At 58.5% G+C, this 112,855-nt stretch carries 105 protein-coding genes and 5 pseudogenes (1 of these 110 cut by a window edge); 57 read left to right on the top strand and 53 right to left on the bottom strand.

Annotated features, from left to right (window positions below; genetic code table 11):
• Both AC1D2P_RS01815 and AC1D2P_RS01810 read right to left on the bottom strand, forming a co-directional pair.
• A protein-coding gene (locus AC1D2P_RS01815) for a DUF3300 domain-containing protein (protein WP_109786686.1) crosses the window boundary here: on the bottom strand, positions 1-314 show its start. The gene continues 1,195 nt to the left of window position 1, outside the view; 314 of the gene's 1,509 nt are visible here — the first part of the coding sequence; it begins with the start codon at positions 312-314; the stop codon falls past the left edge of the window.
• Between the two features lie 217 nt (positions 315-531).
• Entirely contained in the window at positions 532-993 is a 462-nt protein-coding gene (locus AC1D2P_RS01810; protein ID WP_109786685.1) for a hypothetical protein, read from the bottom strand.
• A gap of 111 nt (positions 994-1,104) precedes the next feature.
• On the opposite strand from AC1D2P_RS01810, the gene AC1D2P_RS01805 reads away from it, so the two are divergent.
• Together AC1D2P_RS01805 and AC1D2P_RS01800 are read left to right on the top strand one after the other, a co-directional pair.
• The gene (locus AC1D2P_RS01805) at positions 1,105-2,463 is read left to right on the top strand and encodes an MATE family efflux transporter (RefSeq protein WP_223525048.1); all 1,359 of its coding nucleotides are present in this window, start codon (positions 1,105-1,107) and stop codon (positions 2,461-2,463) included.
• Between the two features lie 94 nt (positions 2,464-2,557).
• Positions 2,558-3,220, top strand: a complete 663-nt coding sequence (locus AC1D2P_RS01800; protein WP_046030362.1) for a phosphoribosyltransferase — start codon at positions 2,558-2,560, stop codon at positions 3,218-3,220.
• A 6-nt stretch (positions 3,221-3,226) separates the two neighbouring features.
• On the opposite strand, the gene AC1D2P_RS01795 is transcribed toward AC1D2P_RS01800, so the two are convergent.
• The gene (locus AC1D2P_RS01795) at positions 3,227-3,970 is read right to left on the bottom strand and encodes an SDR family oxidoreductase (protein ID WP_046030360.1); all 744 of its coding nucleotides are present in this window, start codon (positions 3,968-3,970) and stop codon (positions 3,227-3,229) included.
• 205 nt (positions 3,971-4,175) lie between these two features.
• Between AC1D2P_RS01795 and AC1D2P_RS01790 the strand changes: the two genes are divergently transcribed.
• Both AC1D2P_RS01790 and AC1D2P_RS01785 read left to right on the top strand, forming a co-directional pair.
• The gene (locus tag AC1D2P_RS01790; protein ID WP_477811294.1) at positions 4,176-4,745 is read left to right on the top strand and encodes a YceI family protein; all 570 of its coding nucleotides are present in this window, start codon (positions 4,176-4,178) and stop codon (positions 4,743-4,745) included.
• A 98-nt stretch (positions 4,746-4,843) separates the two neighbouring features.
• Positions 4,844-5,971 (top strand): GGDEF domain-containing protein, encoded by a 1,128-nt coding sequence (locus AC1D2P_RS01785; protein WP_477757869.1) that lies wholly within the window; start codon positions 4,844-4,846, stop codon positions 5,969-5,971.
• Between the two features lie 12 nt (positions 5,972-5,983).
• Here AC1D2P_RS01785 and AC1D2P_RS01780 read toward each other — a convergent pair whose 3' ends face one another.
• The 3 genes from AC1D2P_RS01780 to AC1D2P_RS01770 all read right to left on the bottom strand — a co-directional run bounded on the left by AC1D2P_RS01780 (position 5,984) and on the right by AC1D2P_RS01770 (position 10,727).
• The gene (locus AC1D2P_RS01780) at positions 5,984-6,469 is read right to left on the bottom strand and encodes a DUF3592 domain-containing protein (RefSeq protein ID WP_046030355.1); all 486 of its coding nucleotides are present in this window, start codon (positions 6,467-6,469) and stop codon (positions 5,984-5,986) included.
• Positions 6,470-6,636: 167 nt separating this feature from the next.
• Positions 6,637-10,035, bottom strand: a complete 3,399-nt coding sequence (locus AC1D2P_RS01775) for an Ig-like domain-containing protein (protein WP_109786680.1) — start codon at positions 10,033-10,035, stop codon at positions 6,637-6,639.
• 251 nt (positions 10,036-10,286) lie between these two features.
• A complete protein-coding gene (locus AC1D2P_RS01770) occupies positions 10,287-10,727 on the bottom strand; it encodes a hotdog fold domain-containing protein (RefSeq protein ID WP_077431945.1) in 441 nt (146 codons plus the stop codon).
• A gap of 165 nt (positions 10,728-10,892) precedes the next feature.
• On the opposite strand from AC1D2P_RS01770, the gene AC1D2P_RS01765 reads away from it, so the two are divergent.
• The 11 genes from AC1D2P_RS01765 (at position 10,893) to AC1D2P_RS01715 (ending at position 23,481) form a co-directional block, all read left to right on the top strand.
• Positions 10,893-11,528, top strand: coding sequence for a TetR/AcrR family transcriptional regulator (locus AC1D2P_RS01765; protein WP_077431946.1), 636 nt, complete (start codon positions 10,893-10,895; stop codon positions 11,526-11,528).
• A gap of 25 nt (positions 11,529-11,553) precedes the next feature.
• Positions 11,554-12,264, top strand: coding sequence for a GNAT family N-acetyltransferase (locus AC1D2P_RS01760; protein ID WP_223525053.1), 711 nt, complete (start codon positions 11,554-11,556; stop codon positions 12,262-12,264).
• A 317-nt stretch (positions 12,265-12,581) separates the two neighbouring features.
• On the top strand, positions 12,582-14,228 hold the full coding sequence (mqo, locus tag AC1D2P_RS01755) for a malate dehydrogenase (quinone) (protein WP_109786678.1): 1,647 nt from the start codon (positions 12,582-12,584) through the stop codon (positions 14,226-14,228).
• A 391-nt stretch (positions 14,229-14,619) separates the two neighbouring features.
• Positions 14,620-16,335 (top strand): arylsulfatase, encoded by a 1,716-nt coding sequence (locus AC1D2P_RS01750; protein WP_109786677.1) that lies wholly within the window; start codon positions 14,620-14,622, stop codon positions 16,333-16,335.
• A gap of 293 nt (positions 16,336-16,628) precedes the next feature.
• Positions 16,629-16,979 carry an ArsR/SmtB family transcription factor gene (locus tag AC1D2P_RS01745; protein WP_109786676.1) on the top strand — a complete coding sequence of 117 codons (351 nt, stop codon included), beginning with the start codon at positions 16,629-16,631 and terminating at the stop codon, positions 16,977-16,979.
• Positions 16,980-17,047: 68 nt separating this feature from the next.
• Complete coding sequence (locus AC1D2P_RS01740; protein ID WP_477757868.1) at positions 17,048-18,052, top strand: ArsJ-associated glyceraldehyde-3-phosphate dehydrogenase; 1,005 nt, start codon at positions 17,048-17,050, stop codon at positions 18,050-18,052.
• Between the two features lie 11 nt (positions 18,053-18,063).
• Positions 18,064-19,293, top strand: a complete 1,230-nt coding sequence (arsJ, locus tag AC1D2P_RS01735) for an organoarsenical effux MFS transporter ArsJ (protein ID WP_477757867.1) — start codon at positions 18,064-18,066, stop codon at positions 19,291-19,293.
• Positions 19,294-19,739: 446 nt separating this feature from the next.
• Positions 19,740-20,018, top strand: a complete 279-nt coding sequence (locus AC1D2P_RS01730) for a DUF2790 domain-containing protein (RefSeq protein ID WP_046030330.1) — start codon at positions 19,740-19,742, stop codon at positions 20,016-20,018.
• A gap of 277 nt (positions 20,019-20,295) precedes the next feature.
• Positions 20,296-20,949 (top strand): hypothetical protein, encoded by a 654-nt coding sequence (locus tag AC1D2P_RS01725; protein WP_046030328.1) that lies wholly within the window; start codon positions 20,296-20,298, stop codon positions 20,947-20,949.
• 83 nt (positions 20,950-21,032) lie between these two features.
• Positions 21,033-21,239 carry a co-regulatory protein PtrA N-terminal domain-containing protein gene (locus AC1D2P_RS01720; protein WP_046030326.1) on the top strand — a complete coding sequence of 69 codons (207 nt, stop codon included), beginning with the start codon at positions 21,033-21,035 and terminating at the stop codon, positions 21,237-21,239.
• 838 nt (positions 21,240-22,077) lie between these two features.
• A complete protein-coding gene (locus AC1D2P_RS01715; RefSeq protein ID WP_046030324.1) occupies positions 22,078-23,481 on the top strand; it encodes an MFS transporter in 1,404 nt (467 codons plus the stop codon).
• A 273-nt stretch (positions 23,482-23,754) separates the two neighbouring features.
• Here AC1D2P_RS01715 and AC1D2P_RS01710 read toward each other — a convergent pair whose 3' ends face one another.
• Positions 23,755-24,774: an AbrB family transcriptional regulator gene (locus tag AC1D2P_RS01710; RefSeq protein WP_046030322.1), complete on the bottom strand. Its 1,020-nt coding sequence runs from the start codon at positions 24,772-24,774 to the stop codon at positions 23,755-23,757.
• A gap of 205 nt (positions 24,775-24,979) precedes the next feature.
• On the opposite strand from AC1D2P_RS01710, the gene AC1D2P_RS01705 reads away from it, so the two are divergent.
• The 3 genes from AC1D2P_RS01705 to AC1D2P_RS01695 all read left to right on the top strand — a co-directional run bounded on the left by AC1D2P_RS01705 (position 24,980) and on the right by AC1D2P_RS01695 (position 27,884).
• On the top strand, positions 24,980-25,978 hold the full coding sequence (locus tag AC1D2P_RS01705; RefSeq protein ID WP_477757866.1) for a bile acid:sodium symporter family protein: 999 nt from the start codon (positions 24,980-24,982) through the stop codon (positions 25,976-25,978).
• 34 nt (positions 25,979-26,012) lie between these two features.
• Positions 26,013-26,471 (top strand): metallophosphoesterase family protein, encoded by a 459-nt coding sequence (locus tag AC1D2P_RS01700; RefSeq protein ID WP_477757865.1) that lies wholly within the window; start codon positions 26,013-26,015, stop codon positions 26,469-26,471.
• A gap of 168 nt (positions 26,472-26,639) precedes the next feature.
• Positions 26,640-27,884, top strand: coding sequence for a T6SS phospholipase effector Tle1-like catalytic domain-containing protein (locus AC1D2P_RS01695; RefSeq protein WP_046030581.1), 1,245 nt, complete (start codon positions 26,640-26,642; stop codon positions 27,882-27,884).
• A 120-nt stretch (positions 27,885-28,004) separates the two neighbouring features.
• On the opposite strand, the gene katG is transcribed toward AC1D2P_RS01695, so the two are convergent.
• Both katG and AC1D2P_RS01685 read right to left on the bottom strand, forming a co-directional pair.
• A complete protein-coding gene (gene katG / locus AC1D2P_RS01690; RefSeq protein ID WP_477757864.1) occupies positions 28,005-30,260 on the bottom strand; it encodes a catalase/peroxidase HPI in 2,256 nt (751 codons plus the stop codon).
• Between the two features lie 410 nt (positions 30,261-30,670).
• Positions 30,671-31,126 carry a glycine zipper 2TM domain-containing protein gene (locus tag AC1D2P_RS01685; protein WP_046030315.1) on the bottom strand — a complete coding sequence of 152 codons (456 nt, stop codon included), beginning with the start codon at positions 31,124-31,126 and terminating at the stop codon, positions 30,671-30,673.
• Between the two features lie 179 nt (positions 31,127-31,305).
• Between AC1D2P_RS01685 and AC1D2P_RS01680 the strand changes: the two genes are divergently transcribed.
• Positions 31,306-32,031, top strand: coding sequence for a DUF2238 domain-containing protein (locus tag AC1D2P_RS01680; protein ID WP_477757863.1), 726 nt, complete (start codon positions 31,306-31,308; stop codon positions 32,029-32,031).
• Here AC1D2P_RS01680 and AC1D2P_RS01675 read toward each other — a convergent pair.
• Positions 31,949-32,809, bottom strand: coding sequence for a CAP domain-containing protein (locus AC1D2P_RS01675; RefSeq protein WP_258666169.1), 861 nt, complete (start codon positions 32,807-32,809; stop codon positions 31,949-31,951). The two genes, AC1D2P_RS01680 and AC1D2P_RS01675, sit on opposite strands and share 83 nt — an antisense overlap.
• Before the next feature lie 219 nt (positions 32,810-33,028).
• On the opposite strand from AC1D2P_RS01675, the pseudogene AC1D2P_RS01670 reads away from it, so the two are divergent.
• Positions 33,029-33,784: pseudogene (locus tag AC1D2P_RS01670) on the top strand (MCP four helix bundle domain-containing protein); the annotation flags it as partial.
• Positions 33,779-34,642, top strand: coding sequence for a methyl-accepting chemotaxis protein (locus AC1D2P_RS01665; RefSeq protein ID WP_477757917.1), 864 nt, complete (start codon positions 33,779-33,781; stop codon positions 34,640-34,642). The pseudogene AC1D2P_RS01670 and the gene AC1D2P_RS01665, both read left to right, overlap by 6 nt.
• Before the next feature lie 77 nt (positions 34,643-34,719).
• On the opposite strand, the gene AC1D2P_RS01660 is transcribed toward AC1D2P_RS01665, so the two are convergent.
• Both AC1D2P_RS01660 and ilvD read right to left on the bottom strand, forming a co-directional pair.
• A complete protein-coding gene (locus AC1D2P_RS01660; RefSeq protein WP_077431953.1) occupies positions 34,720-35,160 on the bottom strand; it encodes a hypothetical protein in 441 nt (146 codons plus the stop codon).
• Between the two features lie 104 nt (positions 35,161-35,264).
• Positions 35,265-36,947 (bottom strand): dihydroxy-acid dehydratase, encoded by a 1,683-nt coding sequence (ilvD, locus tag AC1D2P_RS01655; protein WP_477811291.1) that lies wholly within the window; start codon positions 36,945-36,947, stop codon positions 35,265-35,267.
• Positions 36,948-37,171: 224 nt separating this feature from the next.
• Between ilvD and AC1D2P_RS01650 the strand changes: the two genes are divergently transcribed.
• The 3 genes from AC1D2P_RS01650 (at position 37,172) to AC1D2P_RS01640 (ending at position 41,167) form a co-directional block, all read left to right on the top strand.
• The gene (locus AC1D2P_RS01650; protein ID WP_223525064.1) at positions 37,172-38,509 is read left to right on the top strand and encodes an MFS transporter; all 1,338 of its coding nucleotides are present in this window, start codon (positions 37,172-37,174) and stop codon (positions 38,507-38,509) included.
• Positions 38,510-38,534: 25 nt separating this feature from the next.
• The gene (locus AC1D2P_RS01645) at positions 38,535-39,797 is read left to right on the top strand and encodes a gallate dioxygenase (protein ID WP_223525065.1); all 1,263 of its coding nucleotides are present in this window, start codon (positions 38,535-38,537) and stop codon (positions 39,795-39,797) included.
• A 122-nt stretch (positions 39,798-39,919) separates the two neighbouring features.
• Positions 39,920-41,167: an OprD family porin gene (locus AC1D2P_RS01640; RefSeq protein WP_223525066.1), complete on the top strand. Its 1,248-nt coding sequence runs from the start codon at positions 39,920-39,922 to the stop codon at positions 41,165-41,167.
• On the opposite strand, the gene AC1D2P_RS01635 is transcribed toward AC1D2P_RS01640, so the two are convergent.
• Positions 41,154-42,398, bottom strand: a complete 1,245-nt coding sequence (locus AC1D2P_RS01635) for a LysR family transcriptional regulator (RefSeq protein ID WP_223525255.1) — start codon at positions 42,396-42,398, stop codon at positions 41,154-41,156. The two genes, AC1D2P_RS01640 and AC1D2P_RS01635, sit on opposite strands and share 14 nt — an antisense overlap.
• A 156-nt stretch (positions 42,399-42,554) precedes the next feature.
• Between AC1D2P_RS01635 and galB the strand changes: the two genes are divergently transcribed.
• Genes galB through AC1D2P_RS01620 form a run of 3 tightly spaced genes read left to right on the top strand, consistent with a single transcriptional unit; the run spans position 42,555 to position 45,081 of the window.
• Complete coding sequence (galB, locus tag AC1D2P_RS01630) at positions 42,555-43,289, top strand: 4-oxalmesaconate hydratase (RefSeq protein ID WP_477757861.1); 735 nt, start codon at positions 42,555-42,557, stop codon at positions 43,287-43,289.
• Complete coding sequence (locus AC1D2P_RS01625; RefSeq protein WP_223525068.1) at positions 43,286-44,002, top strand: 4-carboxy-4-hydroxy-2-oxoadipate aldolase/oxaloacetate decarboxylase; 717 nt, start codon at positions 43,286-43,288, stop codon at positions 44,000-44,002. The genes galB and AC1D2P_RS01625 overlap by 4 nt, the downstream gene beginning before the upstream one ends.
• 2 nt (positions 44,003-44,004) lie before the next feature.
• Positions 44,005-45,081 carry a 4-oxalomesaconate tautomerase gene (locus AC1D2P_RS01620; protein ID WP_477757860.1) on the top strand — a complete coding sequence of 359 codons (1,077 nt, stop codon included), beginning with the start codon at positions 44,005-44,007 and terminating at the stop codon, positions 45,079-45,081.
• Positions 45,082-45,084: 3 nt separating this feature from the next.
• On the opposite strand, the gene AC1D2P_RS01615 is transcribed toward AC1D2P_RS01620, so the two are convergent.
• The gene (locus tag AC1D2P_RS01615) at positions 45,085-45,981 is read right to left on the bottom strand and encodes a LysR family transcriptional regulator (RefSeq protein ID WP_477757859.1); all 897 of its coding nucleotides are present in this window, start codon (positions 45,979-45,981) and stop codon (positions 45,085-45,087) included.
• Positions 45,982-46,110: 129 nt separating this feature from the next.
• On the opposite strand from AC1D2P_RS01615, the gene AC1D2P_RS01610 reads away from it, so the two are divergent.
• A complete protein-coding gene (locus AC1D2P_RS01610; RefSeq protein WP_477757858.1) occupies positions 46,111-47,454 on the top strand; it encodes an MFS transporter in 1,344 nt (447 codons plus the stop codon).
• Between the two features lie 131 nt (positions 47,455-47,585).
• Here AC1D2P_RS01610 and AC1D2P_RS01605 read toward each other — a convergent pair whose 3' ends face one another.
• The 6 genes from AC1D2P_RS01605 to AC1D2P_RS01580 form a co-directional block, all read right to left on the bottom strand.
• The gene (locus tag AC1D2P_RS01605; protein WP_477757857.1) at positions 47,586-48,437 is read right to left on the bottom strand and encodes a hypothetical protein; all 852 of its coding nucleotides are present in this window, start codon (positions 48,435-48,437) and stop codon (positions 47,586-47,588) included.
• A 152-nt stretch (positions 48,438-48,589) separates the two neighbouring features.
• A complete protein-coding gene (locus tag AC1D2P_RS01600; RefSeq protein ID WP_046030305.1) occupies positions 48,590-49,249 on the bottom strand; it encodes a helix-turn-helix transcriptional regulator in 660 nt (219 codons plus the stop codon).
• 18 nt (positions 49,250-49,267) lie between these two features.
• Complete coding sequence (locus AC1D2P_RS01595) at positions 49,268-49,897, bottom strand: hypothetical protein (RefSeq protein ID WP_046030304.1); 630 nt, start codon at positions 49,895-49,897, stop codon at positions 49,268-49,270.
• Positions 49,898-50,029: 132 nt separating this feature from the next.
• Complete coding sequence (locus AC1D2P_RS01590; protein WP_077431954.1) at positions 50,030-51,088, bottom strand: acyltransferase family protein; 1,059 nt, start codon at positions 51,086-51,088, stop codon at positions 50,030-50,032.
• Positions 51,089-51,163: 75 nt separating this feature from the next.
• Positions 51,164-51,397 carry a hypothetical protein gene (locus AC1D2P_RS01585; RefSeq protein WP_046030302.1) on the bottom strand — a complete coding sequence of 78 codons (234 nt, stop codon included), beginning with the start codon at positions 51,395-51,397 and terminating at the stop codon, positions 51,164-51,166.
• Between the two features lie 137 nt (positions 51,398-51,534).
• The gene (locus AC1D2P_RS01580; RefSeq protein WP_109786247.1) at positions 51,535-53,013 is read right to left on the bottom strand and encodes a family 16 glycosylhydrolase; all 1,479 of its coding nucleotides are present in this window, start codon (positions 53,011-53,013) and stop codon (positions 51,535-51,537) included.
• A gap of 23 nt (positions 53,014-53,036) precedes the next feature.
• Between AC1D2P_RS01580 and AC1D2P_RS01575 the strand changes: the two genes are divergently transcribed.
• A complete protein-coding gene (locus AC1D2P_RS01575; protein ID WP_371916738.1) occupies positions 53,037-53,084 on the top strand; it encodes a hypothetical protein in 48 nt (15 codons plus the stop codon).
• 8 nt (positions 53,085-53,092) lie between these two features.
• Here AC1D2P_RS01575 and galE read toward each other — a convergent pair.
• The 13 genes and pseudogenes from galE to rfaH form a co-directional block, all read right to left on the bottom strand.
• Positions 53,093-54,097: pseudogene (galE, locus tag AC1D2P_RS01570) on the bottom strand (UDP-glucose 4-epimerase GalE); the annotation flags it as partial.
• Between the two features lie 29 nt (positions 54,098-54,126).
• A complete protein-coding gene (locus tag AC1D2P_RS01565; protein WP_077431957.1) occupies positions 54,127-55,545 on the bottom strand; it encodes an oligosaccharide flippase family protein in 1,419 nt (472 codons plus the stop codon).
• A 13-nt stretch (positions 55,546-55,558) separates the two neighbouring features.
• The gene (locus AC1D2P_RS01560; RefSeq protein WP_046030298.1) at positions 55,559-56,512 is read right to left on the bottom strand and encodes a glycosyltransferase family 2 protein; all 954 of its coding nucleotides are present in this window, start codon (positions 56,510-56,512) and stop codon (positions 55,559-55,561) included.
• Between the two features lie 15 nt (positions 56,513-56,527).
• Complete coding sequence (locus AC1D2P_RS01555) at positions 56,528-57,841, bottom strand: O-antigen ligase family protein (protein ID WP_109786245.1); 1,314 nt, start codon at positions 57,839-57,841, stop codon at positions 56,528-56,530.
• Entirely contained in the window at positions 57,838-58,950 is a 1,113-nt protein-coding gene (locus AC1D2P_RS01550; protein ID WP_046030296.1) for a glycosyltransferase, read from the bottom strand. The genes AC1D2P_RS01555 and AC1D2P_RS01550 overlap by 4 nt, the downstream gene beginning before the upstream one ends.
• Complete coding sequence (locus AC1D2P_RS01545) at positions 58,947-60,029, bottom strand: glycosyltransferase (RefSeq protein ID WP_109786244.1); 1,083 nt, start codon at positions 60,027-60,029, stop codon at positions 58,947-58,949. The genes AC1D2P_RS01550 and AC1D2P_RS01545 overlap by 4 nt, the downstream gene beginning before the upstream one ends.
• Positions 60,030-60,031: 2 nt before the next feature.
• On the bottom strand, positions 60,032-60,736 hold the full coding sequence (locus tag AC1D2P_RS01540) for a WecB/TagA/CpsF family glycosyltransferase (protein WP_109786243.1): 705 nt from the start codon (positions 60,734-60,736) through the stop codon (positions 60,032-60,034).
• Positions 60,737-60,749: 13 nt separating this feature from the next.
• Positions 60,750-62,090, bottom strand: a complete 1,341-nt coding sequence (locus tag AC1D2P_RS01535; RefSeq protein WP_258666153.1) for a UDP-glucose dehydrogenase family protein — start codon at positions 62,088-62,090, stop codon at positions 60,750-60,752.
• A 30-nt stretch (positions 62,091-62,120) separates the two neighbouring features.
• On the bottom strand, positions 62,121-63,512 hold the full coding sequence (locus AC1D2P_RS01530; protein ID WP_477757916.1) for an undecaprenyl-phosphate glucose phosphotransferase: 1,392 nt from the start codon (positions 63,510-63,512) through the stop codon (positions 62,121-62,123).
• A 181-nt stretch (positions 63,513-63,693) separates the two neighbouring features.
• Positions 63,694-66,006, bottom strand: a complete 2,313-nt coding sequence (locus AC1D2P_RS01525) for a GumC family protein (RefSeq protein WP_477811290.1) — start codon at positions 66,004-66,006, stop codon at positions 63,694-63,696.
• Between the two features lie 2 nt (positions 66,007-66,008).
• On the bottom strand, positions 66,009-66,542 hold the full coding sequence (locus AC1D2P_RS01520) for a polysaccharide biosynthesis/export family protein (RefSeq protein ID WP_109786241.1): 534 nt from the start codon (positions 66,540-66,542) through the stop codon (positions 66,009-66,011).
• Between the two features lie 12 nt (positions 66,543-66,554).
• Positions 66,555-67,658, bottom strand: coding sequence for an outer membrane beta-barrel protein (locus tag AC1D2P_RS01515; RefSeq protein WP_477757915.1), 1,104 nt, complete (start codon positions 67,656-67,658; stop codon positions 66,555-66,557).
• A gap of 94 nt (positions 67,659-67,752) precedes the next feature.
• Complete coding sequence (gene rfaH / locus AC1D2P_RS01510; RefSeq protein ID WP_109786239.1) at positions 67,753-68,289, bottom strand: transcription/translation regulatory transformer protein RfaH; 537 nt, start codon at positions 68,287-68,289, stop codon at positions 67,753-67,755.
• A gap of 609 nt (positions 68,290-68,898) precedes the next feature.
• On the opposite strand from rfaH, the gene AC1D2P_RS01505 reads away from it, so the two are divergent.
• The gene (locus AC1D2P_RS01505; RefSeq protein ID WP_477757855.1) at positions 68,899-69,876 is read left to right on the top strand and encodes an NAD-dependent epimerase; all 978 of its coding nucleotides are present in this window, start codon (positions 68,899-68,901) and stop codon (positions 69,874-69,876) included.
• A gap of 2 nt (positions 69,877-69,878) precedes the next feature.
• Here the strand turns inward: AC1D2P_RS01505 and AC1D2P_RS01500 are convergent, their stop codons facing one another.
• Both AC1D2P_RS01500 and AC1D2P_RS01495 read right to left on the bottom strand, forming a co-directional pair.
• Positions 69,879-70,778 carry a bestrophin family protein gene (locus tag AC1D2P_RS01500; RefSeq protein ID WP_477757854.1) on the bottom strand — a complete coding sequence of 300 codons (900 nt, stop codon included), beginning with the start codon at positions 70,776-70,778 and terminating at the stop codon, positions 69,879-69,881.
• A 113-nt stretch (positions 70,779-70,891) separates the two neighbouring features.
• Positions 70,892-71,680, bottom strand: coding sequence for an alpha/beta hydrolase (locus AC1D2P_RS01495; protein ID WP_477757853.1), 789 nt, complete (start codon positions 71,678-71,680; stop codon positions 70,892-70,894).
• A gap of 133 nt (positions 71,681-71,813) precedes the next feature.
• On the opposite strand from AC1D2P_RS01495, the gene AC1D2P_RS01490 reads away from it, so the two are divergent.
• Positions 71,814-72,758, top strand: a complete 945-nt coding sequence (locus tag AC1D2P_RS01490; protein ID WP_477757852.1) for an aldo/keto reductase — start codon at positions 71,814-71,816, stop codon at positions 72,756-72,758.
• Here the strand turns inward: AC1D2P_RS01490 and AC1D2P_RS01485 are convergent.
• Positions 72,755-73,423: a glutathione S-transferase family protein gene (locus tag AC1D2P_RS01485; protein WP_258666146.1), complete on the bottom strand. Its 669-nt coding sequence runs from the start codon at positions 73,421-73,423 to the stop codon at positions 72,755-72,757. The genes AC1D2P_RS01490 and AC1D2P_RS01485 overlap by 4 nt on opposite strands.
• A gap of 137 nt (positions 73,424-73,560) precedes the next feature.
• Here AC1D2P_RS01485 and AC1D2P_RS01480 point away from each other — a divergent pair, with 137 nt between their 5' ends.
• On the top strand, positions 73,561-73,932 hold the full coding sequence (locus AC1D2P_RS01480) for a nuclear transport factor 2 family protein (RefSeq protein WP_109786235.1): 372 nt from the start codon (positions 73,561-73,563) through the stop codon (positions 73,930-73,932).
• Positions 73,933-73,968: 36 nt separating this feature from the next.
• Here AC1D2P_RS01480 and AC1D2P_RS01475 read toward each other — a convergent pair whose 3' ends face one another.
• Positions 73,969-75,360, bottom strand: coding sequence for an aldehyde dehydrogenase family protein (locus tag AC1D2P_RS01475; RefSeq protein WP_109786234.1), 1,392 nt, complete (start codon positions 75,358-75,360; stop codon positions 73,969-73,971).
• A 100-nt stretch (positions 75,361-75,460) separates the two neighbouring features.
• Here AC1D2P_RS01475 and ptrR point away from each other — a divergent pair, with 100 nt between their 5' ends.
• Complete coding sequence (gene ptrR / locus AC1D2P_RS01470) at positions 75,461-76,339, top strand: putrescine utilization regulator PtrR (RefSeq protein ID WP_046030266.1); 879 nt, start codon at positions 75,461-75,463, stop codon at positions 76,337-76,339.
• Between the two features lie 22 nt (positions 76,340-76,361).
• Here the strand turns inward: ptrR and AC1D2P_RS01465 are convergent, their stop codons facing one another.
• Positions 76,362-77,273: a LysR family transcriptional regulator gene (locus AC1D2P_RS01465; protein ID WP_077431966.1), complete on the bottom strand. Its 912-nt coding sequence runs from the start codon at positions 77,271-77,273 to the stop codon at positions 76,362-76,364.
• Between the two features lie 146 nt (positions 77,274-77,419).
• Between AC1D2P_RS01465 and AC1D2P_RS01460 the strand changes: the two genes are divergently transcribed.
• Both AC1D2P_RS01460 and AC1D2P_RS01455 read left to right on the top strand, forming a co-directional pair.
• On the top strand, positions 77,420-78,721 hold the full coding sequence (locus AC1D2P_RS01460) for an NAD(P)/FAD-dependent oxidoreductase (protein WP_258666141.1): 1,302 nt from the start codon (positions 77,420-77,422) through the stop codon (positions 78,719-78,721).
• A 39-nt stretch (positions 78,722-78,760) separates the two neighbouring features.
• Entirely contained in the window at positions 78,761-79,849 is a 1,089-nt protein-coding gene (locus tag AC1D2P_RS01455) for a polyamine ABC transporter substrate-binding protein (protein WP_477757851.1), read from the top strand.
• Between the two features lie 39 nt (positions 79,850-79,888).
• Here the strand turns inward: AC1D2P_RS01455 and msrA are convergent, their stop codons facing one another.
• From msrA to AC1D2P_RS01425, 6 genes are all read right to left on the bottom strand, one after another.
• On the bottom strand, positions 79,889-80,398 hold the full coding sequence (gene msrA, locus AC1D2P_RS01450; RefSeq protein WP_477757850.1) for a peptide-methionine (S)-S-oxide reductase MsrA: 510 nt from the start codon (positions 80,396-80,398) through the stop codon (positions 79,889-79,891).
• A 39-nt stretch (positions 80,399-80,437) separates the two neighbouring features.
• Positions 80,438-80,890 carry an Ohr family peroxiredoxin gene (locus AC1D2P_RS01445; RefSeq protein ID WP_477757849.1) on the bottom strand — a complete coding sequence of 151 codons (453 nt, stop codon included), beginning with the start codon at positions 80,888-80,890 and terminating at the stop codon, positions 80,438-80,440.
• A gap of 84 nt (positions 80,891-80,974) precedes the next feature.
• Positions 80,975-81,427 (bottom strand): Ohr family peroxiredoxin, encoded by a 453-nt coding sequence (locus AC1D2P_RS01440; protein ID WP_477811289.1) that lies wholly within the window; start codon positions 81,425-81,427, stop codon positions 80,975-80,977.
• A 526-nt stretch (positions 81,428-81,953) separates the two neighbouring features.
• On the bottom strand, positions 81,954-82,373 hold the full coding sequence (locus AC1D2P_RS01435; RefSeq protein WP_077431970.1) for an organic hydroperoxide resistance protein: 420 nt from the start codon (positions 82,371-82,373) through the stop codon (positions 81,954-81,956).
• Between the two features lie 214 nt (positions 82,374-82,587).
• The gene (locus AC1D2P_RS01430; RefSeq protein ID WP_477757848.1) at positions 82,588-82,980 is read right to left on the bottom strand and encodes a DUF6124 family protein; all 393 of its coding nucleotides are present in this window, start codon (positions 82,978-82,980) and stop codon (positions 82,588-82,590) included.
• 536 nt (positions 82,981-83,516) lie between these two features.
• A complete protein-coding gene (locus AC1D2P_RS01425; protein WP_109786228.1) occupies positions 83,517-83,789 on the bottom strand; it encodes a hypothetical protein in 273 nt (90 codons plus the stop codon).
• 397 nt (positions 83,790-84,186) lie between these two features.
• Between AC1D2P_RS01425 and AC1D2P_RS01420 the strand changes: the two genes are divergently transcribed.
• The 6 genes from AC1D2P_RS01420 (at position 84,187) to AC1D2P_RS01395 (ending at position 89,549) form a co-directional block, all read left to right on the top strand.
• Positions 84,187-84,963, top strand: a complete 777-nt coding sequence (locus AC1D2P_RS01420) for a transporter substrate-binding domain-containing protein (protein WP_109786227.1) — start codon at positions 84,187-84,189, stop codon at positions 84,961-84,963.
• A 64-nt stretch (positions 84,964-85,027) separates the two neighbouring features.
• On the top strand, positions 85,028-85,705 hold the full coding sequence (locus AC1D2P_RS01415) for an amino acid ABC transporter permease (protein ID WP_027923846.1): 678 nt from the start codon (positions 85,028-85,030) through the stop codon (positions 85,703-85,705).
• Positions 85,702-86,436, top strand: a complete 735-nt coding sequence (locus AC1D2P_RS01410) for an amino acid ABC transporter ATP-binding protein (protein ID WP_109786226.1) — start codon at positions 85,702-85,704, stop codon at positions 86,434-86,436. The genes AC1D2P_RS01415 and AC1D2P_RS01410 overlap by 4 nt, the downstream gene beginning before the upstream one ends.
• Before the next feature lie 20 nt (positions 86,437-86,456).
• The gene (locus AC1D2P_RS01405; RefSeq protein ID WP_109786225.1) at positions 86,457-87,692 is read left to right on the top strand and encodes a cysteine desulfurase-like protein; all 1,236 of its coding nucleotides are present in this window, start codon (positions 86,457-86,459) and stop codon (positions 87,690-87,692) included.
• A gap of 36 nt (positions 87,693-87,728) precedes the next feature.
• Positions 87,729-88,598: a MurR/RpiR family transcriptional regulator gene (locus AC1D2P_RS01400; protein ID WP_223525104.1), complete on the top strand. Its 870-nt coding sequence runs from the start codon at positions 87,729-87,731 to the stop codon at positions 88,596-88,598.
• A gap of 54 nt (positions 88,599-88,652) precedes the next feature.
• Entirely contained in the window at positions 88,653-89,549 is an 897-nt protein-coding gene (locus AC1D2P_RS01395; protein WP_477757847.1) for an allantoinase PuuE, read from the top strand.
• Between the two features lie 39 nt (positions 89,550-89,588).
• On the opposite strand, the gene AC1D2P_RS01390 is transcribed toward AC1D2P_RS01395, so the two are convergent.
• Entirely contained in the window at positions 89,589-90,605 is a 1,017-nt protein-coding gene (locus AC1D2P_RS01390; protein WP_223525106.1) for a LysR family transcriptional regulator, read from the bottom strand.
• Between the two features lie 122 nt (positions 90,606-90,727).
• Here AC1D2P_RS01390 and AC1D2P_RS01385 point away from each other — a divergent pair, with 122 nt between their 5' ends.
• The 9 genes and pseudogenes from AC1D2P_RS01385 to AC1D2P_RS01345 form a co-directional block, all read left to right on the top strand.
• Positions 90,728-91,750, top strand: a complete 1,023-nt coding sequence (locus AC1D2P_RS01385; protein WP_109786223.1) for an asparaginase — start codon at positions 90,728-90,730, stop codon at positions 91,748-91,750.
• 50 nt (positions 91,751-91,800) lie between these two features.
• On the top strand, positions 91,801-92,565 hold the full coding sequence (locus AC1D2P_RS01380) for an amino acid ABC transporter ATP-binding protein (RefSeq protein ID WP_109786222.1): 765 nt from the start codon (positions 91,801-91,803) through the stop codon (positions 92,563-92,565).
• 39 nt (positions 92,566-92,604) lie between these two features.
• The gene (locus AC1D2P_RS01375) at positions 92,605-93,447 is read left to right on the top strand and encodes a glutamate ABC transporter substrate-binding protein (RefSeq protein WP_477811288.1); all 843 of its coding nucleotides are present in this window, start codon (positions 92,605-92,607) and stop codon (positions 93,445-93,447) included.
• Positions 93,448-93,469: 22 nt separating this feature from the next.
• Positions 93,470-94,102 (top strand): amino acid ABC transporter permease, encoded by a 633-nt coding sequence (locus AC1D2P_RS01370; protein WP_223525108.1) that lies wholly within the window; start codon positions 93,470-93,472, stop codon positions 94,100-94,102.
• A complete protein-coding gene (locus AC1D2P_RS01365; protein ID WP_109786219.1) occupies positions 94,099-94,980 on the top strand; it encodes an amino acid ABC transporter permease in 882 nt (293 codons plus the stop codon). Before AC1D2P_RS01370 ends, AC1D2P_RS01365 begins: the two co-directional genes overlap by 4 nt.
• A 179-nt stretch (positions 94,981-95,159) precedes the next feature.
• On the top strand, positions 95,160-96,293 hold the full coding sequence (locus tag AC1D2P_RS01360; protein ID WP_429512910.1) for an aminotransferase class V-fold PLP-dependent enzyme: 1,134 nt from the start codon (positions 95,160-95,162) through the stop codon (positions 96,291-96,293).
• A gap of 114 nt (positions 96,294-96,407) precedes the next feature.
• Positions 96,408-97,844 carry a dihydropyrimidinase gene (gene hydA / locus AC1D2P_RS01355; RefSeq protein WP_109786217.1) on the top strand — a complete coding sequence of 479 codons (1,437 nt, stop codon included), beginning with the start codon at positions 96,408-96,410 and terminating at the stop codon, positions 97,842-97,844.
• On the top strand, positions 97,841-98,587 hold the full coding sequence (locus AC1D2P_RS01350; protein WP_477757846.1) for a 2-keto-4-pentenoate hydratase: 747 nt from the start codon (positions 97,841-97,843) through the stop codon (positions 98,585-98,587). The genes hydA and AC1D2P_RS01350 overlap by 4 nt, the downstream gene beginning before the upstream one ends.
• Before the next feature lie 377 nt (positions 98,588-98,964).
• Positions 98,965-99,126, top strand: a pseudogene (locus AC1D2P_RS01345) (biotin/lipoyl attachment domain-containing protein); the annotation flags it as partial.
• Positions 99,127-99,189: 63 nt separating this feature from the next.
• Here the strand turns inward: AC1D2P_RS01345 and AC1D2P_RS01340 are convergent.
• The 4 genes from AC1D2P_RS01340 to AC1D2P_RS01325 are packed head-to-tail and all read right to left on the bottom strand — an operon-like array spanning position 99,190 to position 102,245.
• Positions 99,190-99,954: an ABC transporter ATP-binding protein gene (locus AC1D2P_RS01340; protein WP_223525118.1), complete on the bottom strand. Its 765-nt coding sequence runs from the start codon at positions 99,952-99,954 to the stop codon at positions 99,190-99,192.
• A gap of 17 nt (positions 99,955-99,971) precedes the next feature.
• A complete protein-coding gene (locus tag AC1D2P_RS01335; protein WP_108231581.1) occupies positions 99,972-100,682 on the bottom strand; it encodes an ABC transporter permease in 711 nt (236 codons plus the stop codon).
• Positions 100,679-101,407 carry an ABC transporter permease gene (locus AC1D2P_RS01330; protein WP_077431981.1) on the bottom strand — a complete coding sequence of 243 codons (729 nt, stop codon included), beginning with the start codon at positions 101,405-101,407 and terminating at the stop codon, positions 100,679-100,681. Before AC1D2P_RS01330 ends, AC1D2P_RS01335 begins: the two co-directional genes overlap by 4 nt.
• Before the next feature lie 55 nt (positions 101,408-101,462).
• The gene (locus tag AC1D2P_RS01325; protein WP_077431982.1) at positions 101,463-102,245 is read right to left on the bottom strand and encodes a transporter substrate-binding domain-containing protein; all 783 of its coding nucleotides are present in this window, start codon (positions 102,243-102,245) and stop codon (positions 101,463-101,465) included.
• Positions 102,246-103,223: 978 nt separating this feature from the next.
• On the opposite strand from AC1D2P_RS01325, the gene AC1D2P_RS01320 reads away from it, so the two are divergent.
• The gene (locus AC1D2P_RS01320; RefSeq protein ID WP_460164004.1) at positions 103,224-104,093 is read left to right on the top strand and encodes an AraC family transcriptional regulator; all 870 of its coding nucleotides are present in this window, start codon (positions 103,224-103,226) and stop codon (positions 104,091-104,093) included.
• A 282-nt stretch (positions 104,094-104,375) separates the two neighbouring features.
• Here AC1D2P_RS01320 and AC1D2P_RS01315 read toward each other — a convergent pair whose 3' ends face one another.
• Positions 104,376-105,959: a winged helix-turn-helix domain-containing protein gene (locus AC1D2P_RS01315; RefSeq protein WP_477757845.1), complete on the bottom strand. Its 1,584-nt coding sequence runs from the start codon at positions 105,957-105,959 to the stop codon at positions 104,376-104,378.
• Positions 105,960-106,215: 256 nt separating this feature from the next.
• On the opposite strand from AC1D2P_RS01315, the gene AC1D2P_RS01310 reads away from it, so the two are divergent.
• From AC1D2P_RS01310 to AC1D2P_RS01295, 4 genes and pseudogenes are all read left to right on the top strand, one after another.
• On the top strand, positions 106,216-106,968 hold the full coding sequence (locus AC1D2P_RS01310) for an SDR family oxidoreductase (protein WP_109786196.1): 753 nt from the start codon (positions 106,216-106,218) through the stop codon (positions 106,966-106,968).
• Positions 106,969-107,010: 42 nt separating this feature from the next.
• Positions 107,011-107,424, top strand: a complete 414-nt coding sequence (locus AC1D2P_RS01305; protein WP_223525124.1) for a cupin domain-containing protein — start codon at positions 107,011-107,013, stop codon at positions 107,422-107,424.
• Positions 107,425-107,560: 136 nt separating this feature from the next.
• A pseudogene (locus tag AC1D2P_RS01300) lies at positions 107,561-107,869 on the top strand (MFS transporter); the annotation flags it as partial.
• A gap of 367 nt (positions 107,870-108,236) precedes the next feature.
• Positions 108,237-108,338: pseudogene (locus AC1D2P_RS01295) on the top strand (integrase); the annotation flags it as partial.
• 93 nt (positions 108,339-108,431) lie between these two features.
• Here the strand turns inward: AC1D2P_RS01295 and AC1D2P_RS01290 are convergent.
• Both AC1D2P_RS01290 and AC1D2P_RS01285 read right to left on the bottom strand, forming a co-directional pair.
• Positions 108,432-109,061 (bottom strand): LysE family translocator, encoded by a 630-nt coding sequence (locus AC1D2P_RS01290; RefSeq protein ID WP_477757844.1) that lies wholly within the window; start codon positions 109,059-109,061, stop codon positions 108,432-108,434.
• Positions 109,055-109,465, bottom strand: coding sequence for a VOC family protein (locus AC1D2P_RS01285; protein WP_477757843.1), 411 nt, complete (start codon positions 109,463-109,465; stop codon positions 109,055-109,057). Before AC1D2P_RS01285 ends, AC1D2P_RS01290 begins: the two co-directional genes overlap by 7 nt.
• 134 nt (positions 109,466-109,599) lie before the next feature.
• On the opposite strand from AC1D2P_RS01285, the gene AC1D2P_RS01280 reads away from it, so the two are divergent.
• Positions 109,600-110,922: an aminotransferase-like domain-containing protein gene (locus AC1D2P_RS01280; protein WP_477757914.1), complete on the top strand. Its 1,323-nt coding sequence runs from the start codon at positions 109,600-109,602 to the stop codon at positions 110,920-110,922.
• Between the two features lie 188 nt (positions 110,923-111,110).
• Here the strand turns inward: AC1D2P_RS01280 and AC1D2P_RS01275 are convergent, their stop codons facing one another.
• On the bottom strand, positions 111,111-111,386 hold the full coding sequence (locus AC1D2P_RS01275) for a DUF2798 domain-containing protein (RefSeq protein WP_477757842.1): 276 nt from the start codon (positions 111,384-111,386) through the stop codon (positions 111,111-111,113).
• 131 nt (positions 111,387-111,517) lie between these two features.
• Between AC1D2P_RS01275 and AC1D2P_RS01270 the strand changes: the two genes are divergently transcribed.
• Complete coding sequence (locus AC1D2P_RS01270; RefSeq protein WP_477757841.1) at positions 111,518-112,459, top strand: LysR family transcriptional regulator; 942 nt, start codon at positions 111,518-111,520, stop codon at positions 112,457-112,459.
• The last annotated feature ends 396 nt before the right edge of the window (positions 112,460-112,855 follow it).

Below are 112,855 nucleotides of genomic sequence, written 5' to 3'. Positions count from 1 at the left end.
GTGGCTTTCGGGTTGGCTTTAGACCAGGTCACCGCCTCGGCCACTTCGCCGGGGTACGTGGAGGCCATCAGCACCTGTGCCAACAGCGGGTCCGGATAAAGCGCGATGGGCGCCAGCATTTGATCCAGCTGTTCCTGAGTAAACACCGGATCTTTCGCCAGCGGCGCGGCGGGCGCCGTACTGGGCGGGTTTGCCGGGGCGGCTGCGGGGGCAGTCGCTGGCGCGGGTACGGCCGCATCCACTGGCTGCGCTATGCAGAACGATCCGCTCAAAAAAATGACAGCTGACAGCGCGTGAAATAATGGAATGCGCATTGCAACTCCATGTGGTCAGGCAGGTTTGAAATGAGTGGATCAATGCCTGGGTGTGAGCGCCTGCGTTGCAGGCTACAGACCCTCGGCTTCGATGCCGCTCCCTAAGCGTAGCAAACAAAAAAAATCTGCCATTTATTTAAGTTCACTCAAACGCCTATCGAAACTCGCGAGCAGTCGGGTGATTTTTTTCATCGCTAAAACGACTAACAATCGGCGGTCACTGTGGAGGATTTGCCGCGCCAGCGTGTTTGATATCCCCACAAAAGATATCTACGTTGCCATCGGTCGCGGCCGTTCGCACGACGATGGAATACTCACCCGCCAGCAGCACCGACAGGGCGACAGGCGCGCTTCTGGAAAGCGTCCAGCCGCGTATGGGCTGGCGTTCGGTGTTGACCTGATCGTTCATGGCGTAGGCCACTGCCCCGGGGTGTTGGCAACTGCCTTTATAAATGAACGTATAGAGACGCAAGGGCAGGGTGCCACCGCTGGGAACACCGCTGATAAAGAAACTGAGTCCGGTTTTATTGTCCCAGTCGGCCAACGTCACATTGCCGATCTGACCGGTGTTTTGCCGCGTGGCAACCAATGAAACGGACACCACCGGTTTTGATGATGTGGTGCAACCGAATAGGGTGGCAGCGATCAATAGGGCGGTCAGTGCATGTGCGAGCTTCATGGCCAAGCTCCTGTGTTGAAAAACTGCGGGGGTGAATAGCGGTATAGCTGATTAATCGCCCTGGCGTAGAATCCCCCAAACCCGCGCGCGCCCATCCGAGACGGATACTCAATGCAAACCCCCACCCAATCCACCCCCCTCTGGAAAACCTACCTGCTTTTCCTCGGCCCGATGGTCCTGTCGAATTTCCTGCAATCCATGTCGGGCACCGTCAACAGCATCTACATCGGCCAGATGCTCGGTACCCAGGCCCTGGCTGCTGTCTCTGGCATGTTTCCCATCATTTTCTTCTTCATCGCGCTGGTCATTGGCCTCGGTGCGGGTGCCAGTGTGCTCATCGGTCAGGCGTGGGGCGCCCGTGAGCCGCATCTGGTGAAAACCATCGCTGCGACTACTTTGCTGCTGGGCGCCATGATCGGGCTGTCGGCGGCGGTGTTGGGCAGTGTGTTTGCCAGGCGCGCCTTGCAGGGGTTGGGCACGCCGGCGGATGTACTGGATGACGCGGTGGCCTATGCCCACGTGATGATGTGGATCATGCCGTCGCTGTTGGTTTACGTGCTGTTCACCCAACTGCTGCGCGGGGTCAGCGATACGGTGTCGCCGCTGATTGCGTTGGTGGTGTCGACGTGTATCGGGTTGGCGCTGACGCCGGCGTTGATTCGCGGTTGGTTCGGGTTGCCGCCGATGGGGATTCAGAGTGCGGCGTATGCCGGGTTGGCGGGTAACTTGTCGGCGATGGGGTGGCTGGCGTGGCGGTTGATTCGCAAGGGGCATCCGTTGGCTCCGGATCGCGAGATGTTTGCGGCGATGAAGCTGGACCTGGTGATTCTTGGCAAGGTGCTGCGCATTGGCCTGCCGACCGGGTTGCAGATGGTGGTGTTGTCGGTGTCGGAGCTGGTGATTCTGGCGCTGGTGAACCAGCACGGCTCGCAGGCGACGGCGGCGTACGGGGCGGTGACGCAGATCGTCAATTACGTGCAGTTCCCGGCGCTGTCGATTGCGATCACCGCGTCGATCCTCGGCGCCCAGGCGATCGGGGCAGGGCGTGTCGAGCGCATGGGGCCGATTTTGCGCACGGGGCTGCTGATCAATGTGTGCCTGACCGGTGGTTTGGTGGTGTTGGGTTACGTGTTGTCGCACTGGTTGTTGGGCTTGTTCCTGACCGATGATTCCACCCGGGCGATGGCCGAGCACTTGTTGCACATCATGCTCTGGAGCCTGTTGGTGTTTGGTTTCCAGGCGATTGTCGGCGGCATCATGCGCGCCAGCGGTACGGTGTTGGTGCCGATGGCCGTGTCGATTTTTTGCGTAGTGCTGGTGCAGTTGCCGGTAGCGTATGTGCTGGACGGGCACTTTGGTTTGCAGGGTGTGTGGATGGCGTTTCCAGTGGCGTACCTGGGGATGCTGGCGTTGCAGACGGCGTACTACCGGTTTGTGTGGCGGCATCAGAAGATCGAGCGGTTGGTGTAAGCGGCACCGCTTGCTGTCGGCCATGGTCAGGCCGACAATTCTCGGGGACTGCGTGATGAAACCGGCGGGCGTGATCGCCTGAGGAGGTTTTCAGATGAGTCCCTCATCGCACTCTGTTTTGCAGGACCGGGTTGCGGCCGGTCGGCGTCTGGTGGCGCCATTGCTCGCTTACGCTCATCGCCCGGACGTCATCGTCCTCGCATTACCCCGGGGCGGCGTGCCGGTGGCCTATGAAGTGGCCACGGCGCTGGACGTTCGCCTCGACCTGATGCTGGTGCGCAAGCTCGGCGTACCGTCCCACGAAGAGTTCGCCATGGGCGCGATCGCGAGTGGCGGCATCCAGATTCTCAATGAACAGGCATTGCGGGTGCACCCGATTGATAAGGACACGTTCGATGCCGTGGTCGCACGGGAAACCCGGGAGCTGCTGCGGCGCGAGCAGGCTTACCGGGGCGCCCGCCCGCCCGTGCAGCTCAAGGATCAGGTGGTGATTCTGATCGACGATGGCCTGGCGACGGGCGCCTCGATGATGGCGGCGATCCACGCAGTGCGGGTGCATTCGCCCGCTCGTATCGTGGTCGCCGTGCCGGTGGGACCACCCGAGACGGTCGAGGCGTTGCGCAGTGAAGTGGATGAGCTGATCTGCCCGCTGATCCCGGAGTGGCTCATGTCGATCGGTCATTGGTACATGGATTTTTCCCAGACCCCGGACGCCGAAGTCATCCGGCTGTTGCAACGGGCCTGGCAAAAAGCATGACGATGCTCAGGTGTTGAGCCAGATTTTAAACCAGGTCGTGCCGAGAATCGGATGCTCGCCTGGCGTCAGCGACTGGTCATCGATTGGCGCACCGAAGTAAGGCACCGTGACATCCGCGACGGTTCGGCGCGGGTCCTTGATGTGTTGCAAATACTCGCCAACAAACTCAACCAGTGGCCGCCGCTCAGGCCCGGCCACTTCCACGGTCTGATTACCGGGTGCTTGCAAGGCAATGTCTGTCAGTACCGCCGCGACGTCGATCGAGGCCACCGGCTGCAACGCCGCCGAGGCCAAGTGGATGGTGTCGCCGTCCTCGCGACCGGAGAACGCGATGGCGCTGATGAATTCGAAAAATTGAGTGGCCCGCAGGATGGTGTAGGGAATCCCCGACTTTTTGATCAGCGTTTCCTGCGCCATTTTCGCCCGGAAGTAACCGCTGTCGAGCATCCGCTCAGTGCCGACGACGGACAGGGCGACATGATGTTTGACGCCGTCGAGTTTCTCCGCCGCGAACAGGTTGTGCCCGGCAGTCTGAAAAAAATGCAACGCGGCGTGGTCTTCGAAAGAGGGCGAGTTCGCTACGTCGACCACCACGTCGGCGCCTTTCAGGGCCTGCGTCAGCCCTTCGCCGCTGATGACATTCACCCCGGTACTCGGTGACGCTGCGTAGGCTTCATGGCCCAGTTCCTGCAGGTTTTTGCAGACCTTGCTGCCGATCAGGCCGGTTCCTCCGATGACGACGATTTTCATGTCTGTTTCCCGAAACGGTGAGTGCCACCCTCATTAAAGACCCGCTGGGAGGGGCGTATCGGGCGCTGAATCGGATTAACTGACAGGTGGTCGGAAGACTGCGCAACAGGTGGAATAAACGGTGGTTCTTTGCTTTAGTCCTTCTATCGCTGGTCCATGTGTGCGGGTGCCAGGCTCAAGTCAGGGGCCACGACCGGAGAATCCCATAATGTTTCGATTGCCGCGGCTTGCAGTACTGGCTGCCATGCTCATCTTTGGGTTTTTGCCCTGTGCCCAAGCGGTCCAGTACACCCAAGTCAATCAGACCGCCAGCACCATCTCCTTCACGTACAACCAGTTCGCCTCCGAGGTGTATGRCACGTTTGGCAAGTTCAAGGCGTCGCTGGATTTCGACACTGCCAAACCCGCAGCGGCCAAGGCGGCGCTCACTATCCAGCTCGACAGCATCAATGCCGGCAGCGATGACGCCAACGCTGAACTGCAAAAACCTGCCTGGTTCAATACCGCGGCGTATCCCGTGGCGACCTTTGAATCAGTCGGTGTGAAAGCGCTCGGCGACAACAAATACACAATCATCGGCAACCTGACACTCAGAGGCATTACTCGTAAGGTGAAAGTCCCTGTCTTGCTGACGACACACAACGCCATCGGGATTTTCGTCGGCGAGTTAACGCTTAAGCGCAGCGCCTTCAAGATCGGCGAGGGTGAATATGCCGATAACGTCGTTTCCGACGACATCAATATCCGGTTCAAGATGGTTGCGCCGCAGCAATAACGTGCCAGCTGCACTTTGAGCGTGTGATTCGATTGTTTGCCGGGGTGGCTGGGTGCCACAATCGGTTTTTGTCGCAGCATCATGATCAGGCGGATCAAATGGGTGGCCCAGGATTCAGGCACGACCAGGAGCTTTTTATCGCGGCGCAAGTGCATAGCGATCGTTTGCGACAGCTATTCCACCAATCCGTGTCTGCGGTGTTCGGCAGTTTCCTGGCCGCGATCATGCTGTGCGGACTGTGCTGGGATCGTGTTGATCACCGCATCATGTTCGGGTGGATTGGCCTGCTGAGTATCTCGTCGCTGCTGCGCATCCTGATGTTTGCCACCTATTTTCGCAGCCCGGACAATGAGCGCACGCCGCAACGCTGGGAGCGGACTTACTGGGTGACGTTGATGTTGTCGGCCGGTATCTGGGGGGCAGGCGCTTTGGCGATCATGCCGGCAAACGACCTGCTGGCCCAGGCGCTGGTCATGCTTTTTGCCGTCGGCATGTCGGTCAGCGCAGTGTCGTGCTACTCGTCCTACCGTTACATGACGCTGGCGTCGATTGGCCTGGTGCTGCTGCCGTGTACCACGTGGCTATTGTTTCAACCGTCGGCACTGCAAGTCGGGATGGCGTTCGCCGTCCTGGTGTTCGCCTCATTTGTCGCCAGCGCGACCCGCAAGCTGTCCGAAGCCCTGGAAACAGCGTTTCGTCTAACCCGTGAAATGGAGCAGGCGCACCACATTTCCACGCATGCCGCACAAACCGATGAATTGACCGGGCTGAAAAATCGCCGGGCATTTTTTGAGCGGGCGCAGCTATTGTTAAATGACTGCCAGAAAAAACGGTTGCCGCTGTGCGCCGTGATGCTGGATATGGATCACTTCAAGCACATCAATGACACCTATGGCCATCAGGTTGGCGATCAAGTGCTGCGACAGATGGGCGTCGTGATCAGCACCTGTTTTCGCGATACAGATGTCTGCGGCAGGATGGGTGGCGAGGAGTTCGCGATCCTGCTGCCGGACACGTCCATTGAGGTTGCCCTTGAAATCGCCGAACAGCTCATTCGGTCGATCAGCGGGGTAATGTCCGGGCCCGTTCACCGCATATCGGCCAGCGTCGGTGTCGCGGCAATGGAAATGCACGACAACGATCTGCAAAGCTTGATGAACAACGCGGACAAAGCGCTGTATCGGGCCAAGGCGCGTGGACGTAATCAGGTGGTGGTTTCGGAGTAGAGACGGGGATGACTAGTAAAACCGGTCTTCCTCTTTCATCCGGGCAATGCGCCCCAGCGTCCTGAACGATATCCCCAAAAACAACAGCGTCAGTAACACCCCGCCCATCATGATGTAAAACCCCGGACGGTTGCCGTTCAGTTCACGGGCAATGCTGCTTTGCCCCGGTAGCCAGCGGGAATAGATCAGGGGGATGCTGCCGCCGGTTTCAAAAGCGGTTTTCTGTGCGTAGCGCTCGTCGACATACTGATCGTCGTGCACCTGGTCGTCTTGATCGGTGTAGCGGTAGTGGATCACTTTGCCGTCGCGGTTCATGCGGATGTCGTCGAGTTGCGTCACCGTGCCGGTGGTCTCGATGGGGCCCAACTGAATGGCGGCATAGAGCATGCCCTCTTGCCGGGCCATGCCGGCGAGGAGCAGCACCACTAAACAGGCAACGGTCAGCAGGATTACCCGGTTGTACAGGTGATCTTTTTCAGCTTCGCGGGGGTAAAACATCTCACGGTCCTTCGTCGGTAGGTTCACCAGCAGAAGTCGGCGGACCGCGAAGTAACTTTAGGCGCGAGAGGATTATTTTCCGGTTATCGGTGTCCGTCCCTGGTTGAACCCGTAATCGACTGGCGCCCGGTCCGCAATGAACGGACCGGGTGCCAAGCGATACCGCTTTAGCGCACGGATATCGGCGCCGTTATCGTCTTGCCAAGTGCTGACTTGACGGTGATGGTCGGGGTTGCTGCCGGCCCGGCACCGGTGGTCGTCACAGTCACCCGCCACCGTCCGCCCGTGCCGACTTTCGTGAGCGTGGCGGTGCCCAGGTTAAGTGGCCCGGCAGTGGTGGCCGCGGTCACCGTTATGTTATTGCCGGCAAAGCGCGAGGTGGTCCCGGAAATATCCCAGGCGTAGCGGTTGTTGCTGCGAACGGAGACCGTGGCGCTGGAGACCAGCAAATCCTCATTGACCGCTGCGGCGGAGACCGCCACTGAGACTGTCGCCGGATCCGACATCGCGTCCTTGGCGTCGCTGGCCTGATAGGTAAAGGTCGCGGTGAATGGCGCGGGGACGATGGCCGGAGGGGTATAGACCACACGCCCCCCGTCGGTGCTGACTGTGCCCTTACCGGAATCCGGCTGGTTCAGGCCCACGACTTTGAGCGGCAGATTGCCGTCGGGGTCGGTGTCATTGGCTAACACGTTGATGGTCAGCGGCAGGCCATTACTGCTGGTGGCACTGTCAGGGTTGGCGATCGGTTTTTTGTTGTCGCCTTGGTTGTTGTTACCGTCACCGCCAGTGCGGAAGGTAGGCAGGCCCACGGAGTTCACGTAGTTGACGCCGTCCCAGCCAGGCAGGGGCGTTGGCATCAACTGGAACTGACCCGGGTGCTCGACATCCCAACGTAGCAACATGGAGTTGTCTTCATGTTGAGTGTTGTGACAGTGCTCCATGTAGGTCCCTGCGAATTCACGGAAGTGGATCGCCATGACGACATCCTCGGAACTGTCGACGCCTTCGCCAATACGATAGACGTCCTTGCGTGCCCATTTTTCCCATTCCGGCGGTGCCTTGCCATCACGGCTGAGGATCACGCCTTCTTCGAAGTGCACGTGGACAGGGTGGTTCCAGCCGTTGCCGCCGTTTTTGATTTTCCACACTTCCAGGGTGCCGTCTCCGGAGAACCCCGCATCTTTCGGACCGTTGGCCAATTGCGGCGCTGCACTGAGCCGGCGAGGGTCCATGCTGTAACCGAAACCGCCGTCAGTCTTGACGGTCCAGGGGGCTTCGTCGGTGCCATCGGAGCGGCCGAAAATGAACTCGCGATGCCGCGCCACTGTGAGTTTTTGCTGGTCGTTGGGGTTGTCGCGGTCGATGGTCAGCGGGATCATTTTCTTGCCGGCAGCTTTGCCCGGTTTCGCCGGTTCGTAAGCGACCGGGTCCATGCTCTGGTCGTGCCCGCTGTAAGGCTGGACAACCATTTGCATGAACTTGCCGACAGCGGGGTCACCCTCGTCCCATTTCGGGCCTGTGCTGGTTTGTTTGATCACCGCCTTGTACGTCCCGGACAACACGTCTGCCAGTGACAGTTCTTCCTTTATCGGGCCCTTGCCGGTCTGGTGTGGCATCACGTTGACGAAGTACAGCTTGTCACCCACCGAGATCCCGTTTTTCGCGAAGTTGACGATGATGTCGAAGCGTTCGGCAATGCCTTGGGTTGGCAAAATTGCGTTGTTGTCCTGCGTATTACCGTCACCGTCCAGGTCCATGCTGCCGTCGAACGGTACGGCGTGCTCCATGATGTTGCCGTCGTTGCCTATCATGTGGAATGGCACCCGGGCGTAAGAAACACCCGAGCCGGCAGGCCCGGGAAACTCACCGCCATTGCCGGCAATTTCGCGCACCAGGGCCATCTTGAGGTAGCGCGACACCGAGCCGTTGAGAATGCGGAACCGATAGGCGCGCGCGCGGACTTTCAGGCTCGGTTGATACTGCCAGTTGACGAGGATCTGGTCGCCCAGGAAACCATCGGTGTTGAACGGGTTGAACCACAACTGGCCATTGGCATCCCAGGCCTTGTCGGCGACCACCAGGTTCACATCGTAGTCGCGGTTGCCCCATGGCAATCCCGAACCGCTGGGGAAGCGCAGGTTGACGCCGTCCTCGATCGCTTCGTTGCCGCGATCGATAGCGCTGTAGTAGTTCATCATCGACGCATTGCCCTTGTAGACATTCTGCGCGGTGAAATCGAGCATGTGGTCATGAAACCAGTGGGTACTCATGGTCTCGCGCCAGTCGCCGCGAATCTTGATCGTGCCGTTGTCGCAGGTTTTCAGGCCGGGGCTGGTGTCATTGACGTACAACTTCTCGCCCGGTGCGCAGGGGAATGCGGCACGAGGGTCTTGTGCGGTGGTGTTGATGGTGTCGTAACCGGCCAACTGGATCGGCCAGCGATAATCGTAGTACTGCCCCGGAAAGAAAAACGCGTTGGCATAGCCATCGCTTTCAGCCGGGGAGTGCCCGTTGTGTTCATGGGAACTGAGGGTGTGCAGGCCAAAACCGGCGTTGGCTGACGGGTCGATCGGCAGGGCGTTGTAGTGCCGCATCAGCACAGGCTGGCCGTAACGCACCATGAGCAATTTAGGCGGAAAGGTGCCATCGAAGGTCCACAACGATTTGTGATTTTGCACCGGCATTTTGGGGTGGAAGCGTGGGTCGATGCCTTTGGTGGTGCCTATCGTGGTCGGGATGTCCGAGGTCTGGTAGTAGAGCCCGCCGGGTCCGAACTCTCCTTCCGCATAGTGGTGCAATTGTTTGCTGTCACGCAGGCCTTTATTGAGACGTGCACCCACCTGCACGGTCTTGAACTGGACCTGAGGATAAAATTCGTTCCAGCGCTGATGCGACCAGCCTTTTCCCGGTGGTCGTCCTTCGGCGGGCGAGCCCACCGGATGGCGGTTGAGGAAAGCTTCTATCTGCGCCTTCCACGGGTTGCGATCCAGCACATTGGAAAACTGCGTGGGGTACGGCGTCAGCCCCGGCTGCCGCATGAAATTGTCCAGCCCGGTAAGCGATGGGCCGCTGCGCGCGATACTGTTCGGGTCTTGCGCGGGTGCCGGGCCGGCAAGGGGGACGGGGAACGTCAACGTATAGGGCGGGGTGGTCGGGTCGAGTGTTTCCGGGCCGAATTCTTCGAACAGCAATAACTGCTGGGTGTACGGTTGGGCGCCGAACAATGGGCTGGGTTTGCCATTGGTGGGGTAGTTGAAAGAAGTCTGCAAGGCGGGCGGCAATACGTTATCGGTCCGGGTTGTGGCTTTGTCGCCATACACGCCATTGGGCAACGCAATTGAGCCCTGATTGGCCGGAGGCATGGTCTTCAATGCTTCCAGCGCCGCTGCCGGATCGGCTGGCTGGTTAGTGTACGCCGAGGGGTCCGTCGGTGGCGGTGGCCCGTAATCATCCAGTGGGGCGGCGTTGACGGCGGTCAGGCTGAACGTCATCAACACCATTGAGGTAATGCCCTGCGCCCCGAAGAAGCCGGGCGACTTGTTCACAGGAAATGAGTTTTTCATGATGGTTCTCGGGGGGGCATGCCTAAGTGGTGGCACTTGCATTTTGGCCAATGCATAAGTTGCGCCATCACCAGGTACACCTGAGAAACCAAGATGAATCATTGAGTTGTGAAAAAAATGTAAACGTGGGGCCACTTTGGGGAAAGTGGGGGGGGGCGGGTGTAAGTCCTCATTGTCGGGGAATGGGGTTGTCTTTACGCGACAACCTGTAGCAGCTGACGCAGGCTGCGCCAGCTGCTACGGATCGGGGTTCAGGAAAGCTTCACATTCATGGTGATCCGCGCCGTGAACACTTTTTTGCCTTCAGCGTCATGAATGTCCACCGGGACAATCTTGTCGCCTTCAGTCTGCCAGTCGACCTCTTCACCGTTGGCCACTGCGGTCACGTCGCTTTTGGCCTTGGCGAGGTACTCCACGCTCATGCCTTTTGGAATCCAGCGCGCGCCAGCAGGGATGGACACGTCGGTCATCATTCCGGCGGCCAGCTCGGCGGCGTTGCACATCGCAATAGCATGGACCGTACCAAGGTGGTTGGTGATCTCCCGGCTGAAGGGCACCTGGACCGTGGCGTGATCTGGACGCAACTCCGAGACCAGCGGGTTGATGGTGCTGAAGTAGGGCGCCACCTGACAGGCCATTTGGCTGAACGCTTGCGGGCCTGCGCTGTTGAACATGCTGAGAAACTGACTCATGTTGAAGCCTCACTGCTGGGTTGGTTTTACAGAATGATATTCCGTAACAGAATAATGTTCTGTGGCGGAACAGTATTCTGTTGCCGTGAAATCTGTCAACCTAGCGCGGCTTGTTCATCGGCAGTCGTCTGCCTTGTCATGGACTTTTTTTGGCCTGTGTCCCGTATGGAAACCTCAGATTTACTCGAGCGCTGCTACCCCGGCAGAAGGGCCGAACTCAAACGCGATATCTTCAGAAAGGCCCTGGCCCTGTTCAATGAACAAGGGCTCGAAGCCACGACCATCGAGATGATTCGCGCCGAGTGCGACACCAGCGTGGGCGCGATCTACCATCATTTCGGCAACAAGGAAGGTTTGGTGGCGGCGCTGTTTTTCGCCGCGCTGGACGATCAGGCCCAGCTTCGCGACCGCTATTTGAGTGAAGCAAAGACCACCCAAGAAGGCGTACACGCGCTGGTGCACAGCTTCGTCGATTGGGTCGACAGCCAGCCGGAATGGGCGCGGTTCCAGTACCACGCGCGATTTGCTGTGACCAAAGGGCCGTTCAAGGACGAGCTCGTGGCCCGCAACAAGGCGCGTAACCAAAAGCTCGGAGAATGGCTGGCGGAACCCGGTCGGCGCGATGAGTTGCGAGCGGTTCCGGCTGAACTGCTGCTATCGCTGATCATTGGCCAGTCCGACAGTTACTGCCGCGCGTGGTTGTCGGGGCGGGTGAAGGGCAGTCCGAAGGCTTACCGGGAACTGCTGGCCGAAGCAGCGTGGCGATCAATCTGTGACAATAGCCTGGCCGATGCCCAGTAAGTCTTTTCCCGGAGTCAGAATTTCAATGCCCCAACTCACCCATTTCGACGCCCCGTGCCCGGAGCCCATTAACAGCCAGATCCTGCAAATGGTCGTCGATAACCTGACCGACATCAGCATGGTCGGCATCGGGCCGAGCAACCCGCTGTACAACGTGTACCAATACACGGTCGGCTTCGAAGTGCACCTGTACCTGGAAGCACTCGACGGCTCCAAGGGCATTGCTGTCGAGCTGATCGTCGCCACCGACGATGAAGACCCGTCGAAAGTCATCGGTTTTCTGTTGTACCTGCCGATCAAAGACGACCCCGATGCGTGTGGCGTGGCCTACATGGCGGTCGACGCCGGCCATCGTCGCCGAGGTGTCGCGCGCGCCATGCTGCAAGACATGACCCGCCGCTACCCGCACGCCGAATTGACCTGCGCCGTCGCCAAGGTGCCATGGTTCGAATCGATGGGGTTTCAGGTGCTGGGTGTGCGCAGCACCCAAGTGCTGATGAACACTCGCGACCACAGCAGCGAAGGCTTGATGGGGCTGCTGGATGTGGCGTCGATCTACGGTTCGCTGGAGGTTCGACAGATCCATGCCTACTTGCTGCAGAAACATGGCAAGCGCGCAATGATCGATGCCGAGAAGCAACGCGACCGGCATTTGGACCAGATGATCCGCAACGCCAAGGTGTTTGTGCTGAATCGTTTGGGCCAGAACGCGGCGAACGAGCCTCGTCTGGACTAGACCCGTGAGTCCTTTCCGGAGCGCACGGTCGCCCGACCGTGATATTCTGCGCGCCAACTTGGTTTGACCTAATCAGTTTGCCCGTCCCGGAGACGCGCAGACAGGATCAATGTCGCTCAAGTAGCTGAAGCCAATAATGATAAAAAGTCAGTTCAGTAGGGACATATAACTGAGGTCGATGCAGTCAGTCGGCCTTGTGTGCCCACCCCTCCCATCCTTATGAACAAACACCCACGACATCCTGCCTGAATGCCGTGAGCCCGGGGTTTGGTCGTGAGGAGGGAAGGGCGGATGGCGTTTTATCATAGGTGCTACAGATGTTTAAGAAAGTGAACACGGCCCTGCTGGGGCTGGCATTGTCGATGGGGATGACTTCCGTCCACGCGGAAGAGGCAAAGAAAGTCGATGTGTTGCTGATTGGCGGCGGCATCATGAGCGCAACGCTGGGTGTCTGGCTCAATGAGCTGGAACCTGGCACCTCGATGGAAATGATCGAGCGCCTCGACGGCGTCGCCCTGGAAAGCTCAAACGGCTGGAACAACGCCGGTACCGGTCACTCCGCCCTGGCCGAGTTGAACTACACCCCGGAAGACGACAAAGGCAACGTACAGATCCCGAAAGCCGTTGAAATCAACGAAGCGTTCCAGATCTCCCGTCAGTTCTGGTCCTGGCAGGTTCAGCAAGGTGTGCTGAAAAACCCGCGTTCGTTCATCAACTCCACGCCGCACATGAGCTTTGTGTGGGGCGATGACAACATCAAGTTCCTGAAGAAGCGCTACGAAGCCCTGCAAGCGAGCCCGCTGTTCGCCGGCATGCAGTATTCCGAAGACCCGGCTGTGATCAAGAAGTGGGTTCCGCTGATGATGGAAGGGCGCGACCCGAACCAGAAAATCGCGGCCACCTGGTCGCCGATCGGCACCGACGTGAACTTCGGCGAGATCACCCGCCAGTTCGTCGCGCACCTGCAAACCACGCCAAAATTCGACTTGAAGTTGTCTAGCGAAGTGCAAGACATCACCAAGAACGCAGACGGCACCTGGCGCGTCAGCTACAAAAACCTGAAAGACGGCAGCAAAACCGAAACCGACGCCAAGTTCGTGTTCATCGGCGCCGGCGGCGGTGCACTGCACCTGCTGCAGAAGTCCGGCATTCCTGAAGCCCAGGAATACGCAGGCTTCCCGGTCGGCGGCTCGTTCCTCGTGACCGAAAACCCGACCATCGCCGAACAACACCTGGCCAAGGCCTACGGCAAAGCCTCCGTTGGCGCACCGCCGATGTCGGTTCCGCACCTGGACACCCGTGTCCTGGACGGCAAGCGCGTCATCCTGTTTGGCCCATTCGCGACCTTCAGCACCAAGTTCCTGAAGGAAGGTTCGTACATGGACCTGCTGACCACCACCACCACGCACAACGTGTGGCCGATGACCAAGGTCGGCATCAAGGAATACCCGCTGGTCGAGTACCTCGCCGGCCAACTGATGCTGTCTGACGAAGACCGCATGAACGCCTTGAAAGAATACTTCCCGAACGCCAAAGCCGAAGACTGGCGCCTGTGGCAAGCCGGCCAACGCGTGCAAATCATCAAGCGCGATGAAGCGGCTGGTGGCGTGTTGAAGTTGGGTACCGAGATTGTTTCGTCGGCTGACGGCTCGATTGCCGGCCTGCTGGGCGCATCGCCGGGTGCATCGACTGCTGCACCGATCATGCTGACCGTGCTGCAGAAAGTGTTCAAGGATAAGGTGGCTTCGCCGGCCTGGCAGGAGAAGCTGCACCAGATCGTGCCGAGCTATGGCACTCAGTTGAACGGCAGTCCTGAGAAGGTTGCGCAGGAGTGGGCTTACACTGCCAAGGTGTTGGAGTTGACTCCGCCGCCGGTGATTCCGCAGTTGACGGCTCCAGTTGTTGCTCCGGCTGATGCCGGGAAGGCTCCGAAGGCTAATGCTGCGAGTGATATGGCTTTGTAAGTAGAAGCTGAATTGGAAAGCCCACTGAACCGGTGACGGTCAGTGGGCTTTTTTGTAGGGAGTGATTTTCTGCGAGGGATAGATTCAACTCGTTCGCATTTTTGTAAACCTTCTTTCCCGAACCTTGTCATTTTTTCTCGGCCATCGGCGCGGGTCTCATTTGTCAGGGCGACAAAGTAGGGCAGCACGGAGCGTCGTATTTGCCTTCGCCAAATAAGTGCGCTGATCCCTGTATTCACCCCATCGTCTAGACTCATCCATCCACGAACTGACGTTTGCCGCACCGCAAGGCTGGAGGGTCATCATCATTACCCATTCTCGATTTTCGAGGGAGGTGCAGCGGTAGTCAGAAGTAGCTGTACGCCTATATCAACAGATAGAGGAACACGCTATGAGACTTAAACAGATGGTGCTGGTGGGGTTGGCCACCAGCGGCATGATGTTGGGAGCGTTTTCACCAACGCTCACCCAAGCGGCCGACAAAAAGCCCAATATTCTGTTCATCATGGGAGATGACATCGGCTGGATGCAGGTCGGGGCTTATCAGAACGGACTGGGTTTTGATACGACACCCAATCTGGACCGAATCGCCAATGAAGGCGCCAAGTTCATGACTTACTATGCCGAGCAAAGTTGCACGGCTGGCCGCAACGCTTTTTTCACCGGCATGACCCCCTTGCGCACCGGCATGATTCCGCCGCAATTGCCTGGCAGCCCCTCTTATCTGCGACCAGGCACACCGGCACTCGCCAAGTTCCTGCTGGACCAGGGCTACACCACTGGTGAGTTCGGCAAGAATCACCTGGGGGATCACCCCGACGCACTGCCTACAGCACACGGCTTCCAGGAGTTCTGGGGCTACCTCTATCACTTGGATGCCATGCAGCAGGTCAGCTTTCCGGACATCAACAAAAGCCCTACCGAACAGGGCTTTGCCCCACCGTGCCAAACGGCGCTCATTCCAGGGGTGCCGGCAGTGCCGGGTGCCGTCGATCCCAAGACCACCGTTTGCCTGACGCCACCGCGGCCTGTTTTGGCCTGTGCATCCAAGGATGGTTCGTCAAAGAACCAGACGTGCAAGGATGAGGGGCCGCTCACCCTGGAACGCTCGAAAACGGTGGATGAAGAAATTTCAGCCAAGGTGATCGACTTCCTCGACCGCAACGACCCAAAGACGACCGACAAGCCCTTTTTTGTCTGGTACAACCCGGCGCGCATGCATATAACCACCGTGTTCTCGCCCAAGTATGAGGCCATGCTGGGCGAACGAGGTGGTAACGACTGGGGTATCCAGGAAGTCGGCATGAAGCAGATGGACGACAATATCGGCCTGGTGCTGAAAAAGCTCGAGAGTATGGGGCAGCTGGACAACACCATCGTGGTGTTCACCACAGACAACGGTGCAGAAAGCCAGACATTCCCCGATGGTGGCATGACGCCCTTCAAGGCCGGCAAGCTGACGACCTGGGAAGGCGGCATGCGTGTACCGGCGCTGATCCGTTGGCCCGGTCAAATCAAGCCCGGTACGGTGTATGACGACATCGTTGCCTCCTACGACTGGATGCCGACACTGGTTGAAATCGCGGGCGGCCCGAAAGGCAACGAACTCAACGCGCAGATCATGGCCGGCAAATACCCGGGCATCGTCAAAACCAAGCTGCAGGGCGTCAATCAACTGGACTATCTGACAGGCAAATCGAACAAGTCCGCGCGCGATACATTCTTGTACTACACCGGGGCTACACCGTCGGCCGTACGCTACAAGAACTGGAAGATTTACTTCACCATGGAAGGGTCATCCGGCGCTTCAGCACTGGCAGGCCCACAGCAGTATGGCTGGGCGCAGGTGCAAAATATCCGCAGGGATCCGTTCGAACAGGCCGTAGGCGAAGAGCAGAAGTCGGTGCTGTCTATCGGCGGTGCATTGGCGGCACCCAGCACGGCCTATCTCTACGACTGGAACCTGTTGCCGGTTGGCCAGCAATTATGGCTACAGGAACTTGAGTCCTTTGCCGAGTTCCCGCCCCTGCAATCGCCGGAGTCCTACAACCTCGTGCAGGTCCTGGATCAAGTCAAGGCGATGAACAAGAAGGTACCGGGCCAGTAGGCGTGTGAAGCGAGAAAGCCAGGGCGCTCTGCCCCTGGCTTTCTCTGCTGCTGGTAATCAAATCCATCCCGATTGTATTGGGGGATGTGACGGCATAGGCGAAAAGCTGGGTTTGCTTGCCAAAACACCCGCTGCGGATCGATCGCGGCCCCAAAAACAGGCAACGATAGGCTAGAAGCAGGCACTGAAGGCGTTCATTAAGCATTGAATATTTCACTGGCATGCCAATGTCAGGTCTTTCTAAATTCATAAATATCCGTATATTCGTATGTTCATATATATGAGCCGCTCCGATGAACCTCCTGCCTGCCACTGTCTTCAAATGCCTGGGTGATGAAACCCGCGCAAGGGTCATGTTACTGCTCTGCGCACAAGGTGAACTCTGCGTATGCGAACTGATCTGCGCACTCGGTGACAGTCAACCCAAGATTTCACGCCACCTGGCTCAGTTGCGTACCTGCGGACTGCTCGAAACTCGCCGTCAAGGGCAATGGATTTACTACCGACTGAACGTTGAGCTTCCACAGTGGGTCATCGACGTAATCCAGGTCACGCTTGAGGCCAACCGCCACTGGCTGAGCCAGGACGAAAAACGCCTTGATCAGATGGGTGAGCGTCCCGAGCGCCAGGCAGCATGTTGCTGAGATAGCTGTTAATTCAATCAAACCATCTACTGCCCCTCCGAAGTCAGCACACGAAAGAGAACAACATCATGAGCATCAAAGTAGGTATCAACGGTTTCGGTCGAATCGGTCGTCTTGCATTGCGCGCCGCTTGGCACTGGCCCGAGTTTGAATTCGTGCAAATCAATGACCCTGCTGGCGACGCTACCACCCATGCGCACCTGATCAATTTCGATTCCGTGCACGGCCGTTGGCACAACGAAGCCAGCGCCGATAGCGATTGCGTGGTCATTGACGGTCGACGCATTCGGGTGACGGCCAACCAATCCATCGCCGACACTGACTGGTCCGGCTGCGATTTAGTCATCGAAGCCAGTGGCAAAATGAAGTCCGTTGGCGTGCTTCAGGCGTATCTGGAACAAGGTGTGAAGCGCGTGGTGGTCTGCGCACCGGTGAAGGAACAGGGCGCGCTGAACATCGTCATGGGCGTCAATCAGCACCTGTTCGATCCGGCTCGGCACCGTATTGTTACCGCCGCATCCTGCACCACCAATTGCCTGGCTCCGGTGGTCAAAGTGATCCACGAAAACCTCGGTATTCGCCATGGTTCGATCACCACGATCCACGACCTGACCAATACGCAAAGCATCCTCGATCAGCCGCACAAGGACCTGCGTCGCGCCCGTGCTTCGGGCATGAGCCTCATCCCGACCAGTACAGGCTCGGCGACAGCCATTGCGGAAATTTTCCCGGAGTTGCGTGGCCGCCTGAACGGCCATGCCGTGCGCGTACCACTGGCCAATGCCTCTCTTACCGACTGCGTGTTCGAGGTGGAGCGTGCGACTTCGGTGGAGGAGGTCAATGAGTTGCTCAAATCTGCGGCTGCTGGTCCGCTCAAAGACATCCTCGGTTATGAGGAGCGTCCACTGGTTTCGATCGACTACCGCACCGATCCGCGCTCCTCGATCATCGATGCGCTTTCGACCATGGTGGTGAACGGCACCCAAGTGAAGATCTACGCCTGGTACGACAACGAGTGGGGGTACGCCAACCGCGTTGTCGAACTGGCCAAACTGGCCGGCTTGGCCGGTTAACAGCGGTGGTCATGAAGGCGTCGTCAGCCCTTTCCCCGGAAGTTCGGCAGTACCTGCTGGTCACCGGCAACTACTGGGCCTTCACCCTCACCGATGGCGCACTGCGCATGTTGGTGGTATTGCATTTCCACACATTGGGCTACTCGCCGCTGCACATTGCCGCGCTGTTCCTGTTCTACGAAATCTTTGGCGTCATCACCAACCTGGTGGGCGGCTACCTGGGCGCTCGCCTGGGCTTGAATCGCACGATGAATATCGGTCTTGGCCTCCAGGTCGCCGCCTTGCTGATGCTCACAGTACCAGTCGCTCTACTGACCATTCCTTGGGTGATGGGCGCTCAAGCATTGTCCGGTATCGCCAAGGACCTCAATAAGATGAGTGCCAAGAGTTCGATCAAACTTTTGGTGCCCGACCAGCAGCAGGGCACGCTTTATCAGTGGATAGCCGTCCTCACCGGCTCAAAAAACGCCCTCAAGGGTGTGGGCTTCTTCCTGGGCGGTGCCTTGCTGGCATGGTTGACGTTCAGAGGGGCGGTGCTGCTGATGGCAACGGTATTGGCGCTGATCTGGATCGCGAGCCTGTTCTTGCTGCAAAAGGATCTGGGCAGAGCCAAGGACAAGCCGAAGTTCCGCGAAATGCTCTCCAAGAGCCGAGCGATCAACATCCTCTCGGCGGCGCGGCTGTTTCTTTTTGGTGCTCGCGATGTGTGGTTTGTCGTCGCCTTGCCGGTGTACCTGAGTGAAGTACTGGGCTGGGACTTTTGGCGGGTGGGTGGATTTCTGGCAGCCTGGATCATCGGCTACGGCATCGTTCAGTCTCTCGCCCCGAACATCACCGGGAAGACGCGTGGCCATGTCCCGGATGGGCGAGCGGCCTTCATTTGGGCGGCTTCGCTGGCCGGCTTCCCGGCCACTATCGCCCTCGGCCTCTCGGCGGGTGGGTCACCCCAGGTTGTGCTCCTGGGTGGATTGATGATCTTCGGTGCGCTGTTTGCGGTGAACTCCTCCTTACACAGCTACTTGATCATCTCCTATGCAAAAGAGGACGGGGTATCGCTGGATGTGGGTTTCTATTACATGTCCAACGCATTGGGGCGGCTGCTCGGTACCGTACTGTCTGGCTGGATTTACCAAGACTACGGGCTGGAAGCTTGCCTGTGGGTTTCTACGGCCTTTGTCATGCTGGCCGCGCTGATTTCCAGCGGCTTGCCCAAACACGCCAAAGCGATACCTTCGACATGACAAGTTGGAATTTCACCGGCTGAATGCCGATGGAAGAATTAGCAGTCTGGCACACCGCAAGACGGTGGTTCGTCATAGCAGTTTTATTAAGTAAACAGGCCGATTTCAGCCATTTGTCACTGGCTGCCTTGAGTTGATGCGGTCGGTCTCGAAAGCTTGAATTCGCCATCGCCCGGATTCAGCCGGCTGAATTGAAAGTACTGATTCACCTTGCGTAAAAATCCGTCATGACATGTTATGACCTCCCTCAAAAACGGACTTTGACCAACAAATACGGGGGTTAAAGGACGAATGGTCGAGAGGCGTCAAGCGCGGTGAATTGCTGGGAGTTTGCAGCCACTACATGCTTTTCAGGCAGGCGCGTTCGTCGCGGGAAAGTGAACTTCATTTTCTTCACGTGTCACATTAGGTCCTCGTCAAGTGAACTTCAGCAGAGGTACAGCCTAATGAACATGGCCACAGTAGTCAGTGCCGTGATTTCGAGTCTCGCACCAAGTGTCTTTGACCAGAACGGCTTGCAAGAGCCCGGCGCGCATGTGTCAGCCGTCGATTACCACTACGGAATGGAAATCGATGTGAAGCAAGTACTGCGGCGCACCGATACATCCGATAAGACTGGCGTAGTACCAGTGACCCTGGTTTACCTGGACAGCCAAGGCGAGGTTCACAAACTTCGTTTCCTCGAATGGGGCGGAAGCCCGGCCAACCCCACCAGCGTGACCTGATCCGCTCACCGACAGGATTCTGGGCCTCGCCTGTCCCCCCAGAAGCGCAAGTTAAACCTCATATGTATTAAGTACGAATGAAGTTTTTGTTACCTGAAAATGGACATGATCGAATGATTAAAAGTTCATTCGCAAAAATCGCTATTATCTTGGCAGCGTAATACTGCAAGAGTATTTGATAATAATTATTGGATCCTAATTGCAATCAGCAACGGCAAACTCTAATTAAGTCGTGTCGTGAGTTATGTTGATTCACTATTGAAGTCAAGAGGTCACCATGGAACTTAGTATGCTTTCTTCGTCCACCGTGGAATATGTGCGTTTGGGTGTTGTGTATTTCCATCTTATCGCTTGCTGCGTGGCAATCGGGCTGGTGTTGACCAGTGACATTGCAATGGTCAAGCAACTCCTGAAAGGGGATGTGTCGGGTCACCATGATGACGCGCATATGGAAAGTCTTCAAAAAACCGTAGTGCTTGCACTTGTCGCTCTGTGGATTACGGGCATTGGTATTGTCGGGATAGATTATGCCGGCAAGGGAATGGAATATTTCCTCAATCCAAAATTGCAAGCCAAGATCGGGATAGTTGTGCTGTTGACCTTTAACGGTTTCCTCTTGCATAGCGCTGTATTGCCGGCCCTGAAAAAAGCCGGTTCGTTGCTGAAACTCTCCTTTAGCCTGCGGATGCTGGCGCTGTTCTCCGGCGCCCTCTCTGGCGTGTCGTGGTTCTATGCCGCCATGCTGGGTGTTGGTCGTCCGCTGGCCTGGAAGTACTCGCTGGTGGAGTTGCTGGCAGCCTATCCGGTTCTCATCGTCGGTGGATTTGGAATGATGGTGCTGCTCACTGCCTGGGCAAAAAACAGAGACGCTCAAGAGCGCATGGAGCAAGGCGCCTGGGGCGCCAGAAGCACCGCCCTGGCTGGATGGTGAAGCCCGGTTGAATAAGCAAGTTCAGCTTTAACAAATGAATTCCGTTGTTAACCGTTAATAAAATCTCACGTGAGGATACCCAAATGAAATCTATGAAAGCTCTCTTCGTAGTCGCCGCTTTGACCGCTTCTTCTCTGGCGATGGCCACAGGTGGCGGTGACCGAACCTTCACACGCATGGAGTCGGCCCGGAAAGTGTCGATGGAAGCCTTCCAGGTTGCGCAGAAACAGAAGGCTGAAGCCGCTGTAGCTCAAAGCAAAGCCAAGGCAACCGATCGCACCAACAGCTGATCTGTGTAGCGCGTTCCCGGGCAGGGCTGTCGGTAAACCTGATGTTGGATCAAGTAGATCTACTAGGGTAGGCGAGGGCGTTGTTCCAGCGTGGTGTGCAGTAAAAAGCCCCGCTCCCTTTTAAGGGGCGGGGCTTTATACATTTCAGCAATGTCGCAAAGACAAAGCGTCATGGTGAAAGGTGCTGACTTTGGCAAAGCTCCTTCCTGGGTACTCAAAACGGATTGAAGAGTCGCCATTCCGCCGTCTGTGCGGGAATGTTGGTCGTCGTACAACGAGATTTGGTTTCGAATTCCCCACAACCTGCCATCAACGCCCGTAACGCCAAAACGCCAACACTCCTGCAGCTAGCGCCGTCTGTACCCATCCGCAAATTTTCTCGCAACCCCGTCACCCAGACCAACGGCCATCTTTCAGATTGACAGCCCAACCTCAATCTCGCTATAAAAGGCGCAGTTGTACGACGACAGACGAGACATCGACTGTTCATCCTAAAAATAAAAAAGCGTGTCGGCCCTCATCATGAATTCATCTAGCGTACTCAGCCCCCTCTACGTCGCTTCTTCTGGCCCGATCCTGTCTGCTTGCGCGCCCGCGCAATCGGCTGTGTTGCAGGCGACTGCCCCGTCAAACCCCTGCCAGCACTCGCGACACGTCTACCTCCAGCCGTAAAAAGATGCACCGGCGGCGGGGTACAGCATTCGAGTTAATCGAAAGTTACGGCTGAACCTGACCAGCCTCGACGCGGATTCCTCGCGTTTTGGCGATGCTTTACGACACACTTGATCTCGCTTGAAACCGAGAGATCATCACCATAATCCAATAATAAAGTGATGCCATGAATCTGAACGAGCCCATCAATGCGCAACGCGTCGGCCAAACGGTCGGCAAATATCGCTGGACGATCTGTGCACTGTTGTTTTTCGCCACCACCGTCAATTACCTGGACCGTCAGGTACTGAGTCTGTTGGCGCCGCAACTGTCGACGCAGTTTGGTTGGAGTAACACTGATTACGCCAACATTGCCGCGGTTTTCCAGTTCGTGTACGCGATTTCCATGCTGTTTGCCGGCCGCTTCGTCGACAAGATCGGCACCAAGAAAGCGTATATGTTCGCGATTGGTATCTGGTCCACGGGCGCGGTCATGCACGCCTTTGCGGTGCCAATGGGTGAGGGCATCGGTGCGCTGAGCAGTGCACTCGGCCTGGCGGTCATTCCGGTTTCGATTGCGGGTTTCATGCTGTCGCGCGCTGTGCTGGCGATTGGTGAAGCGGGTAACTTCCCGATTGCGATCAAGGCCACCGCCGAATACTTCCCGAAGAAGGAACGTTCTTTCGCCACCGGCATCTTCAACTCCGGCGCCAACGTGGGCGCAGTCCTGGCACCGATTTGCGTGCCGCTGATTGCCGGCATTTGGGGCTGGGAAGCCGCGTTTATCGTGATCGGTATGTTGGGCTTCGTCTGGGTCGCTGTCTGGATCGCACTTTACGAGAAGCCAGATCAGCAAAAGCGTCTGTCGGCTGAGGAACTGGCTTACATCCGCAGCGATGAAGGGGTGCAAGTGGCTACGCCTGAAGTGAAGGGTGTCGCGGCCAAAAAAGTATCGTGGTTCAAGTTGCTGACCTACCGTCAGACTTGGGCCTTTGCTTTCGGCAAGTTCATGACCGACGGCGTGTGGTGGTTCTTCCTGTTCTGGCTGCCGACCTATCTGTCGGCGCAATACGGCATGAAGGGCGCGGACATCGTGTTGCCACTGGCCGTGTTGTACAGCATGACCATGGTCGGCAGCATCGGCGGGGGCTGGTTCCCGAGCTACTTCATGGCGCGCGGCGACAAGCCGTATGACGGCCGCATGAAAGCCATGCTGGTGATCGCGCTGTTCCCGTTGGTGGTGCTGCTGGCGCAGCCATTCGGTTACATCAGCTTCTGGGTGCCGGTGCTGCTGATCGGTGTTGGCGCGTCGGCTCACCAGGCGTGGTCGTGCAACATCTTCACGACCGTGTCCGACATGTTCCCGCAAAAAACCATCGCTTCCGTGGTCGGCATTGGCGGCATGGCGGGTGGTTTGGGCGGTGTCGTGATGACGAAGGTGGGTGGTTACGTGTTCGACTACTACAAATCGATCAACGATATTCACACCGGCTACATGATCATGTTCGCCATCTGTTCGCTGGCCTATCTGGTGGCCTGGAGCGTGATGAAAACGCTGGTGCCACGCCATAAGGAAATCACCGATCTGTAAGCGGCGATTGATGCAATAGAAAGCCCCGTCCCACGTGAGTGGGGCGGGGCTTTTTCGTTTGCAGGATCAAATCTGATCCGTATTTTTCTGAGGAATCTGAATCTGTAATGCACTCAGTTGCGGGCTCAGAATGAAGGCACGCAGCAACCTCACAATTTAGGAGGCCCCAATGGGCAAGATGGCACTCTTCCTCGGTGGATTTCTGGTGTTGACCATTCTGATTGGTGCACTGGCCACGATCTCTCCCGCTTAATCCTTTCCTGCGACCCCTGATCAAACATCTTCCCGCCAGCGCCGGGCCTGCACGATCAATGCGGGGGCGAAGTGCAGCACGACCATGCGCATCAGGTGGTGAGTGAGGATGAACACGACGTTCAGCCCGCCACTGAAGGCGACGATGGCGATGGTCTCGACAGCGCCCGGCATGTACGCCAGCCACAACGACAAGGGGTCGCTGCCCAGCACCCGACCCGCCACCCCGGCGAACGCCGCGGCGATCAGCAACATCAAGGCGACGGACATCAGTCCGGCGCGGCCGTGGTGCCATAGCTGCGCGAGGCTGATGTCCTTGAATTTCGAGCCAATCAACACACCAAGCAGGACCGCCGCCGAGTCGACACTCCAGGCGGGCATCTGGAATCCGTGGAGGTAGCCCAGCTTGACGTAGACGCCCGTGAGGACGATGGCCGTGAGCATGAACGGCGCCGGCACGCCGACGTTCAATAGCAAACGCCCGAGCAACAAACACATGGCGATCAGCGACAGCAGGGTCAACGCCATGCTCATGTCCAGCGGGCTGCTCTGGGCAATCGCCAGGTGGGTCTGCCCGGGAATACAAAAGCTGACGAGGAGGGTGATGGACAGCAGTCGAACCAGATGCACGACGATCACTTTGCTGGACGCTCGTTCGGACTCCAGCAAGTCGAACACGGCGGCGAGGGCGCCGGGGTAGACGGCGAGGAGGGTGTCCTTGCGGTTCCAGCCGGCGACCTTGAGCAACGAGAAACCGGCCACGGTGCTTTGCACCACCAGGCACAACAGCATCAAGCCCAGGCTGGGCAACATGGCGGCGACTGTCTGGCTGTCCCACGCGGTGAACATCAGGCCCGTCGCGATCCCCAACACGAGTTGCACGTAGCCGAGGCTGAAACGCACGGTGGGAGAGAATCGAAAACGGCTGGCGATGACGGCGGTTGCGAGTATCGAGCCCAATAACAGGCCATGAGGGATACCAGCGTGTTGCAGCGCGGTGCCGACGCCGGCGGCGATCAGCAAATACAACAGGGTTTTCATGAGCCGTCCTTGATTCGTGAGTGAGCCCGATACGTCCATCCGGGCCAGCCACGTTTTCCCACCTAACCGCATGAGGCGTCAAGAACGATGGTTGACTCATCAGTCATGTCCTTTAGGCGACATCTCCTGGCTTACTAGCGTTAGTCGGTAATCATCAGGCGCGTTAGAGTCGTCATCACGTTCCTGGCAAACCTGGATGATCCTGATGACGCGCCCCCGTTTCTTACCCGACAACTTCACCTTGACCCTGATTGGCGTCGTGCTGCTGGCCAGCGTGTTGCCCGCCAGCGGTCAAGTGGCGGTGGGCTTTGGCTGGCTGACCAACGTCGCCATCGCCCTGCTGTTTTTTCTGCATGGCGCCAAACTGTCACGCGAGTCGATCATCGCCGGGGCCGGGCATTGGCGCCTGCATTTGCTGGTGTTCAGCCTGACCTTTGTGGTGTTCCCGCTGCTCGGTCTGGCGCTCAAACCGGTGCTGTCGCCACTGATCGGTGATGATCTGTACATGGGCATGTTGTACCTCTGCGCACTGCCTGCGACGGTGCAGTCGGCCATTGCCTTTACCTCGCTGGCGCGCGGCAATATTCCGGCGGCGATTTGCAGTGCGGCGGCGTCCAGTCTGTTCGGGATCTTCCTCACACCATTGCTGGTGACGCTGCTGCTGAATGTGCAGGGCGATGGCGGCTCGACCCTCGATGCGATTATGAAGATCAGCGTGCAACTGCTGCTGCCGTTCATTGCCGGGCAGATCGCACGCCGCTGGATTGGCGCCTGGGTCGGGCGCAACAAGAGTTGGCTGAAGTTCGTTGATCAGGGCTCGATTCTTTTAGTCGTTTACGGCGCGTTCAGCGAAGCGGTGACCGAGGGCATCTGGCACCAGATTCCGCTGTGGGAACTGGCCGGGCTGGTGGTGGCGTGCTGCGTGTTGCTGGGGTTGGTATTGGTGGCTTCCACGGTGCTGGGCAAAGCCTTTGGTTTCAACATGGAAGACCGCATTACCATCCTGTTCTGCGGCTCGAAGAAAAGCCTGGCCACCGGTGTGCCGATGGCTCAGGTGCTGTTCGTCGGCAGCACCATCGGCGTGTTGATCCTGCCGTTGATGTTGTTCCATCAAATTCAGCTGATGGTCTGTGCGGTGCTGGCCCAGCGCTACGCCAATCGCCAGGAATCGGTTGCTGAACTGATGGCGCAAGTAGATCCTTGATCGCGTCAGACCCCGACCTCAACGGGAGCGATGCATGAAGGTTGGCGTGATTTCCGATACCCACGGTTTGCTCCGCCCCGAAGCCCTTGCGGCCCTGGAAGGGTGCGAGCGGATCATTCACGCGGGCGACATCGGCAGCCCGGACATCCTCGATCAACTGGCGTCCATTGCTCCACTGCATGTCGTGCGCGGCAACAATGACGTGGACGCGCCATGGGCCGCGCATCTGGATGATCTTCTGCGTTTCGACCTGAAGGGTTGGGGCACTTTGCTGGTGCATGACATCGCCGATGTCCCGGCCGCGCTCGATGCCGGCATCAAACTGGTGATCACCGGGCACTCGCACAAGCCATGCATCGAATGGCGCGGCGATCAGCTGTTCCTCAATCCCGGCAGCGCGGGGCGGCGGCGTTTCAAGTTGCCGGTGACGCTGGCGTTGGTTGAGGTGTTGGAGGCTTCAATTGAACCGCGCATGGTCTCGTTACTGAACTAGCTTTATGGCTAAGCGCCATTAACTCTGCTATGCCTTGGATAGCCCTCCACGATTTACCGCAGCAGTTGTCACGACACGGATGTGGGGCCACACCGTCCCTCGCTTGCCGACAGGAAGCGCGGGAACCCCACTTTGCCGGGCAACAAGATTGCGGAGAGCACACAGACCATGGCGCGCCAACTGATTCTCTGTATCGATGGAACGAACAACCGCTTCTGTGACAAACCCACCAATGTGCTCCGGGTGTTTCGGTCATTACCCAAGAACAGCAGTGAGCTTCTGAGCTATTACGATCAGGGTGTGGGCACGTTCGGGTTAAGTGAAACCCTGTTCGAATGGGAGAAGGTACCGTCGCGAATTGCCGGGCTGGCGTTTGGTTGGGGGATCAAGCGTAACGTGCTCAATGCCTACCGTTTTCTCATGGAGAACTATCAGGAAGGCGATCAGATTTTCATCTACGGTTTTTCTCGCGGTTCCTATGCTGCCCGGGTCCTGGCAGCCATGATTCATACGCTTGGGTTGCTACCGGCCCACCAGGCTCAACAACTGGACTTTGCCTGGTCATTACTGACCACACGAACACGTTCCGAAAAAGGTGCGCCCGAACCTTCCCTCAAGCGGCCGTGGAGCTATTTCTGGTGGCGCCTGACCGCGGACAAGCGACCGGATTTTTCCTTGATGACGCAGTTCAAGGAATCCTTTTCCCAGGATGTCGATGTCTACTTTCTCGGGCTGTTCGACACCGTGAGTTCAGTGGGTTGGGTGTATGACCCGTTGGTCGTTCCCTATACCGCAAACAATCCAAGCGTACGCACCATCCGTCATGCGGTGTCCATTGACGAGCGACGCTGTTTTTTCCGCCAGAACCTATGGAATGTCGCCAAGGCCGCGGACCTGAAACAGGTGTGGTTCGCCGGCGTGCATTGCGATGTCGGTGGCGGCTACCCGTTGGAAGAATCGCAGCTTGCCCTGATTGCCTTGCGCTGGATGATTGGGGAGAGCCTGGAGGCCGGGTTGAACATCGATGATGCATCGTGTCGTGGCGAACTCCATCCCAAGACCTGCCCGGTAGCGGATCCGCTGGCACAAGCCCACCAATCGCTGTCCCGATGGTGGATGATTGCGGAGTGGGTGCCGCGCTTGAGGTGGGACCCCAAGACTCACACTCGAACGCTCAAGTTTGGCTCGATGCCGCCATTCGGCAAACCCAGAGCGCGAGAGATTCCCCAGCCTGAGCCCGGGCAGAAAGTCTGGGTGCATGAATCCGTGATGGTGCGCCTGAACGGATCGTTGACCACCGGCCAGCCGTGGGGAGATCAGCTGAAATACGAGCCTGAAAACCTGCTGTGCATTGATCCAGCACTGATTGATCAGGTTTTCGACGCTCCGGACCTTGCTCCGCGTGGGTTATAGGATCTGAGCCCAAGTCGTGATATGACGCGCCGACGTCCAGAAAGAGTAAGCCTTTAAAAGCCACCCCGACCCGTTTGATCGGGGCGGGGTGGTTCATTCAAGGCCTGACGGTTTACCCCGTCACTTCACATCAAACCGATCCAGGTTCATCACCTTGGTCCAGGCCGCCACAAAGTCCTTAACAAATTTCTCCTTCGCATCACTGCTCGCATAAACCTCGGCCAGTGCCCGCAATTGCGCATTCGACCCAAAGACCAGGTCAACACGCGTCCCGGTCCACTTCACTGCACCGGATTTGCGATCGCGTCCTTCGAACTCTTCAGCGGCCTCGGAGGTGGGTTTCCATTCCACGCTCATGTCCAGCAGGTTGGTGAAGAAGTCGTTGGTCAGCGCTTCCGGTTGTTGGGTGAAGACGCCGTGGCGGGTTTGTCCGACGTTGGTGTTCAGCACTCGCAGACCACCAATCAGCGCGGTCATTTGCGGAGCGGTGAGCGTCAGCAGTTGCGCCTTGTCGATCAACAGTTGCTCGGCCGGTACGCGGTAGCGGGTTTTCAGGTAGTTGCGGAAGCCATCGGCAATCGGTTCGAGGAAGCCGAAGGATTCCACGTCCGTTTGCTCTTGCGACGCGTCCATCCGCCCCGGCGTGAACGGAACCGTCACGCTGTGACCGGCATTTTTCGCCGCTTGTTCGACGCCCGCGTTACCCGCCAATACGATCAGGTCGGCCAGCGAGACTTTCTTGCCACCGCTGTTGAACTCGCTCTGGATGCTTTCGAGTTTCGCCAGGACGTTCGCCAATTGTTCTGGCTGGTTGGCTTGCCAGAATTTCTGCGGGGCCAGGCGCAGGCGTCCGCCGTTGGCACCGCCGCGTTTGTCGGAGCCGCGGAAGGTGGAAGCGGCTGCCCAGGCAGTCGATACCAGCTGCGAGACCGACAGGCCGGAAGCAAGGATTTTGCTCTTGAGTGCGGCGACGTCGCTGTCGCTGACCAAGGCATGATCGACCGCCGGGATGGGGTCTTGCCACAGCAGTACTTCGTTGGGCATTTCCGGGCCGAGGTAGCGGGAGAGGGGGCCCATGTCGCGGTGGATCAGCTTGAACCAGGCGCGGGCGAAGGCGTCGGCCAGTTGATCGGGATTGGCCAGGAAGCGTCGGGAAATCGGCTCATAGATCGGGTCGAAGCGCAGGGACAGGTCCGTGGTCAGCATGGTGGGATTGCGCCGTTTGGACGGGTCGTGGGCATCCGGAATGGTACCGGCACCGGCGCCGTTTTTTGCGACCCACTGGTGCGCCCCGGCTGGGCTTTTGCTCAGTTCCCACTCGAAGCCGAACAGGTTTTCCAGGTAGTTGTTGCTCCATTTTGTTGGCGTGGTGGTCCAGGTCACTTCCAGCCCGCTGGTGATGGTGTCCGAGCCTTTACCGGTGCCAAAGCTGTTCTTCCAGCCAAAGCCTTGCTGTTCGAGACCAGCGGCTTCGGGCTCGGCACCGACATTGTCGGCAGGTCCGGCGCCGTGGGTTTTACCGAACGCGTGGCCGCCAGCGATCAGCGCCACGGTTTCTTCGTCGTTCATCGCCATGCGGGCGAAGGTTTCACGGATGTCCGTGCCTGCAGCGACAGGATCCGGATTGCCTTCAGGGCCCTCGGGGTTGACGTAGATGAGGCCCATTTGCACGGCGGCGAGTGGGTTTTCCAGATTTCGGCCCTGCTCGGTGCGGCTCTCCTCGTTTTTCCCGGGCTCAGCAACCAGCGGACCTTCGCCGGGCTCTTGCATAGGCTGGTTTTCTTTGCCGTAGCGGATATCGCCGCCCAGCCATTTGTTTTCGGAGCCCCAGTAAACGTCTTCGTCCGGCTCCCAAACGTCCGGACGACCACCGGAGAAACCAAAGGTCTTGAAGCCCATCGACTCCAGCGCCACATTGCCGGTCAGCACGATCAGGTCAGCCCAGGAAATGTTGCGCCCATATTTTTGCTTGATCGGCCAGAGCAACCGACGTGCCTTGTCGAGGCTGACGTTGTCCGGCCAGCTGTTGAGCGGTGCAAAGCGTTGCTGACCGGAGCCAGCGCCACCCCGGCCGTCACCGGTGCGATAGGTGCCGGCGGCGTGCCAGGCCATGCGAATGAAGAGTGGCCCATAGTGACCAAAGTCCGCTGGCCACCAGTCTTGCGAATCGGTCATCAACGCCGTGAGGTCTCGTTTGACCGCTGCAAAATCCAGTTTTTTGTACGCTTCGGTGTAGTTGAAACCCTCGTCCGAGGGATCGGACAGAGACGAATGCTGGTGCAGGATGTTCAGGTTCAGTTGGTTCGGCCACCAATCGCGGTTCTTCGTGCCACCACCGGCGGCGTGGTTAAACGGGCATTTCGATTCATTTGCCATGTGCGAGCTACCTTTGGTCGTGTTCATCCGGGCTACCCGGCCCGTTGTGGGCTCGAAATAGCGACGAGCGAAAGCAATGACACAGGCTGCTGGGCCAGCAGTTCGATTCACTGATTGTTTTGATTACACGGGCATCGGTACAGCGCAGAACGAGGTGCAATCACGGTGGCCCACGGCAGGCTTAGTCATGTTTCTGACTCATTCCTGTCTCCTTATCAGCTCAAAACCGGCCGGCTCACGCCAGCGCTGGGATAAGGTTAGACGCCTATCTGCAAGTCAGCTAATAGGTGGAGTATTCGGGGCTGATAGGCAAAAGCTTTTATTGGGGCCTTTGAGATTGTCTGGGTTTAGAGGCCCTTGGAAGGAGACGGATCTATTGATAAACAAAAAATCCATCCCCTCATTTTTACTTAGCCCTGCGGCACCACCCGCGCTTCGTTTCCAGTGCCTTCGATATAAACGTTCATGCCTTTGTTCAGTCCAGGATTGATTGGCTGGGTCACCGACACCAGCACACCGCTTTTTGTGCGCACGATGATCTGTTGAGCTTCCTGAGGCTGGTCATACTTTTTCTTCTCCGCGTAGTTGCCGCCTGCCGCACCCGCGAGCGCGCCGGCCACCATCGCCACGTCCCGTCCTGTGCCATGCCCGATCAAACTGCCAAGGCCGACACCGGCGATCCCGCCAAGAATGGCGCCGACACCACTGTCATGATTGGTTTGCATCTGCGTGAGGGTGATCTGCTCAATCTTGCCCGAGCGAATTTCCATTTCGCCCGCGCCTCCGCTCCCGGCTCCAACGGCGGCGCAGGCGCTAAGCACAAGACTCATCAGTGTGATCGTTATCCAGGAAACAGTGGTTTTCATCATTGAGCTCCAGCTTTCAGGAAGGGTTGTGTATCCAAACGCATCACCTCACGTTAGTGCAAAAAGCCTAGCACACGCCTTTAAGCCCATTGGTGGTCAGGAGTCCTGCCTTTTGTCGCTGTGCTTGAACCGGTTTTACGTTGAATTGATCTGATGTTTGTCACCCAGGAGCCCACGCCATGCAGCCCAAACCCTATGCGCGATACGACCTGACGCTGCTTTTGGTGTTTGTTTCAATCGTCGTGGTGCTGGGCTTTTCGCCGCACAGTCGGGTTGATTGGGCGCTGGAAAACCTGTTGGTGCTGTTGCTCGTGGGCACCTTGGTGGCGGCCTCTTACTGGTTTCGCTTGTCTGCGGTGTCCGTCACCCTGATTTTCGTTTTCCTGTGTATTCACGAATTGGGTTCTCACTACACCTACGCCGAAGTGCCCTACGACCGTTGGTGTTCGGACCTGGCCGGGTTCAGCCTCAACAAAGCCCTTGGCCTGCATCGCAACCATTTTGATCGGCTGGTCCATTTGAGCTACGGGTTGTTTTTGGTCTATCCCGTGCGAGAAGTGCTGCTGCGGCTGACCCCATTGCGGGGCTTTTGGCTGATGTTCGTGGCGATGAACATCATGCTGTCGACGTCAGCCATCTACGAATTGGTGGAGTGGATTGGCGGGGCCTATCTGGGCGACGACACGTCCCGCGCCTTCATTGGTGCTCAAAACGATCCGTGGGATTCACAGAAAGACATGGCGCTGGCGGTGACCGGCGCCTTTGTCAGTTTGCTGGTGATGCTCCTTTTCAAGGTAAAGAAACAGCGTTCAAGTCACCCGATCACGGTGCCCCAAACAGCATCGTCCAATACACCCCCTCATCACTACGGGCATCTGCCGCATAACCGGCGCCGACCTGAGTAAACATCGGGTTCATCAGATTCGCGCAATGCCCGGGGCTGGCCAGCCATCCTGACATCGCCTTGCTCGGTGAACTTTGCCCGGCGGCGATGTTTTCACCGGTCTGCCTGCCGCGAAAGCCGGCGGCCCGCGCTCGATCGGCGGGCATATCACCGTCGGGGTCACGGTGCGCAAAGTAGTTGCCGTAGGCCATGGCCTTGCTGTGCCCTTGGGCGGCGGCGCCCAGGGCGGTGTTCCAGCTCAGCGGCCGTGCGGCGGCGAAGCGCTGAGCGCCACACATCCGCGGTTTGGCCCGTGCCGCGTTGACTTGTGCCAACAGTGCCTTGCCGACGGTTCGCGAGTCGCCGACCTGACGGTCGAGTACCGGTTGCGCCAGCACCACTTGCCATTGCGATCGGCTGCGACTGACGCCGATGTCCGCGTACTGGCCATCCAGCAGCGCCCCGCAGTAATCGTCTTGCAACCTATCAAAGGCTTCATCGGCATCCTGCGCACCGACCACCCGAATGCTTCGAACCGTCACCGCCGAATAGCCGGAAGCCTTCAGCCGATCGCGCAAACCACCGCCATAGCCGATGGGCAGCGCCAGGTTCGAGTTCAGCGCCAGCGGCGCCAGGCGTTGTGCCGGGCGCCTGTCGCAACGTTGCGGATGGGCACGGTAATCGTTGATCGCGGCCACCAGTTGGCGTTCGCCGCTGGCATGGGCAGGGGTGGCCAATAGAGCAAGCACAGGTAAACAACACAGCGAGGCGCAGCGCAAGGCGAGGACGGTGGGGTGCATGGGGCGGACAGCTCTGAGGAGATAATGACGAAAATGAGAATTTACGGCGCCTGTAAGACTGGCGACTGAACACTAGGTTCAGGAGGGAAGGGGGCAGAAAAGCGCGTTTTACCTACCGCATGTCGAAAAAGGTCAAAAGTACCGAGCCACTGTTAAACAAGTGGCTGCAGCGGTCGATAGCGTTTCCACAATACCGACTAGCCAACAGAGGGCAGCACCGTGTCGATAAAACTGCGATTACTGTTGTTGATTGGCACCAGCTTGCTCACCGCGCTGATCGTGAGTCTGGTCAGTTACGTAGGTAACACGCAGATGGCCGAAGCGGTGAATGAGAGCGAGGTCAGCATGACCGCGCTGCGCAATCACCTCGAAGCCGACATGATGCATGACGCCCTGCGCGCCGATGTGTTGTCGGCGATGCTGGTCGGCCTGGGCAAAAGCACCAGCAGCAAGGTCGAGGTGCACAGTTCAATCGAAGAACACACGACGCATTTTCGCGAAGTGCTGGGTGAAAACCTCAAGTTGCCGGTCAACGACACCCTCAAGGTTGCCCTGAACAAGGTCAAGCCGAGTCTGGACACCTACATCGCTGCGGCAGAGCGCATCGTTGGCCTGGCATTGGAAAACCCCGAAGCCGCGCAGAAAGAACTGGGCACCTTCAATGCCGCGTTCAGCCAACTGGAAGATCAGATGGCGGCCCTCAGCGAGCTGATCGAAACCAACACGCAACAGACCAGCCAAAATACCCAGCAAGCGATCCAGAGCGCCAACTTCACCCTCGGCGTCGTGCTCATCGCCAGTCTGGTGTTGCTGCTCATTCAGGGACGCTGGGTGATGCTGAGCATCATGGGGCCTTTGCAGACCGCCAATCGCATCGCCATCAGCATCGCCCATGGCAACCTCAGCGAACCGATTGTCGAGCCGACGCAAAAAGACGAAGCCAGCACCCTGATTCGCAGCCTCGCCACGATGCAACGCGACTTGCGCGGCATGATCGAAGTGGTGCGCAGCAACGCTCACGGCGTGAGTGGCATGAGCGATCAATTGAGCAGCGGTTGCCATCAGGTCGCCGACAGCAGCCAGCAGCAAAGCGCCGCCGCCAGCACCATGGCCGCCGCCGCAAGCGAAATGACCGCGAGCATCGAGGAAATCACCCGCCACGCCGAACGCGCGCTGGACATGGCCAATCAGGCTGAATCACTGGCCAAGGATGGTGGTCGGGTGATCCATCAGGTCGTCGCAGACATGGACGGCATCGCCCGTTCCGCGCAGCAATCGGCCCAGGTGATTCGCACGCTGGACAAGGAGTCCGAAGGGATTTTCAGCATCATTCAGGTGATCAAGGGCATCGCCGACCAGACCAACCTGCTGGCCTTGAACGCCGCCATCGAGGCGGCGCGCGCCGGTGAGCAGGGCCGTGGTTTTGCCGTGGTCGCCGACGAAGTGCGTAGCCTCGCCGGACGCACCAGCGCCTCCACCCAGGAAATTGCCAGCATGGTCTCGCGCATCCAGCAAAGCACCCGCGAGGCGGTGACCAGCATGGAGGCGGGCGTGGCACAGGTGGACAAAGGCATGGCCGTGACGGCCGACGTTGAGCGCGCCATCCGTGAAATCCTCAGTGCGACGCTGAGTACCACGCAACTGGTCAACGACATTACCCGCACCATCGGCGAGCAAAGCCTGGCCAGCAACGAAATTGCCCATCAGGTGGACACGATCGCCGGTATGTCGGAGGGCAACAGCAAGGTCATCGGCCAGACCGCCTCGACTACCGATGAACTGTCGAGCCTGGCGGGCAAACTGTCGCAATCGGTGGACCGGTTTCGGCTCTGACAGATTTCAACAGTAAGCATCTGGTCAGCACGTCTTCCCGCTCCCACGCTTTTGCGTGGAAGCGGGAGGAGAGGTTCTTAGATAAGTTCACCGCAGAAAATATCGTGATTGCCATCGGCCGGGCTATCGCGCACCACCAGCGAGTAATGGCCGGAGCGCAGCGTTTCGTATGGCAGAGGCACAGTCTTCTGGAGTTGGATTCCCTCTGTTTCGTTGAAGTTGTCAGTCACTACCTGGTTGAGTGAATAGGCCGGTTTCGGCTCATGCCGGGCACAGCTTCCCGAGTAGACATAGGTATACAAGTGCGCCGGAACTAAAGTGCCATCGGGTACACCACCCACGAACAATGAGAGTTCCGTCTCACCAGTGTTCAAGGGGGTTAGAACGGCCTGAGCGATATGTCCGGCATTGTAAGTAGTTGCGTTCAAGGGAACGGCGTCGATCTGCTGCGGGGTTGCTACAGCCACCGAGATGCAGCCAGCCGCGACCATCAACGCCAGCGAAGATACGATTTTCATCGTAAGCCTCCTGCCTTACAAAGGCGTGCTGAAGTGAGCCCCCTATAAATTTTAGTCGCCTATACACATCCATGTGTTCTTCAGACGTTCGGGCCTCTGATGTTTTAGAGGTACTTATCCGTCACCGCGCCTTCCGAAGCACTGGACACGGTCTTCGCATATTTGGCCAGCACCCCGCGTTTGTACTTGGATTCCGGGCGGACCCAGCGGGTCTTGCGCTCGGCCAATACCGCGTCGGTCACGTCGACGGTGATCTGCCGGGTTTCGGCGTCGATGGTGATCCGGTCGCCGTCTTCAATCAGCGCGATTGGCCCGCCTTCAAACGCTTCCGGTGTGATATGCCCGACCACAAAACCGTGCGAGCCGCCGGAAAAACGGCCATCGGTAATCAGCGCGACGTCCTTGCCCAATCCCTTGCCCATCACCGCAGACGTGGGCGAAAGCATTTCGCGCATGCCCGGGCCACCTTTTGGCCCTTCGTAACGGATCACGATGACGTCGCCGGCCTTGACCTCCCCATTGAGGATGCCGGCCAGCGCACCTTCTTCACCGTGATAGACGCGGGCCGTCCCTTCAAAGCGCAGGCCTTCTTTGCCGGTGATCTTGGCCACGGCGCCGGTGGGCGAGAGGTTGCCGTGCAGTATCACCAGGTGCGAGTCCTTTTTGATCGGTTTGTCGAAGGGCAGAATCACGTCCTGGCCTTCGGGGTAGTCGGCAACGTTTTCGAGGTTTTCCGCCAGGGTTTTTCCGGTGACCGTCAGCACGTCGCCATGCAGCATGCCGGCGGCGAGCATGCGTTTCATCAGTGGCTGGATGCCGCCAATGGCGACCAGTTCGCTCATCATGTATTTGCCGCTGGGGCGCAGGTCCGCCACCACCGGGGACACCTTGCCCAGCTCGACGAAGTCGTCCAGCGTCAGTTCGACATCCACGGCATTGGCCATGGCCAACAGGTGCAGCAYGGCATTGGTCGAGCCGGCGAGGGCGATGACCACACGGATCGCATYTTCAAAGGCTTTGCGGGTCATGATGTCGCGCGGCTTGAGGTCCAGCTTGAGCAATTCCATGACCTGCTGACCGGCGCGAAAGCTGTCTGACGCCTTGTCACTGCCGACCGCTTCCTGGGAGCTGGAACCGGGCAGGCTCATACCGAGCGCTTCAATGGCCGACGCCATGGTGTTGGCCGTGTACATGCCGCCGCAAGAGCCGGGGCCGGGGATCGCCACTTCTTCAATCTGCTTGACCTGAATCTCGCTGATATCGCCCCGTGCTTGCTGACCCACGGCCTCGAACACCGAAATGATGTCGGTGTGGCCGGCACCCGGGCGAATGGTGCCGCCATAGACGAAAATCGACGGCCGATTCAGCCGCGCCATGCCAATCAGGCAGCCCGGCATGTTCTTGTCGCAACCGCCGACGGTCACCAGGCCGTCAAAGCCCTCACAACCGACCACCACCTCAATCGAATCGGCGATCACCTCGCGCGACACCAGCGAATACTTCATGCCTTCGGTACCGTTGGCGATGCCGTCGGAGATGGTGATGGTGTTGAAAATGACGCCTTTGGCACCCGCCGCGTTCGCGCCTTTTTCGGCTTCCAGGGCGAGTTTGTCGATGTGCATGTTGCACGGCGTGACCATCGCCCAAGTGGAGGCGATGCCGATCTGTGGTTTCTTGAAATCCTCATCGGTAAAACCCACGGCGCGCAGCATGGCGCGGGCGGGAGCGGCTTCGACGCCGTCGATGACTTCGGAAGAGTATTTGCGCAGATCGTCTTTGTCGCTCATGACTTTTCCTCACATCTAAGACTTGACCGGTGCGGCCCAAGCCGGGGCTTTTAAGTCTAGCCCCGGTTCGCAAAACCAGCCCGATAAGAAAAACCGATACCCCCTTAAGGATTTCCCAGAGGCGGGGCGGGCGCCTGCGGCTTTAGAGTCACGCCCAACAGGTTGACTGTCGCGCATCGACTCCACGCCTGCCGCAATTTCTAAAAAAATAAGAAGGTGAATGCATGAGTAACGAAACAGTCGACATCAAGGCGTGGATCGACAACCGACCGGTTGCACCTTACCAATGGCTGATCATGGCCCTGTGTTTTTTCATTGTGCTGTTCGACGGTTTTGACGTTGCCGTCATGGGCTTTATCGCCCCTTCGCTGATTCAAGAGTGGGGGCTTTCCAAAGCCGCCTTCGGCCCGGTGATGAGTGCCGGCATGGTCGGTCTGGCCATCGGTGCGTTGACGGCGGGCCCTTATGCCGACCGCCTGGGACGCAAAAAAGTGCTGCTGTGCGCCGTCACCGGTTTCAGTGTGTTGAGCCTGGCCTGTGCGTTTGCCCGCAATCCCTATGAGCTGGCGATACTGCGATTGTTCATGGGGGTGGCGCTGGGCGCGGCAATGCCCAATACCACCACATTGCTGTCTGAATACCTGCCGGAGCGCAACCGCTCACTGTTCATCACCCTCATGTTTACCGGCTTCAACATGGGCTCGGGCTTGGGTGGCTTTGTCGCGGCGTGGCTGATTCCGAGCCACGGCTGGCAATCGGTGCTGCTCTTTGGCGGGGTTCTGCCGCTGTTGCTGGTGCCGTTCTTGTGGTTGCTGTTGCCAGAGTCGGCGCGTTTTCTGGCGGCTCGCAATGCTCCAGCCAGCCAGATCGCCAATGCCTTGAACAAGTTGGGCGGGACGTTCACCAGCGCCACCCAATTCATCATGACCGAGCCCCAGGCTCAGCAAAAAGCCCCGGTGCGCATGCTGTTCACCGAACGTTTCCGCCTCGGCACGTTTGCCCTCTGGCTCACCTATTTCATGGGCCTGCTGGTGATCTACCTGACCATGGGCTGGATGCCGACGCTGTTGCGCGAGGGCGGTTTGTCGATCGAACGGGCAGCGACCATTACCGGCCTGTTCCAGATTGGCGGCACGGTGGGTGCGATCCTGGTGGGTTGGGCCATGGACCGGCGGAACCCGAACGCCGTTATCGCGACCTCCTATGCGTTGGGCGGTGCATTCATTCTGCTGCTGGGGGCCTTCAGCCTTGAGTCGAGCCTGTTGGCGTTCGGCGTGGTGGCGGCAGGGTTCTGCATGAGCGGTGCGCAAACGGGCCTCAACGCTTTCGCGCCGGGCTATTACCCGACCGACTTCCGCGCCACCGGGGTGAGCTGGATGCTGGGCATCGGGCGTTTCGGGGCTATCTTTGGTTCTCTCATCGGTGGTGCGGTACTCAGCCTCGGCTTGGGTCTGCCGTTGTTGTTCGCCCTGTTGAGCGTGCCGGCCTTTATCGCTGCGCTGGCGATCCTGGCCAACGGTCATGCACGACGCCGGGTCAACCGGACCTTGCTGGCGCAATAATCTTTTTCAAACACAGGAATTCGTTATGGCACGCATCATCGGTGGCCTCGCTGTCTCACACACGCCCACCATCGGCTTCGCCGTCGATCACGACAAACAGAACGAGGCGGCCTGGGCGCCGATTTTCGAAGGCTTCGAACCGATCAAGGTCTGGCTCAAAGAACAGCAACCCGACGTGTTGTTCTACATCTTCAACGACCATGTGACCTCGTTTTTCTTCGACCACTATGGCGCGTTTTCCCTTGGGGTCGATGAGCGGTACGAAGTCGCCGACGAGGGCGGCAATCCTCGCTCGCTGCCTTCGGTTGGCGGTCACGCGGCACTGTCGCGACACATCGGCGAAAGCCTGATGGCTGATGAGTTCGACATGAGTTTTTTCCGCGACAAACCGCTGGATCATGGCTTCTTCTCGCCGATGTCGGCGCTGTTGCCGTGCGAGCCGGATTGGCCGGTGGAGATCGTCCCGCTGCAGGTCGGCGTGTTGCAGTTTCCGGTGCCCAGCGCGCTGCGTTGCTACAAGTTGGGCCAGGCGTTGCTTCGGGCCATCGAAAGTTACCCCGAAGACCTCAAGGTCGCCATTGTCGCCACCGGCGGCGTGTCGCATCAGGTGCATGGTGAGCGCTGTGGATTCAACAACCCTGAGTGGGACGCGCAGTTCATTGATCTGCTCGTCAACGACCCGGTCCGCCTGACTCAATTGACTCACGCCGAGTACGCCACACTGGGCGGGATGGAAGGCTCGGAGGTGATCACTTGGCTGATCATGCGCGGTGCGTTGTCGGCCACCGTAAAAAACCTGCATCAGGACTATTACCTGCCGTCGATGACCGGTATCGCCACCTTGCTCCTGGAAAATCAGGATCGACCGGTGCCTGCCGACGTCAACGCCCGCCATTTGCAGCACATGCAACACCAGTTGGCCGGGATCGAGAAACTGGAAGGGACGTACCCGTTCACCCTGGAGCGCAGCGCCAAGGGCTATCGCCTGAACAAGTTTTTGCACCGCATGATCGAGCCTGAGTGGCGTCAGCGTTTTCTCGATGCGCCCGAAGCGTTGTTCGACGAAGGCGGCTTGAGCGAAGAAGAGCGTGATCTGTTGCGACGCCGCGATTGGCGCGGGCTGATCCAGTACGGGGCGATTTTCTTTGTGCTGGAAAAACTCGCGGCGGTGCTGGGCATCCCCAATCTGCAGGTCTACGCGGCCATGCGTGGGCAGAGCCTGGAAGACTTCATGAAAACCCGCAATCAGCAGGTGCTCTATTCGGTGGCGGGCAAAGCGCCGCGCTGATCGCGCCGACATTCTCGCGGCTCTCAAGGGGCCGCCCAACCCACTGTTCTGTTTGATCTCACTGTGCCCGGCATTGGCAGGCGCAGGGCCTTTCTTTACCCAAAAATCGGAAAACAATAACAATGAAAATCACGGTTAACCCTCGTATCGTCTGCACGTTCACCCTGGCTTGCGCGTTTCCTCTGACGGGGTCGGCGGCTGGATTCCTGGAGGACGCCAGCGCGAACCTCAACCTGCGTAACTTCTACATCAACCGCAACTTCACCAACCCGGCTTATCCGCAAGGCAAAGCCGAGGAATGGACACAGAGTTTCATCCTCGATGCGCGGTCCGGGTTCACTCAGGGGCCGGTGGGCTTTGGCGTCGATGCGCTAGGCCTCTTGTCGGTCAAACTCGATGGCGGTAAAGGCACGGGCGGCACCCAGTTGTTGCCGATTGCCAGCGACGGACGTCCTGCCGATGATTTTGGTCGTTTGGCAGTGGCCGGGAAGATGAAAGTCAGTAAAACCGAAGTGAAGGTCGGTGAGTGGATGCCGGTGCTGCCGATCCTGCGTTCCGACGATGGCCGCTCGTTGCCGCAAACTTTTCAGGGCGGGCAGATCACCTCGCAGGAAGTTGCCGGCCTGAACCTGTACGGCGGGCAGTTCCGCCAGAACAGCCCCCGCAACGATGCGAGCATGGAAGACATGTTCATGCAGGGTAAAGCCGCCTTCACCTCTGACCGTTTCAACTTTGTCGGCGGTGAATACAGCTTCAACGACAAGCGCACGATGATCGGTGTATGGAACGCGCAACTGAAGGACATCTATCAGCAGCAATACCTGCAAATCGTCCACAGTCAGCCGCTGGGCGCCTGGACGCTCGGCGCCAATCTGGGCTACTTCTGGGGCAGTGAAGACGGCGGCGCCCGAGCCGGCGATCTGGATAACCGCACGGCATCGGCGTTGCTCTCGGCCAAGTATGGCGGCAGCACGTTTTACGTTGGCCTGCAAAAACTCACCGGCGATGATGCATGGATGCGGGTCAACGGCACCAGCGGCGGCACCTTGGCCAACGACAGTTACAACAGCAGTTATGACAGTGCCCGGGAGAAGTCCTGGCAGCTGCGTCACGACTATAATTTCGTCGCCCTCGGTGTGCCCGGCCTGACCCTGATGAACCGTTACATCAGCGGTGACAACATTCACGTCGGCGCGGTCAGTGATGGCAAAGAGTGGGGGCGTGAGACGGAGTTGGGGTATACGGTGCAGAGCGGCACCTTCAAAAACCTCAACATGCGGCTGCGTAATTCCAGCATCCGCCGCGATTACAGCACCAATGAGTTTGATGAAAACCGTTTGATTGTCAGCTACCCGCTCAGCTTGCTCTAACGTCAGGCTGAATACTCATCGTTTGGTTGGCTGCCTCCTCGCGAATCACCCGGCGGATCATGTCCATCAAGGCAAGCGCCACCGGTGAATGCAGGCAGCCGTTGCGGTAGGTCAGGCCGATAGCGCGGGTGGTTTGTTTCAGCTGCAGCGGCAGGATGCACAACTCGCCGCTGGCAATCTCCTGTTCCAGTTGATGGGCGGACACCGCTGCGAGCATGTCCGAGCGCAGCAACAGCCCGCGAATAATCGCCATGTCGGCACTTTCCACCACGGGCCGCGGCGCGGCGATGCCGAACCCGGTGAAGCAGTCATCGAGCATCTTTCGGGCGGGGGAGCCGGCGCGCGGCAGCACCCATTGCGTGGCGCCGAGTGCGTGTTGCAGATCGGTTTGCGTCGCGAGCGGATGATTGCGCCGGGCCAACACCACCATGTCTTCCGTGAACAACGACTCGCCACTCAGGTCGCTGGCATAGGCTGCCGAGCGCAAGGCACCAAAAATGAAATCCACATCGCCGGCACGCAGTTCCGTCGCCAGCAAATCAAATGGGCTCTCATTGGTGATCACCTGAATACCGGGGTGTTCGGCCATCAAGCGCACAATCGCTTCGGGCAAGATGCGGGTGCGGCCCAAGGGCAGGGCGCCGACCTGCACCACGCCTTGCAATGCCCCGCGAATCGCAGTGATGTCGGTATCGATATGACGCAGTTCGTTCAGCGCCCGACGGATTGCGAACAGGATTTCATGACTGGCCCGGGTCGGCTGCAACCCGCGAGGCGTGCGTTCGAACAGGGTTTGACCGCAACCGCTTTCCAGCACCTTCAGCGTCGAACTCACGGCAGGCTGACTCAGGCCCAACAGGCTGGCCACGGTCTGCATGTGCTGCGTTTCACAGAGTTTGACGAACACTTGCAGGCGTCTGGCCTGTAGCAGATACAGCGGCTCGACGGATGGTTTATCACCGACGCCCAGCAATTTCGGCACGCTCTCCAGTTCAGCCAGCACGCGTCGGGCGCGGGGCAACAGGCGTTCGCCGAAATCGGTCAATCGCATGCCGTTGGCGTGCCGCTCGAACAAGGGCACATCAAGCCGCGCCTCCAGCTCGGAAATCGAGCGGGTGACCACCGACTGGGCGCGAAACAGCGCCACCGAAGCCTTGGACACACTGCCGTGATCGGCCACCCGGACGAAGGCGCGCACGTGCATCAGGCTGGGAAGTTCGAGGGTTTCCATGGGGTTCATGCTCGGCGGGTCCGCGTTCAGCCGGACTATGCCTTTGCCCTGAAAGGGTGGCAATAAAAAAAACGCATACCTCGAACACTCGAACGCATTACTCCGCCGATGGGCCCCGATGCGATGCTCTTTCGAAACGCAGGAGGAGCCCCCGCAATGATCATGTCATCCAAAAACGCGCTGGTTGTCAGCGCACATTCCGCCGATTTCGTCTGGCGTGCTGGCGGTGCCATCGCCCTGCACGCGCAGCAGGGTTACAACGTGCACATCGTATGCCTGTCGTTCGGCGAGCGCGGTGAGTCCGCCAAGCTCTGGCGCAAGGGCGAAATGAGCGAATCGAAGGTCAAAGCCGCACGCCGCGAAGAGGCTCAGGCCGCCGCCGATATTCTGGGTGCCAGCGTCGAGTTCTTCGACATCGGTGACTACCCGATGCGCGCCGACAAGGAAACGCTGTTCCGCCTGGCCGATGTATTTCGCCGGGTCCAGCCGGAATTCGTCCTCAGCCACTCGCTGAAAGACCCCTACAACTACGACCACCCGCTGGCCATGAACCTCACGCAAGAGGCGCGCATCATTGCCCAGGCCGAGGGCTACAAACCGGGCGAGAAAATCGTCGGCGCGCCACCGGTGTACAGCTTCGAACCGCACCAGCCGGAGCAATGCGAATGGCGCCCGGATGTGCTGCTGGACATCACTGATGTCTGGGACAAGAAATACGCGGCAATCCAGTGCATGGCCGGTCAGGAACACCTGTGGGAGTACTACACCCGTGTTGCCCTGCAGCGGGGTGTACAAGCCAAACGCAACGTCGGGATCACCTCGACCCGCAACATCGTGTATGGCGAGGGCTACCAGAGCATCTTCCCGCGAGTGACGGAGAACCTGGCATGAGCGAATACATCGGAAAAACCGGCATTGTGGTGCGCAATATTCCCCGGGCCGAGGTATCGCTGGTTGATGAACTGGGACGTTTCGGCGTCGCCACCCTTCATGAAGCACAAGGCCGCAAGGGCTTGCTGGCGTCGACCATCACACCGATTCAACAGGGAACCGTCATCAGCGGCGCAGCCGTTACCGTGCTGGTCGCACCGGGCGATAACTGGATGTTTCATGTGGCCGTGGAGCAATGCCGGCCCGGCGACATCCTGGTGGTTGCCCCCAGTTCACCCTGCACCGATGGCTACTTCGGCGATCTGCTGGCGACCTCGCTAAAAGCTCACGGTGTGCGCGCGCTGGTGATTGACGCCGGCGTGCGCGACACCCATACGCTTCGCGAAATGGGCTTCCCGGTCTGGTCCCGCGCCATCAGCGCCCAAGGCACGATCAAAGAAACGCTGGGTTCGGTCAACCTGCCGCTGGTGTGCGGTGGTCAATTGGTCAATCCGGGGGATGTGGTGGTGGCCGATGACGACGGTGTGGTGATTGTGCGTCGCGCCGAAGTGCCGCAGGTCTTGAAAGCCAGCCGCGCCCGCGCTGACCTGGAAGAACAGAAAGCCTTGCGCCTGGCCAAGGGCGAATTGGGCCTGGATATCTACAACATGCGGGGCCGGCTGGCCGAGAAGGGCTTGCGCTATGTCGACAGTCTCGACGAGCTCGGAGACTGAACATGGGACAGACTCGTATTCCCTGCCTGTTGATGCGCGGCGGCACGTCCAAAGGCGCGTATTTTCTGGCGAGTGATTTGCCCGATCAGCCGGCGTTGCGTGACCGGGTGCTGCTGGCGGTCATGGGCTCACCGGACACGCGTCAGATCGACGGCGTTGGCGGCGGCGACTCGTTGACCAGCAAAGTGGCGATCATCAAACCCTCCGCGCGCGCCGAGGCGGACGTTGATTACCTGTTCGCTCAAGTGCTGGTCGACGAGGCCCGCGTCGATTACGGCCAAAACTGCGGCAACATTCTCGCGGCGATCGGACCGTTTGCCATCGAACGTGGATTGGTGGCGGTCACTGTCGACGTGACTTCGGTGCGAATCTTCATGGAAAACACCGGGCAGATGGCCGTGGCGCATGTCCCCACACCCGATGGCGTCGTCTGCTATTCAGGCGATGCGCGAATTGATGGCGTGCCAGGGCATGCCGCGCCCCTGATCGTCGAGTTCGAGCAGATTGCCGGCTCCAGTTGTGGTGCGCTGCTGCCGACTGGCAATGCGCTGGATGTGTTCGACGGTGTTGAAGTCACCTGCATCGACAATGGCATGCCGGTGGTGTTGATTCGTGCCCAGGCGCTGGGTCGCAGTGGTTATGAAAGTCCCGGGCAACTGGACGACGATATCGAACTCAAGGCGCGTCTTGAAGCCATCCGCCTGCAAGCCGGACCGCGCATGAATCTGGGGGATGTACGGCTGCGCAACGTACCGAAAATGTGCCTGATTGCGCCGGCGCACGAGGGTGGGGCACTGAGCACTCGCAGCTTCATTCCTCATCGTTGCCACACCAGCATCGGTGTCTTCGGTGCGGTCAGTGTGGCGGCTGCCTGTTTGATCGAGGGCACGGTTGCGGCGGGGCTCGCCAGTGTTGGCGAGGGGGATCTACGCCGGTTATCGATTGAACATCCGACCGGGGAATTCACCGTGGAACTGCGATTGAAGGATGGTCAATTGGCGGGATGCGGGCTGATGCGCACCGCGCGATTGTTGTTCGATGGCGTGGTGTGCGTTCCCCAAGCGATCTGGTCAAGGTGAGGATTACTGGGTCTGCGTGCACACCTCACGCACACATTCGCGCAACCACCGATGCGCCGAGTCCGCGTCCATTCGCGGGTGCCAGAGCATGGAAACCGTGATCGCTGGAGTCATCACCGGCAGCGGGAAACTGTGCAGTCCGGCGCGCAGGTTTTGCGTGTGCCGTTCGGGTACGGCAGCGATCAGATCCGAGGCGCGGGCCAGGGCCAGCGCGGCGGAAAACCCGCCGACGATGGTGACGATGTCTCGCTCAAGCCCCAGTGATTTCAAGGCGTCATCCATCGGCCCTTTATCCCGCCCGCGTCGCGACACCAGAATGTGCCGGCCGGACGCGTAACGGGCGGGGGTGATCTCGCCCTCGCTCAACCCGTGCCCGACGCGTACCACTCCGATGAAGCGATCCTGAAACAACGCGCGGGTGCGCACTTCGGGGCTGGTGGTGTCGTCCACCACGCCGGTTTCCAGATCGACGGTTCCGTCGCGCAGCAGCGTGCGGTCCTGATTGAGTTTCTGCACAAAATGCAGACGCACGCCGGGTGCTTGCTCGCTGATGCGGGCGATAAGAGCCGGCCCGAAGTTCTCGACGAAGCCATCGCTGGTGCGCAGGGTGAATGTRCGCACCAGGTGTTTGAGGTCGAGTTGCTCGGCAGGGCGCAGCACCGCCTCGGCGTGCAGCACCAGTTGACTCACCTGTTCGCACAGTTCGAGTGCGCGGGGCGTCGGCACCAGGCCGCGTCCGGCGCGCACCAATAACGGGTCGCCGGTGGTTTCCCGCAATCGCGCCAGCGCACGGCTCATGGCCGACGGGCTCAGGCGCAAGCGTCGGGCGGCGCCCGCGACGCTGCCTTCGGTGAGCAGGGCATCGAGGGTAATCAGCAGGTTCAGATCAGGAGTAGTCATGGGGTGAACGCTAGCACGACTTTGCGGTGACGTGGCGTTGCGTGCAGGTATCAAGTGCAAGCCGTGCGTCTTCCGCCATGCCACGTCCGGCCATACGCTGGAGACCAACTTTTGATCAGTGGCCAGGCAATGAAACTCATCACGCAATCAGGATCGGCCCGTTGGGCACTCGCCAGTCTTTCGCTGTCGATGTTGATGCCTTCACTCGACACCAGCATCGCCAATGCCGGATTACCGACATTGGCTCATGCCTTTGACGCAACGTTTGCGCAGGTCCAGTGGATCGTGCTGGCGTACTTGTTGGCGATCACGACATTGATCGTCAGCACCGGACGACTCGGTGACCTTGTCGGGCGCAAGCGCTTGCTGTTGAGCGGGATCGCGATTTTTACTCTGGCCTCGCTCGCCTGCGGGCTCGCACCTTCATTGGGCTGGCTGGTCGCGGCCCGCGCGGTGCAAGGCCTCGGTGCAGCCGTCATGTTGGCGCTCACCGTGGCGTTTGTCGCGGACACGGTGCCGAAGGCGCAGACCGGCAGCGCCATGGGCTTGCTCGGTACGATGTCGGCGATCGGTACCACGCTCGGTCCGGCACTGGGGGGCATGTTGATTTGCGGGGTTGGCTGGCAGGCGATTTTTTTGGTCAATGTGCCGGTGGGCGTTCTGAATTTCGTGCTCGCCTATCGCTGTTTACCGGCGGATCGTTCAGTCTCCCGGCCAGGTGGTTTCGATTTGCCGGGGACGCTGCTGTTGGCGCTGACGCTCGGCGCGTATGCGCTGGCCATGACGTTGGGCGATTGGGGTTCGCTCAACCTGCTGTTGCTGCTGGTTGCGGTGGTGGGTGCCGGGATGTTCCTGTTCGTCGAAGCGAAAGCGTCATCGCCCTTGATCAGGCTGGCGCTGTTCCAGGATCGCCGGTTGAGTGCGAGCCTGGTCATGAGCGTGCTGGTGTCGACGGTGATGATGGCGACGCTGGTGGTCGGGCCGTTTTATCTGTCGGGCACGCTGGGGCTGAAGGCGGCGCTGGTCGGGCTTACGTTGTCGGTCGGCCCACTGGTGGCGGCGCTGGCCGGAGTGCCGGCCGGTCGTCTGGTGGACCGTTTTGGCGCGCAGCGCATGACGGTGTTTGGGCTGACATTCATGGCATTGGGTACGGGGGTGTTGTCGATTATGCCGATCGGTTTCGGCATTCCTGGCTATGTCGCGCCCATCGCAGTCATCACCGCCAGTTATGCGCTGTTTCAGGCGGCCAACAATACGTTGATCATGAGCGGTGTCAGCACCGATCAGCGGGGCGTGATCGCCGGGTTGCTCAGCCTGTCGCGCAATCTGGGGTTGATCACGGGCGCTTCGGTGATGGGCGCGGTGTTTGCAGGCAATGGCATGCGTGTCACGTTTGCGCTGGCGGCGGGGTTGATCGTGCTGGCGTTAGTCATCGCGTTGCCCGCTCGCAAACGCCAGCTCTCCGCTGCCTAAACAGCGCATCCACCGCAGTCCCCTTGTAGGAGCCGAGCTTGCTCGCGATGGCGGTGTATCAGTCAACATTTGTATCGACTGACACTGCGCTATCGCGAGCAAGCTCGGCTCCTACAGGGGGGGTGGCGGGATCAGGAAACCTGCGTTTGAAGCGTGTCCAGAAGGTGGGCAAGAGGGTCGGCCGTTTTGGCATCGTCGGCTTTGTCCTTGTCCAAGCCATCCGTCACTACACCCGCGAGGATTTCAGCCAGGTTGTGAAAATGCCCGGACTTCTTATCGGCGGGATCCGAGCCGGCGCTCTGGTTCAGTGCCGCTTCCAGCGACAGGTGTTGGGTCAGCCATTGCGGCGTGTTCTTTTCTTCGGGGCTCATGTTGTCGAGAAAATCCAGGGCGGCATGAGCGCGGGCAACCGGGTCGTTGGCGAACGGGTCTTTCCAGTTTTTTTCCTGGTCCGCCGGGCCACTGTAATAACCGGTGGCGAGCCGGCCTTGCTGGCGCATCAAGGCTTGGGCCGACGCTTGTTCATCGGCGGTGAACTTGCCGCCTTCATTGGTGGCGACGGCGTTCAACGAACGCCGATCCAGGTCGCCAAACAGTGCATTACGGTCTTCATCCGTCTTGGCGTATGGCTGGCTGCTGGCGGTCATCTGCGCGTATTTTTCATCCATGCGCTTGCGCGCGTCGGCGGCCACTTCCGGGAAGGTCTTGTCCTTGGAACTGGAGACTGCGCCAGGCTTGGACGCGCCAAGCACCAGCGCGTCGGCATTCATCCCCGCGCGGACCGGAAAGTACGGCGCATTGCCGACGATCGAGTTGCTGTAATCGGTGGAGGTGCTGGAGAGGCTCACTGAATCAGTGTTTGACGTCTGGATCTGCGCCGTCTCGTCTTGACCGACCTGCTGTCGGGTATTGGCAGACTTCGAATCGACAGCCGCCGCGTAGGCAGACATCGCCGCATTCGTTGAAGTTGAGACAGTGATCATTGTGCTTCCTTGGCGAGGACCGCTCGCAAGTGGGAGCGTTGAGACGCTCGATGCCAGACACGGTACGTCGTATCCGTGACGCTTTCAGGTGTATCGGCGGCGACGCCCCCTACTTGAAGGCGCCGGCCGGTGGCCAGGGTTTCACCGATGATTCAAGGCGTCGGTTCCGGTTCTGTGGTCGCTTCAGCCTCTTCCTGAGGCTCACTCGGCCGCAGTTTGAACCGGCAGACATTTCCGCCCCGAACCATGCATTCCGTATGGTCGACCTCACCCCCCCCCAACGCGCCGATCAAGGCCAGGTCCAGCTCGCAGACCACCGGGTGCGCGGCGGCGAGGCGGTGGAATACGCAGTTGTGCGCGACGATTTCCTTATCGTCCGAGCTGCGAAAAATCACCTCGGCTTCGTACCCGGCCTGATTCATGTGCTGCACGATGGTGCCTTCGTCCACCACGTGCTGTTCACGGTCCAGCGCCAGTTTACGACCCATGCTGCGCATCAGTGCCGCCAGGGCTTCGGGGCCGATGATGCCAGCCACTTCGTCAATCAGGACACTGGCCAGCAGCTGATACTGGCGAGGGAATTGCTCCTTCGCATGGTCGGTGAGCTGATACAATTGCTCCGGACGCCGCCCCGTCGGGCGCGTATCACCGCGCAGCACCAGGCCGGCACCCTCCAGCGCCGCCAGGTGCTGGCGAATCGCGGTGCGGGTGACGGCCAACTGCTCGGCCAGCTCGTCAATGCTCATGCCGCGTGCATGGTGCAGCAGCGCATTGAGCAAGTCCTGCTGGGTTCGGCCCAGTCCTTCAAGCATGGGGTGTCCTCGCGCGGGTCAGAATTTTTCCGGGAACTGTTTGACCAGCGCCGCCGTCAGTGCGTCGGCCAGCGCGAGTATGTGGGTGCGCATCATGTTCCAGGTGCTGGCTTCGCCGGCATAGTCGTGCGCGGCGATTTGATCGATCTGGCTGACATGGTGCCCGCCGTGGGCGGCCAGCATCGTCACCAGGGTGCTCTCCGGCAAGTTGGGGTTGGCCTTGGCCAGGAAGGCGGCGATGGCTTTGGCGTTGCTGGTCAAGTCAGCGACGGCGGCCTGCTTGCCTTTAGCATCCTTGGCGACGGTGGCGTCGCTGTAGTGTTTCACCGCGCCCCAGTGACCGGCAAGCAGCTTGAGCAACTGATCGGCAGCGGGCTGGCCGTAGAGCGGGGCGATGCTGTTGGCGATTTTGGTGGCGTTATCGACCACCTGATCGGCGGCGACTTTAGCCTGTGCCTTGTCGTGCTCCTGATTGGCAATGGCGTAGCTTCTGATCCAGAAAATATGCTCGACCCACAGGTCCCGCAGAGCGAGACGGGTGGTGAGTGCCGCGCTGTCGGCGGCGGGCGGTGAAGCGGGGGGCGTCTGGCTCCAGACGGGTTGAGCGCACAGGGCCAACAACAATAAAGCCAAGGTTTTGATATTCATCACGGCACCCTCTGTAGGTGGGATTGTTCGACAATATCAATTAAAGCATCAAAATATGTTTTTATTGGGCGTTAGCAAAAATTGCAGATCAACGGTCATGTCGCTGCGCTGCGCTGCGGTGGAGGAGGCGCTTTATCGAGGCTTATTCGCCTCGACACGTTTGAAGGAGAATGAAAGGGCTTTTTTAATGTGCCTGGCAATGGGGGTTTCTATTTGTTTGTGGATGACATGAGACGCACCGATCATCAACGCGATAGTGCCCCAGAGCAGGAGGTGTGGGTTTATCGCCGGGTAGGCAATGTTGAAAATCATAAAGCCGATCATTTGATGCAGTAGATAAAGTGGGTAAGTCAGCGCGCCTAATGCCGTCCAGTTGAATGTCCCTACGGCTGCAGTCTTGTTGGTTGCGACCAGGAAGAATGTCATGAAGAACAGGATGATCATGCTGCAGACGATCAGGGGGTCGAAGTCGGTTGGATATTTGGTTTCGAGCAATTCGGCCCAAACGATGGCGGTGAAGCAGGCCAATGCCAATGCCCCAGCCAAGAGCAGCACTCGTGTTTTGGTGATCCCCTTGGCCCAGATCATGAAGAACGTCGCACCCGCTATGAAATAGGCGGCGTAATCGGTAATTAATACCGAGCGCAACTTTTCGAAGGCGAATACTTCGGCACCGGCAGAGATCAGCAACCACCACACAAGACAGGTTTCTATTTTTTCTATTTTCTTGAAGGCCAGGAGAATGGAGATCATCAGGTAGAACTTTATTTCTACAAACAGCGACCAGTACACGCCGTCTATGGGCTCGACACCTACAAAGTCGCCCAGCAACGTCATGTTAATAATGTATTGATAAACATCAGCGGTGTATCGCGGCTGCCCAATGGCCAGCGTGATCAGAAAAGTCAGGGTGCAGCACACCCAGAAAGCAGGGTAGAGGCGAATGGCGCGGGATATGAAAAAGGCTTTGAGATTGTTGCCCGACGCGGTCATGAGAATGACGAATCCGCTGATCATGAAAAACAGTTCGACACCCAAGTAACCGTATTTGGCAGGCTCAGCCAACAGCGGGTAGGGCATTACAGACATGTCGCCTTTTGCATACCCGCGAAAAGCATAGTGAAAAAACACCACGGCGAGCGCTGCCAGGAAGCGCAGCAAATCCAGTTCATTCAGCCGGCGTTTGATCACGTACACGCTCCAGATGGGTTGGCGCTGATTGACAACTGACCTCCCTGCCGATTGAACGTTGATCCAGCGCGAACGCTAGAGCAGCAGTAGCGCCTCATGGACTTCAATTGAAGGGGTAACACCTTCCTTGCGTTGGCTCTCGAGCCAGTTTCTGGTTTTGATGACATCGAAGATCTGGCCTTGATCCATCAAGGTCAAAAGCAGCTCATCGGAAACCCGATAGCGCCCGCATTCCGGACAATCCCTTTCCTCCCATGGGCCGTGGCACTGAATGCGTTCCGCCACGCCGACACAAATCAGACAATTCACCGTTAGCCCCTCATTCTTGTTTTTTTAACCGCCGCCCGGGAGCCGGATGAGGCTGGAATTCTGTCGACCTGACTGCTCGAACGAAAGTTCAGGGGTAATCGGATGAACCTGACGGACAGATCCATGATTGAGAAACGCTACTGACTGCGTTGCCACACCTTGACGTAATCGACTCTGAAGGTAGAGGGCAGGTCAGCATCGTCTACCACTCCGAACCATTGCCACATGGCCTCACTGTCAAAGACGATCTGCATTGGAAAGAAGAAATTCGTATTCCTGGATTCCCGGACCAGCACGCCATCGACGTACCAGCGCAGGGTGTCGGGCTGCCAGTCGAAGCCGTAGACATGAAACGTACTCGCCAGGCGCCAGGGGCTGACCCAGATGCTGGCGCTGGCGACATGTTCGGTGCTTTGGGGCGTGGCCCACAGGTGGGCGTTCATGTTGTACAAGCGGTCGTAGGCAGCGTCTTTGGTCTTGCCGCCGATTTCGAAGATGTCGATCTCGGTGGCGTTATCTTCCATGCCCGTCCAGGCCAGCCAGAAGGCGCTGGAACCTGCCGAGTCCATGGGTTTGGCGCGTGCCTCGTAGTAACCGTAAAAACCGCGCTCGACCGTGCGAACCATGGCGGAAGAATAATCCTTGAAACCCAGTTGCACGTACTTCTGTGGCAAGGCTTCCTTGCGAAAGACGATGTTCAGGTTGCCGTTGGCCAAGAACGCATTGGCCGGCCTGAACAGCGCCGGCTTGCGGCCCAGGGATTCATTCCCCTGGGCATTGTTGACGTGCCAGCGCACGGTGTCGAGAACGTCGCCATCGAAGTCATCGGACAGTTTGCTGTCGAATATCCAGTTACCCGCATCGGCCTGATCGGACAAGGGCAAGCCGGCGTCGTCGAGTGTCGGCAAGGGGCCCAGCGGCCCGACCCGGGTCCAGGTATCAGCCTGCCGGGGAATGGCAACCGACCACTTGTCCGCCAGGTATTGATACGCCTCTTGTTGCTGCGCAAGGGAGGCAAACGGGCGGTCGTACACCAGCACTTCCGCGATATCGCCTTTGAAGTTGTCGGCGTTTCCGACCACGTTGCGCCCGACCGCGTAGGGCCCAATCGGCACGTCTTGAAGTTCGAGCACGGAGATGGTCGGCGCGTAGGCGTCTGCCTGTCGCAGGCTAATGGCAAAGTTGGGCAGCACATTGTCGTTATCGACGCTATTGGGGCGTGAGCTGAACAGCCGCTGCCAAGGGTCTGCCGGGCTCTGTTCGGGCAGCCGGCGGGAGACGATCAGGAGGGTTGCCGGGCCATTGCCAACGCGGATTGTTTTGCCCAGAAACGCCGAAACGCCATTGAAACGCACCACCGCGTGGCCGTGCAAGGCGTTGGCCACGAACTGCGGACCCGAGGGCCCAATGGCGTCGTCCACCGTGGCGTGGTTGGATTTGCCGGACTTGTCGTTCCAGTGCTGGAGGCGGTCCTGTGCGTCGATACTCATGCTCGATGCATCGGCCGCGTCCAGCCACAGCACCAGCCCGGCGGCTGGCGGACGGGAAGGCGCTGGCGCAGCGCTGCACGCCAGCGAAACCGACAACAGCAGTACCCACAGGCATTCTCTGAGCATGTGCTTTCCTTACCGTTGGAACGATTGCTTATTTCACCGCAGTCAATGCCACTACGCCGAATGAGGATTGATAGCCCTGCGGATTGCACGACTGCCAACGCCAGGAATCCGCCATCATCTGATCGAGATCGCGTTGCGCGCTCCAGCCCAGATCCCGTCCAGCCCTGCTCGGGTCGGCCCACATTTGAGCGATGTCTCCGGGGCGACGCGGGGCGAAGCTGAAGGGGATGGTGATGCCGGTAACGTCTTCGAAACTGTGGATGATCTGGAGCACGCTATAGCCAATGCCGGTGCCCAGGTTCCAGGAATGAATGCCACCCATGTCTTGCAATGCCTGCAGCGCCTTCAGATGACCATTGGCAAGGTCGACCACATGGATGTAGTCGCGCACGCACGTTCCGTCCACGGTGGGATAGTCGCGGCCGTACACCGTGAGTTCGGGCATCCGTCCAATCGCGACCTGCGTCAGGCACGGCAACAGGTTGTTGGGGCGGCCCTTGGGGTCTTCGCCGATCATCCCGCTCTCGTGAGCGCCAATCGGGTTGAAGTAGCGTAGCAAGGCGATGTTCCAGCGCGAATCGGAGTGACACAGGTCGGTCAGCAGCTCTTCGATCATCAGCTTGGTCCGGCCGTAGGGATTGACGGGTTTGCCAGTGCCGAGATCTTCGGCAATCGGTACTTGCGTGGGGTCGCCATACACCGTGGCCGACGAGCTGAACACCAGGTTGAACACTTCATGACGCACCATCGCCCGGCAAAGATTGAGTGTCCCGGCGACGTTGTTGGCGTAATAGTCCAGTGGCTTGCGGATGCTTTCTTCCACGGATTTGAGACTCGCAAAATGCACCACGGCATCGATGTCGTAACGACTGAAAATGTTGTCGAGCAAGATCGAGTCGCCCATGTCGCCATTGATGAAATCGACCCGGGTGTCGGTTAGTAGCTCAAGGCGCGCGATGCACTCTCGACAGCTGTTGCACAGGTTGTCGAGTATCAGCACGTGGTGTCCGGCGTTGATGAGCGCCAGGGCGGTATGGGAGCCGATGTAGCCGGCCCCGCCAGTGATCAGCGTAGTTTTGCGCATGGTGAGGTGTTCCTGTTTCGGGATTGAATTCAGCGAGCGGTGAAAACCGATTTGAATTCTTGCGGCCAGCGCGGGTGCATGACGCTATACGCCACGGCATAGCTCAGCGCGCCTGCCACGATGTTGCAGATCAGGTGCAAGTAACCTTCAAAACCCGATCGGGAAGAAACCAGGAGGACGAATGCGGCCATGACGAGCGAGGCAATCACGCTGCGATAGTTGGTGTCGAAAAACAGCCGCCAGTCATAGCCGATTGCGCTGTTCAAGCCGCGGATTTGCAACGGTGTGATGATCGCCATCCGGGCCAGTAACGCCAGGGCGGCAGCCATGCCGCCATAGAGACTGCCGAAGCTATAGACCAGCGCCAGTGCCAGTACCGTGGTTGCCACTTCGGCCTTGATGGTCAGGTAACTGCGATTGACCGCGACCAGTGCGGTCGTGGCGTACATGGCGGTATTGCCGATGGCTGCCGTGCACGCAAGCACTTGCAGCGGCGCAATGGCCTCGGTCCATTTGGCGCCGAAGATCAACAGGATCACGTCGTGCGCCGTGAGTGCGATGCCGATGAACAAGGGCGTCAGCAGGAAGCCGCTGACGGCGGTCGAATCGCTGAAGATCGCGCGCAACCGTGATGGATCGGCGCTGCGCCGCGCGAACACCGGCAGCGCATAGCTCAGCAGGCCGTTGTAAATCGCGGTGCGGGGTAGTTCGATGATGCGCATCGCCATGTTGAACATGCCGACCGCGTTTGCGCCGGCCGTCATGCCCAGGACCACGTTGACCCCACGCTGCAGCGTTTGCGAACTCAGCGCGTTGACGGCTACCGGTGCACCAGCCTTCAACAGTTCTCGCAAGACGGGGCCGTCAATATGAAAGGCGATGCGCTGCCGGTCTGCGCGCATCAATACGATGATGGACACGAACTCCATGATCAGTGCCTGGGCAATGACCGCCCAGGCCCCCAATCCCCAAAGCGCGACAGCGACGCCGCCGACGCCACCACACACCTTGCCCAGCAGCGTGCGCGACGCCAGCGTCTTGAAGTCGCCGCTACGGCGCATCTGCGCCACATAGACCCGCGCCATCATGGTGAACAGGATTTTCACCGAGGCCACCGCCGTCATCCATCGCAGCATCGGGTCAGGCGTGTACACAAGTACCGCGCCCGAGATGACGACGATGGACGCCAGACTGACGAGTACCGCCGCCCAGAAGGCCGTGGAGATGTGTTTGTCCTCCAACCGCTCGAGTCGTACCAGCGGGTCTTCCAGAACCGATGAATACACCAGGCCGATCAACTCGACGATGGCAATGATCACCGTGCCCACACCCAGCTCTGCGGGCGATAGCAGCCTGGCATACGCGACAAAGGTAATCATCGACAGGAAGATCAGGCCGAATTTCTCGGTGAAGATCCAGATCAATGTAACCAGACGGTGATTGGCCATGGCGGATACCGGTTCAATGAGCGGTGGTTGACGCCGTTGCCTTGCGCAATGTTCGAACACAGGCATAGAGGTAGCGCAAGGTCGGTTTGCCGTTGGCGAAGATCAGCGTTTGCCAGGAATAGTCCAGCATTCGCCGGTAGACGCCGATCACGTCGGCATGCTCGCCTTTGCGGGAAAAGGCATTGAGAAAGTCAGTGTGGTTGCCCAGCACGAAATCGATCCGTTGCTGCTTGCTGAGCTGCGCGCCGTAGCGGGCGAGGTACACCTCGATGAACCTGATCTTGTTCGGGTAGTACTTCTTCGGTTGCGCGGTCATGTTGCCGGCATTGACCGTGCGCTCCAGCAGCACTTGCGGCACCGTGTGGATCTCCCAGTGTTCGGCGATCCGGGTCCACATGAAGCGGTCTTCGGAGTAACGCAGGCTGGCATCGAAGCCGCCGAGTTGCAGGATCACGTCACGCTTGACCAGCGCGGTGGATACGCCATTGAGGACGTTGGCGTGGATGAAATCGTAGAAATGCCGGCCGTTCTTGCGCAGATTGTCCATTTGCCGCCTGCCGTCGCTGTAATTGACCTGCGTGTAGCAGTCGATCAGCCCCACCGGCCGGCCTTGACGACTCAGTTCGTCATACAGGGCCAGCTGTAGCTCCAGTTTTTGCGGACGAAATTGGTCATCGGCATCGAGAAACGCCACAAACGTCTCCTCAGAGTGCCGCAGACCGTGGTTGCGGGCGCTGGCCTGGCCTTCGTTGGCCTGGTGCAACAGCGTCAGGCGAAACGGCGCCGCGAAGGCGTTGACCCGTTGTGGCCCGTCATCGGAGGAACCATCGTCGACGACGATGACGTGGTCGGGCAGTCGGGTTTGCCCGGCCAGGGACGCCAGTGTTTGCTCAATGCTGTCGGCGCCGTTGTACATCGGGATCACGACACACACTGTATGCGGTAAAGACGGGGCTTGGTCTGACACGGGTGTCTCTCCTTTTTACGCTTTGGCTGAATCGCGCGGTAATGCCCTGCCAGACGGACGCTGACGCAGGGTTGCCGGGGACAACTCGGGATAGGTCGCAGGGTGATGCCGAAAGGACAGGGCCAGGGTGCAGAACACCAGGAACTCGGCAGAGCGGTAGTTGGGAATCACGTACGCCACGTAATTGGTGACGGCGAACAGACCGATGATCACCAAGGCGCTGGCGCGAAACTGCGCAGACTGGTTCGCCGTCACGGCCCGGTACTGTTTGATCAGCGCTTCAGCGAGCAGCAGAGCCAGCGCGGTCAGTTGGATGATGCCGCCGTTGAGCAGGGTCTCCACGTAACCGCTGTGCGCGTTGCCGATGTAACCCCAACGCTTTATGAACGCGGCGGCATCGGGGCTGGACCAGAAGGCGCCGAAGCCGTAGCCCTTGAGGTATTGATCGTCGACAAACGGCCCGAGCAGCTCCCAGATCATCGTGCGGTCGGTGAGTGACGGGTCACGACCGGCCATTTCCAGCAACACCGCAAAGTTGCTGTAGAGGAACAGGCACACCAGCAGGTAGAGGAGTGTGCAGCCGAGGAACAACAGCTGCGATCGGTTCATGCGTAAACGGATCAACGTCAGGAAATACCAGTAGCTGATCGTGCCGGCAATCACCAGCACCACCCCGGTCGCCGACTGGGCAAGCAAGATGGCAATCAGCGAGAAGAACGAGCAGAACAATGCCCAGCGGTTACGCTGGCGAATCATCGGCAGCAGCAACAGGATCGCGATGGCGTTGATCCGTGCGCCGGCATTCTTCTCCATGAAAATCCCTTTGAACGCGCCTTCGCGAATACCGCCGGAAACGAACGCGGCGCTGGGCATGACCAGCGCCAGGATCAAACCGATCAACGCCGCCACGCCAATGGCGCAACCGAGCATGAAGGTGATTTTTTCGAGGCTGTAGTTGTAGGCGATGAAACCGGCGAAAAACACCACGCTGATCATCGCGACAAATCGTTTGAGGCTCAGCATCGGGTCAGAGGACCAGCCGATGGAGGCGATCACGCAGAGTAGGAACACCAGCAGAAAGAAGTTGCCGCGGTAAAAGCTTTTGCTGAGGAAGACCTTGTTGCGGATGAAGAAAAACAAAGGCACCAGCAACGTGATCAGGCCGCAGATCTGGTTGGTCACGTTGCCTTCGAGGTCTTTGTCGATGTCGTCGAAACTCGAGGCGCTGCCCAAACCGAGGACAAACGAAATCACCTGGATGTAAAACAGCACACCGAACAAGGTGAAGCCGTCACGCAGGGTGGAATAGCGGATCTCCAGTCGGTTCATGGCGAGGGACTCCCGAGCAGGGCGCTGAGGTAGGTTTTTACCGCGCTGGCATTCATGAAACGGGCGGCCGCGTCGAGGCGCGCCTGACGGTGTTCTTCTCGTGGGGTGGAGAGTTGCAGGGCAATCGCCTGCGCCAGGGCCATCGGGTCATCGACGGCCACGAGGGGGGCGACGACACCATTGATCAGGATGTCTTGCGGGCCATGCGGGCAACGGGTCGAAACCACCCGCGTCCCCGTGGACAACGCTTCGACCAGCGCATTGGGGCTGCCTTCGAAGCGCGACGACAACACGAAGCAATCGGCCGCCGCCACCTCTGCCATGGGCTCATGGGTGTAGCCCGGCAGGTCAAGCCGATGCCCCACGCCCAGCTTGCGAGCCTGTTCCAGCAATTGATCGCGCAAGACGCCTTCACCAAAAATGATCAGGCGCGCGTCGCGATTCGGCAGCGCGGCGAACGCGGTAATCAACGTATCGAAGCCTTTTTGCGGGGCTAGGCGACCTACGGCGACAATCACCGGGTTGGACGCTTCCAACAGCCAGGGATGGCTGGGCGGTTGATGCGGTTTTTCCCGAAAGTCGTTGTCGAGCACCGGATTGTCGGCAATGGTCACGTCCTGGCGACGGGCAATGGTGGTGTCGATCAGGTCTTGGGCGACGCCGCGCGAGACGCAAATCACCGGGTTGGGAATCAGCCGATACAGCAGCGGCGCCACCGTGTAGGCGACGCGCACCATGAAGTCGGGGTTGACGTGTTTGTCGTGGGAGAACGCGTTGCGTTCGCTGACATGCAGCCGCGACAGCGTCCCCGACAACGCGGCGGCGACAATGGCGATCACGTTGACGTGAGTGAGCGCCGCCAGTTGCGCGTCGAAGCGGTTTTGTCGAAGAAAACGCACCAGTGCCGGTACGGCCCTTGAACTGCGCGGGCTGCGCAATTCGACCTTTTTTACCCGTGGGTCGAGGTACGCCGCGTTGACGCCACCGCCGGTGAGCATCAGCAGGGTCACGTCATTGCCCGCGTCCACCAGCGCCCCGGCCAGGCGCGTCATCATTTTTTCGGCCCCGCCTGCGCTGAGGTCGTGCAGGATAATCAGCAACTTTTTCATTGATTCCACACCTGGTAGTACGCTTGCGCGGCGTCCTGGCTGGTGTACTGACGTATCGCGTCGGAAATCATGCCTTCATTGACGGCGACCCGACCCTGCAAAAACAGGCTTTGCAGCATGCCTTCGGCCAGTGCCGGCGCATCGTTGACGTTGACCAGTTGGCCGAGGCGGCCGTTGTCCAGCAATTCTCTGGGCCCTGTTTCGCAGTCGCTGGCCAGCACCGGCGTACCCAGCGCCAAGGCCTCGATCAGCACCGTCGGCATGCCTTCATGCACCGAGCTGAGAATGAACAAACGTGCGTTCTTGAGCAGCGGATAGGGGTTGCTCAAGAACCCGGTGAAATGCACCCGGTGCGCGATACCCAGGCGATTGGCCTGTACCGTCAGCTCACCTCGCAAGGGACCGTCGCCGGCAATCACCAGATCCGGTACCGCCTCGCTGTGCAGGGCCATGGCATAGGCATCGAGCAGCAAGTCAAAACCTTTTGGCGCCACCAGACGGCCCAGGCCCAGCCAATAATTGCGCGGAATTTCAGTGGGCAACGGCGCCTTGGCGGCGTGCAGCAGTTGATCGTTGATGACGGCGTTCGGGCAATAGCGGATGCGCTGACTTCCCCACGGCATCATTTCAGCCAGGGATTGACGCAACACCGTAGACACCGTCACCACCTTGCCGCTGCCACACAGGTACAACGCGTAGAGCAGGCGCAGGCCGGTGGGGCTGGTTTTCTGCTCCGTGCAATCGAGTGTGGCGTGGCGGCTATAGATGACCTTGCAAGGGCTGCCGAGGGTGGCGAACCATGTGCAAAGGTTCGCCTGCTCCTTGGCGGAAATGAGGTGGGTGATGCCTTCACGCTGAATCAACCGGCGCAACAGAATGATCGATTTGAGCCATCCGAGCAGACCGCGCCCGCCGCCGTCATTGAGGCTTTGAGCCCCTTGCGTGTCCGGCGTGTCGCCGTTGATGACGAAGAAACTCACGCGCTGGCCGTCCTTGAGAAACTGCTCGGACAAGCGCTGCTGGACGCGCTCGACGCCGCCACCCGACTTGAAATCCTTGAGGATGAACAGAATGTGCATGGTCATTCCCCGACACGGATGGTGACTTTGTGCCGAACGAGCATTGCCAGTAGTTGCAGGAAATTGCCGGGGTAGTCGACGAGGTAGCGTTTGATGGTGTGCGGCTCGCGGTACATCCGGTAGAACGCGCGCAAATGCAGGCGATTGATCACCTCGGGGTAGTACTGACACGTGGCCATGGCCTCCTGGCGAATGAACCCTCCACAGGTAAATGCCACACCGTGAAAGCCTGCGCGCTGCGCATCTTGTACGAACTGCTCTTGCAATCCGGCACCGAGGCCGACGATCAGGACATTCGCGTCGCTCTGGCAGATGTCGCGCCGGATGCCCTTGGCTTGCGCCACATTGAAGTAGCCATTGTGATAGCCGGCGATGATCAACTGCGGGTAGCGGGCCTTGATCTTGCTGATGAACAGCTCCAGCTCGGCCTGGTGGGCGCCGACGAAATACACCCGTTTACCCGATTGCTCGGCGCTGCCCAACACCGGGTCGGCGATGGATGTGAAATCGAAGCTGACCCGGCCGATGCTGCGCCCGGTCACCTGCGACATGAACGCCGACATCAGCATGCCGTCGCAAAAGTAGGCGACGGTGCCCGGAGTGTCTTTGAAAAAACTGCCGATGGACGCGAAGTTGATGAAGGAATACGCCTGATTGGCGTCGAGCAATTTCGGTGAGTAATGCCTGACAATTTTCAGCTTGATCATGGCCTGACTCCTTTCAGATGACAGCGCGGGTCTGTCGGCCGACGGACACGTAGGTAAAGCCGCGTTGGCTCAAACGCTGCGGATCGAACAGGTTGCGCCCGTCAAAAATCAGCGGTTGTTTGAGCTGTTGGTTGATCAGGTCGAAGTCCGGCGCACGGAACGATTGCCACTCCGTGACGATGACCAAGGCGTCGGCATTTTTCAGCGCCGCTTCTTTGGTGCCCGCCAAAGTCAGGTCATCGCGTGATCCATAGATACGCTGGGTTTCTTCCATGGCTTTGGGGTCGAATGCCTGGACGTTGGCGCCGGCGCGCCACAGCGCTTCCATCAACACCCGGCTTGGGGCTTCGCGCATGTCGTCGGTGTTGGGTTTGAAACTCAAGCCCCACACGGCAAAAGTCTTGCCGCGAAGATCGCCGTTGAAGTAATCGAAAACCTTGGTGTACAGGCTGGCTTTCTGTTCGTTGTTGCGTGACTCGACAGCCTTGAGTACTCGCGCATCGATATCGATGCTGGTGGCCGTGTGAATCAGCGCTTGCACGTCCTTGGGGAAACACGAACCGCCGTAGCCCAGGCCCGGGTAGATAAACTGATAACCAATGCGCGGATCGGAGCCGATGCCGTGGCGGACCATTTCGATGTCGGCACCGAGTTTTTCCGCGATGTTGGCTATCTCGTTCATGAAACTGATCTTGGTCGCCAGCATGCAGTTGGCGGCGTACTTGGTCAGCTCGGCGCTGCGGATGTCCATGACGATGATCTTTTCGCGGTTGCGATTGAACGGTTCGTACAGCTCGCGCATGACCGCTTCGGCGTGCGGGCTATCGGTGCCGATGACGATCCGGTCCGGGCGCATGCAGTCTTCTACCGCACAGCCCTCCTTGAGAAATTCCGGATTGGAGACCACATCGAACGTCAGGTCGCTGCGACCCTTGTCGGCCAGCACCTGTTCGATGTGCGCACGCACCCGGTCGCCGGTGCCCACCGGGACCGTGGACTTGTCGACGATGATCCGGTGGCCGTCCATGTTCAGGGCAATGGTTTGCGCCACGCTCAGCACATATTGGAGGTCTGCCGAGCCGTCTTCGTCAGGCGGCGTGCCCACGGCGATCAGCAGCACCTCACCATGGCGTACGGCGCTGGCCAGGTCAGTGCTGAATTGCAGGCGGCCGCTGTGGTAATTGTCGAGCACCAGGCTCTTCAGGCCGGGTTCGTAGATCGGCAAGGTGCCGTCCTTCAAGGCCTCGACCTTGGCGGCGTCGACATCCACGCACATCACCGTGTGGCCGACTTCCGCCAGCGCAGCGCCCTGGACAAGGCCCACATAACCAATACCGAATACGCTCACATTCATGGTCAAACCTCAGAGAGTCGAAGCAGGGCGTCAGTAGATGTTTTTCGAAAACAGCGTGAAGGGCGTCTTGATCAGAATCTTGATGTCCAGCCACAGCGACCATTGGTTGATGTAGTTGAGGTCTTGGGCGACGCGCAGCTGCATCTTTTCCACGGTCTCGGTTTCGCCACGATGTCCGGTGACCTGGGCCAGCCCGGTAATGCCCGGTTTCAGACGATGGCGGGCCATGTAGGCCTGCACTTTGCCGGTGTAGTAAATGTTGTGGGTGACGGCATGCGGGCGCGGTCCGACCAGGGCCATTTGCCCGAGCAACACGTTGAACAGTTGTGGCAGCTCATCGATGGAACTGCGGCGCAGGAAGCGTCCAACCGGGGTGACGCGGTCATCGTCACGAGTGGCCTGGCGTACCTCCTGATCGTCGTGGACGCGCATCGAACGAAACTTCCAGACCTTGATCACTTCACCGTTGCAACCGTGGCGGTTTTGCTTGAACAGCACTGGGCCAGGGGAGGTCAGCTTGATGGCGGCAGCGACCATCACCAGCAGCGGGCTGAGCAAAATGACGGCCGTCGCCGCCAGGCTGCGTTCAAACAGGTCCTTGCAAAACAGGCTGGCCGGGTGCGAGCTGATCAGGCTTTCGTTGAGGTAAATCGCCGGCATTCTCTCGATCTCGGAGATCGAGTGATTGAGCAGCACCATGCTGCCGAAATCCGGGATCCACACCACGTCGACATTCATGTCCAGCAGGTCGATGTACAACGCCTCGATAGTGGCGGCATGGGCCATGGTCAGGACGATGTAGACGCGCCGCACATGCAGGCGGGTGATGATTTCGCGAATCTCTTCGACGCGGCCCAGCAGCGGCAGGATGCTCGGCGCCGGGCCGATGTCGTCGGCAGTGGCGATAAACCCCAAGGCCAGTGCGCGGTTTGGCTGTGACAGTTTTTTCGCCAGTTCATGGGCGGTCGGGCAGGTGCCGATGATCACCGAACGGCGCTCCTTGCAGACCATGCGCGCGTGCAACCGTGCAAAGTAGTGCAGGGGCAGAAAGCTCAACGCCTGGACCAGAAAACCCAGGACCGCCCAGACCATGATGACCTGGCGCGAGTACTTCGCACTGGTCTGAGTGATGAAGGCAATGGCCCCCAGAACGGCCAGCAAGATCAGCCAGCCCGCGAGCAATCGACCGAGCCCGACCAACAGGCCGTGACGCTTGTGGTAGACCTGCATCAGGCTGTAAATCGGCACCGAACCGAGCACGGTCATGATGATCAGAATGCGGTAATCGCTGGTCAGGCTGCCGACGCGCATCAACACGAGCAGCATCAGCAGCGAGGTGGTCAGCGTCATGGCGCACACCCACTGGGCCCAGAACGTCAGGCCGCGGCGGTGCGTCAGATGAGCGGTATAGAGCGGTGTCATGGGCTTGACCTCAAGGCAGACGTAGTGCGCAAACGCTGGACGGGCAGACACGGCGTGGCTCCCGCAGGCTTTTCCGTAGCTCGGCAGAGGTGAAGCAGCTTTTTTTGTTGTGTTTGAGGTGATGCAGCTTTTTGTTATGGCGGGGCGTTATGGTGAGGGGGGAAAGCCCCCCTATCACTCATTACCGGGACGCGAAGTCGTAGTTGTAAAAGGTTCGGGAGTGGTTGTAGCCGTACTTGCGCGCCTTGCGCAGGTCGACCTGGTTGAGCACGGTGCCAAACACCGGTACGTGGCTTTGTTGCAACATGGCAATGCCCCTTTGTACCTGGCCGATTGACGTGCTGTCGGCCTTGACCACATAAATCACCGCGTCCGAATGCTGGGCCAGCAGCAGCGCATCACTGATCATCTCGGCGGGAGGGGAGTCGATGATGATGTGGCGGTAACGCAACTTGAGCGCTTCGAGCATGCGGGCCATGCGCGGCGAACTGAGCAAGTCCTGCGGTGGAGGCTGGCGCGCCGGATTGAGCGCATCGGCGGGAGACGGCAGGCGCGGCGCGGTGAACACATCCACCGAGGACGGCCCCATCTTTCCGGCCGGCAGCAAGTCCAGATTGCCGACCGACAAGATGCAGTCCTCGAGCCGGGCGGTGCCGGCAATCACGTTGGCCAGTCCGGGGCTGTCCGGCGGGAAATCAAAGTTCAGCGCCAGGGTGGGTTGGCGCATGTCGGCATCGATCAGCAGCACACGTTCAAGGGCGGTGAGCGAGCTGGCGAGGTTGTTGGCAATGGTGCTTTTGCCCTCGCCGGCGACGGTCGAGGTGACCAGCACGATCTGCGACGGCATGTCGCTGCTTTGCAGCATCAGCCAGGTGCGCAGGTTGCGAATGGTTTCGGAAAAACGCGGGTGGTCATTGTCCTCAAACAACCGAGCCAGTTGCCGGCGGCTTTTCTTCACGACCAACGGCACGACACTGAGCAATGGAATGTGGAGCATGCTCTCGATGGTTTCATCGGTCTTGAAGGTGTTGCTCAGGCTGTCGAAGAGCAGGGCCAGGGCCACGCCGATCACAGCCGCCAGCAACCCGACGATCGCCACAATCAAGGTTTTGCGCGGCTTGCTGGCTTCCACCGGGACAATCGCCGGGTCGACGATGCGCACTTTGGTCGAGTCCATGTCGGCGGTGGCGGCGGTTTCCTTCAAGCGGGTGACGAAGGTTTCATACAGCGCACGGGTGCTATCGACTTCACGCTGGAACTCGCGCAGCTGAAACTCCTTGCGAGCGATGTCCTGGATCTGCGCCTTGTTGCTGTTGAACGATTGGCGCAGCGAGGCTTCGCTGGCCGAGGCGAGTTGGTACTGCCGCTCGATCCCGGCAACCACCTGCTGCACTTGCAACTGCAGGCTGGTGGTGGCGGCGCGCAATTCAGATTGCGCGGAAATCAGGCTCGGGTGTTTGGGACCATAGCGCCCCGACAGTTCATCGACTTTCGCCTGGGCCTTGGCCCGGTCCGCCTGGAACTGCTGGACCAGCGGGTTGCTCAACACCGCGGGCACACTGGAGAGCCGGCTCAAGTCACCATTGCTCAAGGCTTTGGCCTGACGGTATTCGCTCTCGGCTTCGGCGCGGGTACGGCGGGCATCGACCATTCGGCTGCCAGTCATTTCCAGTTCGTTGGCGCTGATGGTGGCGACGCCGCCGACATCGACCAGGCCTTGTTCTTCGCGATAGCCCTGGAGTTTTTTCTCGGCCACGCGCAAGTTGTTGCGCAACTCGACCAGCCGCGTGTTCATCCAGGCCGTGGTGGACTGCGAAGACTTCTCGCTGGTGTCGATCTGGCTGTCGGTAAAGCCTTGGGCCAGTGCATTGGCTGCTGCGGCGGCAAGATCCGGGTCGGGCAGTTCAACCTGGATTTCGAGCAGTTGGCTCTTGCCGACGAACTTGACCGTGGTGTGCAGCATCAGGTTTTGCGTGACCTGGTTGAAGACGTCTTCCTCGGTCGGGGTGTCCTTGACGGGCATCAAAATGGCCAGACCGGGGATCCATTGGTCGAGCTMCAGGGCCGCCAGCCACTTGCGCGGCGTGAACCAGGGCGCCGGTTGCTGGCGCGGGTCGGTGATCGGGTTGGTGGTGAGGTTGAGTTTTCGCACCGCGCGTTCGGCCAGGTCCCGGGATTCGAGAAGGGCCTGCTGGGTCTGCAAGTAGTCAGTGGCGTTGGTGCTTGAGTCCTTGACTTGCTGGAAGGACATCAGCGGTGGTGTTTTTTCGTTGAACAGCAACGTGGTGCTGCCGATGTATTGCGGGGTAATGAGCGAAACCGCCACCGCCGCCAGGGCACAGCTAAACAGGATCAGCCAGCCGATTGTCCATTTTGCGCGCCAGATAACCCTCCACAGTTTGAGTAGGTCAATGGTGTCTCTGTCTTCGCTGTGCTGCTGATGCACGTGCGTTTGCAGAGGACGTTCGACGTAGGTGCTAGGGCTGTTGTCCATGATTAGAAAAAGCCTTGTGCAATGGAAATGGTGTCGCCGGGAGCAATCGTGGTGTTGCGGGTGACTTCATCGGTGAGCGTCGTACCGCCATCGCCGCGCACGATGGTCACGCGTTTGATCGAAGCGCGCTCCGTCAGGCCGCCGCCCAACGCGATGGCCTTCTCCAGGGTCAGGCCGGGTATGAACGGATAGCTGCCGGGTTTTTGCACTTCGCCATTGATGTAGAACGAGCGGTACTCAATCTGGCTCAGGCTGACCTTCGGGTCGGTCAGGTAGCCCTGTTTAAGCCCGTCGACGATGATTTTTTCGACCTGGTTCGGTGTGAGCCCCTTGGCGGAAATCTCACCCAGGAACGGATAGGAAAACGTGCCGGCGTCACTGAGACGGATACGTTTGAGGCTCAATTCCGGTTCGCCAAATACCGTGATGCGCAAGACATCCCCGGCCGCCAGTTTGTACTGAGTACCGGAATCCGCTGCATGGGTCGTGGGGACAACCAGCAAAGTGAACAACAAGCCAAGAGTCTGTGAGTTCATGTCGAAACCCTCCTAAAGGCTTACGTTGAAGCTGATCGAAACAATGTTGCGGGTGAAACTTTCATTGTCGGCATCGGAATCGTTATCGCGGTAGCGATAGCCCAGTTCGATATCCAGCCAACGGCGCATGGCGTAAATCAAACCCAGGTTGTAATCCTGGAGATTGTCTGTACGGCTTTGGCCTTCGTAGACATACCGACCGTACCCGGCCTGGGCCACGGAGGTGATCCGTTCGGTCCAGCCATGACGCCAGCCGACCTGGGTGAAGGTCGACTTCACGGCATCAGCGCCATCGTCACCTTCGGCGAGGGCCTGGCGGGCGAGGAAGGTAAATGTCGAATAGGTTAGAGGTTTCCATTGCAGGTCCACTTGCCAGGTGGGGTTGTCGAGGTCTTTGGACTGGCTGCTGTCGAAGTTCTTTTTCTCATAGCCGATGCGCACTTTGCCTGTCGTGCGTGCGGTGACGTCCCACGTTGCACCGGCGAGTAGGGCATCGGATTTGCTGCTGCGCGGACTGTTGGCCAGCAGGTAATCAAAATCGGTGTGATCGTATTCCAGCAAACCGCGGGTATTACTGCCGATGCGGTGATACCAGGTGGTGGTCACACCGGTGGTATTACGTTCTTTGTCGTCGTTGACGCCGTCGGCATTGTCGTAACGAAGTTCTGCATAACTGGCACCGAAATCGATCTGGTTATCTGCACTTTTGGCGCCGTAGGTATATAAACCGCCGACCCGTTTGTTATTGAGCTTGTCATTGACGCCTTCTACGGCCGTCGATTCTGTGCGCTCCCATTTACGGTATTCGGCTTCAAGTTTCAGACGGTGTCGATCGGTGAATTCCATGATGCTGTCCGCCCGCACGCGATGGGCCGTGTATGAGGCGTCCGACTCGTCGTGATAGATGTAGCGGGCGGGTTGCCAGATCAGGCGAGTGGCGCTGTTGCGGTCTTCGGCCTTGAGCTCGAAGGAGGGCGCCAAACGGGTGATCATGGAAGACTGCACATTGCTTTCTAACTCACGAAAGTTGTCATCGTAACTTTCAGAGACTAAAAAAGTCGGGGTGAAGTTGAAGCCGTAAACGTTTATGTATTGTGGGCGAATACTCCATGCCATCCCTGAATAAAGAGAGGCCGTGATCAGTGCAATAAGGCAGCGTGACTTCAAGGCCATGTTATAGCTCCTGAAAAAAAGCATATAAGGCAAGCGATTAGTTATTTATTTGTAATGGCGTGCTATGACGTTCGAGATCACTTCGCGGGACGCAAATAGTTTGTTCCCGATTAAGAAACTGCAACAGGATCATGACGCGCTCGGCGCCGAGCGAGGAAATGAAGACGCCTTCAAGTGGCGACAGCGGCCCTCGAATGATCTGCAAGTGTTCGCCGGGTTTCAGGTCGTGGCTGGTGTGCGGTTCCGCTGATTCAATACAGCGCGCACGCAGATGCTCGATGACGTGCTCGGACACCGTCGCAGGACCATGATTGAATTCGACAATACGACTGACGCCGCGGGTAGAACGGATGGGCGCCCAATTGTCGCTACGGCTGAGATGGATAAACAAATACCCAGGGAAGAGCGATTCCAGCACCCGATGGCGTTTCCCGCGGATCACGCGTTCACTCACCAACTGAGGGTGGAAGATCACATAATTTTGTTGAAGCAGGTTGAGATGGGCACGTTCGTCCTGACGTGGTTTGCATTGCAGGAGGTACCAATTAGACCGTTCGGAGCTATGTGCTGGCATGCTGGTAAACTCTGTGATTAGCGAAGTTTAGGCAGGCAGTGGCTCTAGTGAGGCCTATGAAGTGAAGTTGGACGCAGATATGTTTTTTTTATGTATGTATGTGCAGTAGTGTTTCAATACTGAAGCACATAGTGCTTCACGAAAGTGCAACGAATAACGTAATGCTCTAACGTGTAGCGCTTTGGGCATAAGACCGTGACTCAACGTTGAAACAGACAAAGCTACCGCACGGTCTGCACATGGGACCCACAAAAAAATTGTTCTGAAGAGGTGGGTCTAAGGAACAACCGCCAATGCAGGCAATCTGCACTCGCGCTCTGTTCAAATAGACCGGTGTAGTTATCGACCACTCTAAGCGGTCTGTCAAACGTTCCTTGTCAAAATACATGCCTTTTATCCATTGGCGATTTTGACAGTACGCAAGTAATTGTTTTTGTGGTTGATTTCCGTTTCGTCGGGTTTATTAAACTTTTGACGCTATTAATAGTCATCCCGAGCGAGTGCAGTCCCCGATGTTGGGGATAGTAAGTAGTGAGCTCCCAATCTGGACCCAATGCAATAGCAACGCTATAACTAACAACTCTTGTCTGAACAACGGAGCAAGGCACTATGACCGTTCTTGTGACTGGCGCCGCAGGGTTCATTGGGTATCACACGGTCAAACGGTTGTGCCTCCAAGGTCTGGAAGTGATAGGCCTCGACAACCTCAACGACTATTACAGCGTGGCGCTCAAGCGCGCTCGGCTCGAACAATTGAGCGCGTTGCAGGGCTTCCATTTTCAGAAGATGGACATCGTCGACAAACCCGCCTTGATGGGGTTGTTCAACGAGTATCGCTTCACCGAAGTGGTGCACCTGGCGGCGCAAGCGGGCGTTCGTTACTCGCAACACAATCCGGATGCCTATGCTCAATCCAACCTGGTGGGCTTCTTGAATGTGCTGGAAGCCTGCCGGCACCATCCGCCCGCGCACTTGATCTACGCGTCAAGCAGCTCAGTGTACGGTGCCAACAGCAAACTGCCGTTCAGCGTCGATGACCGGGTCGATCATCCGGTTTCGCTGTACGCGGCGAGCAAGCGCGCCAATGAATTGCTCGCCGACAGCTACTGTCATCTCTACGGTCTGAAGGCCAGCGGCCTGCGCTTTTTTACCGGCTACGGACCGTGGGGCCGTCCCGACATGGCGTTGTTCAAGTTCACCGAAGCGATCCTCAAGGGCCAGCCCATCGATGTGTTCAACCATGGCCAGATGGCGCGCGACTTCACCTACATCGACGACATCGTCGAAGGCATCGTCCGGCTGCGTCTCAAGCCGCCACTGCCGAACCAGGCAGATGAGGGCGTCAACCGGATTTTCAACATCGGCCGTGGCATGCCGATTGCGCTGCTGGATTTTATCGAATGCCTGGAGTCGGCATTAGGGATCAAGGCGCAGCGCAATTACTTGCCGATGCAACCTGGGGATGTCATCAAGACCTGGGCCGATGTGTCGGCGTTGGCAGACTGGGTCGACTTCCGCCCGCAAGTGGCGGTTGAAGCCGGCGTGGCGCAGTTTGTGGCGTGGTATCGGCACTTTTATCAGGTGTGACGTCAGCTCAACATAAAGTCCACCGGCGCCAGCACCGGAGGCAGTTGTGTTTGCCCCATGGCGGTGAGAGTTTCGCGCTCGATGGTGCGCACGATCGCGTCGAGGGGCAGATCGTTTTCGTCGCGACCAAACGGGTCCTCCAGTTCATCGCCAATCGCGTCCAGACCGAAAAAGGTGTAGCTGACAATCGCCGTGAAAATCGGGGTCATCCAGCCCAGCGGCTCGGCCATTGCGAAGGGCAGCAGGAAGCAGAAGAGGTAGCTGGTTCGGTGCAGCAACAAGGTGTAGGCAAACGGCAGCGGCGTGTGTTTGATCCGCTCGCAGGCGGCTTGCGCCTGGGTCAGGTGCGCCAAGTGGCTGGCCATGATCGTGTAGCGCCATTCGTTGATCACCTCTGACTCGCTGAGTGCCGAACACTGCTGCGCGACGTTCAGCAAAATGCTCCCGGTGAAGTCGGGCGAGTGGTCATTGGGGATCGGCTCGAGCCAGCGGGCACTCGCCTCCTGTTCGTTTTCCTGGCGAAGTTTTGCGTTGAGCGCGTGGGCGAACCCGCACAGCTGACTCAACAGGGCGTTGCGCGTATTGGCGTCCTTGATGATCGCGGTTTCACGAATCATCGAACGAATCGCGACCATCACATCGCCCCAGGCTTTGCGGCCTTCATACCAGCGGTCATAACAGGCGTTGTTGCGAAAACTCATGAAGATCGACAGCGACAGGCCCAGCAGGGTGAACGGCGTTGCGCTGACTTTGGAAAAGTAGCTGGGGTGCCACGTCTCGACGAGCACGATGACTGACGCCAGCAGCATCACCATCAGGCTGCGCAAGGCAATCCGTTTGGCGATGGAGCCCTTGGTGGCGCTCAGGATATTGATGAAGTTCGGTTTGGGTCTGACGATCATCGTGTTCTGCCTTCAGGTGTATCGCGTCGCGCGCAGGCTAAGAGCTTGAGGGCGGCGAGTCCAATCACTCTCTGTGACCGGCTGATCGATGCTGTCTATGAGCGCGCTATTTTTCATAATCCAACGCCCATGAGCTTCAGGTAGTCGGGACTGTCGGAAATCGAGTTATGGCCGACGCCCGGGATCACCTTCAGCGTGGCCACGCCGGGCGCGAAATGGCGGTAGAGCCGCTCGGTACTTGTGCGAGGAATAACCTCGTCGTGCTCGGCCTCGATCATCAGCGTCGGCACCGTGATGTGGGCCGCGTATCGCCATGATTCAAATCGATCCTTGAGCAGCCACCGCACCGGAAACCAGCGAAACCGTTGTGCCGCCAGGCCTTCGAGGCTGTTGTAAGGCGTAATCAAAATCAGCCGCGAGGCCGGGCGCTGGCTGGCCAGGCGCACGGCAACGCCTGAGCCGAGGCTGCGCCCTACAATTGCGATCTGTGGATGGCTGTCGTAGACCCTGTCAAACAACGTCAGGGCATCGCGCGCGAGGGCTTCTTCGGACGGCGACCCCGTGCTGCCGCCAAACCCTCGATAGTGCATCAAGTACAGCGCGTGCTCGGGGAACGCCTGAGAAAACGCCGGCAAATTGCGTGATACATCCTCGGCATTGCCACCCAAGTAGATCAACGCCTTCGGGCCGGCATGCGGGCGAACAGACACCTGAATGTGCGCGTCGTCGACGGTCAGCGTCAGTAGCGAGGCGGGCGTTTCGAGGGCGGCCGGCTGCGGGAAGTAGATCAAGGCGCGCTGAAATACGAACAACGCCGCACACAGCGCCAGGTACAACGCGGCAATGATGACGACGAGAAGCGCCAGGGTTCGAAACATTCGACTAACTTTAGTGGACGGCATGGACGGCTCTGGGGCAGAAAACCGCGGACAGGTGATCGGTGTCAGAGTCTAGTCCACTGGCAGCAGGGCGCGCCGGGTCTGGCCACGCCCCGGGCGACCAGGGCAAACGGGATGGCGCCGGACGGGCAATACGATGAGCGGCACTGATGGATACACGCGTCGACAATTACTCACGCTGGCTGCCGGCGCTTCGGCGGTGCTCACCTTCGATCGGGCCTTGGCCGCATCTGCACCGTCGACGGACACAGGAGGCAAGACCATGCTGACCCGCGCCATCCCCTCCAGCGCCGAGCTATTGCCCATTGTCGGGCTAGGCACCTATCGCGGCTTCGATGTCGAGCCGGCCAGCCCCGCCTATAAACAACTGCCAGAGGTGCTCAGTGCGTTGTTCAAAAAAGGCGGGACGGTCATCGACAGTTCGCCCATGTATGGCCGCGCCGAACAGACCACCGGTGAGTTGCTGTCTATTCACGAACCTCGCTCGCCGGCCTTTCTGGCCACCAAGGTGTGGACTCAGGGACGCGAAGAAGGCATCGCGCAAATGGAGCGGTCTTTCAAACTGCTGCAAACCGACCGCATCGACCTGATGCAGATCCACAACCTGCTGGACTGGCAAACCCATTTGCCGACCTTGCGTCAATGGAAGGAACAAGGGCGCATTCGCTACATCGGCATCACCCATTACACGGCGTCGGCCTATGAAGAAGTAGAAGCGCTGCTCAAGGCCGAGCCGCTGGATTTTTTGCAGATCAATTACGCACTGGATGATCGCACTGTCGAAAAACGCATCCTGCCGCTGTGCCGCGAACGAGGCGTGGCGGTGATCTGCAACCGGCCCTTCGGGGGCGGCGGTTTACTCGAGCGATTGAAGGGCAAGCCGTTACCCGGGTGGGCCGCACAAGTGGGGGTGACCAGTTGGGCGCAACTGGCATTGAAGTTCTTGTTGTCACATTCGGCGGTGACCTGTGTGATCCCCGGCACCGGTAATCCGCGTTACATGGCGGACAACGCCGGTGCCGGTTTCGGGCCGATGCTCACCGGCGCACAGCGCGAGCAATTGATCGATATCGTGGGTTAGGTGCGCTGGCGAAACCGCTGCGGGATGTCCTGCGCAAACGGAAAGAGTGAAAAGTACGGCCGCGCTTCGTCGATCACCCGTTGCACGGACGGTCTGTTCATCAGCCGATCAAAATAAGCGTTCAGGTGAGTGTGATCATCAGGGAACGGCTCAAGCGTACTGGCATAAAAAAGCGCCGGGGCCGCCGCGCAATCGGCCAGGCTGAACTCCGGGCTGGCCAGCCAGGTGCGATTCTCCAGTTGCCGGTCGAGCATGCCGTACACGGTCTGAAGTGTGGAGCGCTGTCGGGTCAGGTCACCCTCAGTTGCGAGAATGCGATCGAGAACAATCTGTTGCAGCGGTGTCTGCAGGTAGTTATCGCAGACACGGTCCCACTGGCGCACCTCCAGCGCAGTGTCCCAGTCGGCGGGAATCAGCAGGTGGTGCCCAGCAAAATACCGATCCAGGTACTCGATGATAATCGTGGACTCAGCCACGTTACGCTGGCCTGCGTGGTCGCAGATGACTGGGAATTTGCCCAGTGGCCAGAGCGCCAGCAACTGTGCTTTCTCGCCGGCGTTGCCCAGATCAATGAGCCGTCCCTCGAAATCGATAGCGTGTTCATAGAGCGCGATTAGCACCTTATGGCAGTACGACGACAGCGGATGGTAATAAAGCGTCAGCATATTCGGGCTCCTGCGGGGGAGTGATCTTTACCAGCATAGTCGTCGTGCGCGGCGGTTCGAAATGCGGTGCTAGACTTTTCAGGTTGGATCGATCAATTCCACCGGCAACGCGAGGACGAGAAGGCTGGAGGTATGACATGACTGTTCAATCGCTGGATAGAGAACACATCAGCGTTGTGGTTCGCAATTATGTAGAGGGCATGGTTTTCGCCGACGAAGTACTGCTACGGCATGCGTTTCATCCCGCTTGTCGCATCATCGGTCATTACCATGGAGAGCTGGAGTGGGCATCGCTGGATGACTTTATCAGCGCGATCAAGGCTGAGGGGCCTGCGGCCAAAGGGATTGAGCCGTATTGGGACACAAAAAGCGTCGATATCACAGGGGATGCCGCCGCCGTCAAAGTGATCGATGACTACGCCGGCATGCGCTTCACGGATTATCTGTCGTTACTGAAAATCAATGAGCGCTGGATGATTGTGAACAAGCTCTATTATTTCAACGAATAAAAAAGCAGTGCCTGGGAAACCAGGCACTGCGTGCACTCAGCGGCGATCCAGCCACACCGTCTGCGCATTACAGAACTCGCGTACGCCGAAATGCGAGAGCTCGCGGCCAAACCCGCTTTTCTTCACGCCACCGAAGGTCACGCGCGGGTCGGAAGCGCTGTAGCCATTGATGAATACGCCACCGGTTTCCAGTTCGCCGGACATCTGTTGGGCGAGTTCGACGTTGCCCGTGAAAATGGTTGCCGCCAGGCCGAACTCGCTGTCATTGGCCAGTTCCAGTGCGTGTGCTGCATCGCGCGCGGTGATGATCGACGCCACCGGGCCAAACAACTCCTGTTTGAATGACGTCATCTGATCGGTGACGTTGGCGAACACCGTCGGCTCGTAGAAGTTACCCGGGCCTTCGGCCTTCTTGCCGCCCAGCAGCAATGTCGCGCCTTCTTCCAGGGTGGCGCGCACTTGTTGATCCAGTTCATCACGCAGATCAAAACGGGCCATCGGGCCGATGTAGGTGCTGGTGAGCAATGGATCGCCAACCACCAGCTTGCGCGTGGCTTCGACGAACTTGCTGGTGAACGCCTCGACAACGCCTTGCTCGACGATCAAGCGCTTGGCCGCCGCGCAGACTTGCCCGGTGTTCTGGTAGCGACCGATCACGGCGGCTTTGACCGCTTCATCGAGGTCGGCATCGTTGAGCACGATGAAGGGGTCGGAACCGCCCAGTTCCAGCACGCATTTCTTCAACGCTGCGCCTGCCTGAGCGCCGATGGCCATGCCGGCGCGTACGCTACCGGTGAGGGTCACGGCGGCGATGCGAGGATCGGCAATCGCCGTGGAAACGCCTTCTGGCGTGACGTTCAGCACTTCGAAAACACCTTCCGGGAAACCGGCAGTCTTGAAGGCTTCCAGCAGCAAGTAAGCGCTGCCCATCACGTTGGGCGCATGCTTGAGCACGTAGGTGTTGCCGGCGATCAGGGTCGGAACGGCGCCGCGCAGCACCTGCCAGATCGGGAAGTTCCACGGCATCACGGCCAGAATCGGCCCGAGCGGGCGGTATTCGATGCGTGCTTTGCCGCCTTCAACCAGCGTCGTTTCGGCGTTGAGCATGGCCGGGCCGTGTTCGGCGTACCACTCGCACAGTTGTGCGCACTTTTCGATTTCACCGCGCGCCTGGGTGATTGGCTTGCCCATTTCCAGGGTAATCATGCTGGCCATTTTATCGGCGCTGTCGCGCAGGGCCTTGGCCAGGGCGATCAACAACTGCGAGCGTTGCTCAACAGCAGTTTTGCGCCAGACGCGGAACCCGCCAGCCGCCCGTGCCAGAGCCGCTTGCAGTGCCGAGTCGGATTCAAAAGGGTAGTGGCCGATCTGTTCGCCGTTGAGCGGGTTGATCGAAATGGCGTGGGTAAGGCTGGAAACTTGCGTCATGGCACCGTCCTGCTAGGTGGGAATGTGCGCAGGTTACGGTGGTGTTAAATTTCTGGAAACTGAATAATACTGAGCATAACGTTCACGTTTGGAGAATGACTTGGATCTGGTTCAGTTGGAAATTTTCAAGGCCGTTGCCGAGCACGGCAGCATCAGCGTCGCCGCGCAGCACATCCACCGAGTGCCCTCCAACCTGACGACGCGGATCAAGCAGTTGGAGCAGGACCTGGGCGTGGACCTGTTTATCCGCGAGAAAAGCCGCCTGCGTTTGTCGCCGGCCGGCTGGAGTTTTCTCGACTATGCCCGGCGCATCCTCGACCTGGTCCAGGAAGCCCGCGCCACCGTGGCAGGCGAAGAACCACAAGGTTCATTCCCCTTGGGTTCACTGGAAAGTACGGCGGCGGTGCGCATTCCCGAGCTGCTGGCGGCCTATAACCAGAAACACGCCAAGGTTGAACTGGACCTGTCCACCGGCCCCTCGGGGACCATGATCGATGGGGTGCTGTCGGGCCGGCTGGCCGCCGCGTTTGTCGATGGGCCGGTGTTGCACCCGGCACTGGAAGGCGTACCGGCGTTTGAAGAAGAGATGGTGCTGATCGCGCCGCTCCACCATTCACCGATTTATCGCGCGCAGGATGTGAACGGCGAAAACATCTACGCCTTCCGCTCCAATTGCTCGTACCGGCACCACTTCGAAAGCTGGTTCACCAAGGACGCGGCGGTGCCGGGCAAGATCTTCGAAATGGAGTCCTATCACGGCATGCTCGCGTGCGTCAGCGCCGGTGCGGGCCTGGCGCTGATGCCGCGCAGCATGCTCGAAAGCATGCCGGGTTGCACCACGGTGAGTATCTGGCCGCTGTCGGAGTCTTTCCGCTATTTGCGCACCTGGCTGGTATGGCGCCGGGGCACGGTGTCGCAGAGCCTGACCATGTTTGTGCGTTTGCTGGAAGAACGTGGGGTGGTACAGCAACAAACTTGAAACCACCCCATAACCCTGTGGGTCAGAAGGGCTTGTTGGCACTCACCAGCCCCTCGGCCTGCCCGGCAAACCACTGCATGATCAGCGCGCACGCCGGATGGGACGCCGCCGAGGGTTGCAGGCACAACGAATACAGCCCTCGGGTCTTCAACGGGGCGCCGAACGGGACGACGAGCACACCACGCTCGATCGATTCCTGGGCCAGGGTCATGTCGGTCATCGCCACGCCCAGACCCCGTGCCGCAGCATCCAGCGCCAACTCGTCGAGGTTGAAGGGAATGTGCCGATAGTCCTCCAGCGACTTGCCGCCATTGGCCGCCAGCCAATCGATCCACGCTTGTTTGTCGGCCGAACGATGCAGCAGGGCAAACCCGCTCAGGTCGTCCATCGACGCCAGCGGCCGGGTAGCGCTGGCAAGGCCGGGGGCGCACACCGGAATCAGCGCTTCTTCGAACAGGGTCAGGCACGCAGGATCGCTGGACGGCTCGGGCAGGTAGAGGATGTAGGCATCGCTGTCGCTGGCCGGCTCGACAATTTCGGTCGCCACGGTCTCGATCGACAGGGAAACGTCCGGGTGATTTCGATAGAAGTCGCTCAGTTTCGGCAACAACCAGCGTACCGCCAGTGAAACATGCATGCGGATACGGAACGGGCGTTTTTGCGGGGAGAGGCGGTCTTCGAGGGTTTTCAGTTGCTCAAGGATACTGCGCGCGCTGGTCAGCACCAGTTCGCCCTCCGGCGTCAGTCGAAGGCTGCGGCTGCTGCGCACAAACAGCGGCACGCCGAAGTGACTCTCCAGTTGCTGGATTTGTCGGCTGACGGCGCTTTGGGTCAGGCAGAGCGTGTTCGCGGCTTGCGTGAAGCTACCGGCATCAGCGACTTCCACCAGCGCCTGCAAGGCCTGCAGGTTGGGCACGTGGCGAATTTTATCCATGCGTTTTCAGAATGGCTCAATGATTTTATAACGTTGGTTGTATCACCGAAGACCTAATAGATTCTAGCCCTGACGGCTGCCATCACTTATCGCCTATGCGATTCACGCATGAGCAGGCCGGGAATAAGAGTCTAGGCAGGTGACGCATGAAAAATGAATGTGGCTGGATCGCGCAAGCTCAAAGCGCTCCAGTACGTGATCGTCTGAAAGGGCCGCAAACAGCCAATTGGCTGGTGATCGGCGGCGGCATTACCGGCTTGAGCGCCGCCCACGCCCTCGCGCAATTGCACCCTCAGGCGCGCATCGTGGTGGTCGACCGCCAGCGCGCTGCGCAAGGTGCTTCGGCGCGCAATTCCGGTTTTGTGGTGGCCCATGAACACCCGGGCACCGATGAGTTGATCGACAGCCCCGGGTTCGCCGGGTTTGAGGTGGACACCACCATTTCACGTGCGGCCAATGCCGAAGTGCACGCGATGATTCTGCGTCACGGCATCCAGTGTGAGTTTCGCGATTCGGGCTACTACTTTGCCGTCAGCGATGCCCGCAAATTGACCGACGTCGAGGCCAAGTTGCAAACGCTGCGGGCACTCGGGGCAACTGCGCAGTATCTGGAAGGTGAACAACTGGCGCAGAAACTCGGCACCGGGCATTACCGCGCCGCAATCTGGTGCGGCAAGGGCAATGCGCTGCTGCAACCGGCCAAATACGTGCAAGGCTTGCTCGATGCGCTGCCGGAACGTGTGACCGTCTACGAAAACACCGACATCACCGGTCTTGAGCGCCTGGCAAAAGGGCGTCTGCGGGCCAACGGCATCGAGGGCAGCATCGAGGCGAAGCAAGTGCTGGTGTGCCTGAACGCCTTCGTGCCTCGCGCCGGTATTCAGGGCAGCGGAACCTTTGCCATGGAACTCAGCGCCAGTCTCACACGACCATTAAGCGACGAAGAGTTTCGCAACATGGGCAGCGTGGAACCGTGGGGCGTTTTGTCGACCCGGCCGCTCGGCGCCACGGTACGGCTGACTCCTGATCGTCGAGTCATGATCCGCAACACCGCGGAATACCGTTCCCGGGATTTGTCCGCCAGCGAACTGTCGATCCGTCGCCAGCACCATGTGCTCGGCTTGCAACGGCGTTTCCCTTGGCTGGGCGAGCAAGACATCCAATACACCTGGACCGGACACCTGAGCGCCTCGCGCTCCGGGCAGCCGTATTTTTCGCAGGTGCAAGAGGGCGTGTACGCCGTGGCCGGCTGCAACGGTTCCGGCGTGGCGCGCGGCACGTTGTGGGGGCGGTTGCTCGCGGAACTGGCCTCAGGCATTGACTCGCCAATGCTCGATTCGGTGATGCAGCGCGCACAGCCGGGCTGGCTGCCGCCGCGACCGTTGCTCGACATCGGTGCCATGCTTCGGATGCGCGTAGAGGCCATTCGGGCAAAGACAGAATTCTAGAAACCCGGTTATCACAAAAGAACAAAAAGGTGATTGAACATGCGCGTTAACACGATTTCCCTGATGGTCTTGCTCTCGACGGTGTCGGCAGTCAGCTATGCCGAAGAACAGGTCAACATTTCCAACTGGAATGGCTACATTGCCGATGACACCCTGGTCAACTTCACCAAGGAAACCGGGATCAAGGCCACTTACGATATTCACGACAGCAACGAAGTCCTGGAATCGAAGTTGATGACCGGCAACACCGGTTATGACGTAGTCAGCCCGTCGAACCACTTTCTCTCCCGCTTGATCAAGGCCGGGGCGATCCAGAAGCTCGACAAGAGCCAGCTGCCCAACTGGAAGAACCTCGATCCGGCGTTGATGAAAAAACTCGAGGTCAACGACCCGGGCAACCAGTACGGCTATCCGTACATGTGGGGCACGGCGGGTATTGGCTACAACGTCGAGAAGATCAAGGCGATCTTCGGCAACACCGACATCACCCACTCCTGGAAAATGTTTTTTGATGAAGACAACATCAAAAAGTTGAGTGCATGTGGGGTGGCGATTATCGATAACCCGACGCAAGTCCTGCCAATCACCCTCAATTACCTCGGCCTGCCACCGCACAGTCACGAACCGGCGGACTACAAAAAAGCCGAGCAGGCGTTATTCAAAATCAGGCCCTACGTGCAGTACTTCCATGCCTCCAAGTACATCAGCGACCTGGCTAACGGCAATGTCTGCGCGGTGATCGGGTTCAATGGCGACGTTGTGCAAGCCGCCGCGAGTGCCAAGGAAGCCAACAACGGCATCGACATCGCTTACTCGATTCCCGACGAAGGTTCGACGCTGTGGTTCGACATGGTGGTCATGCCCAAGAGCGCGCCTCACGAGAAGAACGGCTACACCTACATGAACTACCTGCTGACGCCGCAAGTGATTGCCAACATCAGCAACAGCATCCATTACGCCAACCCTAACAGTGCGGCTGATGCGTACGTCGTGCCGGCCGTGAAGCAGGACCTGGCGATTTACCCGCCAAAAAGTGTGCTGGATAAACTGTTCACCGTAGAAGAACTACCGGCTGCCATTGCACGGTTGAGTATCCGGTTGTGGACCAAGTTGAAGACCAATACCTGATGAACGTTGGGTCCCGTTGCCGGGACCCAAGTCATTGATTCAGAGTGCACGTTTAGGCAGTTTCCAGTTCGGCCGAATGAAATGGCAGGTGTAACCATTGGGCACTTTTTCAAGGTAATCCTGATGCTCCGGCTCGGCTTGCCAGAACGGACCAGCGGGAACGATCTCCGTCACCACTTTGCCAGGCCACAGACCTGAGGCATCGACGTCGGCCGCAGTGTCTTCGGCGACGTCGCGTTGCTCCTCACTGAGATAGAAGATCGCCGAACGGTAGCTGAGCCCAACATCGTTGCCCTGACGATTCGTCGTCGAGGGATCGTGAATCTGGAAGAAAAACTCCAGGATCTGGCGATAGCTGATCACCTGCGGATTGAAGACAATCTCGATCGCTTCCGCATGGGTGCCGTGGTTGCGGTAAGTGGCATTGGCCACATCACCGCCCGAGTAGCCCACGCGGGTAGACAGGATGCCGGGTATTTTTCTGATCAGGTCCTGCATGCCCCAGAAGCAGCCGCCGGCCAGGATGGCGGTTTCGGTTTGCGTGGTCATCGTGCTCACTCCTCAGTAGTAGCCAGTTGGATCAGGTTCTTACGCCGTCAGGACCTTGAGGTCCACATCAATGTTGCCGCGCGTTGCTTTGGAATACGGGCAGATTTGATCGGCAGTGTGCGCCAGTGTCCGTGCAATGTCGTCCGCAAGGCCAGGCACGCGCAGCGTCAATCGCGCCTGGAGGAAATAGTCCTGACCGGTCTGACCGACATCGACTTCGATGTCGACGGACAAATCCCCTGGCAGCACCACGTTCATGTCATTGGCCACCAGCCCGACAGCGGCGGTGTAGCAGGCCGACCATGCGCCGGCGAACAGTTGCTCGGCGGTCGGGTGCGGCTGGGTCGCGGCGAACACGTGTACAGGTGCGGTGTTGCCGGGCGACGAGAGTGCAATGTCGAGGCTGCCGTTATGGCCGCGCGACGTGTGGCCGGTGCTGCTGGCGGTGGTGTGGGTTTTGCCGGTGACCAGGACTTTTTCAATTTTGCTCATGAGGATTCTCTTGAATGTGTTCGGTTTGTTTCGCATGCGTGTTGGTCGCATGCGATATATATGGGGCGTTTATAAGGCCGATCTTCAAGCCGTGAGGACGTTGATGGCCACGTCGATGTTGCCGCGAGTCGCTTTCGAATACGGGCAGATCTGGTCCGCTTCATGGGCCAGTTTGGTCGCAACAGCGTGATCCAGACCGGGTGCGCGCAGTGTCAGGCGGGCTTGCAGGAAGTAGGCGTTACCGGTTTGACCGAGGTCGACTTCGATATCCACCGACACGTCGGACGGCAGTTCGACTTTGTTTTGCTTGGCGGCGAGGCCGACAGCAGCGATGTAGCAGGCCGACCATGCACCGGCGAACAGTTGCTCGGCTTTTGGGTGCGGCTGGGTGGCTTCGAACACGTGTGCAGGCGCGGTGCTGCCTGGCGRTGACAGCTGGATATCGAGGTTGCCGTTATGACCGCGCGAGGTAAAACCAACAGCGCTCAAGGTGGTGTGGGTTTTGCCGGAGGCCAGGACTTTTTCGATTTTGCTCATGGGGTGAATCCTCTACAGTTTGATTGTTGGTCGCATGCGGTTATGTCGTATGCGATGTAATAATAATCCTACAGACCCCAATGAGTGTCAAGGGGGAGAAGGGGGCCTCGGCGACGAGTGGTGCGCAGGTGTGGAGAGGACGGTGTTTTGTAAATGGCGGAAACGAAAAAGCCCGCACGAGGCGGGCTTGGAATTCGAGTAGGTGGCCAGTGCTGGTTTCTGGCTTACAAGGTTTATCAGGACTCTGACAGAACAGTGTTATGTACTTCTGCTTCACACGGCGTAAGGGCTGGATCTCAGCGCGGAGATCTTTCTAACCGTGTACCCTTCGGGACGTGCCCCACGTCTCCTTGCTATCCGCTTGCGCATCAGTCTGCGTCTTCACCTACATAAGTGAGCATAGCAAAGCATCTGCTGTGTAAAGGGCGCTTTTTAGACCGATTTCATCCTGGGAAAAGCGTCACAGGATGGAAAGCTAATATCGGCACAACCTGCCACCAAAGGCAGGCTGGCCGAGGGGTTGCGATCAAATCAGATTGATCTCGACATCGATGTTGCCGCGGGTTGCCTTGGAATACGGGCAGGTCTGGTGGGCCGCGTCCACCACCGCACGAGCGACGGCTGGGTCCAGGCCTGGCAGGCTGACATTCAGACGTGCCTGGAGGAAAAACGCGTTCTCGGTTTTGCCCAGGTCGATCTCGGTATCCACGGCCACGTTGCTCGGCAGGGTCACCTTCAGCGCGACTGCCGCCTTACCCATCGCACCGATGAAACAGGCCGACCAACCCGCTGCCAGCAGTTGTTCCGGATTGGTGCCGCTGCCAGACGAACCGGGCGGGGACAGCTTAATGTCCAGGCGTCCATCCGAACTCTTGGACTGACCGTCGCGGCCGCCAATGGTATGGGTCTTGCCGGTGTAAAGCACAGTCTCGATTTGATTGATCATGGCAGGTTCCTGCTGAGGGTTTGATGGCTTCATCGTTCAGGTCGCAGGGTCATGGACCTCCTGGCGACGTGGCGACTGTTACACCCTCATGTAGTGCCTGTGTGTCGTGAACCGGCCGTTGTGTATCGCTGTGTAAGATCACGGCAGAATCTACAGATTGATACAAATCCGCGCGTTAGCGAGGAGGGCAAGCCCCTCGCTAACGCGCGAGTGCTTACTTGGGCGGAACGAAGTTATCGAGCATTCGATTCACCGCCAATTCCCCCAGCATGATGACCTGCTGCAGCGCCAGCACGGTACTGCGGTGGGTGCCGTCTAACAACGCCGCCACGTTGCTGGCCATGACACTGGCCGATGCCAGGTTCTCGCAGGTTTGAACCAGCAGGGTTTCATGGTCGACATCCGGGGCAATCATATAAATGGTGCTGGGTTTGCGTGGGGTGTCGTTCATGAGTGCCGCCGGGTTGAGGTAGAAATCGAGGGCACGCTCGGCGGCGGCGTGGAGTTTTTTGGAATCGAGGGATGAGTAGGGGGAGGCTGGGTCGGTGTCGGGTGAATCGGTGTCTAGCGATTCGGTGTCTGGTGGATTGGGCGTTACCTTGAACATAGATGAAACTCCATATGGGATTATCGGAGCCATCACCTTCGCTACCAAACGAAAGGTGGTGGCCATACGAAGGTTGGTAGACCGGCCCACATGGAAAATCCGGCGCGCCCGAGGGCGCCCTGCGCATGGCCACCATAAAAACGAATGCCGAAAAAGCATCTGTAAAAGGTGACGTTATGCGACATGTGAAAGACGGGCTACCAAACCCGATCGCTGTTTTTCAGCGACCGGGAAACGATAAAACCCGAGCCATCGACGCACAAGCCGGCGGATTCTGGCTTAGCCGTAGGTAACGGCGCAAGGTTTTGTAGCCTTCGGGAAGTAACTTCGGATGTCTTTAAACAGACGCCGTTAAACGCGTGAACGCCTTCCAGAAATCGAGGAAATGTCTGACATGCTTTTAGGGGAGGCTGGTCGAGTGGTGGTTGGACACGCGGGCTGAATCTCGGCAGTTTCTGACATGTGCAGACAGTCGCCATGTTTCATGGTTACGACCGGCAGAACGACCCAAAGCGGACATCGGCGGGACATTCCGATTAGCTGAATTGACGCTCATACAGGGTGACCTGCTTAGGAAACAGCTCGCCATAGAGCGGATGTGGAATGCCGAAAATGTTCACTTCGATGCACGGCGGCGGGAGCTCTTCGGAGTAATCCAGGATGGCCAAACCCGCACATGGAATGACCAGACCCGCTTCGGTCTGAACAGAAAGATCCAGAACGGTCTGGTCGTGATGGTTCGTGGAGCACTGGTTCTGGATAGCTGCGTACTCATCGGCAGGTTCGAATTGGCCGAAAGCAACGCCCATCGGGGGATCTCCGTAATCGAGCGCCGAGTAGCCCACCAAAACCAATCCGCTATAAATTGAGAATCGCATCATGAGACTGCCTGTTTTTTGTCATGCATTAGACCCAACCGCGGTATATCACTCGGCTAGTCCTTAAGCGAGGGTGAAGCAGTTGAGCGACCGCAATTTGCCGTTTTCTGCCTGCCGCGAAGTCTGCTGCGCGCGGCCACCTTGGTCGGTTCTGACCGTAACCAGCCCTTTGGACGTGACGCTTAAGGAAAACTAAAGATGGCTACGGAGTAAAAAATTCACGGACAAGTGGTGTTGAAATAAATAATTCATTGATTTACTCTCGGTCCCACGTTGTACGAGATCAACCGCTGTTAGCACCTAAAAAAACAAACAATCGGGAGCAAACATGAAAACGAAAGTGATGTTGGGATTGTTCATGACGGCCGCAGTTTCTCTACCAGCCTGGTCCGCTGACTGGACCGTAGGTGCTAACGTTGGCAACGTGCCCTGGGAGTTTCAGGACGCCAAAGGTGAATTTGTCGGCTTCGAAGTCGATGTTGTAAAAGAAGTGGCCAAACGCGCCGGAAAAAGCGTCGAGTTCGTCAATATTCCCTTCAACGGCCTGTTCAGTGCCGTGCAATCCAAACGTGTTGAAATCGCTATCTCATCAATCACTATCACTCCGAAACGTCTGGAGTCGGTAGCCTTTGCGCAGCCTTACTTCGACAGCGACCAGTCGCTCACCGCACTGACCACTTCCAAGGTCAAAAGCCTGGCCGACATGAACGACAAAGTGGTTGGTGTCGACACTGGCTCTACCGGCGACATGTGGATCGGCCAACACAAGGACGAGTACAAGTTCGCCGATGTCTCGCGCTATGAAGGGCTATCGCCGGCCATGCTCGATCTGGCTTCCGGACGAATCGATGGCTACGTCAGCGACATTCCTGCGGTGCTCTACTACATCAAGGACAAACCGCAATATTCCATCGTGGCGCGTATTCCCACCGGTGAACGCTACTCGCTGATGCACGCCAAAGGCTGGGCGATGAGCGATCAGGTCAACGACATCATCAGCAAGATGAAAGAAGACGGCACCTTAGGGAAAATCCACAAAGAGTGGTTCGGCGCTGAAGCCGATAAAGACTCGAGCACCCTGAAAGTGACCGCCGTCCTCAAGTAAGCCCTGCTGCTGATGCATGTAAGTGGCGACGCCTGTTCGCCACTTGTATTGACCGAGGTATCCCATGGATCTTTTGCAGACATTCTTCAACTGGAACGTGCTCGTCGATTCGCTTCCGCTGATGATGCGCGGTTTGGGCGTGACCATTTTGCTTGGGGTGGTGAGCATTGCCCTGGGCCTGGTGGGCGGGCTTTTGCTGGCATTGCTGCGGTTGTACTCCTACGCACCTGTTCGAGCGCTTGCACGTATCTACATCGATATCATGCGCTCTATTCCACTGCTGGTTTTACTGGTACTCATCTATTACGCGCTGCCTTTTGTCGGCATTCGACTGTCGTCTTTTGCGGCCGCTGCCAGTGCGCTCTCGCTGGTCTCATGCGCTTACAGCGCAGAGATTTTTCGTTCGGGCATCGAAGCCATTCCCCGTGGTCAGTTCGAAGCTTCGGCTTCTCAGGGCATGAGTTTTTTCAACACCATGCGCGACGTCGTGTTGCCACAGGCCATCCGCATCGTGATGCCACCCATGACCAGCAATTGCATCAACGTGATGAAAGACACGGCGCTCGCTTCAGTCGTCGCCATGCCTGACTTGCTGAAGCAGGCAACCCAGGCGCAGGCACTGGCTGCTAACCCGACACCGCTGGTAGGGGCTGCCTTGCTGTATCTGTTGCTGCTGTTGCCGCTGGTACAAATGGTCAGCTGGGTTGAGCGTCGTAACGCCTCTGGAGGAAAAACCGCATGAGTACGTTGATCGACATCGAAAATCTCGACAAGTACTACGGCAGCTTCAAGGCGTTAAGCAATATCAATTTGCAGGTTGAAGAGGGTGAAGTGGTGGTCATTCTTGGCCCGTCCGGTTCGGGGAAATCGACCTTGATTCGCTGCATCAATCTGCTTGAAGACTACCAGCAGGGCGATATTCGCGTGGGGGGCGAGCGGGTTGAAAACGGTCCGCGACTGAGCGCCATCCGTAGTGAAGTAGGTATGGTGTTTCAGAGCTTCAACCTCTATCCGCACCTCACTGTTCTCGACAATGTGTCGTTGGCGCCGATCCGGGTGCGCGGCCTGAGTCGGCGTGATGCGCATGCCAGAGCCAAGGAACTATTAGTGAAGGTCGGCATGGGCGATCACGCCCACAAATACCCGAGCCAATTGTCCGGCGGCCAGCAACAACGGGTTGCCATCGCCCGCACCATGGCCATGGAACCTCGCGCGATTCTGTTCGACGAACCGACTTCCGCGCTGGATCCGGAAATGGTTGGCGAGGTACTCGATGTCATGCAAAACCTTGCTCGGTCCGGCGTCACGATGGTCGTGGTCACTCATGAAATGGGCTTTGCCCGTCGGGTCGCCGATCGGGTGATCTTCATGGAAAGCGGACGCATTGTTGAGCAGAACATCCCGGAACCCTTTTTTACCGCACCTCAGGAACCCCGCACGCAAGCGTTCCTGCAGGCTATCTTGCACCACTGAATCAGGCTGGAGAAAGTAGAGTGAATCCTCTCGATATCGATTACGTTCGCAAGCAATTTCCAGGTCTGGCCGGTGGATACGCCTACATGGATAACGCCGGTGGTTCGATGGTGCTGAGTGCCGTCGCTGACCGGGTCACTGATTACCTGCTCAACAGCAGCGTGCAACTGGGCGCTTCCTATCAACCTTCCGTCGACGCTGGCGAGCGAGTGATGCAGGCACGTCACTCTGTCATGCAGTTGATCAACGCCGAGCATCCCGAAGAAGTCATCATGGGCGGCTCGACCACCCACTTGCTGCAAATACTGTGTCGCGCCATCGCACCGTCAATTGTCCAGGGCGATGAAATCATCGTCACCAATTGCGATCACGAGGCCAACATCGGCCCATGGGTCAAGCTTTGCGAAGACCGTGGCGCGACCTTGCGCGTATGGCAGGTCAACCGCGACAGCTGTGAGCTGGAGCTGGATGACCTGCAGGTCTTGCTCAATGGCAAAACCCGTTATGTGGCCATGACCCACACCTCGAATATTCTCGGCTCGGTCAATCCAGTCGCCGAGGTTGCGCGGCGTGTCCATGCGGTGGGCGCCAAGCTGTGCGTGGACGCCGTCGCTTATGCACCACACCGTCTGGTGGATGTTCAGGCCAGCGGCGCCGATTTCTACGTCTATAGCTTCTATAAAACGTTCGGCCCGCACTTTGCCGTACTCTGGGGACGCCGCTATCTGTTGCTGGAATTGCCGAGTCTTAACCACTTCTTTATCGGTCAGGATGTGGTGCCTTACAAATTGCAACCGGGCAACGTCAACTACGAGTTGTCATTCGGTTGCATCGGCATTACCGACTATTTGCTCGACATCAGCACCCGGCTTGGCGCGCAAGGTAGCGAGCGCAAGTGCATGCAGGCTGCGTTCGATGCCTTCGAGGTGCAGGAGGATTTGCTCGCCGAGCGTCTGCTGGCATTTTTGCGCCAGCGCGAGGGCGTTCGGATCATTGGCAAAGCGAATACCAGCAATCGAGTGCCAACGATCAGTTTCGTGGTTGAGGGCGTTCAGTCAGAGGCTGTTGTGCGTAGGGTCGATGAGCATCGGATCGGCATTCGTTTTGGTGACTTCTATGCACGGCGACTTATCGAAGCCCTTGGGCTTGACCAGTTTGGCGGGGTAGTGCGGGTGTCGTTGGCGCATTACAACACGCTGGAAGAAGTCGACCGCCTCATCACTGCGCTGGATCAAGCAATCAATGCGTTGCGTTGACGGGCGTACACACCTCTAATTTTACGAGCCTTCATTATGGCCTTACCTGAAACCCTTGCAGAGCTGCGTGACTGTATAGCGGCCCAGCACGAACAACTGACCGGTCGTCTGCGCGATGCTGCCCGATTCCTGATCGACAACCCGCATGAAATCGCACTCAATACGGTAGCCGAACTGGGTAAGCGCTCTAGCATCGCGCCTTCCGCTTATATTCGGCTGGCTCAGGCGCTTGGCTTTGCAGGTTTCAAGGATTTGCAGCGGCTTTTCCGCGCACCGTTGCAACAGGCTGCCGACACCCACAGCGAGCGTATTCGGCACTACGGCGGTGAGACGTTGCTGGAGGACCCGAGTGACGTCGGCGGAATTCTGCGTGAGTTCAGCCAGGCCAATATCGTTTCTTTGGAACACCTGGCCGAAGGCGGCGAGCAGGCCAATATCGAAGCCGCCATCGCCCATCTGCAAGTCGCGCGCACTACCTTCGTCATCGGTATGCGCCGTGCCTTTCCGGTGGCGGCGTATCTGAGCTACGCGTTGAGTCGTGTGGGCCGGCGAACCGTGCACATCAGCGGTGCTGGCGGCACGTTGCCGGAGCAGGTCAGCGCCATTGCCGATGATGATTTGCTGATAGCCGTCAGCTTTCCACCGTACGCCCATGACACCGTTGAGGCGTGTCGTCAGGCGCGGGAAGCAGGCGTGACGCTGGTAGCGATCACTGACAGTGTTCTGAGCCCTATCGGGCAGATGGCCGATACGGTGATTGAGGTCAATGACGCCGAATTACTGGGATTTCGCTCGCTCACCGCTTCGTTCTGTATTGCGCAAACCCTGGCCATGGGGCTGGCCTTCAGCGAGTGGCAATCGGACACCACCTTTAGCCACGACCGGCTGAAAGATATCGACTGCTAAGTCGCGACTTTCACCACGTACTTATTTAACCAGTCACTTCAGGAGAATATCCCGATGGTTTCACCTGCACGCGATTTAGTGGGTTACGGAAGACAACGCCCGCAAGGCACCTGGCCGAATGGCGCACGTTTGGCCATCAGCCTGGTGATCAACTACGAAGAAGGTTCCGAACGCTCGCTCGCCATGGGCGACCCGGACCAGGAATCCATGACCGAATGGGGCAGCTATTCAATACCCGACGGCACACGCAATCTGGCGATGGAATCGATGTACGAGTACGGCTCTCGCGTCGGGATCTGGCGAATCCTGGATATTCTCGATCAGCAATCGGTTCGTGCGACTTTTCATGCTTGCGCAGTGGCCTTTGAGCAGAACCCTGATGTGGCTCGCGCCGCCGTCGCGGGTGGCCATGAGATTTGCAGTCACGGTTATCGCTGGGAGGAAGTGTTTCGCCTGACTGAAGAGCAGGAGCGTGAACACATGCGCCTGGCAATCGAGTCATTCGAACGCACCTGCGGCAAGCGTCCCGTTGGCTGGTATTGCCGGTATGGCGCCAGCGTCAACACCCGTCGGCTGGTCGCTGAGGAGGGCGGTTTTCTCTACGATTCCGATGCCTACAACGACGACGTTCCCTACTTTGTCGACGTCGAGGGCAAGCGTCACCTCGTGGTGCCTTACACCGCCGACGTGAACGATTTCCGCTACTGGAACTCGCCGGGGCTTTCGCAGGCATCGGACTTTTTCGAGTACATGAAAGAAAGCTTTGAGGTCCTTTATGAGGAGTCGGCTGAAGGACCACGCATGATGTCGATTGGACTGCACCCACGTATGGTGGGCCGTCCCGGGCGGGTCAGGGCGATCAAGCAATTCATCGAGTACGCAAAACAACACGGCGGTGTCTGGTTTGCTACGCGCGAAGAAATCGCCCGTGCCTGGCTTGAACGAACTTGATGGCGTGGCAATCACGCCGGATTAAAAAATTGAGACGCGCTATTCCTCATTGTGTTGAAAGAGTTCAGGGGGAAGTTCACCAATGCCTTTGAGCCGGGTTTCGAGAAAATCGCGTAATACTCGAACTTTTGTGGAATAGCGTCTGTTGGGAAGATAAGCCATATAAATCTGTCTCCCTGTCAGCGAGTTAACAAAACGATAGTGCGCAAGAACAATTTGTAATTCGCCACTCAAGAGGAGGTCTCGCACCAGCCAGATTTCAAACTCGGCAATGCCCAGTCCACCACAAACCGCTTCGAGCAGTAATTCCGAATTGTCCGACTGAAGATTGCCTTTTGGGAAAATCGAATGTTTCACGTCATCTTTGGTGAAGTACCAATGCGGGTCGCTGTCGGGGTGCAGGTAGATGAGGCAATTGTGCTGGCTGAGTTCGGCAGGTGTTTGGGGATGACCGCAGCGCGCAAGATAATCTGGCGTTGCGCACAGTAGCGAATCGTTGCGGGATATAGGATAGGCGATCAAGTTCTCAAGATGATTCTCGCCCTCATGAATATCCAGGTCAAAGCCTCCTAAGATCATATCGTTGTGGTTGTCGGTCAGACGCAAATCCATCTGGATACCGGGGTACATCTGTAAAAAAGGCGCGATCAGCGGTGCAAGGAAGCGCCTGCCGAAAGCCACGGGCGAAGTCAGTTTCAGCGGGCCGCTTGGTGCAAGATTGAGGTCACTGACGACACGTAACGTGTCGTCAAGATCCGCAATCATCGACAGCGCGCGGGCGTGATAAATCTGCCCGGCCTCGGTGAGGGCGACGATGTGTGTTGTGCGATGAAGAAGGATTGTGTTCAGCGACTTTTCCAGCGTTGTAATCATTCGGGTCAATGTCGAAGGGGAGACATGCAGTTCTCGGGCTGCCGCGGAGAAGGTGCCCAACTCCACTACTTTGACCAGTGCCCTCATTACAGCCAAGTGATCAATACGTGCAATTTCATTAATCATTTTCAGAGTTGCCTTTGCGCTGGTTGCAAAACCGAATTCTATCGGACGATGTTCCATCCATTTTCGCCAGTATATAGACTCATTTCGATTGAAGTGCGCACACCGTTCATAACTTCCGGGAACGTATTCACACGAGAGAATCGTTCATCTCCGGAGCTCATTGGAGTATCGAGATCATTATGGATTTTCCTGCACATGTTCCATTGGCTGTTGCTACTCGAAACCAGCATGTGGAGCGGATTCACTGGGGATCAGTAGCTGTTGTTGATACCGAAGGGGCTTTGTTGGCCTATGCGGGCGATCCGGGAGCGATGATGTTTTCCCGTTCAACGCTCAAACCGTTCCAGGCCGTTCCTTTCGTGCGTGATGGCGGTGTCGAACACTTTGGGTTCTCCGATGATCAAGTCGCCGTCATGTGTGCCAGTCACTCCGGGGAAGCATCGCACGTGAATGCCGTGAGCAGCATGTTGGCGAAAATCCGGCACGAAGTGACTGACCTGGGGTGCGGCTGCCATTTACCGGACTTCTATAGCGCGGGCAATCTGCCGCCGGCCGGCTTCCACTTCGATCAACGCCACCACAACTGCTCCGGGAAGCACACCGGGTTTCTTGCCTATTGCCGCCTTCACGGGTTAGCCAGTGATTCCTACCTGGCACCGGACCATCCCTTGCAACGTGACATCCAGCGTGTCGTCGCATCGCTGAGCGGTGTTCCGGAAAATCAGTTTTGGGCGGGCACTGATGGCTGTAACGCGCCAAACCTCGGGATGCCTCTGTCACGACTTGCGTTGCTGTGGGCGCGACTGGCCAGCGGTGATGCCGGTTCCGACGCCAGCCTCAGCGCGGTATTGCAACGTCTGTTTGACGCCATGCGGCGCAATCCGCAAATGGTCTCCGGTACCGGCCGATCCGATCTGGGGATCACGCTTGCATCAAATGGCGACTGGGTCGCGAAAACCGGTGCCGATGGTGTGCAGACGGTAGGTATCCGTAGTCGAGGGTTGGGTGTGGCGGTGAAAGTCAGCGATGGCGATTTCCCTGCCGTGTTCGCCATCACCATTGCCGTACTCAAGCAACTGGGAGTGCTGGAGCAGGGAAGCGAAAGCCCGTTGTTGGCGCCCTGGGCAGATCCGGCATTGAACAATTGCAACGGCGCGCCGGTAGGCCAGTTGAAGGCTACGGTGCAATTGAAGTTTGTCTAGTACGGGTGCCTGCAGGGCATACATCAGACCTCCAACGCAGATCAGAAACCATGCTATCGACTCACGCGCAAAACCAGCAAACCCCGGCCATCTCACTACGCGCGGTCAATAAGTTCTTTGCCAGTCAGCAAGTACTGTTTGATGTTGATCTTGAGGTTCAGCCAGGTGAAGTGGTCGTGATTATCGGTCCTTCGGGCTCTGGTAAATCGACCTTGTGTCGCTGCATCAATCGCCTGGAAACCATCACCAGTGGTGAGATTTTTTTGCACGGCGAACGCCTGCCTGAAGAGGGCGGGGCACTGGCGAAAATGCGTGCCAAGGTCGGCATGGTTTTCCAGAGTTTCAATCTGTTTGCACATCGGAGCGCGCTGCAGAATGTTGCCATGGGCCCCCGAAAGGTCCTTGGAATGAAACGTCAGGACGCCGACGCGTGGGCAATGCAACAGCTCGAACAAGTCGGTCTGGCACACAAGGGGAAGGCTTATCCCGCGGAGCTGTCGGGTGGCCAACAACAACGCGTTGCGCTGGCTCGATCGCTGGCGATGAAGCCCAGCGTGATGTTGTTCGATGAACCGACCTCGGCACTTGATCCGGAAATGGTCAACGAGGTTCTGAAGGTCATGGTCGATTTGGCCCGCACAGGCATGACCATGGTAGTAGTCACCCATGAAATGGGGTTCGCTCGCTCCGCTGCCGACAGGATTATTTTCATGGACGCCGGCCGGATTGTTGAGAGTGCTCCACCGGAAACCTTCTTCAGCGCCCCCCGCTCAGAGCGTGCCCGGGAGTTTCTTTCCAAGATTCTGGCTCATTAATCAACTCATCTGAAAACACAATAAAAAGAGAGATCAACCATGCGCTCAAACCGGTTCGTTTCATTCAGCGTCTCCCTTCTGGCTTCCTGCATGTTCGYCACGTTAGCGTCGGCGACCACAGTCGATCAGTTCCCCGCAGATTCGACGATGGCGAAAATTCACCAGCGCGGAAAGCTGGTTGTTGGCACCTCATTGAATACGCTGATGTTCTCGTCCCGAAATCCCATGACTGGAGACGTTGAAGGCTTCGAAGCTGATCTGGCCAGGATGCTGGCTAAACAGCTTACAGGCTCCGAAGACAACATCGAGTGGGTCAGCACCACACCGGAAAACCGCATTCCTCTGGTCGAGAACAAACGCGTCGACTTGGTCATCGCCACCATGACAGTGACCGACGAACGCAAGCAGGTCATAGGCTTTGCGGGCCCGTATTACCTCGCCGGACAGGACTCTCTGGTAAGAATCGACGATCATTCGATCAACAAAACCGCTGACCTCGACAACAAGACTGTCTGCGTACTAAGCGGGACGACCGTAGAGCGCAATCTCAAACCATTGGCGCCTAGTGCCAAGATCGTGACTTTCAGCGATGCCTCCGCTTGTGTAGAGGGTCTGATAGACAAACGTTTCGACGCCTATGTCGACGATGGCGCCACGTTGGTCGGTGAGTCACTTCGCCAGCCCGGCAAGCTGCGGGTGGTTGGCACTCCGTTCACTGAAGAGCCCTACGGCATCGCCGTGGCCAAGGAAGACAAGGTTTGGCGTAGCTGGATCAGCAATCAGTTGGGGGCGGCTATCCAGAGTGGCAAGTGGCAAGAAATGTACGGCAAGGATCTTGAAGCCGGGCTGGGCGCACCGCAGGTGCCAGTGATCGAACAGTAAGAGCTCCGCAGAGGCGAACCTGATGTCTTATATCGAACGCTTTCTGGGGGGCATCGCGGTCAGCGTCGAGCTGACCCTGCTGTCCTTCGCCATTGCGATCGTTCTCGGGCTGCTTCTGGCAATCATGAGGGTGAGCCCATGGCCACCCTTTCGCTGGTTTGCCAGCAGTTACGTAGAACTCATGCGGATGATGCCGCTTCTGGCGCTGTTGCTGCTGTTCACCTTTGGACTGCCGAAGCTGGGCTTCATCTATTCGCTGTTCACTTCCACGGTCCTGGTCCTGGGACTGTATAGCGCGGCCTGGATCTGTGAAGTCGTGCGGGCGGGTATCAACACTGTGTCGATTGGCCAGATTGAAGCCGCACGCAGCATCGGGATGCGCTTCGACCAGATCCTGGGCGAAGTGGTGTTGCCACAAGCCGTGCAGTCGGTCGTTGGACCTTTGGGCAATCTGTTCATCATTCAAATCAAGGCGTCGGCCATTGGGGCTGCGATTGGTGTCGCGGACATCACCTATACCGCGCAGAAGATCAACTTCGACACAGCCCTGGCCGTGCCGACCTTCCTCGGCGCCATGGGTGCCTATTTTCTGCTGACCCTGCCAGCCGGTTGGTTCTTTCGCTTTCTGGAGCAAAAAATGGCGGTGTTGCGATGAGCGCTGACAACTTGCTTTACGAACCGCCTGGTCCGATTGCCAGAAGGCGTAACCGGCTGATTTCGGTAATCGGCGTGTTACTGCTGTTGGGTTGCCTGATGGCGGTGGGTCATCGGCTCGATGCCAGTGGTCAGTTCGATGCCAAGCGATGGGAAATCTTCCTGCATCCGGGAACACTGCGCTTTCTGTTTGACGGCCTGGTGGCAACTTTGCTGGCCGCAGTGATCAGCATGGTATTGGCCTTCAGTCTGGCGTTGCCTCTGGCGCTTGCGCGGTTATCGTCCAGGCTCTGGTTGCGCACCTTGGCTGCCAGCTATATCGGTTGTTTTCGCGCGGTACCGCTGCTTTTGTTGATTCTGTTTACCGTCATCCTGTTGCCCTCGATCGGGTTGAACTGGTCAGCCCTGGGTTATCTGATTTTCGGCATGGTGCTGCACCACAGTGCGATGGCGGCAGAGATTGTTCGTGCCGGTATCCTTTCTTTGGGGCGCGGGCAGAACGAAGCGGCGTTATCGATCGGCATGCGCGAACACCAGGCGATGATGTGGATTGTATTGCCACAGGCGCTGAAACTCATGTTGCCAGCATTGATCAGTGGCGTTCTGGCGATTGTCCAGGATACGTCCCTGGGGTACATCATTCCCTATGAAGAGCTGTTGCGCCGGTCCCAGCAAATATCCAGCTTCGCCCCACAATCACTGCTGCAATCGGCGTTTATTGTCACGGTCATGTATGGTTTTGTCAGCGCTTTGCTTCTGGCTCTGCGGCGCTGGATCGAACGACGGCAGGCCTACACCTCTCGAGCACTAATCCCTGAGGAAGGGGAGTTGTCTAAACTGAACACGCTGGTGTCGGCGAAATCGCCGGCATCAACGTGATGAGCGCCCGTGCGGTTCTGATACAGGAAGCTGTTGGCCGTTTAGGGTGAGCGCGCAGCCGGCTGGCATCCACTTTGATGCTGCTGGCGTCCACAGTAAAGCCATCACCATTGACCCAGCCTGCGTCCATGTTTTCGGTCCTTGCTACCCACTGACATCTCTGCCAAAGGAGTCACCCCATGTCAAAGCTATATCCCAGTATCGATCCCGAGGGGCTGGTCGAGTACTCAGTGGTCTACACCGACCGCTCGCTCAACCACATGTCGCAGTCATTTCAAGCCGTGATGAAGAACATTTCCAAGACCCTGAAACAGGTCTACAACGCTCAGGCTGTTGCGGTGGTCCCGGGCAGCGGCACATTCGGCATGGAAGCGGTGGCGCGACAATTTGCCACCGATCAGCAATGCCTGGTGATACGCAACGGCTGGTTCAGTTATCGCTGGAGCCAGATCCTTGAGATGGGCAACATCCCGGCGGCCACTACGGTRCTCAAAGCCCGACCGGTCGAGGCTGGTCGCCAGGCGGCCTACGCCCCGCCGCCTCTGGACGAAGTGCTGGCCGCCATTGCGGCGCAGAAGCCACAGATTGTCTTCGCTCCCCACGTTGAAACCTCATCAGGGATTATCCTGCCCGACGACTACCTGCGGGCCGTCGGCGACGCCGTGCATGCGGTGGGTGGCCTGTTCGTGCTGGACTGCATCGCCTCAGGCACGCTGTGGGTGGATATGCACAAATGCGCAGTCGACCTGCTGATCAGCGCACCGCAGAAAGGCTGGAGTGCTTCCCCTTGCTGCGCCCTGGTGATGCTCAGTGCATTGGCCCTCGAGCGCATCGAGCAGACGCAAAGCAGCAGCTTCGCCTGCGACCTGAAAAAGTGGCTTCAGATCATGCAGGCCTACGAACAGGGCGGACATGCCTACCATGCGACCATGCCCAGCGATTCCCTCGCGCGGTTTAACGAAGTGATGAAAGAGACGCAAGCCTACGGTTTCGACAAGGTCCGCGACGAACAACAGGCGCTGGGCGACCGGGTGCGCGCAATGTTGACCGGCAGAGGCATCAAAAGCGTGGCCGCAGCCGGTTTTCAGGCCCCCGGCGTAGTGGTGAGCTACACCGATGATGCCGACATCAAGAACGGCAAGAAATTTGCCGACCAAGGCCTGCAGATCGCCGCCGGAGTGCCGTTGCAATGCGACGAGCCGGCCGACTTCCAGACCTTCCGCATCGGTCTGTTCGGACTCGAAAAGCTGCGCAATATCGAGCGCACGGTCAGCACTCTCGAGCAGGCACTGGACGAGGTGATGGTTAACTAAACCGGTATTCGACACCGTTACCACAGTGGTCTGGGACATGTTGAAAACCAAGGGCGTAGACACGCGCCGCCTGATCGGCTGGGGCCGGTTACTTCTGGAAGAGGCCTGATTGATATGCAACCTTTTGATACGGTGATTCGCAACGCCCGCGTGGTAACCGCCGCGGACACGTTCACCAGCGATATCGGTATTCGTGACGGGCGCATCGTCTCCCTTGGCCTGGACCTGCCGCAAGGTCACCAGGAAATCGACGCGGCAGGCCGGCATGTCACCCCCGGTGGCATCGACAGCCACGTGCACCTCGACCAGCCGACTGGCGACGGCTCGGTGATGGCCGATGACTTCTTCAGCGGCACGGTCTCGGCGGCCTGCGGCGGCACCACCACCGTCATCCCGTTCGCCTGCCAGCAGAAGGGCGAAAGCCTGCGCTCTGCCGTCGATGACTACCATCGTCGGGCGGGTAACAAGCCGGTGATCGATTATGCCTTTCACCTGATCGTCACCGACCCCACCCCGCAGGTGCTGTGTGAAGAACTGCCGGCCTTGATTGCTGAAGGCTATACATCGTTCAAGATCTACATGACCTACGATGCGCTGAAGCTGGGCGACCGGGAGATTCTCGAGACGTTGTCGGTCGCGCGCCGTGAGGGCGCCATGGTGATGCTCCACGCCGAGAACAGCGATTGCATCGCCTGGCTTACCGAGCGACTACTGGCGGCCGGGCTGACTGCGCCGCGCTACCACGCCGCGTCTCGGCCGATGCTGGTGGAGCGCGAAGCGACCCATCGTGCCATCGCCCTTGCCGAGCTGGTGGACGTGCCGATCCTGATCGTGCACGTGTCGGGTCGCGAGGCCGTGGAGCAGATTCGCTGGGCCCAGAGCCAGGGGTTGAAGGTGTACGCCGAAACCTGCCCGCAGTACCTGTTCCTGACCGCCGACTCGCTGGGGTGTGACGACAGCTTCGAAGGTGCCAAGTGCATCTGCAGCCCGCCGCCGCGCGATGCCGCAAACCAGCAGGTGATCTGGGATGGCCTGGAGAACGGCTCGTTCGAGATTTTCTCGTCAGACCACGCACCCTTTCGCTTCGATGGCCCGGATGGCAAGAAGGCCCACGGTGAAGAGGTGTCGTTCGACCAGATCGCCAACGGCATTCCCGGTGTCGAAACCCGCATGGCACTGCTCTGGTCCGAAGGCGTACGCAGTGGGCGCATCACCCCGCAAACCTTTGTTGCGCTGACCTCCACTAATGCCGCCAAGATGTATGGGTTGTATCCGCGCAAGGGCAGCATCGCTATTGGTGCTGATGCCGATCTGGTGATCTGGAACGAAGGTGAGTCGGTGCACCTGTGCAACGAAATGCTGCACCACAACGTCGATTACACGCCTTACGCCGGCATGACGCTGAGCGCCTGGCCGGCCATGACCTTGTCTCGCGGTGAGGTGGTCTGGGACGGCGAGCCGCGCGGTGAGGCGGGTCGCGGCCGGTTTCTGCCGTGCGAGCGCCCGGCGCCCGCGCAACTGCGCCGACGTAAGACTGAGTTGGCATTGTGAGTGCGGTCGCGCAGGTGGCCGCCACCCTGATTCGTGCTTGGCGTGAGGGGCGCCAACAACCGTTGCCAACCCTGGAACTGGCTAGCGAAGCCGAAGCCTATGCCGTGCAGCACCAGGTAGCGGATGCCCTCGGCTGGTTCGCCTCCGGGCCGCCAGCGGCCTGGAAACTGGGCGGCGCTCCGGGAGGGCTGATCAGCGCCGCCGGGGTACCGGCAATGGCGGTACACCCGTCGGGTTGGCAGGTTCCGCCGGGCGATGCCTTCGGTTTCGGGATCGAGGGAGAACTGATCGTGCGCCTGTCGCGCGACCTCGACCAGCACACTGATCTGGCCATGGCCTGTGCGGCGGTCGATGTGTGGATGCCGGGCATCGAACTGTGTGGCACGCGCTGGCTGCAGGGCGATCAGGCCGCGCCACTGCTTCGACTGGCTGACCAGCAACTCAACCGCGCGCTGATACTCGGTGCACCGCAAACGCTGGGGGACATGCCGGATTGGTCAAGACAACAGGTGGCGTTGCGGGTGGCCGGGGAACCTGAATTCGTCGGCGTTGGCAGCCATCCATTCGGTGAGCCGCTGAGTTCGCTGCCATGGCTGGCGCGTCACGCTGCAGCACTGGGCAGCCCCTTGCGAGCCGGTGACCTGGTGGCTAGTGGTAGCTGGACCGGTATCTACTGGGCGTCGGCCGGGGTGCAAGTGGAAGTTGAGTTTGCCGGGATAGGACGGGTTGCCTTGTCGACGTGATGCGTTTCAAAGGCTTGCTGATTTCCAGTTAACGGAGCCAGTCGGCGCATTGCTCCTGCTTAAAACGCGTGGGCTTTTGAGGCTTGCCTCTGGGTATTCCCTCAGGCCCCTCTCCCTACGTTGGCTTGCGAGTTGGAAGCGCTCTGCAAGACACCGCACTGTTAGAGATACGCCAGCGGCCATTCCAATCAATCAGATCCTCGTTCGCCGTCATAGCCAACCTCTCAGTTCTTTAGTTTTAGAAGCGGTTGATTGCCCCGCGCAGCAGAGGTTCAGCTATGCGCTCCACTTTACCTTTCGTAGCTTCACTCGCTACCGGCCAATTTCTATCTGCCACGTCAGACTGAAATCGCCCCGAGTCGCTGACCACGGATTGAGAAAGCAATGCGGCGTTGGTGGATACCTTGGTTCCAGAGTGGGTGGCTGCTCAGACAGAGTTCCTTGTTTTGAAGCGAAGCGGTCTGGTCTGTTGGCCGCGGCTCGTCAGCGGCTACGGCATCACAGGGATGCCGGCAACACTGATTGCTCAGGTTGAACGTGGGCGTTTTGAGGGTTGAGCCAGCGCCTTCGAGCGTCCCTGCCGTCGCTCGAAGGCGCTCCGGTTACTTCAGGCTGCCGCTGAGGAATTGCTGCAGGCGCTCGCTTTTGGGGTTGCCCAATACGTCCTCGGGCGCACCTTGCTCTTCGACCCGCCCCTGGTGCAGGAACAGCACCTGGTTCGACACTTTGCGCGCAAAGCTCATTTCGTGGGTCACCATGATCATGGTGCGGCCTTCTTCGGCCAGCCCCTGGATCACCTTGAGCACTTCGCCCACCAGTTCCGGGTCCAGGGCCGAAGTCGGCTCGTCGAACAGCATGATCTCCGGTTCCATGCTCAGGGCACGGGCAATGGCGACCCGTTGCTGCTGACCACCCGAGAGAAACGCCGGATATTGATCTGCAACCCGTGCCGGCAAACCGACCTTGTCCAGGTAGCGCCGGGCGCGATCCTCCGCGTCCTTCTTGCTGACGCCCAGCACCCGGCGTGGGGCCATGGTGATGTTTTCCAGTACGGTCATGTGGCTCCACAGGTTGAAGTGCTGGAACACCATCGCCAGGCGAGTGCGGATGCGTTGCAGTTCATTGGCGTCGGCCACGCGCATTCCGTGGCGATCATGGACCATTTGAATCGGCTGGTTATCCAGGCTCATGGCGCCGTCGTTGGGCGTTTCCAGGAAGTTGATGCAACGCAGAAAAGTGCTCTTGCCCGAACCACTGGCGCCGATCAGGCTGATCACATCGCCGGTCTTGGCATTTAGCGAAACGCCCTTGAGGACTTCATGGTTGCCATAACTTTTGTGCAGGTTTTCAACGGTCAGTTTGTACATGAACAAGCATCCTGAATTTAGTGAGCCGGGCCGAGGAAAGACAACCAACGGCGTTCAGCCAGGCGGAACAGGCCGACCAGGGAGAAAGTGACTGCCAGGTAGATCAACGCGGCGAGGCCGAACGACTGGAAGGTCAGGAAGGTCGCCGAGTTCGCGTCTCGCGCGACTTTCAGAATGTCCGGAATGGTCGCGGTGAAGGCCACGGTGGTCGAGTGCAGCATCAGAATCACTTCGTTGCTGTAGTAAGGCAGCGAGCGACGCAGGGCGGACGGCATGATCACGTAGGTGTACAGCTTCCAGCCGGTCAGTCCGTAGGCTTTGGCCGCTTCGACTTCACCGTGGTTCATGCTGCGAATGGCCCCAGCGAAGATCTCCGTGGTGTAGGCGCAGGTGTTCAGGGCGAAGGCCAGGATGGTGCAGTTCATCGCATCGCGGAAGAACGCATCCAGTACCGGCTGAGCACGCACCGCGGCCAGGCTGTAAATACCGGTGTAACAAATCAGCAGCTGAATATAGAGAGGCGTACCCCGAAACAGATAGGTGTAGAACTGCACCGGCCAGCGCACCCAGACATTGGTCGAGACCCGGGCGATCGACAGCGGGATCGACATCACGAAGCCGAAGAAGATCGAAGCACTGAGCAGCCAGAGGGTCATGGCCAGCCCGGTGATGTGATTGCCGTCCTGGAACAGGAAAGGCTTCCAGTATTCCTGCAGTAGCTCGATCATCGCACGGCCTCCCGGGTGCCTGCGGCGTAGAAGATTTCCATCCGGCGCAAGACGTAGTTCGAAACGGTGGTTATCACCAGATAGATCAGGGCGGCCAGCATCAGGAAGAAGAACAGCTGATAGGAGCTCTTGCCCGCGTCCTGGGCCACTTTGACCAGATCGGCCAGGCCAATGATCGACACCAGCGCGGTGGCCTTGAGGATCACCATCCAGTTATTACCAATGCCCGGCAGGGCAAAACGCATCATTTGCGGGAACACCACTAAGCGAAAGCGCTGAGCGCGGGTCAGGCCGTAGGCGGTAGCCGCTTCCATCTGCCCTCGCGGTACGGCAAGGATGGCGCCACGGAAGGTTTCGGTGAAATACGCCCCGTAGATGAAGCCCAGGGTAATGACCCCAGCACTGAACGGGTTGATCTCGATGTATTCCCATTCCATGAAATCGGTAAACGAGGTTAGCCAGGTTTGCAGGCTGTAGAAGATCAACAGCATCAGCACCAGGTCCGGCACGCCGCGAATCAGCGTGGTGTAGGCCTGCGCAGGGACGCGCAGCAGTGCCGATTTCGAAAGCTTGGCGCTGGCGCCGATCAGTCCCAGGCCAACGCTCACCAGCAAGCACAGAAAGGATAATTTGACAGTCATCCACGAGCCTTGCAGCAACAGCGGGCCGAAACCCTTAAGGCTAAAGCCTGACAGCCCAAGAATCTGCAATAGGTTTTCTAGCATTGAGCAGCCCTACCTCAATCAATAAAGTGCCCATCCGGAAATGGGCGCAGGGTCATTATTTGCCGCTGTAGAGATTCAGATCGCCAAAGTGCTTCTGCTGGACGGCCGCATAGGTGCCATTGTCGTGCAGCGCCTTGATACCTTTGTTCAGCAAGGCCTGGAGCTCGGCGTTGCCTTTGGTGAGACCCACGGCGGTTTTGGCTGGTAGTAGCGGGCTTTCGACCGGCTCGCTGACTTGGAAGTCGGCGCCTGGTGGCGACTTCAGGAAGCCCAGTTCGGCTTGCAGCATGTCCTGGATCCCAGCGTCGAGACGACCGGAGATCAGGTCAGCGTACACCTGGTCCTGGTTGGCGTAGGCCAGGGTCTGTACCCCGGCCTTGTCCAGTACGGCCTTGGCGTAGGCTTCCTGGATGGTGCCTTGCTCGTAGCCGACTTTCTTGCCCTTGAGGGAGGCCGGATCGGTGCCGATGGCCGCGCCTTTCTTGAAGACCAGCGCGGTCGGGCCAGAGAACAGCTCGTTTGAGAAATCGATAACTTTCTCACGCGCTGGCGTGGCGGTCATGGAAGAAATCACGCCGTCGAACTTGTTGGCCTTGAGGCCGGGAATCATGCCGTCGAAGTCACTTTCGACCCATTTGCACTTGACCTTCAGCTCAGCGCAGATCGCGTTGCCCAAGTCGATATCGAAGCCCACCAGGCTGCCATCGGCGGCCTTGGATTCGAACGGCGCATAAGAGGGGTCGACGCCAAAACGCAACTCCTTGTACTCCTTGGCCAGCGCAGAACCGGCAGCCACACACAAAGCTAATGCAGAAAGGGTGAGAAATACTTTTTTCATTATTTTATTCCCAAGGACCATCGAAAGCGCTTGTGCCGCAAGAGCGCATGTACTGCGTGGCACAATGTCTTATGCACACGCAGATACTTGTACAGACAAGCATATGCAATCACCCGGCCAATTCGCGGATTGGACGTTTGAGAAAGCGCGTACAGCGCTCTGGGAAGGGCTTGGCAGGCAGGTGAGCGTAGGGAGTCAGGCAGCCTGCGAGGCTGTTACCAAAGCAGGTTTTTGCACCCAGATGGGGTATGCGGTAACAAAGTGTGAAATTACGCGGCGTGCGCTCCAGCGGTTTACCCGAATTTTCGTTTCTACCGTCCTTCAGCCCGTGAATCACGGCAAACCCCTTGCCGTCCGAATGGCTGCCCTCGGCTCGTAAGGGCGTTTACTTCGCGGGAGACCGAACGTGTTGCGACGTCGCAACGGGATGCGGTTTTTGCACCCCACCAAAGGTTGTTTTCGTCGTTGTGGGGAGGCTTGCCTGGTCGCTAAATACGGTCCGGTTGCTGTTTTCAAACCTCGGCGTTAACACATGTCGGAATTGACTCGCAGACCACGCCGTTCGTGACTTGCGGTCTGTTTTGCGGATCTTGAGATCTAACGCCTGTCCACCTGAGCCGCGACCAAATTGAACCCGTATCTAACGGTGCCAGCAGATACCTTTCGAGTTTCCTTGGCGCTTCAGGGAGCGAAGCGGTCATCATCCAGCGTCCGTTATTGGCCCAAGCTATGTGAAAACTCGAAAGGGAGACGTATCTCACAGGCAATTACGTTGCAGAGTCCACTTTTGGCTGTCGGGCGTACAGAATTTAACAATCGGAGGCTCAGATGAACTGCCCGCTTGCCTTCAAGACGGTGCATCCAAGGCGGCCATGTCGAACAGGCCATTCAATCGCGACCTGAGCAAACACGGCTAGGCGCGGGCACGCCGGTATAGTCGACTCTATTGCCTACCGTATTTCCCGGAGCCTCCATCCAGTGCCTGACTTGCCGAGCAACGCCGCCTACACAAAACGCTTCGACCTGGTACTCGCCTACATCGACGCCAATCTCGAAGGTGACTTGTCCGTGAAGACGTTGAGCGAAGTCGCGAACTTTTCGGCGTTTCACTTCCATCGCCAATTCACCGCGTTCGTGGGCGTGCCAGTTTCACGTTATGTACAACTGATGCGACTACGACGCGCGGCGCATTGCTTGTCTTCTCTGGCGAATTACTCGGTGCTGGACGCCGCTTTCGGTGCGGGTTTCGAAAGCCCCGAAGCATTTTCCAGGGCGTTCAGGCGGGCGTTCGGTATGACGCCGAGTGCATTCAGGAAGCAACCGAATTGGCAGGTCTGGAGTGCGGTGTTCACCATCCCTCATTTTTCCAGGAACATCATCATGCAGATACGAATTGTGGAGTTTCACGAAGTCAGGGTTGCAGCACTCGAGCATTGCGGAGCGCCCGGGTCCATTAATGAGAGCGTGCGTAAATTTATCGAGTGGCGCATGCAGAGCGGACAGTCGCCGGTGGCATCCAGTCGCAGCTTTGGTATTCCTTCCGGCAACCCCGATACGACTCCGGCCGAAGAGTTCCGGTTTGCAATCTGCGGCGAGATTCACGAGGCAGTAGCAGCGAATGATTTCGGCGTAGTCGAGAGAGTTATCCCTGGCGGGCGCTGCGTCGTGGTGCGTCACGTGGGCTCGACGGATCACATCGGCGAATCGATCTATCCGATCTATCGCGACTGGCTCCCTACCAGCGGCGAGGAGCTTCGAGACCAGCCGTTGTTCTTCGATTATCTAAGCATTTCCCTCGAGACACCGCAGGATCAATGGCAGACCGATATATATGTGCCTTTGCAATAGCGGAGCGGACATGTCGCTTCTGGTTTGGAACGATCGTCGTTGAGTTCATGAAAAAATGGGGACAGATTTTTACGTCCCCTTTTGAATGGAAAAATAAATCAGTCACTTTTTTCATTTTTTTTCATGCTGGCCTATTTCTGCCTGTTGCCACCCTAGGAAGCAATCTGCAGCGCTCTACCGATCATGGTTATCGTGGGTTTGGCAGTTCTGATTAACACGCGAACCGCTTTTCTGCCTGAATCGATAAAACATCCAATATTCCTACAGTCAGCCATCCCAAGCTCACTCTGCCAACCCAGCCCGCCGCAATCCATCCGCAAACCGTGCAAGATCCTCCGCACGCTGGATAGGCAGCCAATCCCTAAGGTTAGAAACCCGCAACAACGGATCCAGCTCTTGCAGGTGCTGCATTGCCTGCTTCGCTTTGTCCATTCGTCCGCTGAGCGCATAGCTGGCTGCCACCAGAGCCGCCGGGGCCAGCAGACTGGGCAGGTTGCCCAAGGCTTTTTCCGCCCATTGTGCAGCGAGATCGAAGCGGCCGGCGAAGAAGTACGCGAGCGACATTCCGATTTGCATCCTGAACATTTCGGGGTCCACCGGGCTCAAGCGAACGGCATGGGTCAAGTCCTTGATGGCGCCTTCTGTTTCGCCGCGCAGTGCACGCAAGATACCGCCCAGGAACCAGGCGGGGGCGAGGTTGGGATTGAGCAGGCGCGCCCTGTCGAGCAGCGCAATGCCGCCATCGACATCACCGGCCAGATGAGCGAGCGCATGCCCGCCGCGGGTCAACGCGACGGCATCATCGCGTCCGAGTGTCACCGCCAGGCGCGCGAGCCGTGTGCCTTCGGCAATTTCTGCCGGCCGGTCGGTCATCCAGCCGTTGAGCTTGCGCCAGAAGTGGCACCAGGCGGCCATGCCATAGGCCGAAGCGAATTCCGGATCGAGTTCGATGGCCGTGTAGAACATCGGCAGCGCCTCCGCGATGGCTTCACGGGTGCCGCTGTGCAGTTTTGCCATGCCTCTCAGGTAATAGTCGTAGGCGTCGAGGCTTTCAGTGGGTTTGCGTTTGGCGCGTTCGATTTCTGCCCGTTCCAGTTGCGGCGCGATTGCACCGACGACGCTTTCGGCGATTTGATCCTGCAGCTCGAAGATGTCGTCGAGCAGGCCTTCGAAGCGTTCCGCCCAGATATGCGTACCACTTGTCGCGTCGATGAGTTGCCCGGTGATGCGCACCTTGTTCCCGCACTTGCGCACGCTGCCTTCGAGCACGTAGCGAACGCCCAGCGTCTGACCGATGCCTTGGATGTCCACCGCCTGACCCTTGTAGGTGAAGCTCGAATTGCGCGCGATGACGAACAGCCAGCGGATCCGCGAGAGGGCGGCGATGATGTCCTCTACCACGCCGTCGGCGAAGTATTCCTGCTCTGGGTCGCCGCTCAGATTCTGGAAGGGCAGGACGGTAATGGAGGGCTTGTCCGGAAGGGTGAGCACGGCAGGGGGGAGTTCATTGGGGGTGAAGGGCGTGTGTTCGCCGATGCCTGGTTCGCCAGGCGCTCGCGCTTGTTCTACCTCGCCGACAAAACGGTAACCCTTGCGGGCAACCGTGCGGACAAGGCGCTGCTCTTCGCCCGTATCGCCGATGGCCTTGCGCACCGCATTGATGTGGCTGGTGATCGTCGATTCCGAGACGATCCGGCCGCTCCACACGGCCTTGAGCAGGTCGTCCTTGCTGACAACGCAATCGCGGTTGTTCACCAGATACTGCAATAGATCGAAGGTCTGTGGCCCGACGGCCACGGCTTGCCCACGCAAGGTCAATTCCCGGCGCTCTTGATCGAGCACGAAATCTTCAAACGCGAATTGCAAAGTGGGCTTCCCCTGGCAAAGCGCCTTCAACTCCGTGTCCCAGGCCGCTGGCGATATTTTAGTTGAGATTGATAATACGTCAGCTCGAAACCCCCTGCATGGTCCACGGTGAGGATGGACGAATAACCGCTTCTCTGGACGCAAATCCAAGCGTTCACGAAGGTAAATCCAAGCTTGCTGCAAGGACTTGCCGTGCACGCGCGCGCAACCTCTCTACACCGACGCAATGATTGCAGTCGACAAGTGGAGAAAAGCCATGAAGATCGTAGTTATCGGAGGCTCCGGCCTCATCGGATCGAAACTTGTGAACATCCTTCGCGAGCGCGGCCATGACGTGGTCGCCGCCAGCCCCAGCACGGGCGTGAACAGCATCACCCGCGAAGGCCTGGCCGCAGCGATGGATGGTACTGACATCGTTGTCGACGTGGCGAACGCGCCGTCGTGGGAGGACCAGGCCGTACTCGATTTCTTCGAAACATCGACACGTAACCTGCTGGCTGCCGAAGCGGCCGCCGGGGTTCGTCATCACGTAGCGCTGTCGATCGTCGGCAGCGAACGGCTTCCCGACAGCGGTTATTTCCGGGCCAAGGTTGCGCAGGAAAACTTGATCAAGGCGTCCGGCATTCCTTACTCCCTCCTGCGTGCCACGCAGTTCTTCGAGTTTGTCGAAGGCATCGTCCAGTCGTTCGCCGTCGGCGAGGAATATTGTGTTTCGCCGGCGCTGATCCAGCCGATAGCGTCCGACGACGTGGTGGCGGCGCTGGTCGATGTGGTGCTGGCAGCACCGGTCAATGGCACGGTTGAAGTCGGCGGACCGGAAGCCATGCCGATCGACGAACTGGCCCGGCGTTTTCTGCGGGCGACCCGGGACAACCGCAAGGTCTTGCCGGACGTGCACGCACGTTACTTCGGTGCCGTGCTCAACGATCAATCGCTGGTGCCTGGCAAGAACCCACGCCTGGGCGCGATCCGCTTCGAAGACTGGATCGCTCGGTCGGCGAGCCGGTGACGGCTCGCACCCTCACATCCCTATCCACGAAGGAGCAACCCCATGGTTACCCGAATCCTGATGGCCGCCGTCTTCGCCGCGCTCTCGATCAGCGCAGCGTCCGCCGCTGAGCCGCCCCACGGCAAGGTGACAGTCGTATTCGACCGTCCCATTCCCAATCTTCCCGGCAAGAGCATGAAAGGCGTGGTCGTCGAGTATGGGCCGGGCGCTGCGTCGCCATCCCACACCCATCCGAAAACGGCCTTCATCTATGCAACCGTCCTGGAAGGCTCATTTCGCATCCACGTCAAAGGCCAGCCGGAAAAGATCTACACCGTCGGCGAAAACTTCGTAGAGGAGCCGGGCTCCGTGCACCTGGTCAGCGCCAACGCCAGCGACACCCAGCCTGCACGCCTGCTGGCAGTGTTCGTCCTCGACACCAACGAAAAGGAACTCGTCACACCGATCAAAAAGTGAGCCGGTCAACGCACTCATGAAAGTTCGACAGCCGGGTGGCAGGCTTCTGCCGCCCTTGCCGCTGACTCGGGCCCCGCAACCCCTGCCGTCGTGGCGCGGCGGAACAAGCGCAAGACCCTCGGCAAACTGCTGTGCGTCGCTGATCGAGCATCATGTCGTCATCAATGGCACGGTCCTCGGCGCCAACGTCACCCCTGGGGGAAACGCGCTCATCGAACGGCTGACCACCACGGGGGCGATGCTGGCGGGGAAGGGCGTGGATCAAGTCGCCGCCGGGCGGGCAGCGACGAGTCTGCAGGGCAAAGTTGTGTCAGGTCAGGCGACGGTGATTGCTTTCGAAACGGCGTTTTTTGCCGTTGCGCTGCTGTTTGTGGTTGCCGCGCCTGTGCTGGTGGGCATCAAGATTGGGCTCTCGAAATACGCGAAGGTGCGTGCGATGCGGGCCTTAGCTGAAGTCGGAAGGGGAGTAGCCACCAACAAAATCCCTATATTGGGTCGGTTTCAGCCGGTCGTGACAGGCAGCAATCGGCCGATTCTGTTGAAAAAGTCGGCCATGGTTTCCACGACAGAAAAGTACGCGCTTGAGATTGAAATCTTCACTTTGAGCAGAGGATTCTGGGTTCAGATTTCGCGTGGCGGCGTGCAAAAAAGGCGTTGTAAGCGGTCAGTATGCGGGCAGTCTGGAAGAACCGACTTTTTCAACAGAATCGACTGACTGCTGCCGAGCACGAAGGGCTGCTTTGGGTCGGATAGCGACTATCAGCCATTGTGACTGATCCACCCTTGTCTTCCCTAAACGTGGAGGACGAGCCATGAATACTATTGCTAGATACAAACATCAGCCTTGGAACAAGGGAAAGCTTATCGGGCAGAAAGCCCCGCTTCGAATCAGAGATATCTGGGCCATCCCCGTTATTAGGGAAACGGTAGCGGGACTATCTTGTAAAGCATCAGGATCGCGACCTGAGAGGCGCTGACGACAATCCCGATCCTGACCGACTCAGAATTCATGTCGGCCGCGACGTGAACGCCAGGCGAACCGCAAGCAACACCAATACGAATGCCAGGCTCCGCGACTGCCACTTCGCGGACTCGCCTTTGTGGGACGCGTAACTTCGGATGATTCCCCCGACCAGGCCCAGCGTGATGTGGAAGATGGTCGCGATCAGTGTCAACAACAAGCCCAGCGTCACGATTTGCTGTGCGATCGGAGAACTGCCCCGAACAACGAACTGCGGCAAAAACACCATGAAGAACAGCAGCGCTTTCGGGTTGAGCAAAGAGTTCAGCATTGCACGTATGAACACCGACATCAGTGAGGCCTGAATGGCGGAGTTTAGTGGAAGTCCGGCAGTAACCCGTATGGCCTTCCAGGCCATCCAGAGCAGATAGAACGCACCGGCCCAGCGGATCAGGTCGAACGACGGTGGCCACTGCGCTATTGTGGCCGTGAGACCGGGGGCGGTGAGCGCGGTCAATACGAGGTCAGCTGCGCCAATTCCCAATGCAGCAACGACGCCGCCACGCCACCCGTAGCTCGCGCCGTGCACAATCACGAAGGCCATGTTGGGGCCGGGAGACATCAGCAACAGCAACACCGCCCCCGCAAACAGCAGTAACGTCGATGGGTCTACCATGTGTGCTCCAGATCGCCGCGATAGACGATGTGAAGTTTGTTGCCATCAGGGTCTCGAAGGTAGGCACCGTAGTAGCCCTCGCCATACCAGGGTCGCTCACCCGGAGTGCCTTCATCAGTGCCGCCCTTTAGAATCCCCGCCGTGTAGGCCGCGCGTACGACGTCGGGCGTTTTGGCATGAAACGCGAGCATGCTGCCATTGCCCGGCGTAGCCGCTAGGCCATCACGCGGCAAGTAGACATAGAACCTGGGCAGTGTGAGCGTCGGATGGACCCAGCAAGCCGAGGCGGGGCCTCCATCCGGAGTCACCGCGCGGCGGATTAGCCCGAGTGGCGCAAGCACAGCGTCATAAAAAGCCGATGCTCTCTCGAGGTCGGCGCATCCCACAGTAACGTGACTGAACATGTCTCAATCGATTTGACGCCACTGGAACGGTTACGTCCTGCACGCCAAGCTCGCCTCCTTGCGTTGTGTGTTAGTGGAGCCTACGCTCGCCACTTGATACACACAAAGAATTGTTCTAGGTACATTCAGTGACGATGCCACGGTACAAAACCATTGCTGACCAGGTAGCGGAAAACATTCGCAACGGACGTTTGCGCCCTGGAACCCAGCTCCCGACGATCCGCGCATTAATGAGCGAACATGGCATTGCGCTTGCGACAGCGGCCCGCGTTTACCGCACGTTGGAATCGATGGGCCTGGTAGTGGGTGAAATGGGACGTGGCACCTTCGTGCGCGACACATCTCTTCCACGCGACCTCGGTCTGCAAGCGGCATCCGAAGCTGGAATAATTGACCTGACCTTCAATAATCCTGCGGTTCCCGGGCAAGCAGAGATGTTGAGGCAGGCACTGCGCAGCCTCGCATCGTCGGGCGATCTTGACGCCTTGTTGTGCAACGCACCCCATGGCGGACGTCCGCATGAACGAGAAATCGCTGCGAAACACCTTCGCAATCGAGGGATTCGAGTCCCCGGATCGCAGGTGTTGATCGTGAATGGCGCGCAACAAGGGCTGGCGCTCGCGATGATGGCGCAGCTCAAGCCGGGCGATGTACTCGCTGTCGACGCGCTCACCTACCCGGGCATTAAAGCACTGGCCGTCGCCCATCGTATTGAGCTTCTGCCTATACCGTTGGCTGATGGCAAAACCAGTCTCGACGCGCTCGCGGCAAGTTGCAAGCGGCGTCCGGTACGCGCGTTTTATGCGATGCCAACCCTGCACAATCCGCTGGGATCGATCATGCCGGCCGCCGACCGCAAGCGTTTGGTAGCGCTGGCCGAGGAACACGACTTTGCGCTGATCGAGGACGGCGCCTATGCGTTTCTAGCCGAGCCGGCGCCGAAGCCGTTGTTCATGCTCGCACCGAATCGAACGATCTACGTTTCCGGCCTTTCCAAAAGCGTCGCCTCGGGCTTGCGAATCGGATTTATCGCAGCGCCTGTATCGCTTATCCCTGCGCTCGAGCAAGCCGTGCGAGCCTCCACATGGAGCTCGCCATCGATCACGGTCGAACTGGCGTGTCGCTGGATCGAAGAAGGCGTGGTGGATGACCTGGAAGAATTGAAGCGCAAAGACGCCGCGAATAGACAACGAATTGCCCGCCGCATTTTCGACGGCATCAACCTGGTCGGGCATCCAAACGCCTACTTCCTGTGGCTACCATTGCCTGAAGACATGCGGGCCGAGAGCATTGCTGCTGCATTGCGGCGCGACAACATTATGGTGACGACAGCAGAGCCCTTTTCTGCGGCATCGAATGTGCCTAACGCGCTGCGCGTGGCGCTGGGATCCGTGCCTGTTGAAACGCTTAAACTCGCTCTGACAAAAGTGAGAGTTGCCTGCGGCTATTTAATTTGAATTTTCATACCATCACTTTCTTTCGCCACGCCAGGTTTTGCAGTGTGACACCTGAACGCTGTTTGGCCGACTTCTGCCAGTCGCCACGGGCTGCTCTGGGTCGACTCCGACCTGTGACGGCCGGCAACAGTCGACCCAATATGGTTGTCCACAACGCCCCATCAAATTGGGCCGCCGAGCGACCGCCCTTAATGATGTGGGTGTACAGTCAAAAGCACCAGTTTGAGCACAATGGGGCGAACGACGAGTATGCACAGGAATGCCACTGGCATAGCCAATTTATAGGCGTGCAGCGCATTACTTAGGTAATCAGTCTCAATACCGGAATTTGCCGCAGTGATCACGAGTGACATCAAGAACGCCATGATTGTGGCCATATACAGTGCGAAAACATAAGGAGTAGCGCGAGCCGAGAGCTTACGTTGGTTGAAAAATAGAGCCATGGAGGATCTTTTGCGATTCATATCAGACCTTTTTGATCTTCGATTGATAGGTGATGAACACCCTAGCAAGATCAAATATTTGCAACTAGACGGCTGACAGTAGTTGCTTTATAAAGAAAAACTTATGAATAACTCTTCTCGCTGGGCCAAAGATGAACCTGTTAGGGGCGATTGCTAGCTTTATCAAGGTGGTTGAGGCGGGCTCCATCGTGGGCGCGGCCAAAACCCTGGGCGTCAGTGCGGCAGCCGTTAGTCAGACCATAAATCGCTTAGAAACCCACCTAGGCACGCGCCTTCTCCAGCGCACCACACGTAGCATGGCGTTAACCGAAAGCGGCGTGGTGTACTACGAAAAAGTGAAACGCATAGCGCGTGATCTCGAATCGGCGCAAAGCGCGATCACCAGCGCGCAGACTCAACTCCAAGGGCGACTGTGCATCGCTTCTACCTCCGCTTTCGGGCGGCATGTGTTGGCATCACTAATCGCCGGCTTTGCTGCACGTTACCCACGCCTGACACTTGAACTCTCAACCACAGATCGCAAAATAAATCATATTCAAGAAGGCATTGATCTGAGCCTGCGGATCAAACCACAACTAGAAGAGGGGATCGTCGCCCGCAAGATCGTTTCAGTCCCTTTTATCATCTGCGCGTCGCCCACCTATTTGGAACGAGTCGGCTGGCCACGCGCCCCTGAAGAACTCCAACACCATGCCTGTCTAGCGTTTCGCTACCCGCTAGACGGACGCCTTCTACGTTGGGGTTTTATCCGGGATGGGCAACGTTACGACGCTACTCTGAATGCGACCGCAATCAGCGACGATATTGACGCTCTAGCCCAAATGGCCATTCGCGGCGCGGGAATAACCCGCTTGGCAGAGTTCGTGGCGGCGCCCTATATCGAAAGTGGCCAACTCGTTCCTCTGTTTGAACATCGCCACGCTTCAACTTATGCCTACGCTGAACCGCTCGATATTTATGTATGCGTCCAGGAGCGCGCCGCCATCACACCCAAGGTCAAAGCTTTTATGAATTATTTGACTGAATATCTGGGAATGCGCTGGCCGATGGAAAACACCTTTACTGCATCCTGATACGGTGCTTTGTCGCCTTCATAAATTCAATGGCCGAACTTTGCATGGGACAACAGGTACGAACTGCTGCTTGCAGGTGACTACGGCCGATTGCAGTCTGATTCAACGGGCTGCTTCACGGGTCGATTTCAAACCTTCGCGACAGGCAGCAATCGGCCGATTCTGTTGAAAAAGTCGGATTTTCAGCCTGAGTAAAATCAAGCACAGCTACCACCGGATAGCCTACTCACCACTTTGTGTGGTTTCTCGGCCCTTCGTTGACCTTTGCTGCGTCGTTATTGGGTTAATTTGAGGTTTTTGGCTTAGTGTAGGCGCACCTATCCCGTGACTGGTGGCCCTTGAGATGTCAGTTTGGCCAGCCGACGTAGGTTCTGCACTGTGGCTGCCAGCGTGAAC

This window comes from Pseudomonas sp. P1_F1_2, assembly GCF_056405815.1.
The sequence above is the reverse complement of the archived record's forward strand: the minus strand, read 5'-3'. Positions and strand labels throughout refer to the sequence as shown.

Excerpts from the sequence above, each read along its gene's own strand:
- AC1D2P_RS01325 (WP_077431982.1), bottom strand. The coding sequence starts at position 102,245 with ATGAAAAAAGTATTTCTCACCCTTTCTGCATTAGCTTTGTGTGTGGCT.
- AC1D2P_RS01445 (WP_477757849.1), bottom strand. The coding sequence starts at position 80,890 with ATGAGCAAAATTGAAAAAGTCCTGGTCACCGGCAAAACCCACACCACC.
- AC1D2P_RS01695 (WP_046030581.1), top strand. The coding sequence starts at position 26,640 with ATGGCGCGCCAACTGATTCTCTGTATCGATGGAACGAACAACCGCTTC.
- AC1D2P_RS01505 (WP_477757855.1), top strand. The coding sequence starts at position 68,899 with ATGACCGTTCTTGTGACTGGCGCCGCAGGGTTCATTGGGTATCACACG.
- AC1D2P_RS01775 (WP_109786680.1), bottom strand. The coding sequence starts at position 10,035 with ATGAAAAACTCATTTCCTGTGAACAAGTCGCCCGGCTTCTTCGGGGCG.
- AC1D2P_RS01580 (WP_109786247.1), bottom strand. The coding sequence starts at position 53,013 with ATGCTCAGAGAATGCCTGTGGGTACTGCTGTTGTCGGTTTCGCTGGCG.
- AC1D2P_RS01665 (WP_477757917.1), top strand. The coding sequence starts at position 33,779 with ATGCAACGCGACTTGCGCGGCATGATCGAAGTGGTGCGCAGCAACGCT.
- AC1D2P_RS01535 (WP_258666153.1), bottom strand. The coding sequence starts at position 62,090 with ATGAATGTGAGCGTATTCGGTATTGGTTATGTGGGCCTTGTCCAGGGC.
- AC1D2P_RS01540 (WP_109786243.1), bottom strand. The coding sequence starts at position 60,736 with ATGATCAAGCTGAAAATTGTCAGGCATTACTCACCGAAATTGCTCGAC.
- AC1D2P_RS01390 (WP_223525106.1), bottom strand. The coding sequence starts at position 90,605 with ATGGAACATCGTCCGATAGAATTCGGTTTTGCAACCAGCGCAAAGGCA.
- katG (WP_477757864.1), bottom strand. The coding sequence starts at position 30,260 with ATGGCAAATGAATCGAAATGCCCGTTTAACCACGCCGCCGGTGGTGGC.
- hydA (WP_109786217.1), top strand. The coding sequence starts at position 96,408 with ATGCAACCTTTTGATACGGTGATTCGCAACGCCCGCGTGGTAACCGCC.
- arsJ (WP_477757867.1), top strand. The coding sequence starts at position 18,064 with ATGAAGGCGTCGTCAGCCCTTTCCCCGGAAGTTCGGCAGTACCTGCTG.
- AC1D2P_RS01285 (WP_477757843.1), bottom strand. The coding sequence starts at position 109,465 with ATGTTCAGTCACGTTACTGTGGGATGCGCCGACCTCGAGAGAGCATCG.
- AC1D2P_RS01500 (WP_477757854.1), bottom strand. The coding sequence starts at position 70,778 with ATGATCGTCAGACCCAAACCGAACTTCATCAATATCCTGAGCGCCACC.
- AC1D2P_RS01275 (WP_477757842.1), bottom strand. The coding sequence starts at position 111,386 with ATGAATCGCAAAAGATCCTCCATGGCTCTATTTTTCAACCAACGTAAG.
- AC1D2P_RS01610 (WP_477757858.1), top strand. The coding sequence starts at position 46,111 with ATGAAACTCATCACGCAATCAGGATCGGCCCGTTGGGCACTCGCCAGT.
- AC1D2P_RS01455 (WP_477757851.1), top strand. The coding sequence starts at position 78,761 with ATGCGCGTTAACACGATTTCCCTGATGGTCTTGCTCTCGACGGTGTCG.
- AC1D2P_RS01770 (WP_077431945.1), bottom strand. The coding sequence starts at position 10,727 with ATGAGTCAGTTTCTCAGCATGTTCAACAGCGCAGGCCCGCAAGCGTTC.
- AC1D2P_RS01420 (WP_109786227.1), top strand. The coding sequence starts at position 84,187 with ATGAAAACGAAAGTGATGTTGGGATTGTTCATGACGGCCGCAGTTTCT.
- AC1D2P_RS01650 (WP_223525064.1), top strand. The coding sequence starts at position 37,172 with ATGAGTAACGAAACAGTCGACATCAAGGCGTGGATCGACAACCGACCG.
- rfaH (WP_109786239.1), bottom strand. The coding sequence starts at position 68,289 with ATGCCAGCACATAGCTCCGAACGGTCTAATTGGTACCTCCTGCAATGC.
- mqo (WP_109786678.1), top strand. The coding sequence starts at position 12,582 with ATGTTTAAGAAAGTGAACACGGCCCTGCTGGGGCTGGCATTGTCGATG.
- AC1D2P_RS01780 (WP_046030355.1), bottom strand. The coding sequence starts at position 6,469 with ATGTTTTACCCCCGCGAAGCTGAAAAAGATCACCTGTACAACCGGGTA.
- AC1D2P_RS01370 (WP_223525108.1), top strand. The coding sequence starts at position 93,470 with ATGTCTTATATCGAACGCTTTCTGGGGGGCATCGCGGTCAGCGTCGAG.
- AC1D2P_RS01380 (WP_109786222.1), top strand. The coding sequence starts at position 91,801 with ATGCTATCGACTCACGCGCAAAACCAGCAAACCCCGGCCATCTCACTA.
- AC1D2P_RS01635 (WP_223525255.1), bottom strand. The coding sequence starts at position 42,398 with ATGGAAACCCTCGAACTTCCCAGCCTGATGCACGTGCGCGCCTTCGTC.
- AC1D2P_RS01565 (WP_077431957.1), bottom strand. The coding sequence starts at position 55,545 with ATGGCCAATCACCGTCTGGTTACATTGATCTGGATCTTCACCGAGAAA.
- AC1D2P_RS01680 (WP_477757863.1), top strand. The coding sequence starts at position 31,306 with ATGCAGCCCAAACCCTATGCGCGATACGACCTGACGCTGCTTTTGGTG.
- AC1D2P_RS01460 (WP_258666141.1), top strand. The coding sequence starts at position 77,420 with ATGAAAAATGAATGTGGCTGGATCGCGCAAGCTCAAAGCGCTCCAGTA.
- galB (WP_477757861.1), top strand. The coding sequence starts at position 42,555 with ATGATCATGTCATCCAAAAACGCGCTGGTTGTCAGCGCACATTCCGCC.
- AC1D2P_RS01480 (WP_109786235.1), top strand. The coding sequence starts at position 73,561 with ATGACTGTTCAATCGCTGGATAGAGAACACATCAGCGTTGTGGTTCGC.
- AC1D2P_RS01765 (WP_077431946.1), top strand. The coding sequence starts at position 10,893 with ATGGAAACCTCAGATTTACTCGAGCGCTGCTACCCCGGCAGAAGGGCC.
- AC1D2P_RS01340 (WP_223525118.1), bottom strand. The coding sequence starts at position 99,954 with ATGTACAAACTGACCGTTGAAAACCTGCACAAAAGTTATGGCAACCAT.
- AC1D2P_RS01660 (WP_077431953.1), bottom strand. The coding sequence starts at position 35,160 with ATGAAAATCGTATCTTCGCTGGCGTTGATGGTCGCGGCTGGCTGCATC.
- AC1D2P_RS01645 (WP_223525065.1), top strand. The coding sequence starts at position 38,535 with ATGGCACGCATCATCGGTGGCCTCGCTGTCTCACACACGCCCACCATC.
- AC1D2P_RS01520 (WP_109786241.1), bottom strand. The coding sequence starts at position 66,542 with ATGAACTCACAGACTCTTGGCTTGTTGTTCACTTTGCTGGTTGTCCCC.
- AC1D2P_RS01745 (WP_109786676.1), top strand. The coding sequence starts at position 16,629 with ATGAACCTCCTGCCTGCCACTGTCTTCAAATGCCTGGGTGATGAAACC.
- AC1D2P_RS01485 (WP_258666146.1), bottom strand. The coding sequence starts at position 73,423 with ATGCTGACGCTTTATTACCATCCGCTGTCGTCGTACTGCCATAAGGTG.
- AC1D2P_RS01730 (WP_046030330.1), top strand. The coding sequence starts at position 19,740 with ATGAACATGGCCACAGTAGTCAGTGCCGTGATTTCGAGTCTCGCACCA.
- AC1D2P_RS01395 (WP_477757847.1), top strand. The coding sequence starts at position 88,653 with ATGGTTTCACCTGCACGCGATTTAGTGGGTTACGGAAGACAACGCCCG.
- AC1D2P_RS01280 (WP_477757914.1), top strand. The coding sequence starts at position 109,600 with ATGCCACGGTACAAAACCATTGCTGACCAGGTAGCGGAAAACATTCGC.
- AC1D2P_RS01550 (WP_046030296.1), bottom strand. The coding sequence starts at position 58,950 with ATGAAAAAGTTGCTGATTATCCTGCACGACCTCAGCGCAGGCGGGGCC.
- AC1D2P_RS01750 (WP_109786677.1), top strand. The coding sequence starts at position 14,620 with ATGAGACTTAAACAGATGGTGCTGGTGGGGTTGGCCACCAGCGGCATG.
- AC1D2P_RS01435 (WP_077431970.1), bottom strand. The coding sequence starts at position 82,373 with ATGATCAATCAAATCGAGACTGTGCTTTACACCGGCAAGACCCATACC.
- AC1D2P_RS01410 (WP_109786226.1), top strand. The coding sequence starts at position 85,702 with ATGAGTACGTTGATCGACATCGAAAATCTCGACAAGTACTACGGCAGC.
- AC1D2P_RS01490 (WP_477757852.1), top strand. The coding sequence starts at position 71,814 with ATGAGCGGCACTGATGGATACACGCGTCGACAATTACTCACGCTGGCT.
- AC1D2P_RS01710 (WP_046030322.1), bottom strand. The coding sequence starts at position 24,774 with ATGAAAACCCTGTTGTATTTGCTGATCGCCGCCGGCGTCGGCACCGCG.
- AC1D2P_RS01705 (WP_477757866.1), top strand. The coding sequence starts at position 24,980 with ATGACGCGCCCCCGTTTCTTACCCGACAACTTCACCTTGACCCTGATT.
- AC1D2P_RS01700 (WP_477757865.1), top strand. The coding sequence starts at position 26,013 with ATGAAGGTTGGCGTGATTTCCGATACCCACGGTTTGCTCCGCCCCGAA.
- AC1D2P_RS01335 (WP_108231581.1), bottom strand. The coding sequence starts at position 100,682 with ATGATCGAGCTACTGCAGGAATACTGGAAGCCTTTCCTGTTCCAGGAC.
- AC1D2P_RS01555 (WP_109786245.1), bottom strand. The coding sequence starts at position 57,841 with ATGAACCGACTGGAGATCCGCTATTCCACCCTGCGTGACGGCTTCACC.
- AC1D2P_RS01810 (WP_109786685.1), bottom strand. The coding sequence starts at position 993 with ATGAAGCTCGCACATGCACTGACCGCCCTATTGATCGCTGCCACCCTA.
- AC1D2P_RS01720 (WP_046030326.1), top strand. The coding sequence starts at position 21,033 with ATGAAATCTATGAAAGCTCTCTTCGTAGTCGCCGCTTTGACCGCTTCT.
- AC1D2P_RS01620 (WP_477757860.1), top strand. The coding sequence starts at position 44,005 with ATGGGACAGACTCGTATTCCCTGCCTGTTGATGCGCGGCGGCACGTCC.
- AC1D2P_RS01800 (WP_046030362.1), top strand. The coding sequence starts at position 2,558 with ATGAGTCCCTCATCGCACTCTGTTTTGCAGGACCGGGTTGCGGCCGGT.
- AC1D2P_RS01640 (WP_223525066.1), top strand. The coding sequence starts at position 39,920 with ATGAAAATCACGGTTAACCCTCGTATCGTCTGCACGTTCACCCTGGCT.
- msrA (WP_477757850.1), bottom strand. The coding sequence starts at position 80,398 with ATGACCACGCAAACCGAAACCGCCATCCTGGCCGGCGGCTGCTTCTGG.
- AC1D2P_RS01715 (WP_046030324.1), top strand. The coding sequence starts at position 22,078 with ATGAATCTGAACGAGCCCATCAATGCGCAACGCGTCGGCCAAACGGTC.
- AC1D2P_RS01605 (WP_477757857.1), bottom strand. The coding sequence starts at position 48,437 with ATGATCACTGTCTCAACTTCAACGAATGCGGCGATGTCTGCCTACGCG.
- AC1D2P_RS01785 (WP_477757869.1), top strand. The coding sequence starts at position 4,844 with ATGGGTGGCCCAGGATTCAGGCACGACCAGGAGCTTTTTATCGCGGCG.
- AC1D2P_RS01400 (WP_223525104.1), top strand. The coding sequence starts at position 87,729 with ATGGCCTTACCTGAAACCCTTGCAGAGCTGCGTGACTGTATAGCGGCC.
- AC1D2P_RS01365 (WP_109786219.1), top strand. The coding sequence starts at position 94,099 with ATGAGCGCTGACAACTTGCTTTACGAACCGCCTGGTCCGATTGCCAGA.
- AC1D2P_RS01270 (WP_477757841.1), top strand. The coding sequence starts at position 111,518 with ATGAACCTGTTAGGGGCGATTGCTAGCTTTATCAAGGTGGTTGAGGCG.
- AC1D2P_RS01685 (WP_046030315.1), bottom strand. The coding sequence starts at position 31,126 with ATGAAAACCACTGTTTCCTGGATAACGATCACACTGATGAGTCTTGTG.
- AC1D2P_RS01595 (WP_046030304.1), bottom strand. The coding sequence starts at position 49,897 with ATGAATATCAAAACCTTGGCTTTATTGTTGTTGGCCCTGTGCGCTCAA.
- AC1D2P_RS01795 (WP_046030360.1), bottom strand. The coding sequence starts at position 3,970 with ATGAAAATCGTCGTCATCGGAGGAACCGGCCTGATCGGCAGCAAGGTC.
- AC1D2P_RS01415 (WP_027923846.1), top strand. The coding sequence starts at position 85,028 with ATGGATCTTTTGCAGACATTCTTCAACTGGAACGTGCTCGTCGATTCG.
- AC1D2P_RS01385 (WP_109786223.1), top strand. The coding sequence starts at position 90,728 with ATGGATTTTCCTGCACATGTTCCATTGGCTGTTGCTACTCGAAACCAG.
- AC1D2P_RS01495 (WP_477757853.1), bottom strand. The coding sequence starts at position 71,680 with ATGCCGTCCACTAAAGTTAGTCGAATGTTTCGAACCCTGGCGCTTCTC.
- AC1D2P_RS01310 (WP_109786196.1), top strand. The coding sequence starts at position 106,216 with ATGAAGATCGTAGTTATCGGAGGCTCCGGCCTCATCGGATCGAAACTT.
- AC1D2P_RS01475 (WP_109786234.1), bottom strand. The coding sequence starts at position 75,360 with ATGACGCAAGTTTCCAGCCTTACCCACGCCATTTCGATCAACCCGCTC.
- AC1D2P_RS01760 (WP_223525053.1), top strand. The coding sequence starts at position 11,554 with ATGCCCCAACTCACCCATTTCGACGCCCCGTGCCCGGAGCCCATTAAC.
- AC1D2P_RS01740 (WP_477757868.1), top strand. The coding sequence starts at position 17,048 with ATGAGCATCAAAGTAGGTATCAACGGTTTCGGTCGAATCGGTCGTCTT.
- AC1D2P_RS01430 (WP_477757848.1), bottom strand. The coding sequence starts at position 82,980 with ATGTTCAAGGTAACGCCCAATCCACCAGACACCGAATCGCTAGACACC.
- AC1D2P_RS01725 (WP_046030328.1), top strand. The coding sequence starts at position 20,296 with ATGGAACTTAGTATGCTTTCTTCGTCCACCGTGGAATATGTGCGTTTG.
- AC1D2P_RS01515 (WP_477757915.1), bottom strand. The coding sequence starts at position 67,658 with ATGGCATGGAGTATTCGCCCACAATACATAAACGTTTACGGCTTCAAC.
- AC1D2P_RS01305 (WP_223525124.1), top strand. The coding sequence starts at position 107,011 with ATGGTTACCCGAATCCTGATGGCCGCCGTCTTCGCCGCGCTCTCGATC.
- AC1D2P_RS01425 (WP_109786228.1), bottom strand. The coding sequence starts at position 83,789 with ATGGGCGTTGCTTTCGGCCAATTCGAACCTGCCGATGAGTACGCAGCT.
- AC1D2P_RS01600 (WP_046030305.1), bottom strand. The coding sequence starts at position 49,249 with ATGCTTGAAGGACTGGGCCGAACCCAGCAGGACTTGCTCAATGCGCTG.
- AC1D2P_RS01805 (WP_223525048.1), top strand. The coding sequence starts at position 1,105 with ATGCAAACCCCCACCCAATCCACCCCCCTCTGGAAAACCTACCTGCTT.
- AC1D2P_RS01290 (WP_477757844.1), bottom strand. The coding sequence starts at position 109,061 with ATGGTAGACCCATCGACGTTACTGCTGTTTGCGGGGGCGGTGTTGCTG.
- AC1D2P_RS01330 (WP_077431981.1), bottom strand. The coding sequence starts at position 101,407 with ATGCTAGAAAACCTATTGCAGATTCTTGGGCTGTCAGGCTTTAGCCTT.
- AC1D2P_RS01545 (WP_109786244.1), bottom strand. The coding sequence starts at position 60,029 with ATGCACATTCTGTTCATCCTCAAGGATTTCAAGTCGGGTGGCGGCGTC.
- AC1D2P_RS01625 (WP_223525068.1), top strand. The coding sequence starts at position 43,286 with ATGAGCGAATACATCGGAAAAACCGGCATTGTGGTGCGCAATATTCCC.
- AC1D2P_RS01675 (WP_258666169.1), bottom strand. The coding sequence starts at position 32,809 with ATGCACCCCACCGTCCTCGCCTTGCGCTGCGCCTCGCTGTGTTGTTTA.
- AC1D2P_RS01465 (WP_077431966.1), bottom strand. The coding sequence starts at position 77,273 with ATGGATAAAATTCGCCACGTGCCCAACCTGCAGGCCTTGCAGGCGCTG.
- AC1D2P_RS01530 (WP_477757916.1), bottom strand. The coding sequence starts at position 63,512 with ATGACACCGCTCTATACCGCTCATCTGACGCACCGCCGCGGCCTGACG.